General features: G+C 41.0%; 100 protein-coding genes and 1 tRNA gene (1 of these 101 only partly in view). 53 read left to right on the top strand and 48 right to left on the bottom strand.

Annotated elements, in window-relative coordinates:
- Positions 1-205: 205 nt before the first annotated feature.
- Positions 206-1,543, top strand: a complete 1,338-nt coding sequence (gene tolC / locus AC3Z9T_RS18755; RefSeq protein WP_490127610.1) for an outer membrane channel protein TolC — start codon at positions 206-208, stop codon at positions 1,541-1,543.
- 145 nt (positions 1,544-1,688) lie between these two features.
- Positions 1,689-2,015 carry a hypothetical protein gene (locus tag AC3Z9T_RS18750; protein WP_490127609.1) on the top strand — a complete coding sequence of 109 codons (327 nt, stop codon included), beginning with the start codon at positions 1,689-1,691 and terminating at the stop codon, positions 2,013-2,015.
- 79 nt (positions 2,016-2,094) lie between these two features.
- Here AC3Z9T_RS18750 and polA read toward each other — a convergent pair whose 3' ends face one another.
- The 4 genes from polA to AC3Z9T_RS18730 form a co-directional block, all read right to left on the bottom strand.
- Positions 2,095-4,887, bottom strand: a complete 2,793-nt coding sequence (polA, locus tag AC3Z9T_RS18745; RefSeq protein WP_490127608.1) for a DNA polymerase I — start codon at positions 4,885-4,887, stop codon at positions 2,095-2,097.
- A 367-nt stretch (positions 4,888-5,254) separates the two neighbouring features.
- On the bottom strand, positions 5,255-5,878 hold the full coding sequence (gene dsbA / locus AC3Z9T_RS18740; protein WP_490127607.1) for a thiol:disulfide interchange protein DsbA: 624 nt from the start codon (positions 5,876-5,878) through the stop codon (positions 5,255-5,257).
- A 32-nt stretch (positions 5,879-5,910) separates the two neighbouring features.
- A complete protein-coding gene (locus AC3Z9T_RS18735; RefSeq protein WP_490127606.1) occupies positions 5,911-6,906 on the bottom strand; it encodes a serine/threonine protein kinase in 996 nt (331 codons plus the stop codon).
- A gap of 6 nt (positions 6,907-6,912) precedes the next feature.
- Positions 6,913-7,182 (bottom strand): YihD family protein, encoded by a 270-nt coding sequence (locus AC3Z9T_RS18730; RefSeq protein ID WP_490127605.1) that lies wholly within the window; start codon positions 7,180-7,182, stop codon positions 6,913-6,915.
- Between the two features lie 205 nt (positions 7,183-7,387).
- Here AC3Z9T_RS18730 and mobA point away from each other — a divergent pair, with 205 nt between their 5' ends.
- Entirely contained in the window at positions 7,388-7,969 is a 582-nt protein-coding gene (mobA, locus tag AC3Z9T_RS18725; RefSeq protein ID WP_490127604.1) for a molybdenum cofactor guanylyltransferase MobA, read from the top strand.
- A gap of 2 nt (positions 7,970-7,971) precedes the next feature.
- A complete protein-coding gene (gene mobB, locus AC3Z9T_RS18720) occupies positions 7,972-8,493 on the top strand; it encodes a molybdopterin-guanine dinucleotide biosynthesis protein MobB (protein WP_490127603.1) in 522 nt (173 codons plus the stop codon).
- A 242-nt stretch (positions 8,494-8,735) separates the two neighbouring features.
- Here the strand turns inward: mobB and gorA are convergent, their stop codons facing one another.
- From gorA to AC3Z9T_RS18705, 3 genes are all read right to left on the bottom strand, one after another.
- Positions 8,736-10,088 carry a glutathione-disulfide reductase gene (gene gorA / locus AC3Z9T_RS18715; protein ID WP_490127602.1) on the bottom strand — a complete coding sequence of 451 codons (1,353 nt, stop codon included), beginning with the start codon at positions 10,086-10,088 and terminating at the stop codon, positions 8,736-8,738.
- 118 nt (positions 10,089-10,206) lie between these two features.
- On the bottom strand, positions 10,207-11,049 hold the full coding sequence (locus AC3Z9T_RS18710) for a 23S rRNA (adenine(2030)-N(6))-methyltransferase RlmJ (RefSeq protein ID WP_490127601.1): 843 nt from the start codon (positions 11,047-11,049) through the stop codon (positions 10,207-10,209).
- Between the two features lie 637 nt (positions 11,050-11,686).
- Positions 11,687-12,091: a helix-turn-helix domain-containing protein gene (locus AC3Z9T_RS18705; protein ID WP_490127600.1), complete on the bottom strand. Its 405-nt coding sequence runs from the start codon at positions 12,089-12,091 to the stop codon at positions 11,687-11,689.
- A gap of 1,111 nt (positions 12,092-13,202) precedes the next feature.
- On the opposite strand from AC3Z9T_RS18705, the gene fimA reads away from it, so the two are divergent.
- From fimA to yhjD, 7 genes are all read left to right on the top strand, one after another.
- Complete coding sequence (fimA, locus tag AC3Z9T_RS18700) at positions 13,203-13,766, top strand: type 1 fimbrial major subunit FimA (protein WP_490127599.1); 564 nt, start codon at positions 13,203-13,205, stop codon at positions 13,764-13,766.
- Between the two features lie 173 nt (positions 13,767-13,939).
- Positions 13,940-14,638 carry a fimbria/pilus periplasmic chaperone gene (locus AC3Z9T_RS18695; protein ID WP_490127598.1) on the top strand — a complete coding sequence of 233 codons (699 nt, stop codon included), beginning with the start codon at positions 13,940-13,942 and terminating at the stop codon, positions 14,636-14,638.
- Between the two features lie 47 nt (positions 14,639-14,685).
- A complete protein-coding gene (locus tag AC3Z9T_RS18690; RefSeq protein ID WP_490127597.1) occupies positions 14,686-17,295 on the top strand; it encodes a fimbrial biogenesis usher protein in 2,610 nt (869 codons plus the stop codon).
- A gap of 47 nt (positions 17,296-17,342) precedes the next feature.
- Positions 17,343-18,356, top strand: coding sequence for a fimbrial protein (locus tag AC3Z9T_RS18685; protein WP_490127596.1), 1,014 nt, complete (start codon positions 17,343-17,345; stop codon positions 18,354-18,356).
- 12 nt (positions 18,357-18,368) lie between these two features.
- Positions 18,369-18,932, top strand: a complete 564-nt coding sequence (locus tag AC3Z9T_RS18680) for a fimbrial protein (protein ID WP_490127595.1) — start codon at positions 18,369-18,371, stop codon at positions 18,930-18,932.
- A gap of 557 nt (positions 18,933-19,489) precedes the next feature.
- Positions 19,490-19,891, top strand: coding sequence for a DUF1090 domain-containing protein (locus tag AC3Z9T_RS18675; RefSeq protein WP_490127594.1), 402 nt, complete (start codon positions 19,490-19,492; stop codon positions 19,889-19,891).
- 140 nt (positions 19,892-20,031) lie between these two features.
- Positions 20,032-21,027, top strand: a complete 996-nt coding sequence (gene yhjD, locus AC3Z9T_RS18670) for an inner membrane protein YhjD (RefSeq protein ID WP_490127593.1) — start codon at positions 20,032-20,034, stop codon at positions 21,025-21,027.
- A 42-nt stretch (positions 21,028-21,069) separates the two neighbouring features.
- Here yhjD and AC3Z9T_RS18665 read toward each other — a convergent pair whose 3' ends face one another.
- Entirely contained in the window at positions 21,070-22,131 is a 1,062-nt protein-coding gene (locus AC3Z9T_RS18665) for an NAD(P)H-dependent flavin oxidoreductase (protein WP_490127592.1), read from the bottom strand.
- Between the two features lie 84 nt (positions 22,132-22,215).
- On the opposite strand from AC3Z9T_RS18665, the gene AC3Z9T_RS18660 reads away from it, so the two are divergent.
- Entirely contained in the window at positions 22,216-23,088 is an 873-nt protein-coding gene (locus AC3Z9T_RS18660) for a LysR family transcriptional regulator (RefSeq protein ID WP_490127591.1), read from the top strand.
- Between the two features lie 81 nt (positions 23,089-23,169).
- Positions 23,170-24,174, top strand: a complete 1,005-nt coding sequence (locus AC3Z9T_RS18655) for a serine hydrolase domain-containing protein (RefSeq protein ID WP_490127590.1) — start codon at positions 23,170-23,172, stop codon at positions 24,172-24,174.
- Between the two features lie 46 nt (positions 24,175-24,220).
- On the opposite strand, the gene AC3Z9T_RS18650 is transcribed toward AC3Z9T_RS18655, so the two are convergent.
- The 11 genes from AC3Z9T_RS18650 to glyQ all read right to left on the bottom strand — a co-directional run bounded on the left by AC3Z9T_RS18650 (position 24,221) and on the right by glyQ (position 38,234).
- A complete protein-coding gene (locus tag AC3Z9T_RS18650) occupies positions 24,221-25,717 on the bottom strand; it encodes an insulinase family protein (protein ID WP_490127589.1) in 1,497 nt (498 codons plus the stop codon).
- Positions 25,718-25,886: 169 nt separating this feature from the next.
- Complete coding sequence (locus AC3Z9T_RS18645) at positions 25,887-26,582, bottom strand: HAMP domain-containing protein (RefSeq protein WP_490127588.1); 696 nt, start codon at positions 26,580-26,582, stop codon at positions 25,887-25,889.
- 380 nt (positions 26,583-26,962) lie between these two features.
- The gene (gene dppF, locus AC3Z9T_RS18640) at positions 26,963-27,967 is read right to left on the bottom strand and encodes a dipeptide ABC transporter ATP-binding subunit DppF (RefSeq protein WP_490127587.1); all 1,005 of its coding nucleotides are present in this window, start codon (positions 27,965-27,967) and stop codon (positions 26,963-26,965) included.
- Positions 27,964-28,944 (bottom strand): dipeptide ABC transporter ATP-binding protein, encoded by a 981-nt coding sequence (dppD, locus tag AC3Z9T_RS18635; protein ID WP_349489861.1) that lies wholly within the window; start codon positions 28,942-28,944, stop codon positions 27,964-27,966. Before dppD ends, dppF begins: the two co-directional genes overlap by 4 nt.
- Positions 28,945-28,956: 12 nt before the next feature.
- The gene (dppC, locus tag AC3Z9T_RS18630) at positions 28,957-29,859 is read right to left on the bottom strand and encodes a dipeptide ABC transporter permease DppC (RefSeq protein ID WP_490127586.1); all 903 of its coding nucleotides are present in this window, start codon (positions 29,857-29,859) and stop codon (positions 28,957-28,959) included.
- Positions 29,860-29,871: 12 nt separating this feature from the next.
- Positions 29,872-30,891: a dipeptide ABC transporter permease DppB gene (dppB, locus tag AC3Z9T_RS18625; protein WP_490127585.1), complete on the bottom strand. Its 1,020-nt coding sequence runs from the start codon at positions 30,889-30,891 to the stop codon at positions 29,872-29,874.
- Between the two features lie 177 nt (positions 30,892-31,068).
- Entirely contained in the window at positions 31,069-32,679 is a 1,611-nt protein-coding gene (gene dppA, locus AC3Z9T_RS18620) for a dipeptide ABC transporter periplasmic-binding protein DppA (protein ID WP_490127584.1), read from the bottom strand.
- A 535-nt stretch (positions 32,680-33,214) separates the two neighbouring features.
- Positions 33,215-34,789 (bottom strand): ShlB/FhaC/HecB family hemolysin secretion/activation protein, encoded by a 1,575-nt coding sequence (locus tag AC3Z9T_RS18615; RefSeq protein ID WP_490127583.1) that lies wholly within the window; start codon positions 34,787-34,789, stop codon positions 33,215-33,217.
- Positions 34,790-34,980: 191 nt separating this feature from the next.
- Positions 34,981-35,057 (bottom strand) — tRNA-Pro (locus AC3Z9T_RS18610).
- Positions 35,058-35,246: 189 nt separating this feature from the next.
- Entirely contained in the window at positions 35,247-37,316 is a 2,070-nt protein-coding gene (gene glyS / locus AC3Z9T_RS18605) for a glycine--tRNA ligase subunit beta (protein WP_490127582.1), read from the bottom strand.
- Positions 37,317-37,325: 9 nt separating this feature from the next.
- A complete protein-coding gene (gene glyQ, locus AC3Z9T_RS18600) occupies positions 37,326-38,234 on the bottom strand; it encodes a glycine--tRNA ligase subunit alpha (RefSeq protein ID WP_070929413.1) in 909 nt (302 codons plus the stop codon).
- A 196-nt stretch (positions 38,235-38,430) separates the two neighbouring features.
- Between glyQ and AC3Z9T_RS18595 the strand changes: the two genes are divergently transcribed.
- Complete coding sequence (locus AC3Z9T_RS18595; RefSeq protein ID WP_490127581.1) at positions 38,431-38,994, top strand: DNA-3-methyladenine glycosylase I; 564 nt, start codon at positions 38,431-38,433, stop codon at positions 38,992-38,994.
- Positions 38,995-39,200: 206 nt separating this feature from the next.
- Complete coding sequence (locus tag AC3Z9T_RS18590) at positions 39,201-40,457, top strand: valine--pyruvate transaminase (RefSeq protein ID WP_490127580.1); 1,257 nt, start codon at positions 39,201-39,203, stop codon at positions 40,455-40,457.
- Between the two features lie 183 nt (positions 40,458-40,640).
- Here the strand turns inward: AC3Z9T_RS18590 and AC3Z9T_RS18585 are convergent, their stop codons facing one another.
- Positions 40,641-42,299: a putative transporter gene (locus AC3Z9T_RS18585; RefSeq protein ID WP_490127579.1), complete on the bottom strand. Its 1,659-nt coding sequence runs from the start codon at positions 42,297-42,299 to the stop codon at positions 40,641-40,643.
- A 353-nt stretch (positions 42,300-42,652) separates the two neighbouring features.
- On the opposite strand from AC3Z9T_RS18585, the gene AC3Z9T_RS18580 reads away from it, so the two are divergent.
- Positions 42,653-43,003, top strand: a complete 351-nt coding sequence (locus AC3Z9T_RS18580; protein WP_490127578.1) for a YceK/YidQ family lipoprotein — start codon at positions 42,653-42,655, stop codon at positions 43,001-43,003.
- Positions 43,004-43,167: 164 nt separating this feature from the next.
- On the opposite strand, the gene AC3Z9T_RS18575 is transcribed toward AC3Z9T_RS18580, so the two are convergent.
- Positions 43,168-44,496: a YidR family protein gene (locus AC3Z9T_RS18575; protein ID WP_490127577.1), complete on the bottom strand. Its 1,329-nt coding sequence runs from the start codon at positions 44,494-44,496 to the stop codon at positions 43,168-43,170.
- A gap of 127 nt (positions 44,497-44,623) precedes the next feature.
- Between AC3Z9T_RS18575 and AC3Z9T_RS18570 the strand changes: the two genes are divergently transcribed.
- A complete protein-coding gene (locus AC3Z9T_RS18570; RefSeq protein ID WP_070929419.1) occupies positions 44,624-45,238 on the top strand; it encodes a trimeric intracellular cation channel family protein in 615 nt (204 codons plus the stop codon).
- A gap of 22 nt (positions 45,239-45,260) precedes the next feature.
- On the opposite strand, the gene ligB is transcribed toward AC3Z9T_RS18570, so the two are convergent.
- Positions 45,261-46,964 carry an NAD-dependent DNA ligase LigB gene (gene ligB / locus AC3Z9T_RS18565; protein ID WP_490127576.1) on the bottom strand — a complete coding sequence of 568 codons (1,704 nt, stop codon included), beginning with the start codon at positions 46,962-46,964 and terminating at the stop codon, positions 45,261-45,263.
- Between the two features lie 397 nt (positions 46,965-47,361).
- Between ligB and gmk the strand changes: the two genes are divergently transcribed.
- From gmk to AC3Z9T_RS18535, 6 genes are all read left to right on the top strand, one after another.
- Complete coding sequence (gene gmk, locus AC3Z9T_RS18560; RefSeq protein ID WP_490127575.1) at positions 47,362-47,985, top strand: guanylate kinase; 624 nt, start codon at positions 47,362-47,364, stop codon at positions 47,983-47,985.
- Positions 47,986-48,042: 57 nt separating this feature from the next.
- Positions 48,043-48,318 carry a DNA-directed RNA polymerase subunit omega gene (gene rpoZ / locus AC3Z9T_RS18555; protein ID WP_070929422.1) on the top strand — a complete coding sequence of 92 codons (276 nt, stop codon included), beginning with the start codon at positions 48,043-48,045 and terminating at the stop codon, positions 48,316-48,318.
- A gap of 19 nt (positions 48,319-48,337) precedes the next feature.
- The gene (gene spoT, locus AC3Z9T_RS18550; protein ID WP_490127574.1) at positions 48,338-50,455 is read left to right on the top strand and encodes a bifunctional GTP diphosphokinase/guanosine-3',5'-bis pyrophosphate 3'-pyrophosphohydrolase; all 2,118 of its coding nucleotides are present in this window, start codon (positions 48,338-48,340) and stop codon (positions 50,453-50,455) included.
- A gap of 18 nt (positions 50,456-50,473) precedes the next feature.
- Positions 50,474-51,193, top strand: a complete 720-nt coding sequence (trmH, locus tag AC3Z9T_RS18545) for a tRNA (guanosine(18)-2'-O)-methyltransferase TrmH (protein ID WP_490127573.1) — start codon at positions 50,474-50,476, stop codon at positions 51,191-51,193.
- Between the two features lie 53 nt (positions 51,194-51,246).
- Positions 51,247-53,328, top strand: a complete 2,082-nt coding sequence (gene recG, locus AC3Z9T_RS18540) for an ATP-dependent DNA helicase RecG (protein ID WP_490127572.1) — start codon at positions 51,247-51,249, stop codon at positions 53,326-53,328.
- Between the two features lie 67 nt (positions 53,329-53,395).
- Positions 53,396-53,944, top strand: a complete 549-nt coding sequence (locus AC3Z9T_RS18535) for an NADPH-dependent FMN reductase (RefSeq protein WP_490127571.1) — start codon at positions 53,396-53,398, stop codon at positions 53,942-53,944.
- A gap of 83 nt (positions 53,945-54,027) precedes the next feature.
- Here AC3Z9T_RS18535 and gltS read toward each other — a convergent pair whose 3' ends face one another.
- A complete protein-coding gene (gltS, locus tag AC3Z9T_RS18530; RefSeq protein ID WP_490127570.1) occupies positions 54,028-55,242 on the bottom strand; it encodes a sodium/glutamate symporter in 1,215 nt (404 codons plus the stop codon).
- A 244-nt stretch (positions 55,243-55,486) separates the two neighbouring features.
- Here gltS and AC3Z9T_RS18525 point away from each other — a divergent pair, with 244 nt between their 5' ends.
- Both AC3Z9T_RS18525 and AC3Z9T_RS18520 read left to right on the top strand, forming a co-directional pair.
- Positions 55,487-56,869 (top strand): uracil-xanthine permease family protein, encoded by a 1,383-nt coding sequence (locus AC3Z9T_RS18525; RefSeq protein ID WP_490127569.1) that lies wholly within the window; start codon positions 55,487-55,489, stop codon positions 56,867-56,869.
- Between the two features lie 86 nt (positions 56,870-56,955).
- Entirely contained in the window at positions 56,956-58,731 is a 1,776-nt protein-coding gene (locus tag AC3Z9T_RS18520) for an AsmA family protein (protein ID WP_490127568.1), read from the top strand.
- 216 nt (positions 58,732-58,947) lie between these two features.
- Here AC3Z9T_RS18520 and fabY read toward each other — a convergent pair whose 3' ends face one another.
- From fabY to AC3Z9T_RS18500, 4 genes are all read right to left on the bottom strand, one after another.
- Positions 58,948-59,871, bottom strand: coding sequence for a fatty acid biosynthesis protein FabY (fabY, locus tag AC3Z9T_RS18515; protein ID WP_490127567.1), 924 nt, complete (start codon positions 59,869-59,871; stop codon positions 58,948-58,950).
- 22 nt (positions 59,872-59,893) lie between these two features.
- On the bottom strand, positions 59,894-60,331 hold the full coding sequence (dtd, locus tag AC3Z9T_RS18510; RefSeq protein ID WP_490127566.1) for a D-aminoacyl-tRNA deacylase: 438 nt from the start codon (positions 60,329-60,331) through the stop codon (positions 59,894-59,896).
- 60 nt (positions 60,332-60,391) lie between these two features.
- Positions 60,392-61,006 carry a glucose-1-phosphatase gene (gene yihX / locus AC3Z9T_RS18505; protein ID WP_490127565.1) on the bottom strand — a complete coding sequence of 205 codons (615 nt, stop codon included), beginning with the start codon at positions 61,004-61,006 and terminating at the stop codon, positions 60,392-60,394.
- Between the two features lie 99 nt (positions 61,007-61,105).
- The gene (locus AC3Z9T_RS18500; RefSeq protein WP_490127564.1) at positions 61,106-62,008 is read right to left on the bottom strand and encodes a LysR family transcriptional regulator; all 903 of its coding nucleotides are present in this window, start codon (positions 62,006-62,008) and stop codon (positions 61,106-61,108) included.
- A 267-nt stretch (positions 62,009-62,275) separates the two neighbouring features.
- On the opposite strand from AC3Z9T_RS18500, the gene AC3Z9T_RS18495 reads away from it, so the two are divergent.
- The 3 genes from AC3Z9T_RS18495 to abgT all read left to right on the top strand — a co-directional run bounded on the left by AC3Z9T_RS18495 (position 62,276) and on the right by abgT (position 66,658).
- Entirely contained in the window at positions 62,276-63,598 is a 1,323-nt protein-coding gene (locus tag AC3Z9T_RS18495) for a M20 family metallo-hydrolase (RefSeq protein ID WP_490127563.1), read from the top strand.
- Positions 63,595-65,043, top strand: a complete 1,449-nt coding sequence (locus AC3Z9T_RS18490; RefSeq protein ID WP_490127562.1) for a M20 family metallopeptidase — start codon at positions 63,595-63,597, stop codon at positions 65,041-65,043. The genes AC3Z9T_RS18495 and AC3Z9T_RS18490 overlap by 4 nt, the downstream gene beginning before the upstream one ends.
- Positions 65,044-65,128: 85 nt before the next feature.
- Complete coding sequence (gene abgT / locus AC3Z9T_RS18485; RefSeq protein ID WP_490127561.1) at positions 65,129-66,658, top strand: p-aminobenzoyl-glutamate transporter; 1,530 nt, start codon at positions 65,129-65,131, stop codon at positions 66,656-66,658.
- Positions 66,659-66,736: 78 nt separating this feature from the next.
- Here abgT and typA read toward each other — a convergent pair whose 3' ends face one another.
- Positions 66,737-68,560 carry a ribosome-dependent GTPase TypA gene (gene typA / locus AC3Z9T_RS18480; RefSeq protein ID WP_490127560.1) on the bottom strand — a complete coding sequence of 608 codons (1,824 nt, stop codon included), beginning with the start codon at positions 68,558-68,560 and terminating at the stop codon, positions 66,737-66,739.
- Positions 68,561-68,980: 420 nt separating this feature from the next.
- On the opposite strand from typA, the gene AC3Z9T_RS18475 reads away from it, so the two are divergent.
- Positions 68,981-69,670: a PadR family transcriptional regulator gene (locus AC3Z9T_RS18475; protein ID WP_490127559.1), complete on the top strand. Its 690-nt coding sequence runs from the start codon at positions 68,981-68,983 to the stop codon at positions 69,668-69,670.
- 351 nt (positions 69,671-70,021) lie between these two features.
- Here the strand turns inward: AC3Z9T_RS18475 and AC3Z9T_RS18470 are convergent, their stop codons facing one another.
- From AC3Z9T_RS18470 to AC3Z9T_RS18460, 3 genes are all read right to left on the bottom strand, one after another.
- Positions 70,022-71,212, bottom strand: a complete 1,191-nt coding sequence (locus tag AC3Z9T_RS18470) for an MFS transporter (RefSeq protein ID WP_490127558.1) — start codon at positions 71,210-71,212, stop codon at positions 70,022-70,024.
- A gap of 2 nt (positions 71,213-71,214) precedes the next feature.
- Positions 71,215-72,522: a dTDP-4-dehydrorhamnose 3,5-epimerase family protein gene (locus AC3Z9T_RS18465; protein WP_490127557.1), complete on the bottom strand. Its 1,308-nt coding sequence runs from the start codon at positions 72,520-72,522 to the stop codon at positions 71,215-71,217.
- A gap of 180 nt (positions 72,523-72,702) precedes the next feature.
- Positions 72,703-72,969: an XRE family transcriptional regulator gene (locus AC3Z9T_RS18460; RefSeq protein ID WP_490127556.1), complete on the bottom strand. Its 267-nt coding sequence runs from the start codon at positions 72,967-72,969 to the stop codon at positions 72,703-72,705.
- Positions 72,970-73,688: 719 nt separating this feature from the next.
- On the opposite strand from AC3Z9T_RS18460, the gene glnA reads away from it, so the two are divergent.
- The 11 genes from glnA to AC3Z9T_RS18405 all read left to right on the top strand — a co-directional run bounded on the left by glnA (position 73,689) and on the right by AC3Z9T_RS18405 (position 84,917).
- A complete protein-coding gene (gene glnA, locus AC3Z9T_RS18455) occupies positions 73,689-75,098 on the top strand; it encodes a glutamate--ammonia ligase (protein ID WP_490127555.1) in 1,410 nt (469 codons plus the stop codon).
- Positions 75,099-75,274: 176 nt separating this feature from the next.
- A complete protein-coding gene (gene glnL, locus AC3Z9T_RS18450) occupies positions 75,275-76,324 on the top strand; it encodes a nitrogen regulation protein NR(II) (protein WP_490127554.1) in 1,050 nt (349 codons plus the stop codon).
- A 9-nt stretch (positions 76,325-76,333) separates the two neighbouring features.
- Positions 76,334-77,779 (top strand): nitrogen regulation protein NR(I), encoded by a 1,446-nt coding sequence (gene glnG / locus AC3Z9T_RS18445; RefSeq protein WP_490127553.1) that lies wholly within the window; start codon positions 76,334-76,336, stop codon positions 77,777-77,779.
- A gap of 490 nt (positions 77,780-78,269) precedes the next feature.
- The gene (locus tag AC3Z9T_RS18440; RefSeq protein ID WP_490127552.1) at positions 78,270-78,800 is read left to right on the top strand and encodes a fimbrial protein; all 531 of its coding nucleotides are present in this window, start codon (positions 78,270-78,272) and stop codon (positions 78,798-78,800) included.
- A gap of 60 nt (positions 78,801-78,860) precedes the next feature.
- Positions 78,861-79,529: a fimbrial biogenesis chaperone gene (locus AC3Z9T_RS18435; protein ID WP_490127551.1), complete on the top strand. Its 669-nt coding sequence runs from the start codon at positions 78,861-78,863 to the stop codon at positions 79,527-79,529.
- Between the two features lie 24 nt (positions 79,530-79,553).
- Complete coding sequence (locus tag AC3Z9T_RS18430; RefSeq protein WP_490127550.1) at positions 79,554-82,052, top strand: fimbria/pilus outer membrane usher protein; 2,499 nt, start codon at positions 79,554-79,556, stop codon at positions 82,050-82,052.
- Between the two features lie 14 nt (positions 82,053-82,066).
- Positions 82,067-83,047 (top strand): fimbrial protein, encoded by a 981-nt coding sequence (locus tag AC3Z9T_RS18425; RefSeq protein ID WP_490127549.1) that lies wholly within the window; start codon positions 82,067-82,069, stop codon positions 83,045-83,047.
- Positions 83,048-83,056: 9 nt separating this feature from the next.
- Positions 83,057-83,569, top strand: a complete 513-nt coding sequence (locus tag AC3Z9T_RS18420) for a fimbrial protein (RefSeq protein WP_490127548.1) — start codon at positions 83,057-83,059, stop codon at positions 83,567-83,569.
- Positions 83,570-83,576: 7 nt separating this feature from the next.
- A complete protein-coding gene (locus tag AC3Z9T_RS18415; protein WP_490127547.1) occupies positions 83,577-84,077 on the top strand; it encodes a fimbrial protein in 501 nt (166 codons plus the stop codon).
- A 234-nt stretch (positions 84,078-84,311) separates the two neighbouring features.
- Positions 84,312-84,587 carry a helix-turn-helix domain-containing protein gene (locus AC3Z9T_RS18410; RefSeq protein WP_490127546.1) on the top strand — a complete coding sequence of 92 codons (276 nt, stop codon included), beginning with the start codon at positions 84,312-84,314 and terminating at the stop codon, positions 84,585-84,587.
- Positions 84,588-84,629: 42 nt separating this feature from the next.
- Positions 84,630-84,917, top strand: a complete 288-nt coding sequence (locus tag AC3Z9T_RS18405) for a helix-turn-helix domain-containing protein (protein WP_490127545.1) — start codon at positions 84,630-84,632, stop codon at positions 84,915-84,917.
- A gap of 29 nt (positions 84,918-84,946) precedes the next feature.
- On the opposite strand, the gene AC3Z9T_RS18400 is transcribed toward AC3Z9T_RS18405, so the two are convergent.
- On the bottom strand, positions 84,947-85,843 hold the full coding sequence (locus AC3Z9T_RS18400; RefSeq protein WP_490127544.1) for a LysR substrate-binding domain-containing protein: 897 nt from the start codon (positions 85,841-85,843) through the stop codon (positions 84,947-84,949).
- 183 nt (positions 85,844-86,026) lie between these two features.
- Between AC3Z9T_RS18400 and ampC the strand changes: the two genes are divergently transcribed.
- Positions 86,027-87,160 carry a class C beta-lactamase gene (ampC, locus tag AC3Z9T_RS18395; RefSeq protein WP_490127650.1) on the top strand — a complete coding sequence of 378 codons (1,134 nt, stop codon included), beginning with the start codon at positions 86,027-86,029 and terminating at the stop codon, positions 87,158-87,160.
- Positions 87,161-87,198: 38 nt separating this feature from the next.
- Here ampC and hemN read toward each other — a convergent pair whose 3' ends face one another.
- From hemN to greB, 15 genes are all read right to left on the bottom strand, one after another.
- On the bottom strand, positions 87,199-88,572 hold the full coding sequence (hemN, locus tag AC3Z9T_RS18390; RefSeq protein ID WP_490127543.1) for an oxygen-independent coproporphyrinogen III oxidase: 1,374 nt from the start codon (positions 88,570-88,572) through the stop codon (positions 87,199-87,201).
- Between the two features lie 204 nt (positions 88,573-88,776).
- Positions 88,777-89,304, bottom strand: a complete 528-nt coding sequence (yihI, locus tag AC3Z9T_RS18385) for a Der GTPase-activating protein YihI (protein ID WP_490127542.1) — start codon at positions 89,302-89,304, stop codon at positions 88,777-88,779.
- 178 nt (positions 89,305-89,482) lie between these two features.
- Positions 89,483-90,817, bottom strand: a complete 1,335-nt coding sequence (locus AC3Z9T_RS18380) for an NCS2 family permease (protein WP_490127541.1) — start codon at positions 90,815-90,817, stop codon at positions 89,483-89,485.
- A 208-nt stretch (positions 90,818-91,025) separates the two neighbouring features.
- Positions 91,026-91,778: an amino acid ABC transporter permease gene (locus AC3Z9T_RS18375; protein ID WP_490127540.1), complete on the bottom strand. Its 753-nt coding sequence runs from the start codon at positions 91,776-91,778 to the stop codon at positions 91,026-91,028.
- 1 nt (position 91,779) lies between these two features.
- Positions 91,780-92,532 (bottom strand): amino acid ABC transporter permease, encoded by a 753-nt coding sequence (locus tag AC3Z9T_RS18370; protein WP_490127539.1) that lies wholly within the window; start codon positions 92,530-92,532, stop codon positions 91,780-91,782.
- 72 nt (positions 92,533-92,604) lie between these two features.
- Positions 92,605-93,435, bottom strand: a complete 831-nt coding sequence (locus AC3Z9T_RS18365) for an ABC transporter substrate-binding protein (RefSeq protein ID WP_490127538.1) — start codon at positions 93,433-93,435, stop codon at positions 92,605-92,607.
- A gap of 405 nt (positions 93,436-93,840) precedes the next feature.
- Positions 93,841-94,554, bottom strand: coding sequence for a phosphate signaling complex protein PhoU (phoU, locus tag AC3Z9T_RS18360; RefSeq protein ID WP_070929466.1), 714 nt, complete (start codon positions 94,552-94,554; stop codon positions 93,841-93,843).
- A 13-nt stretch (positions 94,555-94,567) separates the two neighbouring features.
- Complete coding sequence (gene pstB / locus AC3Z9T_RS18355) at positions 94,568-95,344, bottom strand: phosphate ABC transporter ATP-binding protein PstB (RefSeq protein ID WP_070929468.1); 777 nt, start codon at positions 95,342-95,344, stop codon at positions 94,568-94,570.
- Positions 95,345-95,381: 37 nt separating this feature from the next.
- Positions 95,382-96,263: a phosphate ABC transporter permease PstA gene (gene pstA, locus AC3Z9T_RS18350; RefSeq protein ID WP_490127537.1), complete on the bottom strand. Its 882-nt coding sequence runs from the start codon at positions 96,261-96,263 to the stop codon at positions 95,382-95,384.
- 1 nt (position 96,264) lies between these two features.
- On the bottom strand, positions 96,265-97,221 hold the full coding sequence (gene pstC / locus AC3Z9T_RS18345) for a phosphate ABC transporter permease PstC (RefSeq protein ID WP_336193741.1): 957 nt from the start codon (positions 97,219-97,221) through the stop codon (positions 96,265-96,267).
- Positions 97,222-97,332: 111 nt separating this feature from the next.
- Positions 97,333-98,376 carry a phosphate ABC transporter substrate-binding protein PstS gene (gene pstS / locus AC3Z9T_RS18340; RefSeq protein ID WP_490127536.1) on the bottom strand — a complete coding sequence of 348 codons (1,044 nt, stop codon included), beginning with the start codon at positions 98,374-98,376 and terminating at the stop codon, positions 97,333-97,335.
- Positions 98,377-98,694: 318 nt separating this feature from the next.
- The gene (locus AC3Z9T_RS18335; protein WP_490127535.1) at positions 98,695-99,600 is read right to left on the bottom strand and encodes a hypothetical protein; all 906 of its coding nucleotides are present in this window, start codon (positions 99,598-99,600) and stop codon (positions 98,695-98,697) included.
- Positions 99,601-99,901: 301 nt separating this feature from the next.
- Positions 99,902-101,233, bottom strand: a complete 1,332-nt coding sequence (gene envZ, locus AC3Z9T_RS18330; RefSeq protein ID WP_490127534.1) for a two-component system sensor histidine kinase EnvZ — start codon at positions 101,231-101,233, stop codon at positions 99,902-99,904.
- Positions 101,230-101,949, bottom strand: coding sequence for an osmolarity response regulator transcription factor OmpR (gene ompR / locus AC3Z9T_RS18325; protein ID WP_008914404.1), 720 nt, complete (start codon positions 101,947-101,949; stop codon positions 101,230-101,232). Before ompR ends, envZ begins: the two co-directional genes overlap by 4 nt.
- A 202-nt stretch (positions 101,950-102,151) precedes the next feature.
- Positions 102,152-102,637 (bottom strand): transcription elongation factor GreB, encoded by a 486-nt coding sequence (greB, locus tag AC3Z9T_RS18320; protein WP_490127533.1) that lies wholly within the window; start codon positions 102,635-102,637, stop codon positions 102,152-102,154.
- 184 nt (positions 102,638-102,821) lie between these two features.
- On the opposite strand from greB, the gene AC3Z9T_RS18315 reads away from it, so the two are divergent.
- The 7 genes from AC3Z9T_RS18315 (at position 102,822) to AC3Z9T_RS18285 (ending at position 111,315) form a co-directional block, all read left to right on the top strand.
- Complete coding sequence (locus tag AC3Z9T_RS18315; RefSeq protein WP_490127532.1) at positions 102,822-105,155, top strand: Tex family protein; 2,334 nt, start codon at positions 102,822-102,824, stop codon at positions 105,153-105,155.
- A gap of 345 nt (positions 105,156-105,500) precedes the next feature.
- Positions 105,501-105,731, top strand: coding sequence for a ferrous iron transporter A (gene feoA / locus AC3Z9T_RS18310; RefSeq protein WP_490127531.1), 231 nt, complete (start codon positions 105,501-105,503; stop codon positions 105,729-105,731).
- Positions 105,732-105,774: 43 nt separating this feature from the next.
- Positions 105,775-108,093, top strand: coding sequence for a Fe(2+) transporter permease subunit FeoB (gene feoB, locus AC3Z9T_RS18305; protein WP_490127530.1), 2,319 nt, complete (start codon positions 105,775-105,777; stop codon positions 108,091-108,093).
- A 9-nt stretch (positions 108,094-108,102) separates the two neighbouring features.
- Positions 108,103-108,351: a FeoC-like transcriptional regulator gene (locus AC3Z9T_RS18300; RefSeq protein ID WP_490127529.1), complete on the top strand. Its 249-nt coding sequence runs from the start codon at positions 108,103-108,105 to the stop codon at positions 108,349-108,351.
- 200 nt (positions 108,352-108,551) lie between these two features.
- Positions 108,552-108,941 carry a hypothetical protein gene (locus AC3Z9T_RS18295; RefSeq protein WP_490127528.1) on the top strand — a complete coding sequence of 130 codons (390 nt, stop codon included), beginning with the start codon at positions 108,552-108,554 and terminating at the stop codon, positions 108,939-108,941.
- 33 nt (positions 108,942-108,974) lie between these two features.
- Positions 108,975-109,751, top strand: a complete 777-nt coding sequence (locus tag AC3Z9T_RS18290; protein WP_490127527.1) for a hypothetical protein — start codon at positions 108,975-108,977, stop codon at positions 109,749-109,751.
- 235 nt (positions 109,752-109,986) lie between these two features.
- Positions 109,987-111,315: a hypothetical protein gene (locus AC3Z9T_RS18285; protein ID WP_490127526.1), complete on the top strand. Its 1,329-nt coding sequence runs from the start codon at positions 109,987-109,989 to the stop codon at positions 111,313-111,315.
- A gap of 42 nt (positions 111,316-111,357) precedes the next feature.
- Here the strand turns inward: AC3Z9T_RS18285 and bioH are convergent, their stop codons facing one another.
- Entirely contained in the window at positions 111,358-112,140 is a 783-nt protein-coding gene (gene bioH, locus AC3Z9T_RS18280) for a pimeloyl-ACP methyl ester esterase BioH (RefSeq protein WP_490127525.1), read from the bottom strand.
- 33 nt (positions 112,141-112,173) lie between these two features.
- Between bioH and AC3Z9T_RS18275 the strand changes: the two genes are divergently transcribed.
- The 5 genes from AC3Z9T_RS18275 to AC3Z9T_RS18255 form a co-directional block, all read left to right on the top strand.
- Positions 112,174-112,857: a phosphoribosyltransferase family protein gene (locus AC3Z9T_RS18275; protein WP_490127524.1), complete on the top strand. Its 684-nt coding sequence runs from the start codon at positions 112,174-112,176 to the stop codon at positions 112,855-112,857.
- 65 nt (positions 112,858-112,922) lie between these two features.
- The gene (gene nfuA, locus AC3Z9T_RS18270) at positions 112,923-113,501 is read left to right on the top strand and encodes a Fe-S biogenesis protein NfuA (RefSeq protein ID WP_490127523.1); all 579 of its coding nucleotides are present in this window, start codon (positions 112,923-112,925) and stop codon (positions 113,499-113,501) included.
- Positions 113,502-113,677: 176 nt separating this feature from the next.
- On the top strand, positions 113,678-114,001 hold the full coding sequence (gene glpE / locus AC3Z9T_RS18265; RefSeq protein WP_490127522.1) for a thiosulfate sulfurtransferase GlpE: 324 nt from the start codon (positions 113,678-113,680) through the stop codon (positions 113,999-114,001).
- Between the two features lie 16 nt (positions 114,002-114,017).
- On the top strand, positions 114,018-114,863 hold the full coding sequence (gene glpG, locus AC3Z9T_RS18260) for a rhomboid family intramembrane serine protease GlpG (RefSeq protein WP_490127521.1): 846 nt from the start codon (positions 114,018-114,020) through the stop codon (positions 114,861-114,863).
- Between the two features lie 24 nt (positions 114,864-114,887).
- Positions 114,888-115,343 carry the 5' portion of a DeoR/GlpR family transcriptional regulator gene (locus AC3Z9T_RS18255; protein WP_490127520.1) on the top strand. Its footprint extends 303 nt past the window's final position, so the window shows 456 of its 759 coding nt (coding positions 1-456); the start codon lies at positions 114,888-114,890; its stop codon lies beyond the right edge, outside the window.

The raw sequence follows: 115,343 nt of genomic DNA, 5'->3' as shown, positions 1-115,343 counted from the left end.
AATTATCATGCTCTTGCGGACTCATTGACTTGTCGCCTAGCCGCACCTCGAATTATTTAGAGTATAAACATTAATATTATTCCCAACCTCAAAATACTATTTTTATATTTACAATTTAATAAATTCGCTATAGTGTAAAAATACTTTCATTCTTAAAAAAACATTTAAGCTAACCTGCTAAACATTTAATCGGGAGTGATTAACAATGAAAAAAATAATAATTCCATTTATTTTATTGAGTTCATTAATTATAAATAACAATTGTCACGCAGAGGATTTATTTCAAATTTATAAAATAACAAAAGATAGCAACCCATCACTAAAAAAAATAGAAAACGAACGCTATCAAGCCTATAAAAAAATAGATGAAGAGCGCAGTCTATTACTTCCTCAATTAAAATTAATAGCTAATTCAAACTATAAAAACAATGATGGATCCGATGACAATAAAAATATTAAAAATGCCGAACTATCCCTACAGATGACACAATCTATCATTGATAGAACTAAGTGGCAGTCATTATCTATTCAAGAAAAACAAGCTGCTATTTCAGATATTAACTATCAAGTAAGCCAACAAGATCTTATTTTAGAAACGGCCATCTCTTACTTTAATATATTAAAATCTATTGATGCCCTCACTTACATAAAAGCCCATAAACTCGCCGTTTATCATCAATTAGATCAAACGACACAACGTTTTAATGTAGGGCTAACGACCATCACTGATGTACAAAATGCGAGAGCTAACTATGACAGTATCATTGCTCAAGAGGTTCTAGGATATAACGAATTGAAAAATTCAGTTGAAATATTAAGAAAAATCAGTGGAGTACAATATACTCGATTAGCAAAACTCAATATTAATAAGTTACAAATCACTAAACCAGATAACATCACATTTTTACTTGAAAATGCTCGAATTAAAAATCTTACTTTATTAAAATCTCGCCTTACACAAGAAATATCAAACGATAAAATATCCCTCGCCAAAAGTGGGCATTTACCTATAGTCACTTTAGATACCTCTACAACCATCAACAACACTCGGCTAGATAAGAATGATATCGAAAATCCGCATAAAATAAATAACCATTCAGGGAAAAACAATGCTGCCCTCTCGTTAAATTTACCAATCTATCAAGGTAATGCAGTTAATTCTCAAGTTAAGCAGGCTCAGTATGGTTTTCAGGCTGAAACAGATCAACTTGAAAGCGATAACCGAAAAGTCACTCAGCTAGTTAACTCTTCATACAATAATATATTGTCATCAATAAGTAGCATTAATGCCTATAAGCAACTAATTATTTCGACACAAAGCTCATTAGATGCCACAGAAGCTGGTTATCAAGTAGGAACGCGCACTATTGTCGATGTGCTATCTGCAACTTCCGCCCTTTATCAGTCAAAACAAAATTTGTCGAACTCCCAATATGATTATCTTATCAACCAGTTAAGAATGGAATATTTACAAGGTTCCTTAAACGAAAATAGCATTCAACGTATCAATAAGATGCTAGGCAATGAAATATCAATCCATTAACCAACAATGCAATAATTATTATTTTAATTATCAAATATTGAATAATTGATTTTAATTAAAACTTGATAAATTTCATTTTTATAGTTCTTAATTTTCTATGTCATCATTGCTTTTAAAATAAAAAGTGAGATCAAGTAAATAAACAGTGAAAGTAAATGAAATGTATTGCATTAAAAATGGAGAAGAATTGATCATTTCTCCTTCACCACAAAGAAAGAAAATAACCATTCCAAAATTGATGGCATCTAGTGCAGGGCAAAAAACAAAAGCCCATCACAGTCTAGATATTAATGGAAAGCAAGTTGCAATTGCTGAAGTTGATACACGTTATAATCAATATGGGGTTACTTTAATCAACATATCATCTTGGTCTGGAGTCATTGAACCGAATACTCAAATGAAAATTATAGCTAATGAAAGAACATCCAAATATTCATCTGTACTTAGTTATATATTAGTATTAATAGAATAATATACATTTTCACAGTAAATAGTATAAACAAATAAATCTGAGTCGAATAAATAATTATCCGACTCAGATCAGGTTCTATCTAGTGAGCTTCATCCCAATTATCACCCACGCCAACATCCACTTTCAACGGTACATCAAGCTGCATGCTTTGTTCCATCAATTCACGCACTTTTTCTATCACCTTATCCAGCTCAGTTTCTTTGATTTCAAACACTAATTCATCGTGAACTTGCATCAACATGTCAGCTTCCGGTTTCTCTGCTCGCAGCCAACTATCAACAGCAATCATTGCCTTTTTGATAATATCTGCTGCTGTTCCTTGCATTGGCGCGTTGATCGCCTCACGCTCAGCGGCTTTACGGCGCATACCGTTACTTGATTTAATATCAGCAAGGTACAGGCGGCGCCCTTCTAATGTCTCAACATAGCCTTGCTCAGATGCTTGATGGCGCGTGTTTTCCATATAACGTAAAACACCTGGATAGCGTTCAAAATAGAGATCCATATAACGTTGCGCTTCACCACGAGGGATCCCTAACTGACGTGCCAAGCCAAATGCACTCATTCCATAAATCAAGCCAAAGTTAATCGCTTTAGCGCTACGGCGTTGATCACTAGTTACTTGCTCCAGCGGTACACCAAATACCTCTGAAGCCGTCGCACGGTGAATATCTTTGCCTTCCGCAAATGCAGTTAATAACCCTTTATCTTGTGATAGGTGAGCCATAATACGCAATTCGATTTGCGAATAATCGGCCGCAACCACTTTATAGCCTTTACGTGCAATAAATGCTTGGCGGATGCGACGCCCTTCTTCCGTTCTTACTGGAATGTTTTGTAAGTTAGGATCACGTGATGATAATCGGCCTGTCGCGGTCACCGCTTGATGATAAGAAGTATGTACCCGTTGAGTTTTCGGGCTGATCATCAACGGCAGTTTATCCGTATAGGTTGATTTCAACTTTGCCAAACTACGGTGCTCAAGCAATAATTTAGGTAATGCATGTTCCATCGCCAACTCTTCAAGCACTTCTTCATTGGTTGATGCAGCACCGCTAGGCGTTTTTTTGATAATAGGGAGTTGCAGCTTTTCAAATAAAATAGTTTGCAATTGTTTTGGTGAAGCTAAGTTAAATTCTTCACCCGCTAATTCAAATGCTTCTTTCTCGAGTTCTGCTAAACGAGCGGTAATTTGTTTTGATTGAGCGGCTAAAACATTCGCATCAATTAATACACCAGTTCGCTCCATTCGCACTAAAACAGGCACTAATGGCATTTCAATCTCACGGAAGACTTTATTCAGCTTAGGTTCAGCTTCAAGCTGTGGATACAGCGCTTGATGCAATAACAAAGTCACATCGGCATCTTCTGCTGCATAATTGGCGGCTTGTTCAAGAGCGATTTGATTGAAGGTCAGTTGCTTTTTGCCTTTTCCTGCAATTTCTTCGAAGGACACTGTTTTATGGTTGAGATGGCGTTCAGCCAAGCTATCCATATCATGGCGCCCCATACCAGCCACACTATTCAGTACATAAGATTCGAGCATGGTGTCGAATTCGATGCCTTTTAGCTCAATGCCATAGTTAAGCAACACTTCAGCGTCATACTTTAAGTTCTGCCCAACTTTTAATATATTTTCATTTTCTAATATCGGCTTCATCACTGCCAGAACATCATCTAATGGCAGTTGAACAGGCGCATCAAGATAGTCGTGCCCTAAAGGTAAGTAAGCCGCTCTTCCCGCTTCAATGGCAAATGACATCCCCACTAGACGCGCTTCTTGAGTATCTAAGCTATCGGTTTCAGTATCAAATGCAAACAATGGTGCAGAGGTGAGTTTTTCAACCCAACGATCTAAATCAGCCTGTTCTAAAATGGTCTGGTAATTTTCTGCGCTGAGTGTTGGTGCAGCAACAACAACTTCAATTTTCTTTTCGAACTTAGTGGCGGTTGGTGCTGAACTTTTACCATTTTTAGCATCCATCCATGTACCGTTTTCAACATCAGCCAACCAACGTTTGAATTCGTAACGGCTAAATAATTGGTGCAACTTATCAGCATCAGGTTCTGATACAGAGAGCTCTTCACAGGTTTTTTCTAGCTCCACATCCGTTTTGATGGTAGCGAGCTGATATGAAAGAAATGCCAGTTCACGGTTTTCTTCCATTTTTGGCGCTAATGTTTTAGACCCTCTGAAACCAAGCGGTGCGATATCGTCTAAAGAGTTATAAATCTTCTCTAAGCTACCAATCCCTTGCAGTAAGGCAAGCGCCGTTTTTTCACCGACTCCTGGTACACCAGGGATGTTATCGGATGAATCTCCCATCAAAGCAAGAAAATCGATGATCAATTCAGGTGGTACGCCATATTTGTCTTCAACTTCTTGAGGACCAAGGATCGTATTAGTCATGGTATTGATCAGCGTGATATTCGGCTCCACCAGCTGTGCCATATCTTTATCGCCTGTACTAATCAGGACTGGGATACCTTTTTGGCTCGCTTGTCTCGCTAGTGTACCAATAACATCATCAGCCTCAACGCCTGAAACCACTAAAAGTGGTAACCCCATCGCTTCGACCATTTCATGTAATGGTGCGATTTGTTCACGTAAATCATCAGGCATTGGTGGACGATGTGATTTATAGCTTTCAAACAGTTCATCACGAAATGTTTTTCCTTTCGCATCAAAGACGACGGCCACATGGCTTGGCTTATATTGCATAATCAAGCTACGCAACATATTGAGCACACCATACATAGCTCCTGTCGGTTCACCTGCACTGTTAGTTAGTGGTGGGAATGCATGATAAGCACGGTATAGGTAAGATGAACCATCTACCAATATAAGGGGATTTTCTGCTATCTGAGCCATAATCTGTCATCATCTTTTTTGTCAGGAATGAATGCCGATAGGATGCCACAATGTTCGCTGAGATACACGTTGAGTTTGCACTCTCCACTCATCAGCTAAGACACTGTCACCACAGTTTTACTGTCATTTCTCAGTCACTGGGCATCATGATAACCTGTGGATAACTCTGTGGGCAAAACAGTGTTCTGGCTTAGATTCAATGACTAAGAAAAGATCAAGTAGTTAAACAAGAAAATAAAATCAATGAGTTAGATACATGGACCTTGATCCTGCTCAAAAAAAATATTTCTGCTGTATTGTGGATATTGATTACGTGATGTGACAACTATTGAAATGTGGCGGCAAGCCGCACCGCCACAAGGGAAGGCTATTTTTTATTAATTAGATAGTTAACTACGTTAGAAAACTCTTTCGCATAATCTGCTGCATTTTCGACTGCAATGCCGTTATTACGAACTTGGTATTTACCATCAACAAACATTGCTGGTACACCGCGCAGTTTGAGATCTTGAGCGGCATTTTGCTGCTTAGCGACCAATGATTTCACCACAAAACTATTCAATGCAGCATCGTACTCATCACCACTGATACCTGCTTTAATGAAGGCATTACGGATATCTGCTGGCGTGTTAATCGATTGAGTTTTTTGGATACCTTCAAACAGAACTGGAGTTACTTTGTCTTCAACTTTCAGTACCATTGCAACCGCCCACGCTTGAGTCAAATTTGGGCCTAGTGGGCCTAAGAAGTCAACGTGATAACGTTCCATTTTCACGCCTTCTGGCAGATTTTTCTCAACTGTTTGCGGGACTTTGTACACATTTTCAAATTGGTAGCAATGCGGGCAATAAAAAGAGAAGAACTCTAAAACTTGCGGCAAGTTTTGCACCGGTTGTTTAATTTCAGTGTACTCTTTGCCTTCTGTATAATTTGCGGCTGCGGCCCCAAATGACATAGCAATACCAATTAACGCCAACATAATTTTTTTCATATACTATATTCTCCAAAAAACTCATTGAGTTATTAAAATTGAGGGGCTAACTGCAAAGGTGGCTCTTGCAGCCGTTCAAGCTGCTGAGCAAATTCAATAGACTGTCTTTGCCAAAAATCATCGTCTTGGATCCATGAAAACGCTCTTGGAAAAGCAGGATCTTGCCAGCGACGAATAATCCATCCTAAATAATGAACCATTCTCATCGCCCTTAGTGGCTCAATTAGCTTGAGCTCTTTCACATCAAAATCACAGAATTCATTATAAGCTTCAAGCAAGGTATCCAGCTGGATCACCTGCTCTTGGCGTGAGCCATTCAATAACATCCACAAATCTTGTACCGCTGGGCCATTGCGCGCATCGTCAAAATCCACCAACCAAGCCTCATCACGCCATAGGATATTCCCCGGATGGCAATCTCCCTGTAAACGCAGTGGCGATACAATAACCGGCCAATCATGTTTCACTTGAACGATTAACTTATCCAGTGATTCGAGAAAGTTTTCTTTCCACTTGGGGGCGATCAGCTCACTTTGCGCCATGAGCTGGCGAGGTTGATCAAGGTATTCCGTCACCCCCAATGTAGGGCGGAACATAAAAGTGCTTTTTTTGCCGATCTGATGAGTACGGCCTAATAAACGCCCAACCTCTTCCAGCTGGAAGAGATTATCCGCTTCATATTGACGCCCGCCAATACTCGGAAAAATGGCAAACATAAAACCGCCGAATTCCAATACGGTTTGCCCTGCAAACTCTAGAGGTGCAGCAACAGGTAATTCAGCATCTTGTAACTCAAGCGTAAAATCGTGTTCTTCTTGGATTTGCGAACGATTCCAACGCTCAGGGCGATAAAATTTCACCACAAAGCGTTTGCGGTTTTCATCTTGAAACTGATAAACCCGATTCTCATAGCTATTTAGCTCAGTTAGCCCTGACTCAGGGTAGATCCCAGCTTCCATCAGTGCATCGAGGATCAAATCAGGAGAGATTTCGCTAAAATGAAAATGCGATTGTTCCGTGTTATTCATTGCACATTAGTCTTTTATAATACCGCGAGCGCGTAATAAGGCCGTCTTGAAGTCTTCCTCATAATCTTTTTTCAGGCCGGGGATCGCTTCGTCACTTCCTTTACCGCGCATTTTCAGGTGATAAATCAGTACATCATCTGTTAACTCAGATAACGAGCCTTTAAAACCCGCTTCGTCGGCAAGTTTTTGCAGTAGTTCAACAAGATTCAGATCTGAGTTGTCTTTCCATACAGGATGTATCAGCTCAATAACTTCATTTAAGCGATGGCATTTCATGTATATTCCTTCATTACAAATATTTAGGCCAAATTACTCGATATCATACAAGAGAAAAAAGCGAATTGATGTCAAGCTACGTAAAGTTTAACCTTAGTCTGCCTAAATATTGTTTGAATTTATAGGAAAACGGAATAAATTTTAGCGAATATATGCTTTTGAGTATGTTGAAACATTTTATTGAAGATCTTCAGAGATATTGAATATGCAACAATCGATTACCGGTGTGATCCTCGCAGGCGGTTTAGGTCGGCGTATGGGCGGGCAAGACAAAGGCTTAATAACCTTACTTGGCAAACCACTTTACCAGCACATAGTCGAACGCCTTGAGCCGCAAGTAGGGCAATTAATGATCAATGCTAATCGTAATCAAGAACGTTATCAACAGAGTGGCTTTCCGGTAATTGCGGATCTCACTGAGGACTTTTCTGGGCCACTCGCAGGTATGCAAGCAGCACTACATGCAGCTAAAACTGAGTGGCTATTATTTGTTCCTTGTGATGTGCCTGCATTTCCGTTAGATCTTGCGGTAACATTCTTTGAAAATAAAGGCGAAAGCCTCGCTTGCTATGCAAATGATACTGAGCGCGACCACCCTACTTTTGCTTTAATTCATCGCTCATTAGCACCACAATTGGATAGGTACCTCGATCAAGGAGAACGTAAGCTAATGTTCTTTATGCGGGAAATAGCAGCAAAATGTGTTGTTTTTCCTCCAAAATTAGGCTCGTTCGCCAATTTAAATACACCTGAAGATAGTCTCAACTGGGAGCTGCAACAAAAATAATTATGAACCAGAAATCTCTACCCCTACTCGGTATCACTGCGTACAGCGGTACAGGTAAAACAACGCTATTAAAGAAAGTGATCCCATTACTGCGCCAGCGCAACATTCGTGTCGGTTTAGTTAAACATACCCATCACGATATGGATGTCGATAAACCGGGCAAGGACAGTTATGAATTACGTAAAGCGGGTGCTGATCAAACACTTGTCGCTAGCCAGAAACGTTGGGCGCTGATGACGGAAACCCCTAATAACGATGCCGAGTTAGATCTACAATATCTTGCTAGCCGTTTTGATGCAGATTCTCTCGATCTGATCTTGGTGGAGGGGTTTAAACATGAAACGATCAGTAAGATCGCGTTATTTAGAGCTGAAGTTGGTAAGCCACTTGATGGATTACTTGATCAACACGTGATTGCCGTTGCGAGCAATCAAATAATCGATACCGTGTTGCCCCAGTTGGATATTAATAACCCTGAACACATCGCTGACTATATTGTCTCTTGGTGGCAAAAAAGTCTGTAATCTATACTCTAAATAATTCGAGGTGCAGCTAGGCGATAAGTGAGTAAGTCACTAGGAGCCTACATTAGTAGGTGACTAGTGCGAGTGAATGTAGTCACTTATACCTTAACAAAAGGCGCTGCCACTTAAAGTATAACGAGTATAGGCTCACCTTTTCTCAATGATACAGTTTGTTAGCATTAATATAAAAGGCTGAACTTTGTCAGCTCAGCCTTTTACTAAAACACAGGGCCCATTCGCTATTAACGCATCGTGACAAATTCTTCTGCTGCGGTTGGGTGGATGGCCACTGTATTGTCGAAATCTTTCTTCGTTGCCCCCATTTTCAGAGCAACTGCAAAGCCTTGTAGGATTTCATCCATACCAAAACCAATACCGTGAATACCCACAATCTTCTCATCTGCGCCTGCACACACTAGTTTCATGCGGCATGGCTGGCGATGAGAGGTCACCGCAGTGTACATCGCAGTAAATGATGATTTATAACATTTGACCTGATCTGCACCGTATTTTTCAATCGCTTCAGGTTCAGTCAAGCCTACGGTACCAATTGGTGGATGGCTGAATACCACGGTTGGGATATTGCTGTAGTCTAAGTGCTCATCCGGCTTATTATTAAATAAACGCTCAGACAAACGGCGACCCGCAGCAACCGCAACAGGCGTTAACTCAACCGCGCCTGTGTTATCACCGACTGCATAAACACCTGCAACATTAGTATTTTGGTACTTATCTACCTTGATATAACCTTTTTTATTAAGCTCTACACCAGTAGCTTCAATATTCAGGTTATCTGTCATTGGCTCACGACCAATTGCCCAAATCAGTACATCGACCGTTTGCTCTTTGCCATTTTCTAACTTCAGAGTCAGAGAACCGTCTGCATTTTTGACCACTTCTTTTGGTACTGATTCAGTATGCAATGTTGGCCCTTCAGTGTTCATGACTTCCACTAACGTCTCAACAATCAGAGGATCAAATGAACGAAGTGGCGCATGTTTACGCACAAAAAGGTGTGCTTCACTACCAAGGCCATTTAATACCCCAGCGAGTTCAACAGCGATATAACCAGCACCGACGACAGCAACACGTTTAGGCAGGTCTTCCAGTTCAAAGAAACCATCCGATGTTATACCGTACTCTGCACCAGGAATAGCAGGGATCACAGGGCGGCCACCTGTTGCAATCAAGATATGATCAGCGGTATAGATTTCGCCATCCACTTCAACGGTATGTGCGTCAACAAAACGAGCAAAACCGTGGATCACATCGACTTTATTATTACCTAAAACGCGGTCATAAGATTGGTGAATGCGATCAATATACGCAGTGCGGCTCGCAATTAAAGTTTTCCAATCAAAACGGTTAATTGTCGCGTCAAAACCATAGTCAGGGCCATAAGCACGGATCGCTTCTGAAATCTGTGCTGCATGCCACATCACTTTTTTCGGCACGCAACCTACGTTTACACAGGTTCCACCTAGTGCTTTCGCTTCGATCAGGGCACACTTTTGTCCATACATCGCTGCTCGGTTCATCGAAGCAATGCCGCCACTACCACCACCAATTGCAATATAGTCGTAATGTTTGCTCATAACTTGGTTATCCCATTTTGATTAATTAAAAAGCTAATACTTACCATTATGCTAATTATCTTTCTAAGCACAATAGTTTCAATGGATAGGAATTTCCTTTTAATGCAATAGGTTTCACCTATTCAGGTACGATCCAGCCCACTAACGTGTGTCCTGTTCCTTCTGGAACCAACGTTTTATGCAGCCACGGCAGCACATTTTTCATTTGCTGCTCAAGCTTCCATGGTGGATTGATCACAATCATACCGGATGCCGTCATACCACGTTGATCGCTATCAGGGCGTACCGCTAGCTCAATTTGCAATATTTTGCGGATCCCTGTGGCCTCTAATTGGCTGATCATGCGCTTAACTTGTTGGCGCAATACCACTGGATACCAAATCGCATAAGTTCCTGTCGCGAAACGCTTATAGCCTTCAACAACCCCTTTGACGACCGCCTCGTAATCAGATTTCAACTCATAAGGAGGATCCATTAACATAAACCCACGGCGGGTTGGAGGTGGCAGCTTCGCTTTTAGCTGTTGATACCCATCACCTTTAGAAACTTGAGCACGCTCATCGCGAGAGAATTCAGCCCGCAATAATGGGTAGTCGGTAGGATGCAATTCAGTTAGAGCTAACTTGTCTTGTTCACGCAATAAATACTTTGCGAGAAGAGGTGAGCCCGGGTAATAACGTAAGCGCCCATTATCATTCATTTGGCGAACAATATTCATGTAGGGAGCCAGTTCCTCTGGCAAATCGGGCTGTTCCCAGATGCGCGCAATTCCTTGCAGATACTCACCTGTTTTTTCTGCATGTTCGCCCGTTAATTGATAACGACCAGCACCTGAATGAGTATCAACATATAGAAAAGGTTTTTCTTTCTCTTTTAGAGATTCAATGATGAGGCTTTGAACAGTATGTTTTAGTACATCTGCATGATTGCCTGCGTGAAAACTATGGCGGTAACTTAACATATGCTTACATTTATCTAATTTAAAATTTGAGTATTATTCAGTTATATACTCTAAATAATGCGAGTTGCAGGTAGGCGACAAACGAAGATAGTCGGGGAGCATAGATAAACTATGTAACGCGGCGAGCGTAGCGTAGTCCCTTAAGTCTTAACAAAAAGCCCTGCAACTTGAAGTATGACGAGTATAAAGAAGTTTATCAACCTGAATACACAGTAATGGGACAAGATAACCCATGCTCTAAACACTTCCAGTTACAGCACTTTATTAAGGAAAGGCAACGACGCTCATCGCACTAGCCTGAATATATAAAGAAACATACTGGAAGAGAACAGTGTAAATAAAGTTTGCTTGAATAGCTATAGAGGATAAAAAAAGTAATGTAAAACGCAGTATCAGCAGCCCAAACGATTGTCAGTTAAATCTCAGTTTAGGCTATGCTAATAAAATTTTAACACCTAACAAATAGCACTATTTAGCCGAATGCAAATTATTGCTATTTAATAAAAAATAGATATAAATTCAAATTAAATATCCATATCCAAGCATTCTACGCTCTAAATAATTCGAGTTGAAGTTAGGTGATAAAAGAAGGTAGTCAACAATCCTATAACTTGAAGTATAATGAATATGCTGATATCTAATATTCAAAATGCTTCTTTATTTCCAACTCAGAATCAATGGCCAATTGATTATACTTATTAAATACATCATAGTTTTCATCAGGAATAGCCATTGAATAACCACATTCCTCTATCAGTTCTGGATAATATATAACAATTATTTTTTCTAGCAATTGGATAAACTGTAGAATACTAATTTCAAATATTGAACACATTCTCACTAACGTATAAACATTAACATTACAAATACCTGTCTCGTAACGAGATACCTGTTGCTGAGAAATATCAAGTAAATTTGCCAATTCTAAGCCCGTAATGCCCTTTTTTCTCCTCAACAATCTTAATACACTACCAAATGCAACGTTAGTCCTTCTATTATTTAATTCTAAATCTACTTTTTTGTTACTATGCTTATATCTCACAATAGCCTCCAAAGCGTCTAAGTAATCAATATCTCAAATATACTTACAATGCTTTATAACTAGATCTAAATGCCTATTCTACGGGTAATATAATTATTCATAAGGGGGAAATCAAATTTTGACTTCTATAAAATCATCGTTACAAAAAACTCATGAAATTATAATTTTCACAAGTAAATCAATAACTTTAAACCATGACAAAAATTATGAACTAAGTTTTTACTGGATATTTGGTTATGCTACACATTAAGCGGTGCCCATTTTGAACATATCTTTTTAAATAAGCCAATAAACAAATAAATATGGTAGATTAAAGTGATAAGCTATTTGGTTATTTTAAGAGCAGAAAACATGATTTTATATAATATCCTCCTCCCTTTTACCTGCCCTATTCAACCTACCAAAAATAACAATCAAAATAAGATGCTCATTTTACAAAGACAGCCACTCTTATTAAGACAACCTCTCATCGAAAAAATAATACACATTTTTTGAGTAAACGCTACATTACATGCGTAATTTATAAAATAAAAATTATTACAGCATATAAACTTGAAGTAGCGTTCCAAAAATGTTTTATCTGATTTTATATTCGGCCTAAAATCTAAAATCAAATCCCACAAAAAAAGCAACCAACTGATTTAAAATAGAAAACTTATTTTTTAATATTTTAAAATTACCTTAAAACCCTATATAGTGACATTTGATTTAAATCATTTTAAATATTACATTAGCACTCATAGCATAGATATAATTCTTTAATATCTTGCTTTTAAATTCACTAGGTTAATTTTGAAACGTATTAAACAATACTATGTTCTAAATAATTCAAGGTGTAGCGAGATAACCAGTGAACGAGTCACAGACAGCCTACATAATTAGGTGATAATAGCGAGTGAACGCAATCAATAACGCTGCAATTTGAAGCATGATGATTATATAAAAAGGAACTATATTGACATATCTATCAAGTCAATAAATATAGCTCTATTTTTTCATTATTGAAAATCCTATTTAACATATCAGATTAAATGCCAAGAATAAATCTGTGAATTTAATTAAACATCAAGCTTAAATTAAAAAATTTATTTTGTATTAAAAGGAATAGAGTATGTCTAATTTACTTAAATCTTTATTTGGATTATCAGTATTATCCGCTAGTCTAGCGGTATCAGCAGCCCCTGGTACTCAGGTTATTGTTGAAGGTGGTATTGTTCATTTTACAGGATCAATCGTTAATGCAGCCTGCGCTGTAAGTACAGATAGTGATGGCCAAACAGTTGCATTAGGCCAGCACCGTACTTCTGCATTACAAAATGTAGGCGATAAAACCAGCCCTAAAGCCTTTGAAATCAAACTGACCGACTGTGACACCACTGTTTCAGAAAGAGCACAAGTGTCATTCTCTGGCGGTGCAAATCAAACAGATAAAAACCTTCTTAAAGTCAGTAATATCGTCCCTGGTGGTGCTGGAGCTGCAACAGGGGTTGGTATAGAAATTACGGATCATGCAGGTGTCGTTCTTAGACCAGACGGATCAGCATTCTCTACACCAGTGAAACTGATCGATGGCACAAACACGCTACATTTCTCTGCTCGCTATGTCAGAACAACAGAGGCCCTGACTCCTGGTAAAGCAGATGCGGATACCACCTTTACTATGCAATATAATTAATATTGCCCTACAAAGGAATGAATTAAATCAATAAGGATATTCATAGTGGTCGCTTAATTAGCGACCACTAATACTGCGACTAAAAAAATGACATTTTTTCGTCGTCGCTAATTTTTTGAAATATACTTTTCATGCTTGAAGTTATTAAATTTTATATATTAAAAGGGGGCTTTATGTTTAAAATAAAACCTATTAACTTTCATCTAGCATTTCTTTTTATGCTATTTTTTATTCTTACTCCAAAATTAAGTCATGCAGTAGGTGGTGTAGCTTTAGGGTCAACAAGGTTAATTTATCCTTTGGGTGATAAACAAATATCCTTAGCCATCACCAACAGTGATAAAAACTCTAGGTTTTTAATTCAATCATGGATTGAGGACCCAAATGGAAATAAAACAAATGACTTTATTCTAACTCCCCCATTATTCGTTAGTAAGCCTAAAAGTGAAAACACATTGCGGATAATGTTCACTGGAGAAGGGTTACCAACCGATAAAGAATCATTATATTGGCTCAATAGTAAAGCCGTTCCTTCAATCGAAAAAGACGATATAAAAGATAAAAACGTATTGCAAATAGCTGTTTTATCAAGAATTAAGGTCTTTGTTAGACCTAAAGGTTTATCGGTGCAATCAATTGATGCTCCCAATATGCTAACTTTCGCTAAAAGTAACAATGGAATTGTCATTAATAACCCATCACCATTTTATATTACATTAGTTAACATAAAACTTGATGGTAAAAAACTACCTGGAATAATGGTTCCTCCAATGTCAAAAGAAAATATTTCAGAAGGTAGTGGTAATATCTTAACTTTCCAAACTGTGAATGATTTTGGTGCTAATACCCCAGAAACTAAAATATCACTTTAAATTAACTTATTAGCATTCATAGAAAATTATAATAATTAGGCTTGGATATGATAAAATATAAAGTATTTAAAGAAAGCCACCTACTTTCTGGGTTTGCCGTGGTGTTATTTTTGACTACGAACAATGCAAATGGTGAACCTTATTTTAATCCTTCATTATTATCAGGTGATGTTTCATCAATCGCGGATTTATCTAGATATAATAAAGATGAAGGCCAGCCTTCGGGGGTTTACCGTGTCGAGATATATCTGAATGATGAGTATATTGGCTCGCAAGATCTCAAATTCGAAATAACAGAAAAAAAACTGAAGAATGATGATACTGGGTTATATCCATGTTTAACCACTAAATGGCTAAAAAAATATGGTATTAATATAGCAGCAATAGAAAAATTATCTTTGCTCCCAGATGATCAGTGTATCAATATCATGAACTATATTGAGCACTCAAACACTGTTTTTGATTTTGAAACTCAGCGTTTGAACATCAGTATACCTCAAGCATTGGTATTAAATAATTATCGGGGTTTTATTCCCCCTGAAGACTGGGAAAACGGTATCAATGCCGCTTTGCTAAATTATCGCTTTTCTGGATCCAATACAGATCTCTCCAAACCAAAATCTCAAAGTGATAACTATTATTTAAGTTTAGAAAGTGGCATTAATCTAGGCTCATGGCGTTTACGTAATCAAAGTGCTTGGGTTTACGCAAAAAATAGTAAAAATACCACCAATAATTGGGATTCACTCTACAGTTATGCGCAGCGTGCAATCATCTCATTAAAAAGTGAACTGACTATTGGTGATTCATCAACAAATAGTGATATCTTTGATGGTTTTGCATTTCGAGGTATTAGCCTAGCATCAGATGACAATATGCTCCCTGAAAGTTTAAAGGGATTTGCACCAACAATTCATGGTATTGCAAATAGTAATGCAATTGTCACTGTTGAACAAAATGGTTATGTCGTATATCAAACCAATGTTCCACCTGGACCTTTCGAAATAAATGATCTCTATGCGACCACAAGCAGTGATGATTTAAATGTTACTGTAAAAGAAGCTAATGGTTCTACCAGCCAGTTCACCGTGCCTTTTTCATCGATTCCCATACTACAACGTGAAGGGCGAATTAAGTATGGACTCACTGCAGGAGAATTTCGTTCAGGCTCTTCAATGCAAAATAAGCCAACCTTTATACAGGGTCTTATGATATTGGGCCTTCCCGCAGGGCTGACTTTTTATCAAGGAATACAAGCAGCTGAACATCATAATTCTCTAGCTTTCGGTTTTGGGCAAAACTTTGGTGAATTTGGCGCATTATCTGCAGATATTACCCATGCCAATACACAGTTAGCGGATGGTAGCCATCATAGTGGGCAGTCATTGCGTTTTTTATATGCCAAATCACTTAGTAATATTGGTACGACATTCCAATTATTAGGATATCGATATTCAACAAAAGGCTTTTATAACCTAGCCGAGAGCGCTTACAAAAATATGAGCGGTTATAATACTTTCTCATCTGATAGACCTAACGATGATGAACTATATATTACTGATTATCACAATCTCTATTACACCAAAAGAGGTCGAGCTCAATTTAATATTAGTCAACAACTCGGTGACTATGGTGCTATTTATATTAATGGCAGCTATCAAACTTATTGGAATACCAGTGAAACAGATCAACAACTGCAAATGGGTTATAACGGAAACTGGCAAGATATCAATTATAACCTCAATGCTTCCATTAATAAAAATGCAGGTATCGACAATAAAGATAAAAGGATCGCATTTAATATTTCAATTCCGTTAAACACTTGGCTCGCTGGAGGTGGAAAAGGCAGAGATATTATTAACTCCAGTAATTCGATCTACGCCACTTATGCTACAACCTATGATAATACCAATAAAGCAACCCATTTAGCCGGTATTAGTGGAACATTGTTAGAAGATAACAATTTGAGTTATAGCGTTCAACAAGGCTATGCCAATCAAGGTCAAGGAGCAACGGGAGGTATCGCAACGAGTTATCGAGGCAGTTATGGTGATGTAAACGCAGGCTACAGCTATGGGAAACATTGGCAGCAAGTCAGCTATGGAGCAAGTGGTGGTGTCGTTTTACACAGTGAAGGCATTACTTTCAGCCAACCTCTTGGTGCAAGTAATATTCTTGTTGAAGCTGCCGGAGCAAGCGGTGTCTCTGTAGAAAATGCGACTGGCGTAAAAACGGATTGGTCAGGTTATACCGTGATCCCTCATGCATCCAGTTATCGTAATAACCGTGTTGCATTGGATGTCACCACTCTGCCAGAGAATGCCGATATTGATGATCCAGTCGTCAATGTTGTACCTACAAAAGGTGCGATCGTCAAAGCTGAGTTTTCAACAAAAATTGGCGCAAGAGCCATGATAATGCTCACACAAGTTAATGGTAAGCCACTTCCATTCGGTAGCGTTGTTTATGATGAAACGCGCTCAGGCAGCGGAATTGTCGGAGACAATGGACAACTATTTATTTCTGGTTTAGCGCCACAAGGGGTTCTAAAAGCCAAATGGGGAGCAGGAGATAATCAGCAATGCACAATCCATTATCAGCTATCAGAAAATAATAATCGCCAAGGTATTAATTATGCTAAAGCCAAATGCTCTTAATCCATTTATTTATCGCTGGCTTTAATTTTTGCTAATAAGAGACTCCTATGTTTAAAAAATTATTGTTTATAAGTTCATTCCTAGCCTCATGGGAAGCCTACGCTGTAAATTGCATACAGGGTAGTTTATGTAATCAAACAATCGTCACAACTATCACACAAAATTTAACCAGCGCTCAAAACCAAGTCGGGCAATCAATCGCATCAAATGTTGTTGCTACACCGGCAACACAACTAGGGCACAAAAAAGGAACCATAAACGGCTGGGGAATATATGGCACAGATGCTATCCCACCAACAGGAACATTCCCAAGTTCATGGGTATATAACAGAGTCGATGATTACATGTCCGTTGCACTAGGCAATCCACCCGGTTCTTGTGGTGGCGTTCCAGGTAGTGGGCAGTTCTTTCCATACAATGGCCCGACGATTAATGTGGAAACTTGCCAGCATGCTAATTTTCGTAATGATGGGGAACACACTCGAGTCGCCAGCGCCTTTCAAACAAGAATACGGATCGATAAGCGCTTATTATCAGGTAATCACTCAAGAAATATTTTGGTTGGACAATATGGCCTTTGCCAGCCAGGGGGATGTAGAACAAAAGACGTTATACTCGGTACTATTTACTTAAATTTTAATATCACTGTTCCTGAAAATTGTTATATCAATGCGGGTGAAGTCATTACCGTAGATTTTAATGATATTCCTTCAACCGCTTTTACTGCGGCGAATACACCCGCTAAAGGGGTAAATACAAAGCCATTAAGTGTACAAGTAAGATGTGATAACCCTCTGGCAAATGAAAGCCTCGTATTACGGCTGCTGACGAATAGAGTGAGTGGAAATAATTTAGTTTCTGACAACCCTGATGTTGGTTTTCGAATTTTATGGGGAAACTCTGTTATAACACCAAATAATTTTAATAGCTATGCACCGTTTAGTATTAAAAATAATGTGGGAACAGTGAACTTAAATGTTCAACCAATGAGTATTACAGGAAAAACACCCAAAGAAGGACCTGTAGTCTCTGAAGCGCTCCTTAAAGTTGATTTTCCATAATTTAAGGAAAAAATGATGAAAACAAAAAGAATGTCGTACTTCTATCTAAAAGCATTACTACTATCAACGGTCATTTTGGGAATATTTCAAATTAATCTAGCACACGCCGCAAGGGAGTTGGATAGTGTAAACTTAAGGATTAAAGCAAATATTGTGACTCCTACTTGTACTGTAAGTAATGACTCAAAAAATAAAGTTGTTGTCCTCGGTGATTGGCCATCTAAACGATTTTGGCAAGCTGGCCGAACAACATCATTGAAATATTTTGCTCTCAATTTAGAAGATTGTGGTGTTAGTACCAATGCTAGAATTCGATTTTTAAGCCCTCCTGTTGCTAATAACCCAACATTGTTTGCTTTAAATCCGGGAGCCAATACCGCCTCTAATATTGGGATCGCAATATTAGACCGCGCTAAAAAAGCCATGATGCCAAATGTATTTAGTCAACCTATACTTTTAGATGCAAATAAAAAAATAAACACCCTTGAATTCTATGCTCAATACGTTTCTACAGGGACCCCCGTAAAACCAGGTATTGCGAATTCAGATATTACATTTGAGATGCAATATGAATAAATATACTCCTCATACTTCAAGTTATAGCGCCTTTCGTTAAGGCATGGTGGCTTTGTTCATTCGTGCTACTCAATATAGCTATCTATACTTCCTGCAAAGCTATCCTTAGAGGCAGACAAAACCTGTAACTAGGGTAGCTGAGCACCATCAATCGGTGGGTTGAATTATTGATACGATCAAAAAAATCAAATAATTACATTACAATCAATTCTTATAAAAACATTAGTACTTGTCACTTTAAAAAGCCTCCAATGAAATTAAAAATATCAACAGAGTCATAAATTGGCCCATTACATCGAGTAATTACGAGTTCACATAGACCAATCAATATGAGACAGTACATTAAAAATTATTTGAGTTAGGTAAGTTTTATACTCTAAATAATTCAAGTTGCAGCTAGGCGACAAGCGAAGATAGGCAGAGAACATAGATAAACACCGTGACTCGGTGAGCGTAGCACAGTCACCTATGCCTCACTGCAACTTGAAGTATGACCAGTATATAAATGTACTTGTTAATAACTTATTCTGCGATGAACACTAATTAAGGAGCTGTAATTGAATAAAATACATGCATTGACAACAATATCCATACTGTTTTTGAGTAGTTTGTCCGCTTTCGCTAATGCTGCGACTAATGGCTGTGATATTAAAAAACAAAGAATTGAAACCCAAATTGATTACGCTAAAAAACACGGTAATACCCACCGAATTGCAGGGCTGCAAAAAGCGCTTGATAACGTGAACACTTATTGTACGCCTGAATCGCTTTATCGTGATAGCCAAAAAAATGTTGCTGAAAAGCAGGAAAAGGTTCAAGAAAGAGAAGCTGAACTACTTGAAGAAAAGCAAAAGGGCAATAATGATAAAATTGCTAAACGTGAACGGAAACTACAAGAAGCCCAAGCGGAGCTAAAGGAAGCACAAGCTGAACTCGAGCTATATAAAACTGGCAAATAACCCTGAATCTCTAGCCTAGTCATGAGCCTCAAAGCCTATTTGTAAATCAAAATGGGCTTTGAGGTAAAAAATTTCGTTAATTTAAGCTATATTATAGCGAAAATGAGATAAAACACATGACTAGCAGTAAAGGGGATAGAATGTCGAATATGCACGATGAAGAGCAAAAAGACACCAGTAAATTAAAATCTACGCTAAATAAAAGTATCGATAATAGTAAAAAAGCGCTCACATTCTCTATGCGAGTGGTGAATTTTATTTGTGCGATCCCTTTTATTGCCCACTTGATCCGTACAGCTCAACGCTTTACAGACCGCATGGGTAACCAGTTTGGCGCCGCTATTACTTATTTTTCCTTTCTGTCTTTGATCCCCGTATTAATGTTTACCTTTGCAGCTGCCGGTTTCGTGCTAGCTAGCAACCCTGAATTACTCGAGCGCTTAATACGCGGTATTTCCACCAGTATCAGCGACCCAACACTTGCTGGCACCTTAGAAAGAACGATTGATACCGCCATTCGCCAACGGACAACCGTCGGCCTAACCGGTTTGGCTTTAGCGGTCTATTCAGGTGTTAATTGGGTTAATAACTTACGATTAGCGATCTTGGCGCAATCACGCCCTGTGTGGGAGCGTAATGAAGACGAACACGAAAAAATCTATTTTCGCTATTTACGTGATTTTCTTGCCCTGATTGGTTTACTGGTTGCGTTGATTGTCACTATTACCCTGACCTCTGTCGCAGGTTCTGCTCAAGCAACTATCGTCAGAACGCTTGGACTAGATGGTATTGAATGGTTAAAACCTGCTTGGACACTGATTGGCCTCGCAATTTCAATAGCCGCCAACTTCTTACTGTTTTTGTGGATTTTTTGGATCTTGCCGCGTATGCAGCATCGCCGCTCTTCTTTATTAAAAGGTACTCTACTCGCAGCAATTGGTTTCGAAGTGATTAAAACGATTATGACGTGGATCTTACCAAACCTAGCTTCATCACCATCTGGTGCAGCATTTGGTTCTGTGATTGGATTGATGGCATTTTTCTATTTTTTCGCTCGGTTGACGCTGTTTTGTGCAGCATGGATTGCCACTGATGAGCCGAAAGATCCTAATGATAACCAAATGCTCATACCATAAAACAGTTGAGGGATGGCAAGCCATCCCTATCAACAAATAATATTAAATATCCATTTCTTCAACTAATACCTTCATCAACTCTTTTGCTGGCATTTCACGTACTCTAGATGCATTTTGACCAGCCCAATGCGCAGCAAAGCCATCGCTACCGGCCTGACTAGCAGCTGCATTCAGCTGTTTACCCACATCATAAGCAATCGGATAATCAGGTATTTGTGGGCTATTTTCTTGCTGACCAGTACGAATAAATTGATTCACAATCCCTCTTGCAGGACGCCCTGAAATAGCCGCAGTCAATGTGGTATTGCTCGCTTCTTGGCTTTTAAGTTTTTGCCGATAAGCGTCACTCGCTGCTGATTCAGGGCATAAGATAAACGCAGTACCTAGTTGAGCTGCTGCTGCGCCCTTTTCAAGAGCCATTGAAATATCTTGTCCATCCATAATACCGCCAGTTGCGATAATTGGCAGGTCAATATGCTGCGATAATAACTGCACTAAATCATAGGTAGTTAATTGCTCATCATCAGCATCGACATCAAACATACCACGATGTCCACCCGCCTCAATGCCTTGTGCAACAATGGCATCAATACCTGCTGCCTCAACCAATCGAGCCTCTGCTAAATTAGTTGCCGTTCCCATGGTGTAAATCCCTTGGGCTTGTAACTGTTCAACAACATGTTTTGTAGGCACATTAAAATGAAAACTCACCACCGCGGGTTTCATTTCCAGAAACAACGCCAACATGTCAGGATTATCTAAAAAAGACTGGTAAATTTCTGAAAGCTGTTTAGGTGGTGCAGCATTAAATTCAGAAAACGTTGGCGAGAGGTAATCAACCCAAGCTTGCTCCACTTCAGGCTTACGTGTCGGTGTTAAATGACAGAATACATTCACATTGAACGCTTTATCGGTGAGTGCTTGAGTGGCAACAATCATTTTTCTTGCTTGCTCAACTGAGCTAGCGCCCAAAGCTAAAGAGCCTAGCCCTCCGGCTTCTGACACCGCGGCCACCAGTTCAGGCGTTGACACCACTGCCATAGGTGCTTGAATGATCGGGTAACGCAGACCAAGGCGCTGTAGAAATAACGCTGAATGATTCATTGTTTTTCCTTTTGATGAGGTAAGTTTGCTGTTATTGTTCTATTATTGAGAATAAATATAGCACCATATTCACTAAAAAAGAAAATGAACTCTGAATCGTTAAAAATATTTTGCACTGTCGCTGAAGAACTCAGTGTCACACGTGCCGCCACTCGCCTTGGTCGAGTACCATCAAATATTACAACCCGTGTTCAGCAACTTGAAGCTGATCTGGGTGAATCGTTGTTTATCCGTCAAGGCAAACAAATGCAATTGTCAGAAGCAGGCTCTCGCTTTTTGCAATACGCACATCGGTTACTCGCTTTAGAACAAGAAGCCCGCCATGTAACCAGTTTAGGCCGAGAAGGTGGTCAGCTTAGGGTCGGTAGTATGGAAAGCACCGCAGCATGTCGTTTGCCTCCACTACTCGCAACATATCATCAGCAATACCCTAACACACAGCTGCTGTTAACTACTGGAACATCAAGGAATTTAATTGAGCAAGTGCTCGGTGAAAAACTCGACTGCGCTTTTGTTGCGTCAAAGCTGTATGATATTCATCAGATCAATGAAATGGGGATACAAGCGATAAAAATATGGCAAGAGCAGTTGGTCTTACTACTACCTGAACAGGATAAATCTGCCAAACGCCCTTCCGATATTAAAACACGTTCTCTTGCTGCCTTTGCCTCTGGTTGCAGTTATCGATACATCGCTGAGCAATGGTTGAATATTCCTAGCCAACTTGATTGGCATATTCAACAACTCAACTCATACCATGCCATGATGGCTTGTGTCAGTGCAGGAAGTTGCGTGGCTGTGCTGCCTGAGAAATTGCTTCAATTGATGCCCCAAGAGCAACTATCTGTTAATACATTACCGATTGTCGAATGCGATACTTATTTAATTTATCGAACAGGTTACCAAGTGCCTGCATTTGATGCCTTTGAATCATTGGTGACATCGACTCGCTCTTGAGAGCCTTTCTGAACACATTCTTTTTGAATAATTAAGGTATCTTATAAAAGACATACAATACTCATAGGGGAGTTGGGAGTCATGAGCACAACACAATATATTCAACGATTAGAAGATCTACCATGCGGTGTTGTTCTGTATTACCACAACCAAATCAAAAATAGCACCAGTACATTCTGCGCAAAAGGTAGTGACCTCGCCGGCCAACCGTTAACTATTGATACCCCATTGCGTATTGCCAGCAATAGCAAAACTTTCACAGCCGCGGCCGTATTAAGATTAGTTGAAATGGAAAAATTATCGCTAGATGATGCCATTTCGCAGCATATCGACCCTAAATTTAATCAATTACTCAGCGAAAACTACAATACTGAAAACATTACAGTTAGACATCTACTTAACCATAGCAGTGGTTTGTTCGATCATGCCGATGAGCAGTATCTCAAACAAGTATTGTCTAAGCCTGATTATCAATGGAGCCGGCTAGAACAAGTCGAGGTCTATGCACGCAAACAGTTCCCTGTTATTGCGCCTTCAGAGATGTTTATTTATTCAGATACTGGCTATATTTTGTTGGGTGATATCATTGAGCGTCTCACAGGGCAATCACTGGGTCTCGCAGTAAGAACACTGCTAAAGTTTGATAAGATAGGGTTAGAGAGCGCTTATTGGGAGTGCCTAGAGCAACCTACCACTAATGCACCTCGTGCTCGCCAATATTTAAAAGAGATTGAAGGCACACATATTCATGCCTCAATGGATCTCTATGGGGGCGGCGGACTAGTCACCTCTTCTCAACAAATGGCACGGTTTCTTGAAGCATTATTCAATGAAGAGATATTTGAGCACGCAGCAACACTAAAAACTATGCTAAGTGCAGGTGAACACGAAGGGGCGCAAGATTACCGTTTAGGGATAATGGTGAATGTGGTTAATGGCATGACGCTCTATTCACACCTTGGTTTTTGGGGCTCCGTTGCTTATTACTCACCAAGTACAAAAACCAGTGCAGCAGGCTTTGTTGATGACAAACAATCTAGAGAAGTATTGATTGACGTTATTGAAGCCATGCTCACACATGGCTAATTAAGAATTAGCCATCAACCTCATTTGGTTAATGGCTAATCGGTAACTATGGCGCTTTCACTGCGGGTTCTTTTGCAGTTGCAGGATCAGCTTCAGCAACAGGCACTGGCTCTGTTTGAGGCCATAAAACTTTAATAAATTTCTGGCGGATCTGCTCCGCATCCATCAATTGTTTTTCTTTCGGCTGTGCTAATACAAAAGCGGCTTCCTGAGACAATAGACGACGCACTTCCATGTTGACTTGCTCAAGCGTTTGCCCCGCCAAGAAAGATTGCCTTAAGCGCTGGTACTGCTCAGGTGCAATATCAACCACACCATTTTGCTGTGAAATCAAACGCTGGCTCGCTAGCACATCTGTACTGGTACGTGCATAAGCGGCAAACAATTGAGAAAGCTGGACTTGCTTCTCGTTAATCATCTCATTAAATAGTTCAGGCGAAATCCCGTTTTGATTAATGGTTGATAACTCATTCAACACTACATCAGCAACCGCCATCATTTTCTCTGGAGGTGCAGCAACGGTCAAAGTACAACTTGCCTTTTGGTATTGAACACGACAATCCAAATTGGATGTCACTTCATCTTGGCTGAATTTTTGGTTAAAGGTTTTTTGTAATGAACGATATAGAGCTTCACGCGCTAAGTCACTTCCCCAATAACGCAACAACACTACCGAGTCATTAATCGGTTGCCAATCAATATCCCAAATCAAAGACAACGTATCTTTAGCTTGTTTCTCTTGAAGAATATCAATGGATTGCGGTTTAACCTGTGATAATACCGCAACGGATACTGGCTCTGAGCGCTTACCTTCTAATGAAGAGAAAGTCTGTGAAATAGCATCTGACAGCATACGTGAATCAACGTGGCCAGCGACATATAGCGTCATTACATCTGGTGTGTACCATTTGTGGTAGAACGCATTAACGCTTTCAAGATCAACATTCTGATTAATTTTTTGGCCTGGATCATACCCCATCATTGCCGAGCCTTTCAGGCGCGCACGCCACACAGGATCGCTTGAATCAACAGGTAAAGTTGCAACAGGTGCATTAGTCACATTCAAACCATTACTCAATGATGTTTCTGTGTAAGTCGCCCCTGCGGCTGATGTCGCTAACCAACTCAATGCTTGTTTGAGTAGTTCAGGTTTATTGTGTGGTAAGCTTAAATTATAAATGGTGTAGTCGTAAGAAACCACCGCTGGTGGAATAGGCATATCAGGGTCGGTCGCCTGGCGCCAAAAATTTTGTAACGTTGCTGTTGGAAATGCTTCTGATTGGTGTAACAACGCCATTTTAGGAATTAGATAGCTATAGCCTTTTTCACTCGCCTTTTCTGACAGTGACCCAGCTTTAATAGCCAACCTAAGTTGGATGCGGTCGTTAGGACGTTGCGGTGTCTGTAGTAACTGCCAGCTAAAGCCATTTTCTAGCTTCCCTTGCTGCCATGCTGGATCAGGCTGTAATGGTTCAGCACTAGCAAAGCTAGCCACTGACAATAATACAACGCTGATGGTATAGCGAATTTTCAAACCCTGCATGTAAACCCCTATGTATTTTCTATCCTTGTATTTAACCGCAAAAATGTGACTGATAAATTAACGAAAAACGCTAATTATAAGGTTAAACGGTATAGCTCAATTTCACACTATAATGATGATAATCACTAGTAATGCTATTAGACCACAAAGCCCTCTACATGTTCACCCGCTAATCCGAATTTTGTTGTTTTCTTTGGCGATTATAACTTTTTGCTAATAAACCTATTTCATCATCTTCATGGTAGGCCGATACCTGAATGTCTTGATTATTGTCATCCTGTAATTCTAGAGCAATTTGGCGCAACGGCCTGACAATCATTCGGCTTACGCACCATGTCATCGCAATGGCAATGATTAGGACTAACAATAAATAAGTCGTTATCATCAAAGCCAGTGTATTAAAAGCAAAACGATAAACACGATTGGAATCTACCTGTAGCGTCAAATACCCTTGCGGTTTTGTTGTCAACAGCGTATTCCCATAAGCATATAAAGGTATCGTCATTTCAACAGGTATACCGGTAAACTTTATCGCCCAATCAGGAATTGGCCGCGGAGTAGCAAAATCTAGGCTCATCACCGTTGCATTATCTACTGTGACGATCGCTTTTCCCATAATACCTGACGTTTTTAAGCTGACCAGCAAGCGTTTGACTTCATTCAAATCAGAACTTAACAATGAGTCAGTTAGGGGTTTTTGTATCTGTACAACTGCATTACTGAGCTGACCAAGATAATCACTTTTTCGTTGATCAAGCAAATAGCTAAATTGAATTGCCAAAAAAAGGGCGAGCGAAATCAACGTGATCACAAAAAATGCAATCATACTTTTTAATGTCAATGAGCGTTGAACTCGGGTTTTCATGTTAACGAAACCTTTTTCACCAAGCTTCTTTTAGATTGAATACTCTTTTGCCTGAACCGTAATTGCCAGACAAAGCCTACTCCCATTTACACCATTTCATACCCAGCGTACGACTGCAAACCAATATTACATCACTGCAATTGAATACAGGCTATTAATTAAGCCAAATATATATAATTTTGGATACCGCGCCCAAAAAGACGGGTTTTATGGGGTATGAATATAATAGAGCGTCACTGAGTATACTTGATTTTATCGGGAAATGAGCAGTTAAAAATGAAAGTTTATGTAATTAAGACAAAGAGCAAATTATTCACTTAAAAGGAGAAAACAACCTGAAGCGATGGCAGAAAGCGTATTCTTTCTGCCATTTATAAGGATTAACTGACAATCACCGTATTTTTTTCATCTTCATCAACGGCGAAACAGGCAACCAACTGACCATCGTACTCTTTAAGAGTCGGTTGGAACTGAGTACACTGACCAAACGCTCGGCGGCAACGTGCCGCAAAAGCACACCCTGGAGGTGGGTTCATTGGGCTTGGTAACTCACCAGTGAGTTTGATGCGTTCACGCCTAGAATCTGGATTCAGCCTTGGTGTGGCAGACAACAGTGCTTGCGTATAAGGATGCAAAGGATCATTAAAAATTTGCTCCTTCGTTCCTTTCTCAACACAGCGACCTAAATACATCACCATCACTTCATCAGCAATGTGTTCAACCACTGAGAGGTCATGCGAAATAAACACATAAGAAAGGCCCAACTCTTGCTGTAAGTCCATCATTAAGTTCAAAACTTGCGCACGAACAGAAACATCCAGCGCAGAAACAGGCTCATCAGCAACTACCACGTCAGGATCAAGCATCAAGCCACGAGCGATCGCAATGCGCTGACGCTGCCCACCTGAAAACATATGTGGGTAACGATCATAATGCTCAGTTTTCAACCCCACCTTGGCCATCATCGATAATACTTTTTCTTTACGTTGTTCTTTTGACAACGACGTATTAATCGACAAAGGCTCTTCCAATATTTGCCCCACTTTTTTGCGTGGGTTCAAAGAACCATATGGATTTTGAAAAACAATTTGAATTTTCTGACGGCGTAATTTTTCTGCCGCTTTATCTTTTACCAACAAGTTTTGATCTTGATAGTACAGTTCACCTTCTGTGGGCTGCTCAATCATGGTCAATAAACGGCCTAACGTCGATTTACCACAACCTGACTCACCCACCACAGCAAGCGTTTTACCTTTTTCAAGCTCAAAAGAAACACCATCAAGAGCTTTAACCAATTTTTCAGCTGAAAATATACCGCTTTTGGCTGAGTAATATTTCTTTAGATTAATGGCCTGTATCAAGGGTTTATTATTGTTTTCACTCATAGTGTCGGCCTCCCCATATCATCCAGCGGCATATGACATTTCACTTGCCTGTCCCCAATCGAGCGCAATTCAGGCTCTTCAACACGACAACGCTCCGTTGCATATGGGCAACGAGGGTTCAATAAACAGCCTTGTGGGCGGTCATATTTACCCGGTACAACACCCGGTAAAGAAGCCAACCGTGACTTATTGGTCGCAAATTCAGGTAGTGCCCGTAACAACGCCTGCGTATACGGATGACGAGGGTGTTTAAAAATATCAGCCGCTTTTGCTGATTCAACGACTTGCCCTGCATACATAACGATAATGTGGTGAGCCGCTTCAGAAACTAATGCAAGGTCATGAGTAATTAAGACCAATGCCATATTTTCTTGCTGCTGTAATTCAAGCAACAATTCAATAATTTGAGCCTGAATGGTCACATCAAGTGCAGTGGTTGGTTCATCAGCAATCAGTAGTTTTGGACGGCAAGCAATCGCCATTGCGATCATCACCCTTTGGCTCATTCCACCAGACAATTGATGTGGGTACACATCGAGCCTTGATTTCGGATCAGGGATCCCCACCATGTCTAATAGGTCAATCGCTCGCTGCTTTCGAGTGCTTTTACTACCGCCTTGGTGAACTTTCAGAGCTTCCATGATCTGATAACCCACCGTAAAACAAGGGTTCAGACTCGTCATTGGATCCTGAAATATCATTGCAACATCAGCGCCAACAATCTGCCGACGCTCTTTCTCCGGAATAGTCAGTAAGTCACGCCCATCAAACTGCAATGCATTTGCCATCACTTTGCCGGGGTAATCAATTAGCCCCATAATCGCTAATGAGCTTACTGATTTACCTGAGCCTGATTCACCAACAATTCCAACCACCTGACCCTTTTCAACACTATAGCTGATGCGATCAACGGCGCGGAACGGAGTACCTTCATCACCGAAGTGTACCGAAAGTTGTTCTACATTTAACAATGCCATTAGATTACCTCATCACTGCTTGAGTTTTGGATCAAATGCATCGCGCAAACCATCACCCATCAGGTTAAACGCTAATACAGTCAATAAGATTGCCAAACCTGGGAAAGTCACTACCCACCAAGCACTTTGCGCAAATTGCAGCACATCAGAGAGCATTGTGCCCCATTCAGGTGTTGGTGGCTGAGCGCCCATACCAAGGAAACCCAATGCAGCCATATCTAAAATGGCGTTAGAAAAACCGAGCGAAGCTTGCACGATCAATGGCGCTAAACAGTTAGGTAAAATATTCACAAACATTTGGCGGACAGCACCAGCACCTGCAACCCGAGAGGCCGTAACATAATCACGATTAACTTCGACTAACACCGCCGCCCTCGTTAATCGAATATAGTGAGGTAACGCGACGAAGGTTAATGCAATAGATGCATTAACAATGGACGGGCCAAAAATAGCCACCAATACTAAGGCTAATAACAGGCTAGGCAATGCCAACATGATGTCAACAACACGCATGATAATGGCGTCAACCACACCACCAAAGTAGCCTGCGATCACCCCGAGTGTCACACCTGAGATCAACGATAATACAACCACAAGACAGCCGACCAATAGAGATAAGCGTGCGCCGTACATCAAACGCGACAGTAGGTCACGTCCTACATCATCAGTGCCTAAAATAAACTGCCAGCTACCGCCATGTTCCCAGACTGGTGGAACTAATAGAAAATCACGGAACTGTTCATCAGGTGCATGAGGCGCTAATAACCCTGCAAAAACGGCGATTAAGATCATTAAGATGATATAAACCATCCCAACAACCGCACCTTTGTTACGTTTAAAGTAATGCCAAAATTCTTGGAATGGCGTCATCGGCTTAGGGGCGCTGACAACAGTTGGCTCAGTAGATTGAGACATTTTTAGCGCTCCTTATTTCTTATGACGAATACGCGGGTTAACGATGCCATACAGCACATCAACCACTAAGTTAACAAAAATAATCAATGTCGCGACCAGTAGAACTCCCCCCTGCACCACTGGGTAGTCACGGCGCTGAAGCCCTTCAATTAACCAACGCCCCAGACCCGGCCATGAGAAAATGGTTTCTGTTAGGATCGCCCCTGCCAACATCACGCCAACTTGCAAGCCGATAACAGTGACAACAGGTAACAACGCGTTACGCAGCGCATGTATCAAAATGACGCGCGCACGACTCACCCCTTTTGCTCTTGCGGTACGGATATAATCCTCTCCAAGAACTTCGAGCATTGAAGAACGCGTCATTCGCACTATTACCGCTAACGGAATGGTCCCAAGAACAATGGATGGCAGGATCAAATGTTCCACTGCATCAATAAAGTTACCGTCATCACCCCAAATTAGGGTATCAATTAACATAAAGCCTGTTAGTGGATAAGAGTCATCAAGGAATACACTGTCACTGACCCGCCCCGATACAGGGGTTAAATCCCACTGGACGGACACTAACATGATCAACATGATCCCCCACCAAAAGATAGGCATTGAGTAACCGGTTAATGATAAACCGATCGCGGTATGATCAAAAATAGAACCACGCTTAACCGCTGCTAACACCCCAACAGGGATCCCTACCGAGACAGCGAAAATCATTGCACAAATAGCCAATTCCATTGTGGCTTTGAAACGTGGGAAAAACTCATCCCAAACCTCAATACGGCTTTTCAATGAAATGCCTAAATCACCATGGAATATGCCGTTAATATAGTGGAGGTACTGCTGCCATAACGGCTGATCTAAGCCCAATTCAGCCATTAAATAAGCGTGCCTTTCAGGCGATAGCCCTCTTTCACCGGCCATAATCATGACGGGATCACCCGGGATCATGTGCACAAAAGCGAAAGTGAGTAATGTGATACCGATAAACGTGGGGATCACTAGCCCCAAGCGTCGGAGGATAAATTGCAACATATCCCGAATCTCTTTAATAATGCCTTTGACGGTTCTAAGTCCGTTTGGCTAATCAGAAGAAATAAATTTCTTCTGTCTGCTCACAAAGAACTGAGTTTTCTGTTTCCCTGAAATTCAGAGGTGAAAACGCCCTTTGCTACCAATGGGTGGCAAAGGGCTGGTACAAATTACGAACGATTATTTCTCAATATCAACGTTTTCAAAGTGGTGCTTGCCGAGTGGATCGACGACATAGCCCTTCACTTCTTTACGTACTGGTTCAAATACCGTTGAGTGTGCAATGATCAACGCAGGCGCTTGATCATGCATCACAACTTGAGCTTGTTTATAGAGATCAACACGTTTGTCATGATCCGCTGTCATACGTGCAGGTTGGATCAGATCTTCGAAACCTTTGTAACACCACTTCGAGTAGTTAGAGCCTTGTGCTTTTGCTGCACAGCTAAACAGAGTGGCGAAGAAGTTATCTGGGTCACCATTATCGCCCGTCCAACCCATCATTACTGTTTGTGGTTCACCATCTTTAGCACGCTTGAGGTATTCACCCCACTCGTAGCTCACCACTTTTGATTTAACGCCAACTTTTGCCCAGTCGGCTTGGATCATTTCAGCCATACGACGTGCATTTGGGTTATATGGACGTTGAACTGGCATTGCCCACAGATCGATTTCAAACCCATTTGGGAAGCCTGCTTCAGCCAATAATGCTTTTGCTTTTTCAGGATTATATTCGTAATCCTTCACTTCATCGTTATAACCCCACATTGTTGGTGGAATTAAGTTTTTCGCTTTTTGGCCTGCGCCTTGATAAACCGCATCAATAATAGCGTCTTTATTCACAGCCATAGATAACGCTTGGCGAACTTTTTGGTTATCAAGTGGTTTTTTCTCAACGTTAAAAGAAAGGTAGCCAACGTTCAGACCTGGTTGTTCCATTAACGTGATATTTTTATCTTCTTTCATGCGTGCTAAGTCAGCTGGGTTTGGATACGGCATAACTTGGCATTCATTTTTTTGCAGTTTTGCATAACGAACCGATGCATCAGGTGTAATAGAGAACACGAGACGATCAATTTTTGGCTTATTGCCCCAATACTCTTGGTTCGCTTTATACAAAATACGTGAGTCTTTTTGATATTGTTGCAGCTCGAATGGACCTGTACCAATCGGGTTCAAGTCAACTTTTTCCGGCGTACCTGCTGCTAACATTTGGTCAGCATATTCAGCTGAAAGAATGGATGCAAAGTCCATTGCCATGTCTGCTAAGAATGGAGATTCAGGACGAGTTAAGGTGATACGAACGGTATTATCATCAACTTTTTCAACTTTATCGATGATCTTATCCATATCCATTCCCATAAAATATTCATAGCTGCCGCCAGAAACTTTGTGATATGGGTGATTTGGATCTTTTTGACGCATAAATGTGTAGATCACATCATCAGCGTTCAAATCACGGCTCGGTTTAAATTCTTTGTTAGAATGCCACTTAACACCTTTACGTAAGTGGAAAGTATAAGTCTTACCATCTTCACTCACTTCCCAGCTTTCTGCCAAGCCAGGCTGAATTTCAGTCGTACCTAACTTGAACTCAACTAAACGGTTATAGAGTGGGATAGAACTTGCATCGTAAGTCGTCCCTGAAGTAAATAGCTGTGGGTTAAAGCCTTCTGGAGAACCTTCTGAACAGTAGACCAATGTTTTTGCTTGCACCGAAGCAGAAACTGCCATTGCTGCAAGTGTTAATCCAACTGTCAATAAACCTGTCTTTTTAATAGAGAGCGTCATCTGTATGCTCCTGTGGTGTTCATGTGTTATTTGCTTAATACCCTAGACCATCATTAATAATGACAGATGAGGGATCTGTATTTTTAATTATTCACTGTGCAATTAATCAACTGTCACCCTCTTCGTCAATAGCATCTCTCACTAATAGCACAACTACTTTATAACATTTTAGAAACATTTATTCGGTGATATTAGGTTATTATATAGGCCAACCTTCTTTATAGTAGATATAATAACCATGAAAAGAGTACTGAATAGATTTTTATCACTGGGTGATTTATTTTTATATTTGTGATTAAGTGCTGAATTACTGAACGAAAATAGTGTGACATCAGAGTGAGTGCGGCATAAAGTTCTGGAGCACTTTGTACTAAATATTATTTTAGTGAGTTATTATTTTGCTTATTTTTTATTCAGATAAAAAAGGTTAACTTATCGGTTATTAACATTTCATTGATTAGTTAATTACTTCAATAAATTCATGAACAACTTGATTTCGTTCTCTATACAGCCCCATACCAACTTAATAAGGCAGTCAATAATCGAGACTAAATTTAGCTCCTAGCAAAATAGGGTCTGTTTTTACTACCGATAAGTGCCAAAATGGCACTTCAAAAAAAATTTTATAGCCCATACGCTTATACTGCCCCTGTATACCAACCTCACCACCAAGCAATTTATTTTCCTGCCAAAAACTTGCTCGATCATTAGATGAGGTAGCAAAATCCAATCCACCATAAAACTTATGTTCTTGCCATGGTAGTAACCACCCCCACTCATTTTTAATCTTTAGCGTATTTTCCCCCGCATTCTCAATCGGTAGGCTCCCTGTATAACCTCTAATACCAAATCTTCCGGTAATGCTATTAACTTCAAGTAACGGATCTAGCTTAGAATGGCTTAATTGAATCTCAACTTCATGTCTGTGATACATCGATTGATTCAAAAACTGAAAATGCCTCTGATAATCTGCTGACAACTGATAAACATGAGCGCTATCTAAACCTGTAGCCTGCCTTCTAGTTGACCCGAACCAATCAAGACTCTGCTTGTAGTTGATTGAAACAGCAAGGTTACCTCGCATAAGATCGCGTTTATGTGACAAACCAAACAAACCGTAGCTACTAAAGCGCTGCTGGGTCTTCAATCGATGATCATTTAAGAAAACATCTAATGTTTGAATTTGTGTTCCGATACTGGCTGACGTTGTGCTATTCAATGTTCGGTGCAAAACATATTCAGCTTGCATTAACAACAAACGACTGCGCAAATCATTTTTCAATGTTAACTTATTGAGCAATTGGATATTTTTATAAGCGGTACTTTCTTGATAGCCGACATAAAGGCTGAGTAGCCAATAATGATAAGGAATTGAATATAACAAAGATGCTGATTTAAACTTTTTCGAAGTACCTTGCCCAGTATCACTATCTAAGCTAAAAAAGAAAAAATCATTCAATAGCAATGGATTGGCTAACATAGTGACTTGGCTGACAATCTGATTAGGCAACTCTTGTGATGGTTTTGACTCAAGCAGCAATCGACCTTTAAATGCCCTTGCCGCTGAACGTTGAATAATCAGCTGGTTCATGTTGCCCTTTTCATCTCCTGAAATGATCTGGAGTTGATAAGGAACTAGTTGAGCATTACGCAGATTGGCTAGCCCTTGGTTCAATTGATGCAGATGCACCACATCTCCATACCGTATAGGAAAAGCATTTGCCAATAACAACCCTGCATTAGCGCCATCTTGAAACTCGATACCCTTCAATTTCCCCGCAATTAACTCAATAGACAAAACACCGAATAATAGGCTTTGCTTTGGATAGTGAATATAAGATGTGATGTAACCCGCCTCTGCTAATTGCTGGTTTAGATAGTCTGCATAGAGTAACAAGGTTTTATCACTCGCACACTGGCCTTCAATCGCTGATTTCCACTCGCTGATACGTTGTGGTGTGATTAAAGGAAATGAAGGTAATGCATTGAAGTAAACCTGATTAATGACCATACAAGATGGTTGAGGCTGTTTCACGATAGGAATTGTACCTGCATAGCAAGGTAGGCACTTTAATAGCAATATAAACAATAATAGATAAGCCACTTTCATCTATAGCATCCTTGTCTTGAAAAGTCCGTTTATCGGCAATCAACAACTAGCTACTACATGGCTAATGATATGGTAAATATAAAAACAGATTACGTTCAAGAAAGGAAATAAAGTTGCTCTGAAAAACAGAACGAGAAGTGAGAAATCGCAGATATAAAAAAACCCAGCTTTATAAGCTGGGTTCTAAAATTTGGTCGGCGAGAGAGGATTCGAACCTCCGACCCACTGGTCCCAAACCAGTTGCGCTACCAAGCTGCGCTACTCGCCGAAAACGAGGTGAATCATACTGTTGAGCGCGCGATCCGTCAACCCATTTTTCACTAAATTTGTTTGTGTGATGATAAAACCACCAACTTGATGTGGTTTTTTAATCAATCGCTGTTTTATTGAAAAAATAAACGCTCGGAGGGGCTAACCCTACGAGCGTTTGTGCATTTATCTTGCTGGGATTTTTGTGCTATTGCAGCAACGAAATATCCGCAACTTTCAAGAACAGATCACGTAATTGGCTCAACAACGTTAAACGGTTAATACGAACCGCTTCGTCTTCATCCATTACCATTACATCAGCAAAGAAGGCGTCGACCACTTCACGCAATGAAGCCAACTCAACTAAAGCTTCTTGGTAGTTACGCTCAGCAAACATTGGTTCAAGCTTTTCTTGTAACACCACCAAATGCGTAGCCAGTTTCACTTCTTCTGGCGCTTTTAGGACTGATGCCAGCACCTTGTCAGACAGCTTCTCATTTGATTTACTCAAAATATTCGAAACACGCTTATTCGCGGCTGCTAATGCCTCTGCATCTTCCAGCGTACGGAAGTGACTCACTGCTTTTACGCGCGCATCAAAATCAGCTGGTGCCGTTGGGCGACGCGCCAATACTGCTTGAATAGTGTCGATACTGTAACCCAGCTCTTGATACCAAGAACGGAAACGGCCAAGCATAAACTCAACAACGTCATCGACGACATTTTTATTGGTTAGCTTATCGCCATAGAGACGTACCGCTTCTTCAGTCATTTCAACCAAATCAAGCTGATAGCCTTTCTCGACAATAATACGCAATACACCTAAGGCAGCACGACGCAATGCAAATGGGTCTTTATCCCCTTTAGGATGCTGACCTATACCGAAAATACCGGCTAAGGTATCCATTTTTTCAGCAATAGCAAGCGCAGCTGAAACATCAGTTGAAGGTAGCTCATCGCCTGCGAAACGTGGCTGGTATTGTTCTTTCAGTGCTAATGCAACGTCTTCTGATTCACCATCATGACGTGCATAGTGCATACCCATCACACCTTGCGTATCAGTAAACTCAAACACCATATTGGTCATGAGGTCACATTTAGCCAGCAGGCCAGCACGCGTTGCATGATTAACATCTGCACCAATTTTACTTGCGATCCAACCAGCTAACGCTTCTAAACGGTCAGTTTTATCACGCAAAGTACCTAATTGCTGCTGGAACAATACCGTTTCTAAACGTGGTAGATTATCTTCCAAACGCTGTTTGCGGTCGGTTTTAAAGAAGAACTCAGCATCCGCCAAACGTGGGCGAACGACTTTTTCGTTACCTGAAATAATCTGTTGTGGATCAGAAGACTCAATATTGGCGACGAAAATGAAATTAGGCATCAAATTGCCTGAATTGTCATATACAGGGAAGTATTTTTGATCCCCTTTCATGGTGTAAACTAAAGCTTCTGAAGGAACTGCTAAGAATTTTTCTTCAAATTTAGCCGTTAAAACGACTGGCCATTCAACTAATGAAGCCACTTCTTCCAGCAAACTATTAGTTAAATCAGCTTTACCACCAAGCGCAAGTGCCGCTTTTTCTGCATCTGCTTTGATCGTTGCTTTACGTTCTTCGTAGTCAGCAATAACTTTACCGCGCTCACGCAAAATTGCAGGATATTGATCTGCATTATCAATGGTGAATTCCGCTTCACCCATAAAGCGGTGACCGCGAATAGTACGCCCACTTTTAATGCCAAGAACTTCACCTTCAACAACATCGCTACCTAACAGCAATGTTACGGTGTGCACCGGACGGACAAAATGAGTTTCTTTATCGCCCCAACGCATTAGCTTTGGAATTGGCAATTTAGCCAACGAACGGCTGACCATATCCACCAATAACTCGCTAACGGCCACGCCTTTTACTTGAGCGCGATACAGTAACCATTCACCTTTATCTGTTGTTAAGCGTTCTGCTTGATCAACAGTAATACCACAACCACGCGCCCAACCCTCAGCGGCTTTAGTCGGTTGACCATCAGCACCAAATGCTGCTGAAATTGCAGGACCACGCTTTTCAACTTCACGATCAGGTGAAGCGTCAGCCAACGAAGCAACTTTTAACGCTAAACGGCGAGGAGCTGCAAACCAGCTCACTTCACCATGTGCAATATCGGCACTATCAAGTTCTGCGGTAAAGTTTGCCGCAAATGATTCAGCTAATGAACGAAGAGCCTTCGGCGGTAACTCTTCTGTGCCGATTTCCACTAGGAAAGTCTGTTGAGTCATGACAGCCTCTTAATTCTTATGACACATTGGGAATCCGAGCGCTTCGCGAGAAGCATAATAAGCTTCAGCGACCCCTTTCGTCAGGGTACGGATACGTAAAATATAACGTTGGCGTTCAGTCACAGAAATGGCCTTACGAGCATCCAACAAGTTAAAGGTATGAGCAGCCTTTAAAATACGTTCATACGCAGGAAGCGGCAGTGGTTTTTCAAGAGACAACAAGTACTGAGCTTCTTTTTCATACTCTTCAAAGCATTTGAAGAGAAAATCTACGTTGGCATACTCAAAGTTATAGGTCGATTGCTCAACTTCGTTTTGGTGATAAATATCACCATAAGTCGTTTTACCTAAAGGGCCATCACACCAAACGAGGTCATAAACACTATCAACACCTTGAATATACATAGCAAGACGTTCAAGACCATAGGTGATTTCACCCGTTACTGGTTTACACTCTAACCCACCAACTTGTTGGAAATAGGTAAATTGGGTGACTTCCATACCGTTTAACCAAACTTCCCAGCCGAGCCCCCAAGCACCTAATGTTGGGTTCTCCCAGTTATCTTCAACAAAACGAATATCATGAACCGTTGGATCAATCCCCAGCTCCTTCAAAGAACCCAAGTAAAGCTCTTGAATATTGTCCGGTGATGGCTTAATGATCACTTGGAACTGATAATAATGTTGAAGACGATTTGGGTTCTCCCCATAACGACCATCAGTTGGGCGACGAGAAGGCTGAACATAAGCCGCAGCAATAGGTTCAGGCCCTAATGCGCGCAAGCACGTCATAGGGTGAGATGTTCCTGCGCCGACTTCCATGTCCAGTGGTTGAACAATGGTACAGCCTTGGCGCGCCCAGTAATCCTGTAATGTCAGGATGAGACCTTGGAAGGTTTTGGTATCAAACTTTTGCATGTTAGATCCGCACGCGATGCATATGATTTAAAAGAAAGTACGTCAGTATACCCTTTGACCGCCAGATATACAGCACTGAATCAACGTCTATTTACCTCATAAATTAAAAAAATTGACTTTCGCCCCTTTAAGACTGGATATTTATCCAGTATAAATAAAAGGTAACTCACCCAAATACACATAAGATGGATACTATATGGATGCACCACCAATTCGTTGCCAATGGGTTAATCAAGACCCTGAATATATCGCCTATCATGATAATGAGTGGGGGAAACCAACTAAAGATAACCAACAGTTATTTGAAATGATCTGTCTTGAAGGCCAGCAAGCGGGGCTGTCTTGGTACACTATTTTAAAAAAGCGCCAAAACTATCGTGAACTCTTCCATCAATTTGATCCCAAACAAGTGGCTTTAATGACTGAAGATGACGTTGAACGTTTAGTGCAAGATCCACGGATTATTCGCAATCGAGCAAAAATTAACGCTATCATTGCTAACGCCAAAGCCTATCTACAAATGGCAGAAAACGGGGAGGAATTTTCAACCTTTATATGGCAATTCGTAAATAACCAACCGATTGTAAATCAATGGACATCTCACACTCAAGTCCCTGCTGAGACTGAGTTGTCAAAAACATTATCGAAAGCCCTTAAAAAAAGAGGTTTCAAATTTGTAGGCTCAATTACTTGCTACGCCTTTATGCAAGCAACTGGCATGATAAATGACCATTTAGTAGGTTGTTGCCAATATAAGTAAATTAGAACGAATTAGCATCACTTCGCTAACAACAAGCGATATTCACTAGCTTATAATTAGTTTTTAAAGATATTAAACTAAAAAATAATAATTATTTAGGATTTAATATCAACAAACAATCGATTTCAACGGTTGAACTCTGCGGTTTGGCAGAGTATGTTTTAAATTCTATTAACAACCTACTTAACAATATGTGAATAAATGAGATGATATTTTCTAAATTCGGTAATAAATTCGCTCAAAATTCAGGGATCTCAACATTGATGAAAGACTTGAATGATGGCCTGAGAACCCCGGGAGCAATTATGCTTGGCGGCGGTAACCCTGCTCATATCCCTGAAATGGATGAGTATTTTCAAAAATTATTAGCAGAAATGAGTGCAAATGGTAAGTTGACAGACACTCTGTGCAACTACGATGGCCCACAAGGCAAAGATGCCATGTTGAAAGCGCTAGCAGCAACCCTAAAAGCGAAACTAGGCTGGAATATTAGTGCAAAGAACATCGCACTATCTAACGGCAGCCAAAGTGCGTTTTTCTACCTATTTAACTTGCTTGCTGGTCGTTTTGAAGATGGTATCACACGCAAAGTGCTTTTCCCGCTCGCCCCTGAATATGTTGGCTATGCGGACTCAGGCTTAGATGATGATTTATTTGTGGCAAACAAACCACAAATTGAGTACCTGCCAAACGGTCAGTTTAAATATCGTGTCGACTTCAATACATTAGAGGTTACTAAAGATATTGGGGTTATTTGCGTCTCACGCCCAACGAATCCGACAGGGAATGTAATCACCGACGAAGAAGTGGCGCATCTCGACCAATTAGCTAAACAACACAACATTCCTTTATTAATTGATAATGCTTATGGCGTACCTTTCCCTGGCATTATTTTTAGTGAAGCTACCCCGTTTTGGAATGAAAATGTCATTCTTTGCATGAGTTTATCGAAACTTGGTTTACCGGGAACACGTTGCGGGATCATTATTGCTAATGAAGAAATCATTGAAGCAGTTAGTAATATGAACGGTATTATTAGTTTAGCTCCCGGTGGTATTGGCCCTGCATTAGCGTTAGAGATGCTACAACGTGATGAGCTGATTTCTTTATCCAAGAACGTGATTGGACCTTTTTATAAGCAACGCGTTGAAGAGGTTATTCAGATCATTCGCCGCTATATCCCTGAAGATAAATGTCTGATCCATAAACCTGAAGGGGCTATTTTCTTGTGGCTATGGTTTAAAGATTTACCAATTACTAGCTTAGAGCTCTACCAACGCTTGAAAAAACGCGGTGTATTAATGGTTCCGGGTCATTATTTCTTCCCTGGTATCGAAGAAGACTGGCCACATGCACATCAATGTATGCGTATGAACTATGTACCTGAGCCTGAAAAAATCGAGAAAGGTATCGCAATTCTTGCAGAAGAGTTGGAGCTAGCTTATCAAACAGTCGAATGCTGATAATTCTTTGGATAAAAAAAAGCCCTTTTTAATTAAAAGGGCAAAAAAATTAGCGAGAACTCCGTAATTAAGTATTACGAATATCATTCAAGTACATTAAATCACTTTTTGTCTCTACCCATCGGTTGAATAAGCCGCTTTTTTGTTGCTATTTGAGCCAATACCTTTTCAGTTGCTTGCCTGTCAAAGTGTCCAAAACAAAATAGCCAATAATTGTGGTGAAATAATGCGTAAAAACATTGCTAAAGGATAAACTGTTGCATATGAAAGTGCTGGTGCGCCGCTCGTTGGATGAATATTGTTAGCAAATGCCAATGCAGGTGGATCGGTCATTGAACCTGCCAATACCCCACATAAACTGAGATAGTTCATTTTGCCAAAAATTCGTGCAACGAGGCCTGTGATAAAAAGCGGTACGAATGTGATCAATAAACCATAACCAATCCAAGTTAGACCATCGCCTTTAATTAAGGTGTCAATAAAACCACCACCTGAGTTTAAGCCAACAACAGCAAGGAACATGACAATCCCAAGTTCCCTTAAAGCGAGGTTAGCACTCGGCGGCATAAACCAATACAGTCGCCCTATCGTACCAATGCGCCCTAAAATCAATGCAATAACTAAAGGCCCACCCGCTAAACCAAGTTTTAAGGCCGCGGGGAAACCCGGTATGAAAACAGGTATTGAACCTAAAACAACCCCAAGACCGATACCAATAAAAACAGGTAGCATCTGTACTTGCTGTAGTTTTTGCTTCGCATTGCCCAGTAATGCGCTAACCGCTTCTATCGACTCAGGCCGTCCAACAATATTGAGAATGTCCCCAAATTGCAGGATCGAATTATTATTAGCAACAAGTTCAATACCAGCTCGGTTAAGGCGAGTCACCACAACATCATATTTCTGCTTCAAATTAAGATCACGTAAGCGTTTACTTAATACAGAATCATTGGTCACAACCACCCTGACTGAATGCAGTATTGAACCGGATGTTGATAATGATGCATCAACTTCTTCACCCAATATCAGACGAACTTTATTGAGATCTTCTTTTTGCCCAACAACATGAAGCAAGTCCCCTAATTGGATTTCAGTCGTCGGTTGGGGAACCATTAACATTTCGCCTCTTTTCAGCCTTGAACAAACAATCTCATCACTGCCTAATAAAGGTATGTCCTGCATCATAAGGCCATCAAGGTTAGTATTACGTACCGCAATATTCATGGTTTGCAATGTTTCTCGTTGATGAATATTTTGGCTACTAAATGCGGAGGCTTCTTTATCAACTGCGATTCTAAAAATGATACGGATCAGCCACATCACTAATAAAATACCGCAGATCCCCATCGGATAGGCCATTGCATAACCCATCCCCATTTGCCCAACTAACGCAGGATCTGAGCCTAAATCAGTCAATATTTGTTGACCGGCTCCCAACGAAGGGGTGTTAGTCACCGCTCCAGAGAAGATCCCTAAAATAATTGGCAATGGAATATTGGCTGATTTATAAATAATTGCGGTGACAATTGCTCCTAGCACAACAACCAATAGGGCAAAACCATTCAGTTTCAAACCTGACACACGTAATGATGAGAAAAAACCGGGCCCAACTTGGATACCAATGGTATAAACAAACAGGATCAGACCAAATTCTTGAATGAAGTGCAGCATGTGGCCATTCAGTTGTAAACCGTAGCTTTGTGCAAAATGGCCAACGATAATTCCACCAAATAGCACCCCACCAATACCAAGGCCAACATTGCGGATTTTCCAATTGCCAATCCATAAGCCCAGTGCAGCAGCTAACGCCAACAAACTCACAGTAAGAGCTAATTCACTCATAGACCGCTATCCTTTTGACGAAAAGTCACTAACAAAGTATTACGTTAAGGTTGAAAAAACATCCAACTGAATCGATTGTGCCAAATAAAAACAAAGTAATATGTGCATTAGCCCACAATTCAAGGCGAATTAAAACATAATATATGAGTATAAATCGACTATTTACATACAAATTAAACATTCACTGATATTGATTAACGTCTTTTACAAATAAAAATATTTAGTTTAAAAATATATCGATATTTATAATACAAAAGTAATGATTCATATTATGCTGTGATTGTGAATTTTGCATTTTGAGCTATTATTGCTTCATGGAACAATGATAGACGATGACATAGGTTAAATGGATTATGACTGCTTTATTGCTAACAAGAATATTGATGTGTTTCACTCCGCTACTCCTTACAGGCTGCTCCAGTATTATGAGCCATGCCGGGCCGAGTGATGGCTACTATCCAGGCTCGAAGAATAGCCTTGAAATGATTAAGGATGAAAATACTGGCTGGGTAATGCGCCCCTTGCTAGCCATTGATTTACCCTTCACTGCTGTCATGGATACGCTACTAATACCGCTTGATTATGCTAAAGCTGACGATAACCCAGAAGAAGACTCTCCAAAGAAACGAATAGAGGCACTGGATAAGCAAGCCAATGCAAAATTGAACAATGATCAAATTAACGCTGACAGTAGCTTAAACTAATTTATTCAAATTAAGAGTAGCCAATTTCGAGTTTATTATTTTTATTCGAGTACTAAAATAAATTATCGAATTAATACCACTGAACAATAATTAAATGATAAATAATTCTTTTTACACTCATCATACTTATATTGGCTACATTTACTCTACTTAAATACAATTAATCAGCATGATAACCCCGATTCAACAGTATAAATTTGCCTAAACCCATTACTATCATCTCTCATATAAGCAATTAAACGATCATCTGGGGAAAAAACAACTGCATCTGCAATAGGGGCAAGTCCACTACGTACCGTTAGTCTACACAGTTCACCTGAAGAAATATCACAACACATCACACTGTTATCACAGATAAAACTTATGTGCGTTCCTTGACTACTCCAACTAAAAGCGGACTGAATCGGCATATTGCTATAAGTAATTTGCGTGAGCTCCCCTGTTGAAGTTGCCACCAACCATAGTTGTACGATACCTGCATTATCTTTCATCAAACAGGCAATAAAACGCCCATCAGGAGAAGAACGTAACCAGTGCCTAGGTTGCTTTGCTAACCCCGGATAACGACGGTTATGCGTAAAGGTCAGTCGTTTCTGCTGCACACCTTTTGGTGGATAAGGCATCTGTGATGTTGTTCCCTGTAATGGATACTCGCCTGGCTGCATTAGGTCTTTTTCATCATCAGGGAGATCAACAATGAATATTTCAGGAACGACTTCTCCATCTAACGAGTGAGTATCCCCAATAAAAGCAATAGCTCTGTTTTTCCAACTTCCATCGTTAGATAAATAACCTTTTTTCCCTATCCACCCTTCTTCATAAGCACGGCTGATCTCATCACTCCCCTTGCAAGGCTCAAGCTCAGTGTGAGTGATCACACAACAAAAATACTCACCACTGTGCTCACGTATATGCCTTTTGGGCTCAACATTAACCGCTTTCACTGGAGCCGCTATCGCCACGTTACGTTGATCCAACTTAGCATCTTTTTCATGCATCACATGGTCATTATATGTAAAACTTAACCATTGACCATCAGGGCTAAAAACATGGACATGTGTTCCACCTCGTAGTGCTCCAGCAAGATAAGGCGAGGTAATACACATCGCATCAATCGAATGCGCTTTACCTAAATCATCATCGCTAACATAAACCCCCCTTCGATGATGAAAGTCATAGTGCCATTGCTCATCAGGAAATTCGGGGCCATGAATAAAGGCATAACGAGGTGGGTTTTCAGCACTTACCGTCACAACACCAACATGTGCACCATGGCTTGCCCGATAAATTTCATGCTGTTTGCCACTATTCACATGAACTTTTTCTATTGTTAGGCCAGTAAATGAGCTACCACTAGGGCGAACATCATAAGCTAACCATTGGCTATCTGGCGTCCAAACATTAATATTAGTAAGCTGATGACTACGTTTATCATGAGTGATTTGTATTTCTTTATAGGGACATTGAGTACTCAATCGGTTATCCTTTGACATCTTTTTTAATATGACTATCGGATTACTTTAACTAATCCATTTTGCAAGGTACTAGAAAATCTCAGTCGAGAATTTCTACAAGTAATATTACCCTTTAGCAATCACTTTAGTGTCGAATAGAATCATTATGTTATTAAGTGTTCTCTATATAATAGGTATTACCGCGGAAGCCATGACTGGCGCTCTCGCAGCTGGCCGCCGTAAAATGGACGTATTCGGTGTCATTATCATCGCATCAGCAACAGCCATTGGTGGTGGTTCTGTTCGCGATGTTTTGCTTGGCCATTACCCATTAGGCTGGATAAAAAACCCTGAATATATCCTTACCGTTGCTGGTGCTGCTATTGTAACTATCTGGATAGCGCCTATGATGAAGCATTTACGCCGTCTATTTCTTATTTTAGATGCTATCGGCTTAATTGTATTTTCAATTCTTGGTGCGCAAATTGCCCTTGATATGAATTATAGCCCAGTTATTGCAGCGATTGCGGCTGTAATCACTGGTGTATTCGGCGGTGTCTTACGCGATATGCTCTGTAATACCATCCCACTTGTTTTCCAAAAAGAAGTGTATGCAGGCGTCTCTTTCGCCGCGGCATGGTTATACATAGGGCTTTTATACACGCCATTACCTCAAGATATCGTTGTGATCATTACACTCGTTGCGGGGTTAAGTGCTCGACTTCTTGCGATACGCTACCGTTTAGGGCTACCTATTTTTAACTACGAAAGCCAAGATTAACTACCTTGCAAGCCACCTATTCCTATATAGGTATAGGTGGCTTTCTTTTTAGAGAGCCAATAACCTGTAATGCCTTTTGTATCTCTGGGGCTAACAGCCACTGATCTAGCTTCTTTTTTTGAGTTACACTTAGCCCTAACCTATTTATAAATACAGGATCCTTCAGTTGATTTAACTCTGAAAAAGCAGATAACTGCTTATCATTGAGTGGACATCCTAAGCCTTTTAACCAATTTTTTAGTGGTTGCTGATAAACATATCTAAACTGCTCTATCAATTTTAATGTTTTCTTTGAGCTCGGTAGATTATCTTGCCAACTTACTAATAGCCATTTTGTTAAGTCTGTCAGCTGATAATTTTCAACCCACTCACGCCATGTCGCCTCACTGATCCCTTTTATTTTAAGTTGCTTACCTAACCAATTTAATCGAGCAATAAATTGTTGATGGCAATAATGATGCGCCGCAGTGAAACAGCTTAAAGAATGAAATTGGCTAAACAAAGTGATATCCGGTGCGCTGCGCTGTTGAGGCCGCCAAATAACAGATTCAAGTTTAGGGATCCCATGTCCTGCTAGCCCAACTTGTATTGTATCACCTGCCAGCACATCCTTTTTTTGCCAAGAACTTAATGGCCCTAAGCTCACCCGATGCACTATTTTACTGTCTAATTCAATTGGCTCAATTTCAGCAACAACACTCACCCTTCCAGTTCTCCCCACATGGAAACTAAGCTCAATAACTGTAGATACCATACTTTTATGTGGGTGTTTCCAAGCAACAGCCCAACTATTACTATTGGCTTGCCATGCCGCCATTTGCGGTGTGGGAAAAGACTTCAATACAATACCATCTGTCGCAAAAGCCATTGGCTGCTGGTAGTAGTGTTGCTGCCACTTTCTCACTTGAGCCATGTTTTCTACTTTATGACTATATTGTTGGCTCAACATAAACCCTAAATGAGCTAGTTGCTCCCATTGTTGTTTCGCATCTATTGGCCCGTTCGGCCATGCCCAAATAAATACACCAATATTATTTTCAGCTATTTCAGGCATACTTTTACGCATCAGCCAACCTGCCACTTGATTACGTGCATTAACACCGCCTTTTAATTGCTGAATGTGATTGTCTAATTGCCAAAATAGCTCTCCTTGCAATATCAACATAGGCTGTGATGTCGATAGTTCTTTCGGTAGTGAAGGAATAAACTCTGCTTTATCAACCCATTGCTGCCCCTCAATGCCATTACCTCGACTGATCATTGAAACTAACTTCCCTTGCTGATAAACCAATGAAACTGCAACACCATCCAATTTAGGTTGCAGCCATACATCCGTTCTGGAATTCAACCAATGTGCAATTTCAGTTTCACTAAGTTTTTTCAGGCCGGTGTGTATAACAGGGTGTTTAGTGACTCGTTCTTCTGTCGTTAAGTTTAATGATGGCAGCTGAATTGGAAGGTTTTGGCATGTTTGCCAATCTTGCCATCTATTAAAAAGATGATCGTAAGTTTCATCATTGATAGGGCTACTACCCGATAGGCGATATAGCCGCTCCCAATACTGTAATTGCAACCCTAACCTTTGGCTTTCCGTCTCTATTGCGGTTTGGTTCAGCATTGAGCAACTATTAGCAAACGAATAATTACAATAAAAAATGCTGAACCAAAATATGAATAGAAACTGTTTTTTTAGAATAAAAATCCTTTTCACGTAACAACCTCCCATCTTGTTTTAACCATCGCAATATGTAGGTATCGTGATGCGATCTATCAAAACTTGCAGGCATTTTTCATCTTTTCTGCAAAACGCTTCGCAAAAGGAATGTATTTTGTGAAAAATACAAAATATTTTCTGGAACAGCTTCGCAAATCATCTATTTATTAAATTAATTGCGCTATATACTCTAGATAATTCAAGGACAACAAAGTAATAATCAGTACGCCATTAAATGCTAGAGTTTCATCCAAGTATATTTACTCATGGTATGAATTAATGAATAGCAAGTGAATGGCACTTGAATGATAACAACCGAGAACGCTGCATATTGGTGTCAGTCCGTGTATACTATGCAAGGTTTATCACCTTCATTTATATTTAACTCTCGAGCATTCAAGAAATCATCATGATACAAGGCACTTTATATATTGTTTCTGCGCCAAGCGGTGCAGGTAAATCTAGTCTCATTCAGGCGCTGTTGAAAACACAACCGTTGTATGACACCCAAGTTTCTGTTTCTCATACAACAAGGGCTGCGCGTCCTGGTGAAGTGCATGGTGAGCATTATTTCTTTGTGTCTGAAACTGACTTTTTAGCCATGGTCGAGAGAAATGAGTTCTTAGAACATGCCTGCGTTTTCGGTAATTACTATGGAACTTCACGACCAATTATTGAAGAAGTACTTAAAAGCGGCGTCGATGTTTTTTTAGATATTGACTGGCAAGGCGCACAGCAAATCCGTGCAGCGATGCCTGAAGCACGTAGTATTTTTATACTACCACCATCAAAAGATGAGCTTTACCGACGTTTGCGCGGTCGTGGCCAAGATAGTGATGAAGTTATTGAAAAGCGTATGTCACAAGCAGTTGGTGAAATCGAACATTATAATGAGTATGACTATCTTATTGTGAATGACGATTTCAACACCGCATTAAGTGATTTGCAATCCATCATCCGTACTGAGCGCCTAAGGTTAGGTCGTCAAGTTCAACGGCATGATGCTTTAATCAGCAAATTACTGGCAGACTGAGAATAGTTTCAGTATCATATCAGGTCATTTTTTTATTTCTTTTGGAGTAGCACACTTATGGCACGCGTAACTGTTCAAGACGCAGTAGAAAAAATTGGTAACCGCTTTGACCTCGTACTGGTCGCGGCTCGCAGAGCTCGTCAGTTACAAGCAGGTGGTAAAGATCCTTTAGTTCCTGAAGAAAACGATAAATTCACTGTTATCGCGCTGCGCGAAATAGAAGAAGGTTTAATCAACGGTCACATACTGGATGTACGTGAGCGTCAAGAACAGCAAGAGCAAGAAGCGGCTGAAATGCAAGCAGTTTCTGCTATCGCTGAAGGTCGTCGCTAATTACTAAGGTGGGTCTGCCTTGTATCTGTTTGAGAGCCTAAATCAAGTAATTCAGAAGTATCTTCCGAAGGAACAGATTGAATTACTGAAAAAAGCCTATGTTGTTGCACGGGATGCCCATGAAGGGCAAACCCGTTCGAGTGGTGAGCCCTATATTACTCACCCAGTTGCTGTAGCTTGTATTCTTGCTCAAATGCGTTTGGATCATGAAACACTTATGGCGGCGCTACTTCATGATGTGATTGAAGATACTCCAGCGACATTTCAGGACATAGAAGAGCTATTTGGCACGACTGTTGCTGGCCTTGTTGAGGGCGTATCTAAATTAGATAAACTCAACTTCCGCGACAAGAAAGAAGCTCAAGCAGAAAACTTCCGCAAAATGATCATGGCGATGGTGAAAGACATCCGCGTCATTTTGATAAAACTGGCAGACCGCACTCATAATATGCGGACGCTTGGCTCATTACGGCCAGATAAGCGTCGACGTATTGCGAGAGAAACGTTAGAAATTTATAGCCCTCTGGCACATCGGTTAGGTATCCATCACATCAAAACAGAGCTTGAAGAGCTTGGTTTTGAAGCGTTATATCCAAACCGCTATCGTGTTATCAAAGAAGTGGTTAAGGCTGCTCGTGGCAACCGTAAAGAGATGATCCAAAAAATTCTCTCTGAAATAGACGGACGCTTGACTGAGGCTGGCGTGCCATGTCGAGTCAGTGGTCGCGAAAAACACCTTTATTCCATTTATCGCAAAATGCACCTTAAAGAGCAGCGTTTCCATTCTATTATGGATATTTATGCCTTCAGGGTGATCGTCAAAGATGTTGATACTTGCTATCGAGTGTTAGGGCAGATGCATAATCTGTACAAACCTCGTCCTGGCCGTATCAAAGATTATATTGCTATCCCTAAAGCTAACGGCTATCAATCATTACATACCTCATTAATTGGCCCTCATGGTGTTCCTGTCGAGGTGCAAATCCGCACTGAAGATATGGATCAGATGGCCGAAATGGGGGTTGCTGCACACTGGGCGTACAAAGAACAGGGTGAACAAGGCACAACTGCGCAAGTTCGAGCGCAACGCTGGATGCAGAGTTTACTTGAATTACAGCAAAGTGCCGGTAGCTCTTTCGAATTTATCGAAAGTGTTAAATCTGATCTGTTCCCTGATGAAATTTATGTATTCACACCTGAAGGCCGGATCGTTGAGCTACCAACAGGCGCGACACCTGTAGACTTTGCCTATGCAGTTCATACTGATATTGGTCACGCTTGTGTCGGAGCTCGGGTTGATCGCCAACCTTACCCACTCTCTCAATCGCTAACCAGTGGCCAGACTGTTGAAATTATTACAGCGCCTGGCGCAAGGCCAAACGCTGCTTGGCTGAACTTTGTGGTCAGCTCAAAAGCGCGCGCGAAAATCCGCCAGCTGTTAAAAAATCTTAAACGTGAAGACTCTATCAACTTAGGTCGCCGTTTATTAAATCATGCACTTGGTGCAGGTAATAAGCTAAGTGATGTGCCTCAAGCGAATATTGACCTTGAGTTAGCACGCATGAAACTGAATTCAATTGATGACCTACTCGCAGAAATCGGTTTAGGTAATGCAATGAGTGTCGTCGTTGCTCGTAACTTACAAAGCAACCCACAAGTGACACCAGAAGATGAGCCAGCAGTTACTGCTCGTAATAAGTTGTCAATCAAAGGAGCTGACGGCGTTCTGATCACTTTTGCCAAGTGCTGCCGCCCTATCCCTGGTGACCCTATTATCGCTCATATCAGCCCAGGTAAAGGCTTAGTGATCCACCATGAATCTTGCCGTAATATTCGAGGCTATCAAAAAGAACCTGATAAGTTTATGGCGGTAGAATGGGATACAGACACCGATACTGATTTTATTGCTGAAATCAAAGTCGATATGATCAACCATCAAGGCGCTCTGGCAAACTTAACCGCAGCCATCAATGATGCTAACTCCAGCATTCAAAGCATGAATACTGAAGAGAAAGATGGTCGTGTTTACTGTGCCTTTATCCGTTTAACAACGAAAAACCGTGTTCAATTGGCAAACGTAATGCGTAAAATCCGCATCATGCCTGACGTGTTACGTGTTAGCCGAAACCGTAATTAAAGATACCCGTAATTAACTATGAATGAACGCCGCTATCGCCGCATTTGCCAAATGATGGCGATGCGGCAGCCAGATCTCACCATCTGCCTTGAAGAAATCCATAAACCCCATAACGTTTCTGCTATCGTCCGCAGCGCAGATGCCGTTGGTATCCATCAAATTCATGCTATTTGGCCCGATCAACAGGTTAAGCTCTCTGTATCTTCCGCCGCTGGCAGCAATAGTTGGGTAAAAGTGATCCCACACCTGTCGACAGAAGCGGCAATTTCACAAATAAAATCACAAGGTATGCAGGTTCTGGTCACCAATCTATCAGAACAGGCTGTTGATTTTCGTGAAATTGATTATACACGCCCAACCTGTATTATGATGGGGCAAGAGAAAAAAGGGATATCGACCAAAGCACTCGAGCTAGCTGATCAGCATATTATCATCCCAATGGTTGGAATGGTGCAATCACTCAACGTTTCTGTAGCATCTGCATTGATCCTCTATGAAGCCCAGCGCCAACGTCAATTGGCCGGTATGTACGATAGAGATGCAAGTTTACTATCAGCCCAAGAGCAACAAGAATGGCTATTTGAAGGTGGTTACCCTGTACTTGCAGAAGTGGCTAGGCGCAAAGGCCTACCTCGACCTCATATTAATCAGCAAGGGCAAATCGAAGCTGAAGAGTCTTGGTGGGTACAAATGCAACTAACCGAAAAAATGAAAAAACAGCAGTTATACTCTAAATAATTCGAGAAATGCTGCAACTTGACGTATGGCGGGTATAGGTTAAAGGAGAACCAATGAATAGTGGGTTGCTTGATACAATTTCACTGACCACTCTACATGGTGTGGGTGCCAGCCAATCCGAAAAATTAAGCAAAATTGGCCTCAATACCGTTCAAGATTTATTGCTACATCTCCCTTTGCGTTACGAAGATCATACTCGCCTCTACCAAATACGCGATCTGCTACCAGGTACAACAGCGACCATTGTGGGCGAAGTGCTACAAACCAAGGTGGTATTTGGTCGTAAGCGTATGATGACTTGCTTAATTACTGATGGTACGGGCAATTTAACACTGCGTTTTTTCAACTTTTCAGCTGCGATGAAAAATAGCCTTGCTGAAGGGCGTCACGTTATTGCTTATGGTGAGGTCCGCCGAGGTAATACAGGGCCTGAAATTATTCACCCTGAATATAAAGTATCCCAAGACACCAGCAATATTTCGCTGCAAGAGAACCTCACGCCTGTTTATCCGACCACAGAAGGGGTTAGGCAAGCAACACTGCGAAAGTTGATTGAGCAGGCTTTAGTGCTGCTAGAAAGCGGGCAAATCAAAGAATTATTACCCGAAGAACTTAGTCGTGGCTTAATTAGCCTTCCTGATGCGATCCGCCTATTACACACGCCACCTGCTAACGTCGCTTTGAGTGAATTAGAAAAAGGGCAACATCCAGCCCAAAAACGGTTGATATTGGAAGAGCTGCTTGCTCATCATTTAAGTATGTTAGCCATTCGGGCTGGTAACCAACGGTTGTACGCCCAACCGATGACCAGCACTGGGCAATTAAAACCACAGTTTTTATCACAATTACCTTTTTCGCCGACCAATGCACAGATCCGAGTTGTTGCTGAAATAGAGCAAGATCTGGCTAAAGATGTGCCGATGATGCGTTTAATTCAAGGTGATGTAGGCTCAGGTAAGACCCTTGTCGCAGCCCTTGCCGCGCTATCTACAATTGAAAACGGCAAACAAGTCGCCTTAATGGCACCAACAGAGATCCTAGCGGAGCAACACGCTAACAATTTCAAACTATGGTTTGAACCGTTAGGCATCAAGGTCGGTTGGCTTGCAGGAAAACAAAAAGGTAAGGCTCGCCAGCAGCAGCAAGATGCTATTGCCAATGGTGAAGTCAGTATGGTGATTGGCACCCATGCCCTGTTCCAAGAACACGTTGTTTTCCAAGCTCTAGGGTTAGTGATCATTGATGAACAGCACCGCTTCGGCGTACATCAACGGCTTGCCTTACGTGAAAAAGGTGAGCAGCAAGGGTTTCATCCACATCAGTTGATCATGACAGCAACCCCTATTCCACGCACATTGGCGATGACGGCCTATGCGGATATGGACACTTCAGTCATCGATGAATTACCTCCGGGTAGGACGCCAGTTACCACTGTTGCCATTCCAGATACACGACGTAACGATATTATTGAACGTGTTAGGCAAGCTTGTATTGATGAAGGCCGGCAAGCTTACTGGGTGTGTACTCTGATTGATGATTCAGAAGTACTTGAAGCACAAGCGGCCCAAGTAACCAGTGAAGAACTTGCCCTTGCCCTCCCTGAATTAAAAGTTGGTTTAGTGCACGGTCGAATGAAGCCGACTGAAAAACAAAGCATTATGGCTGCATTTAAAAATAATGAAATTCAGCTACTGGTTGCAACGACTGTTATCGAAGTTGGTGTTGATGTTCCTAACGCAAGTTTAATGATTATTGATAACCCTGAACGCTTAGGACTCGCTCAATTACACCAATTAAGGGGTCGAGTAGGCCGAGGTGCCATTGCTTCTCACTGTGTACTGCTTTATAAAACGCCATTAACGCATACCGCCAAACAACGTTTGCAGGTACTACGCGACAGTAACGATGGTTTTGTGATCGCCCAGAAGGATCTGGAAATTAGAGGGCCGGGGGAATTATTAGGCACTCGTCAGACAGGCAATGCTGAATTTAAAGTGGCTGATTTACTGCGAGATCAACACATGTTGCCAGAAGTGCAACGCGTTGCTCGACACATTCAACAGCACTACCCTGAAAATGCCAAACTACTGATTGAACGGTGGTTACCTGAACGAGAGCAATACAGCCAAGCTTAAAATCCATATATGCCTAAGGGCTGTTTATCAGAAATGACAGGCCATAACAAACAGGATAGCGGAACAAATGAAGATCCAAATCTTAATTGGTAGTGTCCGACAGGCACGAATAGGCCCTCAGATAGCACGTTGGGTTAAGGATGTTGCTGAGAAAAATTACCCTACTGAAATCATTGATCTCAAAGATTGGCATTTACCGATGGATGATGAGCCGTATCTCCCCGCAGAAGGAATATATACCCAAGAACATACCATTGCTTGGAGCAAAAAGATCTCGGAGGCTGATGCTTATATTTTTGTTTTCCCACAATATAATTGGGGATATCCAGCCGCATTAAAAAATGCAATCGATCATTTGTATAAAGAGTGGAACAACAAACCTGTCTTATTGGTCAGCTATGCCAATAGAGGCGGAGGAAAAGCGGCAGAGCAATTGCAACAAGTTTTACAAGGGATCCATATGCGTCTTACCGATACTCATGTAGAAATTAAGCTATCCGAAGTTGATTTTTCCCCTTCCGACAGTGATACCGCCTACCCTGATTCGCTATGCAATTATGCAGATGGGTTGATTTCAGCATTAAATCAGATGAGCTTGTTGCACAAATCAGTTTAACGTCACAAATACGTTCCCTATAAACGAAAATTGCCGTGAATAATTTCACGGCAATACCTGCTATTGATCTAATTTATAATAAGTTATCCAACCACCGAAGGGAATACAGGCAGCATCAGATACAGTTTGATCACAATAGCATTGACGATATCAATAAAGAATGCGCCAACCATTGGTACAACCAAGAATGCAAGGTGTGATGGACCAAATCTATCTGTCACTGCCTGCATGTTTGCAATCGCCGTGGGTGTTGCACCTAGACCGAAACCACAGTGCCCTGCTGCCAGTATTGCTGCATCATAGTTTTTGCCCATCACTCGGAAAGTAACAAAAATTGCATAACCAGCCATAACACAAGCTTGAACAGCTAAAATGATCAACATTGGAATAGCCAGTGATGCCAGTTCCCACAGTTTCAAACTCATCAGTGCCATCGCAAGAAACAATGACAGGCTAACGTTACCTAAAACAGAAACTGCACGGTCAAATACACGATAGAAACCCGCTATGGATAGGCTGTTACTTAAGATAACACCGACAAACAGCACACAAACAAATTTAGGCAGTGCAAACGCCGTATCAGCTAGCAGTGCTGCAATGTAACTACCCGCCATTAAGCAAATCGCAATCATCGCGATGGTCTCAATCAATACCATTGATGTGATCATACGACCTGATTGTGGCTTTTCAAATGCTGTTGGTACATCTTTATCATCATCCGCAGTACCCGGTGTTGGGATATTACGGATCAGAAAACGTGCAACAGGGCCGCCGATTAAACCACCGAGAACCAACCCAAACGTTGCACACGCCATGGCAACTTCTGTGGCACTTTGAAAACCGTAGCTGTCTGTAAAAATCTTACCCCAAGCTGCACCCGTACCGTGCCCACCCGATAAGGTGATAGAACCAGCGAGAAGCCCCATAAGAGGATCAAGACCCAATAATTTGGCTAAAGCGATACCGACAGTGTTTTGCACTAGCAGTAACCCTACAACCACAAAAATAAAGATAAACAGTGCCTTACCACCGGCTTTCAAGCTGGCTAAGTTTGCGTTTAAACCAATTGTGGCAAAGAATGCCAACATCATTGGTTCTTGTAATGACAAGTCAAAAGACAGGCTCCAATCAAATACTTGTTTGATCACTAATAGACTAAAAGCGACCAATAATCCGCCTGCAACAGGCTCTGGGATAGTATATTTTTCGAGGAAAGGAACTGATTTTACAAGTTTACGTCCGAGCAATAGCACAAGCGTAGCCGCCACCAGCGTACCGTAGACATCGAGATGATACATTTACGTACCTCGTCTGTTGTTAATATTATTCAAATTTATTTAAAACCAATTGGACGTTAATTTCTTCCTTAAAACGCCAAAAGCAGGTACCCGAATTAGAAAAAAAATCGGAGATAAACACAAGTTAAAACATATAAAAATGTGAAGTTACTTATCCATATATAGATAAATATTTTTTGCGCAAACGATTGCTTTTTAAATTTGTCGCTTTACAATGCTTTTTTTGTTGGCTGAGAAATAACAAATGACCCCCGAAGCATCCGAAAAATCTGCTGCTGAAGTAGCGGCAAAAAGTGAACTCATTTATCGCTTAGAAGATAGGCCACCACTACCGCAAGCCCTGTTTGCTGCCGGTCAGCACCTTCTTGCTATGTTTGTCGCGGTGATTACCCCCGCCATGCTGATTTGCCAATCACTAGGGCTGCCGGCTCATGACACTCAACGCATTATTAGCATGTCATTGTTTGCTTCTGGTATTGCCTCTCTGATTCAAATTCGCGCTTGGGGACCTATCGGTTCGGGGCTCCTATCAATCCAAGGCACCAGTTTCAACTTTGTTGCACCTTTAATCATGGGGGGTGTTGCACTAAAACAAGGGGGCGCGGATATTCCATCAATGATGGCGGCGTTGTTTGGCACTTTGCTGGTTGCTGCACTGACGGAAGTGGTTCTCTCTCGCTTTTTGCATTTAGCGCGTCGTGTGATCACCCCATTGGTTTCAGGCGTAGTCGTGATGATCATCGGTCTATCACTGATCCAAGTAGGTTTAACCTCTATTGGTGGCGGTCATAGTGCCATTGCTGATAACACCTTTGGCTCCCCTGATTATTTGATCCTTGCGGGCATAGTGTTAGCCGTTATTATTTTACTCAACCGCCAGAAAAATCCTTACTTACGCGTTGCTTCCTTAGTGATTGCCATGGCAGTTGGCTATCTTGCGGCTTGGTGGATGGATATGCTACCTACCTCACAGCCAAGCGATGCAGAGCAATCCATGGTGACCATACCTGAGCCTTTCTATTATGGTCTATCTTTTGATTGGAACCTGCTAATACCGTTGATGTTGATTTTTATGGTCACTTCTTTAGAAACTATTGGTGATATCACGGCAACCTCCGATGTTTCTGAGCAACCTGTACGTGGCCCAATCTACATGAAACGTATTAAAGGTGGCGTATTAGCAAACGGTTTGAACTCTATGGTTTCTGCGGTGTTCAATACCTTCCCGAACTCCTGTTTTGGTCAAAACAATGGCGTTATTCAGCTCACTGGGGTGGCTAGCCGTTACGTGGGCTATATCGTTGCATTGATGTTAGTTTTACTTGGCTTGTTCCCTGCGGTAGCAGGTTTCGTGCAACAAATTCCTGAGCCTGTACTTGGCGGAGCAACGATTGTAATGTTTGGTACTATTGCTGCGTCTGGTGTGCGTATTGTCTCTCGCGAACCACTAAACCGTCGTGCGATTATGATTATTGCATTATCACTAGCTGTTGGTATGGGTGTTTCACAGCAGCCACTGATCCTACAATTTGCCCCTGACTGGCTGAAAACCCTATTTTCTTCAGGCATCGCAGCTGGTGGTTTAACCGCAATCGTTCTAAATTTGATTTTCCCTCACGAAAAATAATCCCTTGTTCGCCGCCAGAGTTGTATACACTGGCGGTTATTCTGTATGCTATCCCGATAACTTATAGAAGGAGAGGCAGATAAACTATGAGGTGGTTAACCAAGCTCATCACAACACTTATACTGCTATTATTATTAGTGATAATTATCACTTATGCAGGGTTGCAAACGCGCTGGGGCGCATCCTATGCCAGCCAATTTTTAAGTAAATTCACCAATTATGATATTGATGTTGGGATCATGGGTCATGAATTTTCCAATGCAGGTGAATTTATTTTTCAAGATGTCAAACTCACTTCGCGCAATCAAGATGTTGCATTAGATGCAAAACAAATCGTTGTCGAAGTCAATTGGCGTAATCTATTTAGTGGCACTGCAATTCGTCGCTTAGTGATCACGCAAGGCAATTTAATTGCCACAACCTCAGAGTCATCCGCATCCATTCCTTTAAGTGCCAATATTTTGCAATTTGAAAATAGCAGCATTCAATTGAATCAAGGTACTAACAAGATCCAAGTGTCTGGGTTTACAGGGGGGATCACACCATGGAACCCAAGCACTCAACATCCTTTTGGTTATGGTGATTTCCGATTTACAACCAAGCAATTAAATATCAACGATTTACCACTTAAGAATGTCGCCATCACTGGCAAACTACAAGAAAACTTCACTGAGTTTACTGATGCTAGCGGCTATTTAAATAATGGCTATATCAAAGGCTCAGGGAAAAAATTAGCCGATGGATCTATCACTGTTGATTCATTAGTAATGGATAAAGTGGGCTGGCAAAATAGCATCCCTTTTGCTTCATTACGTGAAGCAATTGATAGTGACCGTACTATTTCACTAAAAAAAGTCGCACTCACTAATGTTGATCTGCAAGGTAAGGATTGGGCAGCTTCTGGGCTCAATACTGAGATAAACCATATTGATTGGGTTAGAGGAAGTTGGAGTAGCCCTGAAAGCCACATCAACTTTAGCGTCAATCAATTGGTGATTAATGACCAACAACTCGATACCTTGATTGGCGATATCAATATTCAAGGTGATAACCTAAACATTGAAAAACTTTCAGGTTATTACTACAAAGGTGTATTTAACCTTAGCGGTTCATGGCAGCGTAACGATAGAACCTTAACCATCAATGACGGAAAACTCGCAGGTATTTTGTATACCTTGCCTGAAACATGGCTAAGCTTTTTCAGCCAGCCATCGCCTGAATGGTTATCAGGGTTAACGATTAAGCAGTTCACCCTATCCCAATCTTTATTAATGAATATCGATTCAAGCTTTCCATTTGAATTTACTGCACTTAGCGGCAATATCGAAAATGTGAGCCTAATTAAGCAAAAGCAATGGGGAGTTTGGAGCGGTAAAGCCTCATTTAATGCAGACAGTAGTACGATCAATCAAGTTATGGTGCGTCGGCCTTATATGGATTTACGCCAAAGTGGGCAGTCTTCTGCTGCCGCGTCATTAACAGCCAGTACCGATAGAGGGATAGTAAAATTAGGGTTATTAGTCAAGCAATCACCACAAAAAGTGCCTTTCTTACTACGAGCTTCGGGCACCAATGTCGACCTCTCTACATTGAATCAATGGGGCTGGCAAGGCTTCCCACCTCAAGTGATTGGTGATTTTGACACTACATTGCAAGGTGATCTATTAGCGCCATCGGTAACAAAAAGCCTTAATGGTGAGCTAGTCGCTATTCCACTACAAGGCAAACAAATGTATCGAACAGTCGTGAATGGGGTAGTCACATCGTCTGTTGAAAGTGATGCACCGCCAGTAGAGTCACAGCCGATACCTGAAAATCATTTACCTTCTAGTGAACAGATCCCCGCGCTGATCACCCAGTAAAAATACGGTAGGCCAGTGTGATCACTGGCCTGAGGTTGTTGACGAAGCGGGATAAAAGCGTGGTTTTCCCGCTCCGTGTTATCAGCCGAAAATCAATAAATTGATTTTCCTCCTTTATTTCAAAAACCTTAACGACCGCAGACAAACAAAATACGTTTGTCTGCGGTCTGAGGCCAGTGTGATCACTGGCCTGCTTTTTCTTTAAAGGCTATACCATTATATCGCTTTTATTGGGTTTTCGACCGGCAATACCATGTAGACACCGCTAAATACAGCACCTACCTCATTGTTTGCACCACTGACCATCACTTCTAGTTTGACCCTAGCCTTACTACCTCTCGCAAGGCGATCCAGATCACCGCTCATATGAGACATATCAGCCACTGCCGTTGGCCTACCGCTCACAGGCTTGCTATAACGGATGCTAGCGTCCACTAAAACAATATCACCACCTAATTGGTGCTCTTGCATTAATAGCCAGATCAGCCCCCAACCAGTTAGCGTAGCAATGGAGAACTGGCTACCTGCAAAAATTGTTTCATGAGGGTTTTGATTACCCGCCTCAGGCATCGTGGTAATAAATTTTTTACCGGTATATTGCTCAACACGTACTCCCATTTTTTCACTCAATGGTATGTATTTGTACCAAGCTTGTTGTAATTCACCACACCAATCTGGACGATGAAGAATTTGATCAAGAGTCTCGATCGGTTTGATCATTAAATAATGGCGAACAGGGGTTTTCAATTCCCCCGCGATCAGGCCACGACTTTCAAAACCAATTTTGTTAAAGAAAGGAACTGCTTCTTCACGAACGCTAGAAACGATTCGCTTAACGCTTTCTTGGCGTGCAATCGATTCTAGCGCCATTAAAATTAACTTACCTAGCCCTTTGCCTTGCATAACAGGGTTAACAGCTAGAAAACGAATAGCGCCTTCATTGTCGGCGTTAATGTATAAGCGACCAATCGCTAAGATACGATTTTTGTCATCAACCACCATTTGGTGGTGAGCCGTTAAGTCATAGCCGTCTTTTTCAGAACCAAAGGGCTGATTAAAAGGTTTACGTAACATCTCCCAGCGAAACTGGTAATAAGCGTCAAATTCAGCATCATCTTTAGGTGCACGCAGATGGTACATAGTCTCCCCCTTAATCATCAAATTAGACTTGTAACCAGAAAGTCACTGGACCGTCATTGGTTAGACTGACTTGCATATCTGCGGCAAATAGCCCAGTTTCAGTGATAACACCTTGTTGGCGGCTTTGCTCAACAAAGTATTGATACAGTTGATCGGCCCGTATAGGTTCAGCCCCCCCAGAAAAACTGGGTCTCATGCCCTTTTTGGTATCTGCCGCTAATGTAAATTGGGAGACAACAAGTAAACTGCCACCTGCCTGTTGAACATTCAGGTTCATTTTTCCCTGTTCATCACTAAAAATTCGATAGCCAAGTACTTTTTCACACAACCGTTTCGCTTTTTGTTCATCGTCATCTTTTTCAACGCCAAGTAGAACTAATAACCCAGAATTGATTTGACCAACAATTTGCTCATCGACAGCAACCGCTGCGTGAGTGACTCTCTGTATTAATGCGATCATGGTAGCTCTGTCAAAAAAATGGAGTAACGATTTATGTTACTCCACTGTGATACGGCTCAATTACTCGACTTCAGCACTGAAGTCGTAAGTACGGAAGTATTCAGGCACAGTGTCTTTATTTACAACGTGAACGCCTTTAATACCGAGTGCTTCTGCAGCTTGAATATTCGCTTCAACATCATCAAAGAATACGGCGTCAGCAGCATCAAACTCTTCGGATTCCAGAACATATTTATAAATTTCTGGATCAGGCTTACGCATGCCCAAATCTTGAGACAGATAAAGAAAATCAGAGGAAGCTGCAATTTCAGGGTAGTGCTCAGGCCAATAATCAAGATGCAAGCGATTGGTATTCGATAACACCACTACACGATGCCCTTGCTCACGCAGGCGTTCCATAATATCGATGACCTCAGGTCTTACTGACATAAAGATCGCGTGCCAGCCTTCAGCAAATTCTTCAAAACTGAGTGTAATATCGAGCTCTTCGCAAAGTAGCTCAGCAAATTCGATATCTGAAATCTTACCACACTCATGTTGTTGGAAGACATTCCCAAAAGTAAACCGTGATTTGATTTGTGCAGATGGCGTGCCACTTAGCTCAGACCATTTATCAAATACACGATTAAAGTCGATATCAATAATCACATTACCCATATCGAAAATATACAGCATACCGTTTCCTCGTTGTTATTAACTAAATTCACTTTAATCATTATTCATACAGCTGAACAGCCCTAATTGCAGATTATTGGTGGTTTTTTTTATTAATGGTCATGCATCGCGACAATATAAACGAAACAGCCTCGCCAAATGTTCCCCCGCGGGAGATAATGTATGATCGCGTCGTTGTACCAAGGCAAACGTGGCATAAGGTAACTTTTCTGTAAGGTTAAGTGCGACAAATTGCTGCTCAAACAATGGGTCATCAATGGTATCGACCGACACGATAGTCAAAAAATCACTCTGTGCGACCAAACTCATACAACCTATCAATGTTTCACAAGTCACGCTGAAGCTCATTGGCTTATCCATCATGGAAAACACATCAGATAGCTGTTTATAGTATGTTCCTTTAGGTGTTGGCATGGTCCAATCACAGTCAATAAGCTGCTCTAATGATGTCGCACTATTCATCGGATGATCTTTGCGCATAATCACCTTGTACTCTTTTTGCATCAACCGCTCGAAATTAAGCTCTGCATCCAAGCTACCGGGGTAATAGGTATTAACCGTAAAGTCTAATTCACCTTGGCGCAATTGAGGTAACATAGTTAATAGCTGTCCCTCCATAATACGGACTTTAATATTAGGGAAATCACGATGAAATTGAATAATGACCTTTGGCATTATTGAGCGTGCAATGCTTCCTGCTACACCAATATTAATTGTCCCACCCGATAAGCCGAGACGTTGTTGGATCTCTTCTTGGCCTACACGTAGCTCTTCAAGAATGATACTCGCGCGTCGTAAAAAGCTTTCACCACAATCCGTAAGATAAATCCCCTGATTGCTACGAATAAATAATTTTGCCCCTAATGATCCCTCTAGCTCCCGAATAGATTTGGTTAGTGCTGGCTGAGATAGATGTAAAAAACGACTTGCAGCCCTGATGCTGCCATGGCGGCTAACTTCAACAAATGCCTTTAATTGATTTAGTTTTATTGGCAGAGCCATGTTTGCTCCTGATAACTATTAGTTATATAGGCAAAGATAATTGTATCTTTTTCCGCCTATTTTGATTGTGTACAGTCAATAAACAATAGTAACAAATAATTAACACTCGTTTTTATTAAAGATTTTTTAATTATTAAAATAATGAAATACCAATAATTAAATTAATTTATAAACATTCAATAAAATTTAATTTTATTAACTGTAAATAGTATTGGGTATTTATACCTAATCACTCCTTTTTTCGTGATAACTAAAAAGAAACTTATTATGGTAAATAACTTAAACAACGCTATCGATGCCATCACACATCAATTACAAACTTGGCGACGTGATTTCCATCAATATGCAGAATCTGGTTGGTTTGAATTCCGCACTGCAACAATAGTTGCTGATGAACTCAATCGCTTGGGTTATCAATTACAACTGGGTAAAGAAGTGATCAATGCAAACGACCGCATGGGGCTACCACCAGCAGATCAATTGGCATTGCAAGAAAAACGCGCCATTGAACAAGGCGCCATCATTGAGTGGTTACCCCACTTTTCAGGTGGCTTCACAGGTATTGTTGCCACTTTAGAAACTGGAAAACCGGGGCCAACACTGGCATTTCGCGTTGATATGGATGCATTAGACCTCAATGAAGAGCTGACCGCTCAACATCGCCCTCATGCAGAAGGTTTTTCATCTTGTAATTCACACATGATGCACGCTTGCGGCCATGATGGACATACTGCCATTGGCCTCGGATTAGCGCATATTTTGAAACAGTATCAATCCCAACTCTCCGGCCGTATCAAAATTATTTTCCAACCCGCTGAAGAAGGCACCCGTGGTGCTAAATCCATGACAACTGCGGGCGTTGTCGATGATGTCGATTTCTTTGTAGCAATACATATTGGTACAGGTGTTCCTCAAGGAGAATTGGTGTGTGGTAGTAAAAGCTTTCTTGCAACCAGTAAGTTTGATGTCACCTACCATGGCACAGCTGCGCATTCAGGCGCAAAACCTGAAGATGGTAAAAATGCATTGATCGCCGCAGCGCAGGCAACGCTTGGATTATATGGTATCCCCCGTCATAGTGAAGGCAGCTCACGTATTAACGTCGGCGTCCTCAATGCAGGTATTGGCCGCAATGTGATCGCTGCTCAAGCATTAATGAAAGTGGAAACGCGAGGCGAAACCAATGAAATTAACGAGTTTATGTACCAAAAAGCGCTTAATATCATCGAAGGTGCTGCCAAAATGCAAGATGTTGAATTTAATATCAAACTAATGGGTGCGGCACAAAGTAGTCACCCAAGCCCACAATGGGTCGATTTTATCGCTCAACTCGCCGAAAACAGCATCCCTGAATTGACCTCTGTGGTTCACGACCGCCCTCAAGCTGCCGGCTCTGAAGATGCCACCTATTTTATGGAACGCGTAAAAGCACGCGGCGGGCAAGCAACTTATATGATTTTTGGTACAGAGCTCAGTGCAGGGCATCACAACGAACGATTTGATTTTGATGAAAACGTTTTGGCTATAGCAGTAAAGACATTAGCAACCATTGCGCTTTCATTACCTGAATTCGGAGGTAAAAAGTCATGAGTAACGCATTCGTATCCTTTATTGATCACTATATCGAGCAACACCAATCACGTTTTACTGAGCTAAGTGATGCCATTTGGGATCACCCAGAAACACGCTTTGAAGAAACTTATTCGGCTGAATTACTGGCAAATGCGCTCGAACAAGAAGGCTTTCATGTTGAAAGAGGTGTCGGCAATATTGAAACCGCTTTTATTGCCAGTTTTGGCTCAGGCACTCCTATCATTGCACTACTTGGCGAATATGATGCACTCGCAGGATTAAGTCAGCACTCGGCATGTAATGAACCCAATCCAGTGATTGAAAATGGTAATGGTCATGGTTGTGGACATAATTTATTAGGCACCGCAGCGCTTGCGGCAGCTTTTGCAGCCAAAGCTTGGCTAAAAGCGAACCCACAATCAGGTACCGTGCGTTTTTATGGCTGCCCAGGGGAAGAAGGCGGTTCAGGAAAAACCTTCATGGTACGCGAGGGATTATTTGATGACGTTGACGCCGCAGTCACATGGCACCCCGAGTCATTCAGCGGCGTTTTCAATGTGCAGTCCCTAGCTAACATCCAAACCGCATTCCGTTTCAAAGGTATTGCAGCTCATGCTGCTAACTCACCACATTTAGGTCGAAGCGCCCTTGATGCTGTCAGTTTGATGAATGTGGGCGTCCAATTCTTACGTGAACATATTATTCAAGAAGCACGTATTCACTATGCCGTAACCAATACGGGTGGGGCTTCACCAAATGTCGTTCAAGCCGACGCTGAAGTTCTCTATTTAGTTCGTGCTCCGCAACTCGATCAAGCACAAGATATCTATCAACGCGTGATTGATATCGCCAAAGGCGCAGCGCTAATGACAGGCACGAAACTGGACATCCGTCTTGATAAAGCCTGCTCAAATTATGTGCCTAATCGTACGATGGAAAAAGCCATGTACCAGCACATTATGGATTATGGTATTCCTCACTATAGTCAACAAGAACAACAGTTTGCTGAAAAAATTCATGCAACACTCACCAAAGACGATCTACGGAACGCTAAATTAAATGCAGCACGTAGCGGGGGAGAACAAGGTGTGATTTGGGGCGAGCAGCAAGCTAACAAGGCACTTACCGATACAGTATTGCCTTATGTTGAATCCAAAGAGCTGATGTATGGCTCAACAGACGTTGGCGATGTGAGCTGGGTAACGCCAACAGCACAATGTTTTAGCCCTTGTTTTGCGTTTGGCACGCCATTGCATACATGGCAGTTAGTCGCTCAAGGAAGAACCTCTATCGCTCATAAAGGAATGCTATTGGCAGGGAAAATTATGTCTGCCACCGCAGTTGAGTTATTAACCACCCCAACTTTACTGGCTGAAGCAAAAAAAGAATTTCAACATCAACGTGAACAGCAACCTTATCAGTGCCCTATCCCACCCGATATAAAACCTTCAAAATTGCAGTAATACTGCGCTGGCGGATCAACTACAATCACAACCGCCAGCCATTATAAAAAAATAACAATAATTACAAACACATAGGAATAACATCATGAACCAAACTGCAACGTCAATGAATAAAAGTCCAGGTGCTATTTTTCGTTGGATAGAACGTGTTGGTAATAAGATACCTAACCCTTTTATTCTATTCGTTTATCTACTCGCAATCTTAATGGTCGCTACCGCTGTACTTTCTTGGTTTGACTTATCAGTAAAAAACCCAGCTAATGGTGAATTAGTTAGCGTCAAAAATCTTTTAAGTGTCGAAGGGATACAATGGATCTTACCCAATATCGTCAAAAATTTTAGTGGCTTTGCCCCACTCGGCGCGATATTGGCATTAGTGATTGGTGCCGGACTAGCAGAAAAAGTCGGTTTGCTACAAGCTTTAATGTATAAAATGGCTTCTGGTATTAATAAGCGCTACGCCAGCTATATGGTGTTATTTATCGCTTTTTTCAGCCATATTTCATCCGATGCCGCACTTGTGGTAATGCCACCTTTAGGTGCTCTGATTTTTATCGCGGTTGGTCGTCATCCTGTTGCAGGGCTACTGGCAGCCATTGCAGGTGTTGCTTCTGGTTTTACAGCAAACTTGCTTATTGTCACCACCGATGTGTTACTTTCAGGGATCAGCACTGAAGCTGCAATGATGATTGACCCTAATATGCATGTCAGCGTTATCGATAACTGGTACTTTATGGCCACATCGGTGATTGTTTTGACGATTGCTGGTGCCATTCTCACTGACAAATTTATTGAACCACGACTACCTGCATGGGAAGGCACTTCTCACGATCGCTTAGAAACACTCACACCACAGCAAAATCGCGGGCTGCTAATGAGTGGGCTGTCTGCACTGATATTTATTGCAATTGTTGCTTTAATGGTGGTACCTGAAGGTGCTCCACTGCGTGACCCACAAACCGGTTCAGTGATCCCATCCCCATTTATCAAAGGGATCGTTCCCGTCATTATTATTTTCTTTTTTGTGGTATCCATTACTTATGGTATTTCCACGAAACAAATCAAAAAGCCTAATGATGTGCCTGATTTATTGGTCGACCCAATGAAAAGCATGGCGGGTTTTATTGTAATGGTGTTTCCATTGTCCCAATTTGTTGCCTTTTTCAATTGGAGCAATATGGGCAAGTTTATGGCAATTGGTTTAACTGATTTGCTTGAAAATCTAGGTATGACAGGGGTGCCAGCCTTTATTGGCCTAATGTTCTTATCTGCTTTTTTATGTATGTTTATCGCCAGCGGATCAGCTATTTGGTCAATTCTAGCGCCAATATTTGTGCCCATGTTTGTCCTGTTAGGCTTCCATCCAGCATTCGCACAGATTGTTTTCCGTATTGCCGACTCAGCCGTATTGCCATTAGCCCCTATGTCACCTTTCTTACCTCTATTTTTAGGGTTCCTACAGCGATATTATAAAAATGCGCAACTAGGCACTTATTACACATTGATTTTACCTTATCCACTGGTGTTCTTTGCTGTTTGGATCTTACTGCTAATCGGTTGGTACTATGCAGGATTGCCAATAGGGCCAGGGGTTTATCCATTGATCAATTCATAATGAATACATTAATGATGTAAATAAAAAAAGCGCCCATTTCATAATGGGCGCTTTTTCAATAATAGCAATTAATTGAAATTAATCTTCTTTTGAACGGCTTGCACGACGGCGATCGTTCTCTGTCAGGTGACGCTTACGCAGACGGATTGACTGCGGAGTCACTTCAACTAATTCGTCATCATCAATAAACTCTAGCGCTTGTTCCAGAGTCATTTTGATTGGTGGTGACAACGTTGTTGCTTCATCAGTACCTGATGCACGCATGTTAGTCAGTTTTTTACCTGTTAAGCAGTTCACTGTCAGGTCATTTGAACGTGAGTGAATACCGATGATTTGGCCTTCATACACTTCAGCACCATGGCCTAAGAACAACTTACCGCGATCTTGCAGGCTGTACAGAGCATAAGCAACCGCTTTACCTTGACCGTTTGAAATCAACACGCCGTTTTGACGGCCACCAATTTCACCTGGGCGAACATCATCATAATGGCTGAATGTTGAGTACAGTAGACCAGTACCTGAAGTCATGGTCATGAACTCAGTACGGAAGCCAATCAAGCCACGGCTTGGAATGATATAGTCAAGACGCACACGGCCTTTACCATCTGGCATCATGTCACGCAGGTCACCTTTACGCTCACCTAACGCTTTCATGACGTCACCTTGATGTTGTTCTTCAACGTCTAAGGTAACTTGTTCAAATGGCTCTTGTTTACGACCATCAACTTCACGGAAGATGACTTTAGGACGAGAAACCGCCAATTCGAAACCTTCACGACGCATGTTTTCGATCAGAACAGATAAGTGCAGCTCACCACGACCAGAAACACGGAATGCATCTGGATCTTGAGTTTCTTCAACGCGCAATGCAACGTTATGAACCAGCTCTTTATTCAGACGGTCAAGGATCTGACGAGAAGTCACATATTTACCTTCTTTACCGCAGAATGGTGAGGTGTTAACACAATAGAACATACTAACTGTTGGCTCATCAACCGCCAATGCAGGCAGCGCTTCAACATTACCTACGTTACAGATAGTGTCAGAGATGTTCAGTTCACCCAAACCAGTCAGAGCAACAATGTCACCTGCTTCAGCTTGTTGAGAATCGATACGCTCTAAACCTAAGTGAGTCAGAACTTTACCAATTTTACCGTTGCGAGTTTTACCTTCGCTATCAATCACAGTCACTTGTTGGTTAGGCTTAACAACACCACGTTTAATACGACCAATACCGATAACACCTAAGTAGCTGTTGTAATCTAATTGGGAAACTTGCATCTGGAAAGGACCTTCCAGATCAACTTTTGGTGGCTCAACGTGTTCCACGATAGCTTCGTACAGTGGAGTCATGTCTTCAGCCATTTCAGTGTGGTCAAGACCTGCAATACCGTTCAATGCAGATGCGTAAACGATAGGGAAATCAAGTTGCTCATCCGTCGCACCTAAGTTAACGAATAAGTCGAATACTTGGTCAACAACCCAATCAGGACGTGCGCCTGGGCGGTCAACTTTGTTGATAACAACAATTGGACGTAAACCGTGGTCGAACGCTTTTTGCGTTACGAAGCGAGTTTGCGGCATTGGGCCGTCCATCGCATCAACCACCAGTAGAACGCAGTCAACCATAGACATAACACGCTCAACTTCGCCACCAAAATCGGCGTGGCCTGGGGTGTCTACGATATTGATGTGATAACCATTCCATTGGATAGCGGTGTTTTTAGCAAGGATGGTAATACCACGCTCTTTCTCCAAGTCATTGGAGTCCATAACACGCTCATCGACAGTCTCACGTTCACCGAAGGTGCCCGATTGCTGCAATAATTTACCAACCAGTGTTGTCTTGCCATGGTCAACGTGAGCGATGATGGCGATATTTCTTAAGTTTTGAATTGACAAGGATTTTTACCGTTTAATTGACAGGAAAGGAATATGCTTAATTGAACCTATTTTTATATAGGAAGCATACTTTCTACGTTAATTTGCTGTTATTTTACACGTTTTTCCGCACAAGTGGAATAAATGTGAAACCCATCACTGTATAAAAAGTTTTTAACTAAAAAACATTCAGTTGCGTAACAACCGCGGAATATAGCAGAAAATAACTTGCATCAGTACTGAGAAATCACAAAGTAACAGCATAATACGCTATATCAAGATGCTTATCAGCTAAAAAAAAGAATAAAAAATAGACTTTGTTTTAGAATGTCCATTTTTTGACCCTTTTTTGCAATTTAGATATATCTAAATTGACTAATTAGATATATCTAATTATATTGAATACAACTTAATTCGATATATCTAAACAAGGAGAATTATATGCGAATTCATTCTTGCCGTCATGTTTATCATTCACGCCATGAAGACGACCATGGACACCAATGTTGCCACGGCGAAGGTCGCGGACACGGTGAAGGCCGTCATTGCCACGGCGAAGGTCGTGGACACGGTGAAGGCCGTCGTGGTCATGGCGAAGGACGTGGACGCAGTGAAGGCCGTCATAGAGGCCGTGGGCTACGTCGTTTATTCGACCATGGCGATTTACATATTATGGTGCTTTCATTAGTTGCCAAAAAACCAAGCTATGGTTACGAAATCATTAAAGATATTCAAGAAGCCTCGAGTGGCCTTTATGTGCCAAGCCCTGGCGTTATTTACCCCACTCTCACATTGCTTGAAGAACAGGGTTTCCTTGAATCTGAAATAGTAGAACGTAATCGTAAAAGTTTTAAGATCACCGCTGAAGGTGCTGAGCATTTACAGCTTAATCAAGAAACTGAAGCGACTATTTTCCGCAAACTTGCAAAAGCACGTGATATGCAACACGGTGGTAATTTAGCCGAAGACATCGAAATGGCAGTGCATCGTTTCAAGGCGCTATTACGCCATAAAATGGTGCTCAAGCAACTCAATGAAGCACAAACACGTCAGATTGCACAGATCATTAATGATGCAGTGCAACAGATTGAGCAAGTCAATACTCTGCTTACTAGTGATGATGAGCAGTAAAGAGGCATCATCTACACTAACTATCAGCCTTGTAACCCCCCTAGGGTGATGCAAGGCTAATTATTACGATTAAAAATTCCTTTCAGCTCAATAATCATGATCTATTATTGCTCATTAATTGATGATTAATGCCAAAATTAATTTTTATTTTTCCTTCATTTTATACAGTGCTAAACTACCTATAAATATTAATTAAAAAAATATCAATATTTTCATTGAGTTATAGGGATGACTAACCAATGGATACATCATCCCTATTATACTAAGTTTTTTAATTATCAAAATCAGCACATTATAATAGACTTCCTATATTTTTATCACTATTTAATAAAAACCATGAACTTAAACCTTTTATTGTTTAATATACTTATGCCCCATATAAGCATACAGAACACAGCCAGATACCAATGTAATTGCAATAGAAAGCATCATAAAATAACTCACGATATAAGGCTTCCCACCAAATAAAAACAATAACAAGCCTGTAACTGGTAGTATCAATTGACCAATCAATACAATGAGGGAAGATGTACTGGCTAATACTTTCGTCGGAATAACTTCAATTCTAATAATTCTATTAATATTCCCTGTAATAACTTTTCCAATGATCGTCAATGAATAGCTGATAACAAATATCCATATTGAATTGATATTTGAAACAAGCATAATCGAAGGAATAACAATAGCGATAAGACCAAAGATTAAAATACCCCGTCGAGAAACTCGACTAGAAATGAGGCTATAAATATATGTACCTAATACCCCACAGACCCCTGCCGCTACATCGATAAGTCCAAAAAATTTAACGGGTAGCGCCATGGCTTGATCAATAATCGCTGTCCCAGCAGATTCAACTAGCCCATCAAAAAAATTATTGCCTACCGCCACACCGATTGTACCTAAAATGATAGGCACAGATAAGATGAAACCTAACGGGTTCGTGTTATTTTCATTGCTAAATTTTCTGGTTATTTCTTTGCTTTCATTTACATCAATGCTTAAATTTGCTTTAGTAAAAAGAAAATAACAAGCGTTACTAAAATAAAGCAGACAAGGAATAAATAAAATATATTGGTAACCAATATCAATAAGCAACATACCAATAATGGGCCCTATCACCATACCCAAAAAATCCATTCTTGATATTAAATTAACATGGTGTTCCTTCTGCTGACTTAATAACGCAATGATTTTTTCATAGGCAATAATAGTTTGTGAATTACCGATTGAGACAAAACTACCTACGATGCCAAAGGCGATAGAGACTATTAGAGGGTCTTTAAACTCAAATAATAATAAGAAAACACATCCAACAATTTTAACCATGTCAGAAATTATTGATAATGGCCTAACACCAATGCTATCAATTAGCTTGCCAACTAATGGAATAAGTATCAGCCTTGGCAACCACCAAATAGCATACGACATTCCTGCATACTCGATACTTCCTGTCAGTGTGTAAACGACAACTGGTGTCAAAAAAACCATAATGCCATCAGCAGTTAGCACGAGAAAAAGAAAATAAAAAAAGGAAGTATTCATACTTATGCTCTACCTTCAATTTTTTCTTTTAATATGACTTTTACATGCTTACCGATACTTTCATCATAAATGACAACTGACTTTGGTGTGCTATGAGTTGGAGGTGTTTTAATGATTTCTAATTGTTGTGTCACGATATGTGCATAATATTCGCTGTTTGCTTCAATGGTATTCACTTTATAACTCATATAGTTAATGTCATTTATCGGCCAATCAATGACATCATTACCCGGTAAATATTGAAATTGATCATCGAGATAAAGCACAGGCCGATTAACCGTAATAATCTTTGCCATATTGCTTAAGGCATGAGCAACACCACAAGGAATAATTAATTCAACATATGGTGATGGAAAAAACGTGATTTCATCTTCTATAAATTGGGAGTTTGAACCTTCTCTCATGTCCACTAGTTTCAGCGTAATTTTTTGCGTTGAGTTCCCAAGGAAAACAAGATGATCCTCTTGCCCAAGATGTAAACCATATGAATCAAAGTCATAACTCTCTTCCCCATGTTCAACGAGATAAAGAGGCGATTGGCGAGTCAGTGGAACAATACAACTTTCGGTACCTGTTTTTATCGATGGTAACTCTTTAAAAATCACGCCTTCAATTTTAGATTCAGGCAACACCAACTTAGGCCAATCATGATTTTCCTCTCGAACCCTGACATTAATAATCTCTCCACTATTAAGCGTAAATTTCCTTGTTTCAGCGTGTTGATAACGGTACATATTCAAATTTTCAAACTGAAATTTGCCTATTTGGTGATACACCAAATCCGATGCCTCCTCTGACATTGGTAAATAACCTGTAATATCATCCAGTTCGATATCTTCAGGTATATTGATAATGTCACTTTCAGGAGTCCAATAAACTTCGCCGCAACAAATTTGCTCTAATGTAGGTAATAGGATCTTGTAACTATTTAATGTGTAGATATATTCTAAGTTATGAAAGGTATGTGCTACCCCTGGAGGGATCACTAATGTTTTTGCAGATGAAGGGGTAATATAAAACTCTTGTTTACTCTTGAATGTAGGGGAGCCTATACGGCAATCAATAAATTTTGCAAGTATACGTTTTTTTTCACTACCAAGAAATGTGAGTACATCTTGCTGCCCTAAATGAATACCATATTGCCCATATTTAAATTTACTTTCACCGTGATAGACAATATTCACGGGATAGGTCGTTGGGAAAGGCACAACAAAAGAATCGTCTTTCCCATTATTAATTCTCCAACGTGCGACCCAATGCAAACCATCAATAATTATTCCATTATTCAATTCATCTATATCTATACTCATAGCCTATCCCTAAAATAGAAAGGCAGTTTATACTCGATGTATTTCATCCTACAGTGCGATGCTAGAATCTAATAATCGTAGCTTTTTATGTTAACTGTTGGGTCAACGATAAACATCTAAAGTTATTCACTTTTCGATTAAATGTAGGCTTACAAGCAAAGAGCATAAACCACCTTATAATCAAATGGCTACAATCTCAATATCGTAACCAGCCTCTTTCGCACTATCTAGAAATGAACTTAAACTGCTCATGTTTAAGCTTGAATACTTATCATCAGCAGGCGCATTTTTTATACCCGCTAAATAAGCGAGTCTGTCGAAAGCAGATACCGCGACATCAGTGGTATTCAATACCATATCAATAAAACTATTATTTTTTAAATTATCATCTTCTAAAACAATAGGGGTATCTTTATATATTTTTGCAACCTCAGATATCTTAGTCATAAATCACCTTGTTAGTTATATAATTAAATGAAATTACTAAATAGCATAAAGGCAACATGCGTATCTACGATTTAAATTAATGGTGTAATATAAAAAATAACAACCTATTTAATATCATTTCCAGTTTAATAACGTCAAACTATTTAATAATTTTTTTATTAAAAATAAAAACAATTTAATTATTAGTTAATAATTAAAGAGAAATTAGCAAGAATATTTAAATCTCATTTAATAGATACAATTATTCAAAATGGTCTACTCTTAAGACATAAAAAAGTTGATATGCACTATAAATGTCATGCCCTTTATGACAAAGCACCATTATAGTGCAATGCAACATTAAAAAGCACCATTATGGTGCAAAAAGTATCGTTTATTCACTTACTAATTTTTTATGGTCGTGTAACACCCAGTATTTACGCTGTTTTAAAAAGTTGGCATGCTTTTCGCTTATACTTGCATGTGAGAAAGTTACATCTTGAATAATTGAGGCTGAAAAGCCCAAAAATAACTGCACAAAGTAACACTTATATACTCTAAATAATTCGAGATGCAGCAAGGCGACAAGTGAGTGAGTCGCTAAGAGCATACATAAGTATGTGAGTCACGGTGAGTGAGCGTAGCCGCTATGCCTGAACAAAAAGCGCTGCAACTTGAAGTATGACGAGTAGAGTATATGTGGTTATTTTACAGACCCGACCTGACCAGGAGAGCCGACGATGTCCGCAGAACACGTTTTATCGCTGATAGAAGAGCACAAAGTAAAATTTATCGATTTGCGTTTTACTGATACTAAAGGTAAAGAGCAACATATCACCATCCCTGCTCATCAAGTCAACGAAGACTTCTTTGAAGAAGGTAAAATGTTTGATGGTTCATCGATTGGTGGCTGGAAAGGCATCAACGAATCTGACATGGTATTGATGCCAGATCCATCAACAGCGATGCTTGACCCATTCTTTGCTGAGCCTACCTTGATTATTCGCTGTGACATTCTTGAGCCGGGCACCATGCAAGGTTATGACCGCGACCCACGCTCAATTTCTCAACGCGCTGAAGACTTCCTGCGTGCAAGTGGCATCGCGGATACCGTTCTGTTTGGCCCAGAGCCTGAATTCTTTATCTTTGATGACATCCGTTTTGGTAACAGCATGCATAATAGCTTCTATCAAATCGATGATATCGAAGCGGCTTGGAACACTGGAACAAAATACGAAGGCGGTAATAAAGGCCATCGTCCGGGAGTTAAAGGCGGTTATTTCCCAGTACCACCAGTCGATTCTTCACAAGATCTGCGTTCTGCAATGTGTACTACCATGGAAGAGATGGGCTTAGTCGTTGAAGCTCACCACCATGAAGTGGCAACAGCAGGCCAAAACGAAGTGGCATGTCGTTTTAATACCATGACCAAAAAAGCGGATGAAACCCAAATCTATAAGTATGTTGTTCATAACGTTGCTCACGCTTACGGTAAAACAGCAACCTTTATGCCAAAACCATTAGTGGGCGATAACGGTTCAGGTATGCACTGCCACATGTCACTGTCAAAAGACGGTATCAACCTGTTTGCAGGTGACAAATACGGCGGTTTATCTGAAATGGCGCTGTACTACATTGGCGGTATTATCAAACATGCACGTGCACTGAATGCCTTTACTAACCCAACCACTAACTCATACAAGCGTTTAGTTCCAGGTTACGAAGCACCAGTGATGTTGGCTTACTCTGCACGTAACCGCTCTGCATCTATTCGTATCCCAGTAGTTGCAAGCACTAAAGCACGTCGTATCGAAGTTCGCTTCCCAGACCCAGCAGCAAACCCATACTTAGCGTTTGCAGCACAGTTGATGGCTGGTCTTGATGGTATTATCAACAAGATCCACCCTGGCGATGCGATGGATAAAAACCTGTACGATTTGCCACCAGAAGAAGCAAAAGAAATTCCAACAGTAGCAGGATCATTAGAAGAAGCCTTGGCTGAATTAGATAAAAACCGCGAGTTCTTAACCCGTGGCGGTGTCTTCACTGATGATGCTATTGACGCTTATATCGAATTACTGCGTGGTGACATTCAACGTGTCCGTATGACGCCACACCCACTAGAATTTGAAATGTACTACAGTGTGTAACACGCCGTTCCACTGTTAGTCTTTGTTGCCGTGAAACATTTGCCCCATCTCTGATGGGGCCTTTTCTCCCTAGCGATTTTGGTGGCAACGTTTAATTGACCGTATCCTGATTCAAATTGCAGCTTTGTTGGGTAAATCAAGTATAATGCACCAAAATAGTGCAGGAGCAGAATTACATGAAAGCCGAACATTTGCCAGCGCCGGAACACATCCTTGATTCACTGTTAAACAGTGTCTTAATCGTTGATTATGACCTTGTGATCCACTACGCCAACCATGCCGCGCTGCAAATACTCGCGCAAAGCCAACGCAAAATATATGGCACACCGCTACCTGTACTTTGTAGTTATTGTTCATTGAATGATGAATTAATGATTAATAGCCTAAAAGAAGGCCATAGCTTTACAGATAATGAAGTCACATTGGTTTTTAACAACCACTCTCATGTGATGTCCTTAAGTGCGCAGCCTTTTTCAGCACAATTTATTTTGTTGGAACTCTCCCAACTCGATAGCCAACGCCGCCTTAGCCAAGAGCAGGCACAAAATGCCCAGCAACTAGCTGCAAGAGAGTTGATCCGTGGTTTAGCTCATGAAATTAAAAATCCATTAGGTGGATTGAGAGGCGCAGCTCAACTACTTTCTAAAGCATTACCTGATCCTCAACTGAATGAATATACTCAAGTGATTATTGAGCAAGCTGATCGGCTAAGAGCCTTAGTTGATAGGTTACTCGGTCCACAATACCCTGGTCCTAAAACACAACAGAGTATTCATCATAGTGCTGAAAATATCGCACGCTTAGTGTCATTAGAAAAACCAGACAATGTGAGTTTGATCCGTGATTACGACCCAAGTTTGCCTGATCTTGAGTATTATCCAGACCAAATTGAACAAGTTCTCCTGAATATTATTCGTAATGCTTTACAAGCGCTCTCCGAAACGGGGGGAACGATCACACTACGTACCCGAACCGCTTTTCAAGTTATGTTGCAAGGTGAACGTTATCGCCTCGCTGCACGAATTGATATTGAAGATGATGGGCCAGGAATTCCACTTTCTATTCAAGATACATTATTTTACCCGATGGTAAGCGGCCGAATAGGAGGCACTGGGTTGGGGCTATCTATTGTTCACAGCTTAGTTGATCAACATTCAGGCAAAATTGACTTTACCAGTTGGCCCGGTCATACCGAGTTTTCTATTTATCTGCCAATTAAAAAGTAGGAGGTGACGATGCAACAGGGAAAAATTTGGGTTGTTGATGATGACAGTTCTATCCGCTGGGTGCTTGAACGAGCACTTAATAGCGCGTCATTCCACTGCACCTGTTTTGATAGCGCAGATAGCGTTCTTGCCGCCTTAGAACATAGCCAACCTGATGTATTGCTATCAGATATCCGTATGCCTGGCGTCGATGGTTTAGCTTTACTCAATCAGCTAAAGCAGTCACACCCACTACTACCTATCATTATTATGACCGCGCACTCAGATCTTGATGCGGCAGTCAATGCCTATCAATCAGGGGCTTTTGATTATTTACCAAAACCTTTTGATATTGATGAAACCGTTGCTTTAGTTGAGCGAGCATTAAGCCATAGCCGAGAACAAAACCACGTTGAAAAAGACAACAAGCAAAAAACAGACAGTGTTTCTTCAACGATGATTGGTGAAGCGCCAGCGATGCAAGATGTTTATCGCATCATTGGCCGCCTTTCTCGTTCATCGATTAGTGTGCTAATTAATGGCGAGTCAGGTACAGGTAAAGAGTTGGTTGCACATGCACTGCACCAACACAGCCCACGAGCTAATGGGCCTTTTATTGCATTAAATATGGCTGCCATCCCTAAAGACTTAATTGAATCAGAGCTATTTGGTCATGAAAAAGGCGCATTTACTGGTGCAACACAAGTCAGACAAGGCCGCTTTGAACAAGCTAACGGTGGCTCTTTGTTCTTGGATGAAATCGGAGACATGCCACTAGATGTCCAAACGCGACTATTACGCGTACTTGCTGAAGGGCAATTCTATCGCATCGGTGGCTACACACCAGTGAAAGTCGATGTACGTATTATCGCCGCGACCCACCAAGATCTCGAAAAACGAGTGAAAGAAGGTTTATTTCGTGAAGATTTATTTCATCGCTTAAATGTTATTCGTGTGCAATTACCCCCATTAAGAGAAAGAACAGAAGATATTCCACGACTTGCACACTATTTTTTGCAAAACACGGCCAAGGAATTAGGTGTTGATAGTAAAATTCTACATCCAGATAGCGAGCAAATCCTACAACGCTATTATTGGTCAGGTAATGTTAGGCAATTAGAAAATGTCTGTCGTTGGTTAACGGTGATGGCTGCCAGCCAAGAGATCTTACCGCAAGATTTACCAGAGGACTTGTTGGATAACCGTCAGCAAGAAAACACGACCATGATATCAATCTCTAACAACTATCAAACCAATAACAATGTGCCATGGTTTGAATTACTTGAACGCTGGACTCAGGACGCACTGGCTGATGGTAAAGAAAATTTGCTTGCTCAAACCACGCCATTAATGGAGCACACCATGTTGAACTGTGCACTGAAATATACTAATGGGCACAAACAAGAAGCGGCACGTTTGCTTGGTTGGGGTCGTAATACATTAACTCGTAAATTAAAAGAATTGGGCATCGAATAAAGAGTAGAGCTTAGTTTCTATTCTTTATTCAATTAAACAGATGAAAATGAGAACCATAATTAATTTCAAAATCAAAAAAGCTGAAATTAATAAATACATATCTTTATTTGAACATCATAATATAGCAAATCTCACTCACTGAAAAAAACCAACAGAATAATCATTATTCAATTACACACTATCCGTTAGATATAGTAGAAATTGACCATTTATATTTTTTATAAAGCATTTCAATGTTATTTTAAATGTTCAAAAGCATTTCAAATTGTTAATATTTTCTTTCCTTGAATTTTATCCGATCAAAATCTAACTCATAATGTGTTTTTCAATTAATAACTCCTTACTTAAAACAAAAAGTCAAATTTAAAGCTAAAAACCCCTCAACTTGTTTATTAATAAAAATAGCGGGAAAATACCCGTCATTGGAGTAGTTGCGTAATACTCTAAATACCCCCATTAAATAAAAAATATTCTTCTCGGAGAAATACCAATGAAAAAAAATGTAATTGCATCTTTAATTGCGGCTACTTCTATCTTTGCAATTAATAATGCATTGGCAGCTGATGGCAATATTGATTTTACAGGTGAGATTATTGATCAGGCTTGTGAATTAGCATCCGGCTCTGACGCATTAACCGTTAACCTAGGCAAAATATCTAAAACTGCATTTAAAGCGCCAGGTGATACCGCTGCTGCGACAAAATTTACCATTAAATTAACCAACTGCCCTGCAACAGTGAGTAATGCTTCGGTTAAATTTGATGCTGAAACTTATTTAGGTGATGACAGTGTGATTGCATTAAAAACCGATCCTAATGAAGCTAAAGGCGTCGGCATTCAAATTACTGATGACCTGAACGCTGTAATACCATTATTCACCGCATCAAAACAATATGCCTTACAGTCAGGTACTGGTGTTGTGAATAACCTAGACTTTAGAGCGCGTTATATTGCTAAAGATACCGACGTAGAATCAGGTATCGCAAACGGCACAGCGACGTTTACAATTAACTACAACTAATTTGATGTTTAAGGCTTAAAAGGACTTAGGCCTTATTTCTCTATACTTGGCGGCGGTAATATGAAACCTATTATTTTTTTCTTTATATCAATAGTGATGTTAATCAATACAGCCAATGCTGGAGTCATCATTGGTGGAACTCGCGTTATTTATCCTGAAGGCAGTAAAGATGTCACCATTAGCGTCGAAAATCCAGATAAAATCCCTTATTTGATTCAGTCGTGGATAGAAAGTGCACAAGGAGATAAACAATCTGATTTCACCATCACACCGCCTTTATTTAGGTTAAATCAAGAAAAAACCAATGCGTTAAGAATTTTTTTAACTGATAATAAATTACCTAATAATAAAGAAACATTGTTCTGGTTAAATATTAAAACCATACCTGCAACAAAAAGAACTGAAAACTCATTACAGATTGCGTTTAAAACGCAAATGAAATTGATATACCGCCCTACATCAATTAAAAGTGTCAATTTTACTGAAGAGCAAAAAAAATTAAAATGGTCTAAAAATGGCAATCAAATTACGGTAAACAACCCAACACCTTATTATATTAATTTTCAGAGCATTTCATTTAATGGCAAAAAAGCAGAAGATATTTCTTATGTTGCACCATTTACATCAACCTCATTTAAAATAAATGACACATCTGCTCATGGCATTGTTAAATGGGAAATCATTAATGATTATGGTTCGGCTAGTGTGGTATCTGAAACGAAAATATAATCAATAATAAAATTAGGTCTTCACATGAGAATAAATAAAATATGCATTGGCCTATTTTTATATTTAGGCTATATCACCGTTGTGCATGCGGAAAAAGAAGTCTATTTTGACCCTGATTTTTTAGAGCTGCCGAATAAAGGATCAGTCGATTTATCGCAATTCGAAAATAATCAACAAATTGCTGGTCATTATTATGTTGATATCTATATTAACAATAACTTAATTGGTGCTAAAAGTTTACGCTTTGAGAAAGATAAACAAAATGCCTTATTACCTTGTTTATCGCTTGCCGATCTCAAAGAATTTGGCATTAAAGTTGCCGATTACCCAGAGCTTGCTCATGCAGGTGAAGAGTGCGCTAATTTATCGGCGATCCCAGATGCAACAAGTGAGTTTGATTTTAACGCACAACGTTTGTATCTCAGCATTCCACAAATCGCATTAGATAATAACCCGCGTGGTTACGTGGATTTAGCTGATATTGACAACGGTGTAAACGCACTATTGCTTAACTATAGCTATAGTGGCTCTAAAAATTATGATCGTAAAAATGATGGTTCGAATAGCACATCTAACTATGTCAATTTACGACCTGGCCTCAATATTGGCGCTTGGCGTTTGCGTAATTACACCACTTGGTCAAACAATGATAACCAATCAAGTAAATGGGATACTATTTATACCTATGCGTCACGTAACATCAATAGTCTAAAAAGCCAGTTGGTCCTAGGTGACAGTGTATCCCCTTCAATGGTATTTGATAGCGTACCTTTTCGTGGTGCACAACTTGCCACTGATAATGATATGTACCCTGAAAGTCTGCGTGGTTACGCCCCTATCGTTCGAGGTATCGCTCGTAGCAACGCCCAAATCACCGTGCGCCAAAATGGTTATATTATTTATCAAACCGATGTTGCCGCTGGACCATTTGAAATAACCGATCTCTACCCGACGGGCAGTAGTGGTGATTTATATGTCACTATTAAAGAATCTAACGGCAGTGAACAAGTGCAAATTGTTCCTTTTGCCTCATTACCTGTCTTACAGCGTGAAGGCTATCTTTCTTACAGCGTTACGGGCGGCGAATATCGTTCTTATGACGGTAATGTTGATAAAACCAAGTTTGGTCAGTTCACCTTAATTTATGGTTTACCTTATGGTATTACTGCCTATGGTGGTAGCCAAATGAGTGAACATTATCAATCTTATTCTCTCGGTGCAGGGCAAAACTTAGGTCAACTTGGTGCGGTATCTGTCGATATCACTCAAGCAAATTCAACGTTAAGTAATGATGATAAATATCAAGGCCAATCTTATCGCTTTCGCTATAACAAAAACTTAAACGATATTGGCACTAACATTGCTCTAGCAGGTTATCGTTATTCAACTAAGGGGTTTTACAGTTTATCAGAAGTGTTTGATGGCTATCGAGATACTCACTATACCCCTGAAATTGAGCGCCGTCGTAACCGCGGAGAAATCACACTCAATCAAAATCTAGGTGATACCTACGGTTCTATTTCTGCGGGTTTCGTCAGTGAAGACTATTGGAATAGCGATCGTAAAACACAATCAGCAACTCTCGGCTACAACAACAGTTGGAACGGTATTAGTTATGGCTTGAATTATACCTATAATAAAAATACCAGTAGCTATATGTATTACACTGAAACAAAAAAAAGAAGTGAAGATGACCACCTGTTTGCCTTTTCGCTCAGTATTCCATTTGCCTTGTTTGAAGACACGGCCTATATCAACGTCAATACTAGCAGTAGCAGCCAAGGTAATAGCACGGGAACAGTTGGCGTTTCAGCCGCTCAGTTAAATAACCGTCTTAATTGGAGTGCTCAACAAAGCGTTGCCAATAAAGGGCAAGGCTCATCTGGCAATATAAATGCCTCCTATAAAGGACAATATGGTGAAGTGTCAGGTGGAACCAGCTACAGTAAAAATAACTATAACCTCTATTATGGCGCCAACGGTAGCTTAGTCGCCCATTCAGGCGGTATCGTTTTAGGCCAACAACTCGGTGAAACTGCGGCACTAGTAGAGATCCCTCATGCGGGCGGAGTACCTATTCTCAATCAAGCGGGTGTTATCACCAATAATCAGGGCTATGCATTAGTACCTTATATTACTGCATACCGTAAAAACGTGATTGATATTGAGACCTCTGATTTACCCGAAAATACTGAAATGGATTTAACCAGCCAAACTGTTGCCCCTAGTCGTGGTGCATTAGCGAAAGCCAGCTTTGTTGCCAATGTGGGTTATCGTGCCTTAATCGTGATCACATTCGCAGATGGCAAACCAGTTCCATTTGGGGCACAAGCTATTTTTAAAGATAACAATAATCTTAATGGCATGGTTGGTAGCGATGGAGAAATCTATCTTTCTGGTTTAGCTGAAAGTGGTCACTTTGTAATCCAATATAACGATAAACAGCAATGTCAGGTGAATTATAACTTAGCCGGATTAGCGAATTATTTAGGGCTATATAAAACCACGGCTGTGTGTCAGTAATAGCGAGAACGATAATGAAAAAATTAACAGTTAAATTAACGGCGATGCTCGGGTGTTTGTTTGCTTATTCTGAATATACTATTGCAGCATGTGTGCAAAACTCGGACTTTAATAACCTACAATCAAATATTCCTTCACGGGTATTTACGATCCAATACGATGATACAACGGTTAGAAATCTTGATACGCTAACTGTCTCATACAGCTCGTCAACCTTGAATACTTATGCCCCCAATAGTGGAGAATGTGGGCCATCTTATTTAAGGGGAAACTATGTCAATGGCTGGACGCCTGATGCAAATAGCGTCGCAGCAACCAATATTCCAGGTATTGGCGTCACAATACAAACGGCGGGTATCGGTAATTTCAACGCTTCTTTTGGCCCTTCTAGCTCAGGAGTAAATAGCTGGCAAGTTTTCGCAACCACTTGGACAATCGTGATAAAAAAAACCGGTGTAGTCACAACGACAGGCTCATTAACATCGGGGGTAGTTGCTCGTTTTACCCAAACTAACCCAGCACCTTATAACTCAACATGGTACTTAGCGGCTTTAAATATGCCGGCAAATGCTATTCAAATTAAGGTGCTCAGCTGTTCATTAAAAAGTTCTGTTCCCACTATTAATATGGGTGACTGGTACGATACTCAATTTAAAAATATTGGTGACACCAGTACGGATGTAGATATTCCTATCACTCTTAGCTGTCTACCAGGAACCAATATTAAAGCCACCGTAACGGCGACTAGTGGTGCCGATAATCCATCTCAAGGACAATTATCTTTATCTGGTGCCAATAAAGCCACTGGTGTTGCAATCCAACTAGTCGATAAGGCCGGCCAACCAATCCCACTCGGCATTAAAAATACCATTCAAAACAACGTACCTAATGGCGACTATATTTTCGGCTGGAAAGCGCGCTACATCAAAACAGCGAGCGATATCACACCGGGTTCAGCTAATGCCACTGCTACCGTCAATATACGTTATGAGTAGGAGCTAAATATGAATAAGTACATTTGCTGTATCTCATTAATTTCTATTATAACTGTACCGGTTGCCTCTCACGCTGCGACAAATATCAATTTAGTCTTTAATGGCAACATTAAAGCGGCAAGTTGCAATATTACCGGCGGCAACAATATCAATATCGACTTAAAAAGACTTCCTATCGATCTGTTTAATACGCCGCAAAGTGGTTCTGAATGGAAAGAATTTAATATCAACTTAACAGACTGCTCATCAAGCATTGATCAAGTGAAATTAACATTTAGCGGTACTGTCGACAGTAGTGATATTAATAGCTTATATAAAAACCAAGGAACGGCACAAAATATTGCTGTGCAACTTGAAACGGCTGATGGCATAACACCGCTAGGCAATCAGAAAACCCTTATGGCACCTGTAGCAAACCAAACCGCCACCATCCCATTAAGAACTCGCGCCTTTTCTAGTGCAGGTAATGTGGTTCCGGGATCTATTTCTGCCAATATCACTGCGACTATCATTTACTTATAGGGAGAGGATGATGAAACGTATCGTACTATTACTTTCACTCTTTATCTACTCGGCACTATCATTAGCAGATACAGTTAACATTCATATTTCAGGCTATGTCACTGCAATGCCATGTGAAATAGAAAAAAATGACTACTTAATTGATTTCAAGAAGATCAACACTTGGAATATCCGTGATGATAATGCATCTCCTTGGATTGATTTTTCAGTAAAGCTTAAAAATTGCCCAATTAATACTAAAGAAGCAATTATGATCATCAATGGAATCAGTGATCCAACAAATAACGATTATTTTATCAATACAGGAACCTCGCAAAATGCTGCATTGCATTTAGCCAACACATTGGATAAATCAACTATCAAAAATGGAACAAAAATAACTTTTCCTATTGATAGCATTAGTCGTAGTGTTGAAATCCCTTTATCTGCAAGAGTAAAAGGATCTGGCAGTGGGATGCTTCCTGGTACCTTTAAAAGTCACGTGGAATTTACATTGCTTTATCATTAATTTTTATTAAACAGTATATAAATACTTATATTTAAATAAAATTATTTCCATTATTTAAATGATATTTAAAATACAACCATAAAAGATAGAGAGCATTAGTAACACAATACAGTTATTTTTAATTTACATTTATTTACATATAATTGTAGATTTATCTCTATTATTTAATTTTTTTTGGCTTCTAATACTCAGAGAAAAATACCGCGTTTTCTCTCTTAATAAAAGGGTTTAACTATGCCTGATTATTACCCAATATCTAAGATAATAGGTAAAAAAATCACCTATTATCGTAAAATGAAAGGAATATCATTAACCGAGCTTGCCAAAGTTACTGGGGTAAGTGAGCAACAACAATCAAGATACGAACGAGGCATTAATAGAATTAACTTAAATCGACTTTATTTATACGCTAATTTTTTTAACGTCAATGTAGATGTTTTTTTTCAATTAAATGATAAAGAGATAAATGAAATTAATCATTTCTCGAAGGATAAGCTTTATTTTGATTAGTGACAAACACTTATTAAGATAAATATAATGGGGTTGGAAAATATGGATAAAAATATATCTAAAATTATTGGCTTAAAAATAAGAACATTACGAGAGAAACACGGTATGACAGGAAAAGAACTCAGTGTTCTTCTGGGTATTAGCCAACAACACCAATCTCGCTATGAAAATGGCGAAGTGAATATTCATGTCGAGACTATTTATTATTTAACTCAAATATTTAATATTGAACCCGACTATTTTTTTTCAGAGATTATAAATCATGATGAAAATAGCGGGGAAATAATTAAATCAAAAAGTTATTATCAAGCAGAAGCTACTATACTATAGAAAATAGCTTACTTATAAACTGGCGTATATTACGCCAGTTTATTGTCTGGCAATTTGACTTCACTTAGCAACCAGTTTTGAAAAATCATCATTGCTGGAGTCATTGGGCGTGATTTTAAACGACTCAGCCAATATCCGCCAAGTGTTACACTGACCTCAAAAGGCTGTACTAACATTCCTGCGCTTAGCTCATGCTCAAACATACAGCTTGGCGCGAGGGCGATACTGTCAGTCAGTAATGCCGCTTCAACCATCAATCTTGATGAATCAAATATCGGCCCTTTGACCCGCCATGGTTCTAGATCGGCTGCAATCTGCCATTTTTCCCATTCATCTTTACGGTAAGAACGCATGAGATTGTGCTCTTTGAGATCCAATGGATGGGTTAATTTATGTGCCATTTTTTCAGAACACAACACAGTATGAGCCGTCGAGAACAAAGCGGTATTTTCAGCTAGGGGCCATAAACCTTCACCAAAACGAATAGCAAAATCTACCCCTTCAGCGGCTAAGTTAACCACGTTATTATGCGTCATGATACGTAAGTCAATGTACGGGTAGAGATCAGCAAACGCGGCTAATCGAGATAATAACCAACCAACGGCAAATGTTCCGACCACAGAAACACTCAACACTTCATGATAGTGCCCATCTTCAAATTGCTGAAGCAATGATTCTATTTGATCAAACGAACGGCTCAAGACGGGTAACAAGGCCAGCCCTTCATCCGTTAACGCAAGCCCTCGAGGCAAACGGGTGAATAATACCACTCCGAGTTGTTCTTCAAGCAAACGCACCTGTTGACTCACGGCAGCCTGAGTAACACTTAATTCAAGTCCAGCTCGAGTAAAGCTGAGATGCCTTGCTGAAGCCTCAAATACCCTTAAAGCATTTAAAGGGAGGCGATGACGATAATTGCCTGCCATAAGTTTTTCTTTTACCTCATCGAATTTTATATCGTTTTAAATCGTGACCTAACGTAGGCATAATTTACATCAACAATAGGCTAACACGAGTTTAAGAAATAATTTGAACTAAAGTGGCAGCATACCTGAAATTAATCAGCAACAACTAAAACTTTTACTTTAATGGATAACTCTATGAAAAATATTTTTCGTCAGGGGCGGATGTTTATCGCTTTAGGATTAGCACTGACCTCCCTTTCTGCCTCTGCGCTAACGCAACAACAAGTTGATGACATAATCAAACCGCTCATGAAGCAAGAGCAAATCCCAGGTATGTCTGTTGCTATTTCTGTTGATGGCAAACAGCAGATCTACCATTACGGTGTGCAGTCAAAACAAACTCAAGTCGCCGTAAGCGATAAAACCCTATATGAAATTGGTTCCTTATCAAAAACCTTTACTGCCACCCTCGCTGCCTATGCACAAACACAAGGGAAATTGGATTTTAACCAAAGTGTTAGTCATTACTTACCTGCACTAAAAGGCAGTGCTTTTGATAATGTAACAATAATGAATCTTGCAACTCATACATCTGGATTATCGATATTTGTTCCAAATGGTGTTGCGACGAGTGAGCAATTAATGGCTTATTATCAAAAATGGCTTCCAGAGAAGACAATTGGTCAATATCGCTCTTATTCAAACCTTGGAGTTGGGCTATTAGGTATTGTCACAGCAGAACAACTCAATATGCCATTCTCCCAAGCGATGGAAAAAATGATGCTACCATCACTCGGCTTAAAACATACTTATGTTAATGTGCCGAAAAGCCAAGAACAGTACTATGCACAAGGCTATAACAAGAAAGATCAACCAGTGCGTGTTACCCCTGAAATTCTTGATGCAGAAGCCTACGGTTTGAAATCAAATGCGAAAGATTTGATCCGCTTTTTAGAGATCAATATGCAAACTACTAAAGTGTCTAAACCTTGGCAGGAAGCGATTGAAGATACCCATACAGGGTTTTATCTGACAGATTCATTTGTGCAAGATATGATGTGGGAAAGCTATCCGTGGCCGGTCTCCCTTTCGCAGTTGTTGCAAGGCAACCGTGATGATATGGCATTAAAACCACAAAAAGTAGAATTGATCAAACCAGTAATGGCACCTGAAGCACGCGCCTATTACAACAAAACAGGCTCAACTAATGGCTTCGCCACTTATGCGGTGTTTATCCCTGAAGAGAAAACGGCCATCGTGATGCTATCCAACAAGTGGATACCGATCCCGAAACGCATCACTGCAACCTATCAGTTATTAGAAAAAATCGAACGCTAAAAGTCTTAAGGCTCTGTAGATTACGGAGCCTTAATCCATTAAATCACGCGAGAAAATTGGCGTTGGCGCATTTGATTACGCAAATACACATCAAAACACATGCAAATATTACGGATCAACAAACGCCCTTGCGGAGTAACTTTAATACCTTCCTCTGTCATTTCAACTAAACCATCTTGTACCATTGGTTCCAATAATTCTAAATCTTCTGCAAAATAGGCTTTAAAATCGATTGGATATAGCGCTTCAATTTGAGCAAAGTTCAGCTGGAAATTACAAATCAACGTTTTAATCACATCACGGCGCAAACAATCGTCATCGGTCAATGCCAGACCTCGCCATAAAGCATGCCCTTGCTGTTCAACTTGAGCATAGTAGGTTTTTAAGTCTTTCTGATTTTGAGCGTAGCTATCTCCTAGCATGCTAATTGCAGAAACCCCAAGCCCCAACAAATCACAATCACCTTGAGTAGTATAACCTTGGAAATTACGATGAAGGATACCTTCACGCTGAGCTATAGCTAACTCGTCTTGTGGTTTCGCGAAGTGATCCATACCAATAAATTGGTAGCCTTCCGTGGTCAACGTTGCGATCGTTTCTTGCAAGATATCCAACTTTTGTTCCGCACTCGGCAGATCCTCATCTTTTATTTTACGCTGTGCGGCAAACAAGTTAGGCAAATGAGCATAGTTAAATACACTTAGGCGATCGGGGGAAAGTTCAACCACTTTTTTCAAGGTAAAAGCAAAGCTTTCAGGGGTTTGTTTTGGCAAACCATAAATAAGGTCAATGCTGGTTGACGTGAAACCGACCTCTTTTGCTCGATTAATTAACGCAAAAATAAACTCTTCATCTTGTTCACGGTTCACTAAAACTTGAACTTGTTTATTAAAATCCTGTACGCCCATGCTTAAGCGATTAAACCCTTCGCTGCGTAGATGGTCGATCATGTCGAGTTCAATTTCCCTTGGATCGACTTCAATCGACATTTCCACATCATCAGCAAAATGAAAATTCGCCTTTAATAAAGAAACTAAATGACTGACTTGCGCTTTATCTAAATAGGTTGGAGTGCCACCACCCCAATGCATCTGGGTCACTGTGCGGTTTTTTAGCATAGCTGCACGTTGAATAATTTCTTTTTCAATCACCTGTAGATATTCATCGGCTTTGTGTTTTTGCCGAGTCACCAATTTATTACAACCACAGAAATAGCATAATTTATGGCAGAAAGGGATATGCACGTAGAGCGATAACGGGTTATCAGGGTAACGTTGTGTCGCCGCGACAAACGCGCTTTCATCATAGTTTTGGTTAAATTCGAGCGCCGTTGGGTATGAGGTATAGCGAGGCCCTGAATAATTATATTTCTGGATAAGAGAAAGATCCCAAACGATATTTTGCTCTGACATTAACATTCCTCAATAGTGACAAATTGTCACTTAATAGGTTGCACTTTATACATTTTTATTGGCGAAATTATATACATCATACCATAAAGTATAACGCATGATTCATTTTAGAGAATTGACTCAACGCCAAGAGTGATACCGATTGAACAAAATTCAAGCAAATCGTCCCCAGCAGAGCGGCTAGGGACGGCAGGGAAAAATAGATTACTTACTTTTCAAAATACGCATGATGTCATCGAGTTTTTCTTCGTCTTCCTCTTCTTCATCATCCGTTAGTTCGATGCCTAAAATAGACATCAATTCATCGATACGATCTAAACAAGTATCAATGTACTCTTGTTCTTTCGCAGTGACGGTTTCACCATCTTCTAAACGTGCTAACAAGCTGTCTAAACGATCATCTTGCTCCAGCATTGCCAGCTCTTGCTCTGGTGATAATTTTACTTTCTCAGCAGGCTCTTTCACCTTCGCTGGGCGCGTTGCGATCACTTTTTCTTCGGCAATCAAAGGCACCGGTTTTTTACTGCCAATACGCGGGTCATTCGCTTGATTTTGGCTGCCTGACTGACCATTCGCTGATTTTTCTTGGTAGCGAGCACCTGCTTTGTTACCGCGATGTTTTTTCTCGCGTTTACGCTCACGCCCTTCCGCATTCAGCTCTTCTTTAGATTTGCGGTACTTTTTCTTTGTTTTGCCAGCAGTGTTGCTTGCAGGTTTTTTTGGTGAATTCATGGTCTGATACCTTGATAAAGTCAGTTTCTGTTGCGGAATCTAGCAGGATCCCGCAAACAGTGGAAGCACTTGCACAGCAATTAGACTATTTTTTTGCATTTTGCTTTTAATCATTATAGCAAAACGGCTCTTACTACGAGAGCCGTTTATAATAATAGCCGTTTTCCAGAAGGGATAATTAAGCGTCAACCAAAACCATTTTTAAAATAAATAGAATGGAAACTAAAATCACGCATAAGCCCAGATCACGCCAGCGGCCAGTACCAATTTTCATCGCACAATAAGCAATAAAGCCTAATGCAATCCCTTCAGTAATTGAAAAACTGAATGGCATCATCACCGCAGTAATAAACGCAGGCACTGATTCAGTTAAATCATCCCATTTAACGCGAGTCAAACTGGATGTCATCAACACACCAACGTAAACCAACGCACCTGCTGTTGCATACGCAGGAACCATACCCGCCAGCGGTGAAATAAACATGGTCAATAGGAACAGCACGCCGACGACAAGTGCGGTTAAACCTGTACGCCCACCAACAGAAACCCCTGAAGAGCTTTCAATATAGGCTGTCACTGATGAAGTACCCATTGCAGAGCCTGCAACTGAACTTAAACTATCCACATACAAAGCTTGTTTCATGCGTGGAAAAGTACCGCGCGCATCAGTAATACCGGCTTTATCTGTCACACCAATCATGGTGCCTGAGGAGTCAAACAGGTTAACTAACATAAAGGCAAAAATCACCCCAGACAGCGCCAGATCCAGCGAACCCATAATATCAACCTGCCCAACCACCGTTGTAATACTCGGAGGCAAAGAGAAGATACCGTTAAACTGTACATCCCCTAATGCAAGACCGATCAATGTGGTGACCACAATCGATACTAAAACCGCTGCATGAATATTACGCGCAGCGAGGATAGCAATGATAAAGAAGCCAAGTGCGCCCAACCAGACATTATGTTGAGTGAAGTTACCGATAGAGACCAAGGTATCTGGATTTGCAACGATGATACCTGAGTTTTTCAACCCCATCATGGCAATAAATAGGCCGATACCACTAGTAATACCCACACGCAGACTTAATGGGATATTGGCAATGATCCAATAACGAATACGGAATAAGGTTAAAATAAACAAGCCAACCGCACCCCAGAACACCGCCCCCATCGCAACTTGCCATGAGTAGCCCATTGCACCAACCACCACAAACGCAAAGAAGGCATTCAGCCCCATTGCCGGTGCAACAGCGATAGGTAGGTTTGCCAGTAGCCCCATTAAAATACTGCCAATCGCCGCAATTAAGCATGTGGTCACGAATACTGCTTTAATATCCATACCTGCGACTGAGAGAATTTGCGGGTTAACAAAGACAATGTAAACCATAGTGAGGAATGTAGTGAAGCCTGCAACGACTTCTGTTCTTGCCGTTGTGCCGTGTTCTTGTAATTTAAAAACACGCTGAAACAGACCCTGCTGCTGCACAGAGCCAGAAGATTGATTACTCATGAGATATAGCGCCCAAAAAAAGTTTTTTTCGCCCTATCCTACAACAAACAAAACAAGAGTGTTACCGTTAAAATGCAAAAAAGAAAACGTTTGCGTAAATACAGCCAAAGAAAATGCGCTAACTGACTGATACAACGAGATGAATCGGAAGATATGGAAAAAAAAGAAATTTTTATGGCGACCACTCAACGCCGCCATAAATATCTTATTAAGATAATGCTAATAGTTTTTGTCGCCGCCAAAACAACAAGGAGCGTTTTACGGATGATGCTTTGGATTGATTTTGACGACTTAATCGTTTCGCAACAAAGTTAGCCACGATTTCTAGCGTCAAACACATCACGAAATAGATAAATCCAACGAATAAAAATACTTCCATTGGATAAACCATTTCACGGTTATTCACTTGGTTGGCTAAGAATGATAATTCAGCCACACCCACCACATAAGCCAAAGAAGTATCTTTAATCAACGCCACCCATTGATTAATAAATGATGGCACCATCATGCGCAGTGCTTGAGGCAAAACAATCTGCCACAACACCTGCCAGCGACTGAACCCTAACGATAAACCTGCCTGCCACTGCCCTTGACCAATTGCTAAGATACCTGCTTTTACCGCATGAGCGAGGTAAGCGGACGTAATCAAAGCTAACGCACAGACCACTGATGTAATACCTGGAATATCGGTGCCAAAGACGATAGGCAATAAGAAATAGGTCCAAAAAATCAACATAATGACGGGTATTGCACGGAAAAAACCTAAAAATGCAGCAAATAAGTTCATCCAAAAGCCGCGCAACATTGCCAAAGCAACACCACCAAGCGTGCCAAGTATAATCGATGCAACACCGGCTATCAGGCTGATAATCAACGTTAGCAACGCACCTTCAATTGGCCCATCAGGGAAAGTACCGAACAACAGATACTGCCAATTTTGTTCTATAACAGAAAAATCCATTTTACGCTCCCACCGTTAAATTACGTTGTGCACGCCACTGCCCCCAAGCTTCCATCACCGCAATGATGGCAATATACAATACGGTTGCGATACCAAAAGCAGTAAAGGTTTTTAAAGTTTGACTATCAACTTGACGTGAAACATAAGAAAGCTCAGCAACGCCAATTGCCATGGTTAATGATGAGTTTTTTACCACATTCATGTACTGCCCTAATAACGGTGGCATGGCAATTTTCACGGCTTGCGGCAACACCACATATCTCATCGACTGCCATCCCGTTAAACCTAATGCAAAAGCAGCGTATTTTTGGCCTTGTCGCACACCACGAATACCTGAACGAATTTCTTCAGCGATAAAAGGAGTGGTATATAACGTGAGACCGACAAAACCGGCTAAAAATTCGTATGATGGCCAACTTAAGGTGATCCCAATAAAAGTCACTTTATGGGGCGTATTCAGCCAATCCATCACCGCAGGTGAAAGAATATCCCGAGATGCGAAAGCCCAAAAAAACAGTTGCACCAGCAAAGGCGTATTACGGAAAATCGAAATATAAGCGTTGACGACCCAACGCAATGGGGCAATTTGGCTATCCCTCGCCGAGGCAACCAAAAAACCTAATAGCGTTGCAGCCACAATGGTACATACCGAGATCCAAATAGTCAGCAATAACCCATAGCCAAACCATGTTAAGTACTCGGGAGCCAAAAAGTGCTGCGACAAAAATTCACCGCTAATAAATTTTTCAAACATAGTTGCTGCCTTTTATAACTAGAAACCCCGCTATGATTAGCAGGGTTGATATAGCTGATTAAGAACTAAAATTTACTTTTGCTGATCTAGCGGAGCGAATTTGAAATCACCACGTGGTTGAGCAGCTTTAGTCTCTGGACCAAACCAACGGTTATAAATCACTTCTGCTTGGCCATCTTTTTCGAGTTTCAATAACGCTTCGTTGACGTTTTCCACTAAGCGGTTTTCACCTTTAGAGGCAGCCAACGCTTGATATTCACGTGTAATACTAAACGGTGAAATTTCAAAATCAGCCTTCACTTTTTCAGGCAAGTTACCCAACAAACCAACCAGTTTTGCATCATCCTGAGTAATGGCTTGCACATTACCATTACGCAGAGCAGCAAACGCCTGTGGTGTATCATCATAAGAAATGACTTTAGTATCTGGATAACGTTCACGCAGTGTCACTTCTTGAACCGTACCTTTATCGGCACCGATACGCAGTGGTGCGATATCATCAGGGGTTTTTAGTACGCCTTTACGCGCGATAAATTTTTGTCCTGTCGCAAAATCAGGGATAGAGAAATCAACTTGTTTTGCGCGTTCATCAGTGATCGTAAAGTTGGCACCGATTAAGTCCACTTTGCCTGAAGTGAGCAATGGAATACGGTTCGCAGGGTTGGTTGGACGCAGTTCTAATTTCACGCCAAGGTTATCAGCGATTGCTTGCGCGATATCGACATCATAGCCCGTGAGTTTTTTACTTTGCGGGTCAATAAACCCGAATGGTGGATTGCTATCAAACACAGCAACACGAATAACACCAGCCTGCTTGATATCATCCAGTTTATCTGCCTTGGCGACGTTAGCCAGCAGCGCAAGTCCTGCAAGTAATGCAGTAGTTAAAACACGAGCTTTCATTGAACACCCCTGACGGTAAATTTGTGTAAATCGACCATCTCAAGTTATCAAGGATGCCTTATTTCTTGAAATACTATTAATTAATATATTTATAACCAAATGGAATACTTAATGTGCGATTATTTAAAATCTATGGGAGCTGGGAGCTGATATATACCCTAAATAGTTTGTTCTACAGCTAGGCGGCGATTGAGCGGATCCCTAGGAGCATACGAAAGTAGATGACAAGAGATCCGCGATAGATAACAACTTAAAAACTATGAAATGAATAAATCGCACTATGAATAGCCTAAATAATTCGTGTTGTAGCTAGGCGGCAAAAGAGCGAAGCCCTAGGAGCATACATAAGTATGTGACTAGGGTTCGTGATTGCAGCCAACAACGCTACGGCGCGAAGTATGACGGCTATTTTTTGGTCATCATTTTTTCCAACTGATCCCCGCCTACATGCCTGAAATCTTGCCCTTTGACATAGTAAAAAATAAACTCACAAATGTTTTGGCAGCGATCACCGATACGTTCGATAGAGCGAGCGCAGAACAGTGCGGTCAATACACTAGGAATGGTCCTTGGGTCTTCCATCATGTAGGTCATCAGTTGACGTACAATGCCTTCATACTCTTGGTCAACTTTTTCATCTTCACGATAGATACGGATGGCTTCTTCCAGATCCATGCGTGCAAAAGCGTCCAACACATCATGCAACATTTGCACCGTATGGCGGCCTAATGATTCAAGGCTCACCAGCAGTGGTTGGTGTTGATGAGAGAATTTTTCCAATGCGGTTTGGCAGATTTTATCGGCCACATCGCCAATACGTTCCAATTCAGCAATCGTTTTTGAAATCGCCATAATCAGTCGTAAATCACTTGCCGTTGGTTGGCGTTTAGCGATAATTTTCACGCATTCTTCGTCAATCGCCACTTCCATCATATTGACTTTGTGGTCATTTTCGATAACTTCGCGTGCTAGAGCCTCATCCTGATTGTGCATGGCGGTGATCGCCTTGGTGAGCTGTTCTTCAACCAGCCCTCCCATCGTCATCAATTCAGTATGGATATGTTCCAATTCAGCATTGAACTGTCCGGAAATATGTTTGTTGTGGTTCAGCGTATCCATAGTCGGCTCCATATCAACCGTAACGGCCAGTAATATAATCTTCAGTTTGTTTCATTTCAGGCGTGGTAAACATCTTGTCAGTTTCATTAAACTCAATCAGCTCACCTAAATACATAAAGGCCGTATAATCAGAACAGCGTGCGGCCTGTTGCATGTTGTGAGTGACAATCACCACGGTATATTCGGATTTTAATTCGCTGATCAACTCCTCAATACGCCCTGTCGAAATTGGGTCGAGAGCTGAACATGGCTCATCCAGTAATAACACTTCAGGGCGAATGGCAATCCCACGCGCAATACATAAACGTTGTTGCTGACCACCAGACAAGCTATAACCACTCTGATGCAGCTTATCTTTTGTTTCATTCCACAATGCAGCTTTAGTCAGCGCCCATTGAACACGCTCATCCATATCAACACGTGATAGTTTCTCAAATAAACGCACGCCAAATGCGATATTGTCATAGATTGACATTGGGAATGGTGTTGGTTTTTGGAATACCATGCCAACTTTAGCGCGTAATAGCGCAATATCTTGCTTATCAGTCAGGATATTTTGACCATCTAATAGGATTTCACCTTCCGCACGCTGCTCGCCATACAGTTCATACATTTTGTTAAAAGTACGCAGCAGAGTCGATTTACCACAGCCTGATGGGCCGATAAATGCAGTCACTTTATTTTTTTCAATATCCAGCGAGATATTTTTTAATGCGTGGAATTTTCCATAATAAAAGTTAAGGTCACGTACTTTAATTTTACTGTTTGCAATTTCATTTGCATTAATCATGGCAACTTCTCTCTATAATTCTTTATTCAATCCGGGTTTAGTGTTTTTTCTGAGCAAACACAACGCGTGCGATAATATTAATTAACAGGACACATAGGGTGATTAATAGAACCCCTGCCCATGCCAGCTCTTGCCATTCGGAGAACGGGCTCATCGCAAATTTAAAGATGGTTACAGGTAAGTTAGCAATTGGCTCACTCATATCGGTACTCCAGAACTGATTCGACAGTGATGTGAACAGTAATGGTGCGGTTTCCCCCGCAATACGAGCGATAGCTAACAAAATACCCGTAATGATCCCGGATACAGATGCTTTAAGCGTAATAGATAAAATCATTTTCCATTTTGGTGTACCTAGCGCATATGCTGCTTCACGCAAGCTATCTGGCACCAATTTCAACATATTTTCTGTGGTACGGATAACAATAGGGATCTGCAATAACGCTAATGCAATCACACCCGCCCAACCCGAAAAGTGTTGCACTTGCGCAACCACAATGGTGTAAACAAATAGACCGACAACAATCGAAGGTGCAGAGAGCAAAATGTCATTAATAAAACGTGTGACAGATGCCAACCATGATTTGCGGCCATATTCGGCTAAATAGATCCCCGCTAAAATACCAAGCGGAGTTCCAATCACCGTTGCCCACAAAATCAATAATCCACTCCCTGCTATTGCGTTAGCAAGGCCACCACCTTCAGTGTTTGGTGGAGGCGTCATCTCAGTGAACAGGTTCAGGGACATCCCATCAATCCCTTTGGTCACTGTTGAGAAGAGGATCCAAATCAGCCAAAACAAACCAAATGCCATCGTCAGCATGGAGACAAACAGCGCCATTCTGTTAACTTGGCGACGCCATGCTTGGCGGCGAGCACGTTCTTTGTCATTAGCAATCATGTGTTGAGATGTCGACATATTAACGGCCCTCGTTCTTCGCTAAACGCATAACCATCAATTTGGATATGGCAAGAACAATGAAAGTGATAACAAATAAGATCAATCCAAGTTCCATCAACGCAGAAGTGTGTAAACCACCTTCCGCTTCAGCAAACTCATTGGCTAACGCTGAAGTGATACTGTTACCAGGCATAAATAATGAGAAACTATCTAATTGGTAGGTGTTACCGATCACAAAGGTCACCGCCATGGTCTCGCCGAGTGCACGACCGAGACCTAGCATCACACCACCAATCACCCCATTGCGGGTGTAGGGTAATACGATGTTCCAAATCACTTCCCATGTGGTACAACCAATACCATACGCGGACTCTTTCATCATGACAGGGGTTTGTTCAAACACGTCACGCATTACCGAGGCAATATAAGGAATGATCATAATGGCAAGGATGATCCCTGCTGCCAAAATACCAATCCCAAATGCAGGACCTGAAAAAAGCTCACCGACAATCGGGATACTCGACATCACGTTGCCAACAGGCTCTTGGAAATATTCAGCAAACAGAGGCGCAAAAACAAATAGCCCCCACATACCATAAACAATACTTGGAATTGCAGCGAGAAGCTCAATAGCAATACCCAACGGGCGCTTTAACCAATTGGGGGCAAGTTCAGTTAAGAACAGAGCAATACCAAAACTCACAGGTACTGCAATAATCAGAGCAATCAGTGATGTCACAATGGTGCCATAAATTGGCACAAGGGCACCGAACTGCTCTGCGGGTGCATCCCATTCTTTGGTCCATAAAAATGAAAACCCAAATTTTTGCATACTCGGCCACGAGGCAAAAATAAGGGAAATAATGATGCCACCAAGCATTAACAATGTGATTAGCGCAGCAATCTTAACTAATGCGCCAAATATCACATCGCCTGACTTACTCGGTGCTTTAAATGCCGTTGTTTTTTCGGCCATGCGCTTTTTCTCACCCTACACCTACTTTACTAGTAGGATTTAGTTACTACGTTAGAAGGCGGATGGTGTTCCTCATCATCCGCCTGCCACTACCATCCCTCGGCTCACATTTTAGAACAGTGATTTGCCTTGGCTATCTTTAACTTCTGTTTTCCATGCTGCACGAACTGCGGTCACGACTTCTTGAGGCAGAACAGCATAATCTAACGCTTCAGCTTGTTTACCACCTTTTTCATAGCCCCAGTTAAAGAAGTCGAGCACCGCTTTGCCTTTCTCAGCGTTCGCCTGGTCTTTATGGACTAAGATAAATGTGGTTGAAGTGATTGGCCATGCGTTATCGCCATCACGGTTAGTTAAGTCTTGAGCGAATGATTTCGACCAATCGACTTTTTTCGCTGCGGCACTGAAACTTGCACCTGTTGGTGAAACCACCTTACCATCAGCAGAAACTAGCTTAGTATAAGCAAGGTTGTTTTGTTTTGCATAGGCGTACTCAACATAACCAATAGAACCAGGTAAGCGCTGAACAAAGGCTGCAACGCCATCGTTACCTTTACCGCCGACACTGTTTTTCGGCCAATTAACCGTTGAGCCAGCACCGATATCATTTTTCCAGCTTGAGCTGACTTTTGATAGGTAGCTAGTAAAAACGAAAGTGGTACCTGAACCATCAGAACGTCTCACTACAGCAATATTTTGGTCTGGTAGATTGACACCTGGGTTTAATTTAGCGATAGCTGGGTCATTCCATTTGGTGATTTTACCCAGATAGATGTCACCTAATGTTGTGCCATCTAAAGTCAGTTGACCTGACTGAATACCTTTTACGTTAACTGCCAGAACCACACCACCAATCACGGTTGGGAATTGGAACAGGCCATCTTCTTTTAATTTTTCATCAGTCAATGGCGCATCTGACGCACCGAAATCAACTGTTTTTGCATTAATTTGTTTAACGCCACCAGAAGAACCAATCCCCTGATAGTTCACTTTGTTACCTGTTTCTTTCTGATAAGAGTCCGCCCACTTAGCATAAACAGGCGCTGGGAAGGTTGCCCCCGCACCAGTTAAGCTTGTGGCAGCAAAAGAAGACATCGCAGTCATTGAAAGGGTTGCTGCCATTACGCTAGCTAAGGTTGTACGCATCATTTTCATAATCCCTCCGGGGATGTATAGAAACAACTCAGTGTAAATTGTTGGTGAAATGTCACGGTAGGAAAAATAGGACAATTTGATGACAACAACATGTCTGATTTATGACAGTTTTATGACAATTGATTATTTTAGCGTGTCTATTGACGAAAAATGTAAGACTGAGGGATCAAATAATTAATAAAATCAGATGGTAATGTTTTTTACACTCAGTTAGTTGGTATTGTGGCAAAAGTGACAAACTGTCATAAAAAGATCTTAATATGCTATAGGTATAGACGAATAAACTCGCTGACGCGAGTTTATTATGATGGGAACTTGTTAATTACTTTCTTTTAGTTTGAATATTGGATGCTCTTTGAGTTCGGCAATCACCTTATCCATCCCTGCTTTAGTATCAATATTCGGCTGTGCTGTATTCCTTTTCGTAATAGCCTCAAATTTTGCCATTGGCGGAGGTGGCGGTGGCGTGTTTAATGAGACCGTTGACTCACTACTTGCGGCTTGATATTTTTCCGCTCTCTTAAGAAACACAGGGCTCTCTTGCAACTGAGCAATCACTTTATCCATTCCTGACTTACCATCAGTATTAGGTTGAACTGTAATTCCTTTAAATTTTGCCATTGGCGGTGGAGGTGGTGGCGTGTTTAATGGGGCCATTGACTCGCTACTTACCGCTTGATATTTTTCCGCTCTCTTAAGAAACACAGGGCTCTCTTGCAACTGAGCAATCACTTTATCCATCCCTGACTTACCATCAGTATTAGGTTGAACTGTAATTCCTTTAAATTTTGCCATTGGCGGTGGAGGTGGTGGCGTGTTTAATGAGGCCGTTGGCTCGCTACTTACCGCTTGGTATTTTTCCGCATTCTTCTTAAAGACAGGACTCTCTTGCAACTGAGCAATCACTTTATCCATCCCTGATTTCCCCCCTTCAGCTTGATGAGAATTGGTTGCTTCAGGCATCGGCGGCGGTGTAGGAATCGATGAAGACAATTTTGATTCGATTAATTTTACAGAAGGTGTTGTTAATACAGTGGCCAATTGTTTACCCCAAGTCACTTTTTTAGGCTCTTTTTGAGATCCTTGTTTATAACGCTCTTGAGTATTCGCAACCCGGACTGTTTTTGCGGGTAAGCTTACTTTTTCGTTCTGTATTGTATTCATCGCAGTCAACGCATCTAAGCTTTGAGACTTGCGGATAGTCGTAAAAAAATTAATCTTCATAAAACTCACCTCACTTATTCAATTAAAAATCATTATCAAAGCAAAGCAATCATCAAGTCTTTTATATAACGATTATATTATTTATAAATTATGTGGTTTTGTTTTATAGAATGAATAGCTAGGAGTGAATACAACAAAGAAATAGAAACAACACAAGTTGTTATAAAAACCCCTCAATAATCCGGGGTGTGACTAGTGAGTAAGTGGCTGAGAGCCTACATAAGCCGTTGACAAGCGCAAACTAGCATAATCACTATATCTTAACCAAGAGCGCTGCAACTTGCAGTATGACCAGTATGAATTACTCTTCTTTTTCTTTTAGCGGTAAGAGCGCTCGAATGGCAAAGCCGCCACGTTCGCTTTTATGAATTTCGATACTGCCCTCATGGGCATCAACAATACGACGGATAATCGCTAAACCTAAACCTGTACCCGTATTACTACGTGCTTTTTCACCCTGTACAAAAGGCTGGAATAGGCGTTGGATATCTTCTTCTTTGATACCCGCGCCATCGTCTTCCACTTGGAACCAAACCGAATCTTCATTTTTGCCGCTGCTAACTTTGATCCAACCATTACCATAACGATAAGCGTTCACAATCATGTTAGTAATAGCGCGTTTAATCGCTAATGGGTTGCCATTAACGATCAAATTACCTGGCTCAAATGCCGTTTCAATTTCACCTGTCACGCTACTTTCTGAAGTCACGGCCTCATTTAAGATCGCATTCAGGTCACAGAACTCCATATTCATTTCTTGGCCAGTTTTCAGGTAATCCATAAATTGACCAATGATCGCATCACACTCTTCAATATCCTTATTGATTGATTCAGCAAGATAGCCATCTTCAGGGCTCATCATTTCCGTCGCTAAACGAATACGAGTAAGAGGTGTCCGTAAGTCATGACTGACCCCTGCCATCAATATGGTGCGGTCATTTTCAAGAGTTTTGATCCCAGCAGACATATGGTTAAACGAGCGAATAGCCGCTTTTACCTCCGTCGCACCTTTCTCTTGCATCGCGGGGAGTATCACCCCTTTCCCTACCTGACTCGCATGGTATTCAAGTTCAAGTAATGGTTTGTTTTGATAGCGAATATATAGCCAAACACCTGCAAAAATAGATAAGAAAATGGCGAGGGTATAACGGAACACCAACGAAAATTGGTTTTGCCCAATTTCAGTCAGGGGAACTCGCACCCATATATCAGGGGCAAGATAAGATGTTAACCATAAGATGGGGTATTCACGGCCAAGCTCTAAGCGTACCTGAGCTTCGCCACCAATATACTCAGACATATTTTCGCTGAGAAAATCATATTCTTTAGCCCAATTCAAACCTTCTTCCATTGCGGCAGATTGGGCATAAAAGGTAATACCTAATTCATTATAGATTTTTTTACGTAACGCAGGAGATACTCGCACTGTGGTTCCATCTTGCAGCACCATTTTTTCCGTCATCAATGTTCGTACTTCATAAGCCAGCACTTTGTTGAATTGCTGCAAGCTTGGCATGACAACAAAGTTCAACACCACCATGTAACTGGTGACTAAGCTAGCAAAAAGTAATGCTACGAACAAAAATAACGAACGAGAAAATGTACTACGTCGAGAGAACCTCAGTCGCTTCATGCTTTACTGCCGTCCGGAACAAATACGTAGCCCAAACCCCAAACCGTTTGAATATAACGTGGGTGAGCAGGATCTTCTTCAACCATGCGACGTAAACGCGAGATTTGCACGTCAATCGAACGTTCCATGGCGCTATATTCACGACCTCTTGCTAAGCTCATTAGCTTATCACGAGATAATGGTTCCCTTGGGTGCGATACCAGTACTTTCAGTACTGCGAATTCACCACTGGTTAAAGGCATATTTTCTTCGCCTTGGAACATTTCACGCGTACCAAGGTTAAGTTTAAATTTACCAAAAGTGATCACGGCATCATCTTGAGATGGTGCACCTGGCAGCTCATTCGCTTGACGACGTAATACCGCACGAATACGTGCCAGTAATTCACGTGGGTTGAAAGGCTTCGGAATATAGTCATCTGCGCCAATTTCCAGACCAACAATACGATCGACTTCTTCGCCTTTTGCCGTCACCATAATAATTGGAATCGGGTTGTTTTGGCTGCGTAAGCGACGACAAATTGACAGACCATCTTCACCTGGCAACATTAGATCTAATACGATTAGATGAATGGATTCCCTTGTTAGGATCCTATCCATTTGCTCGGCATTCGCAGCACTGCGAACTTGAAACCCTTGCTCTGTCAGGTAGCGTTCTAACAAGGCACGCAAACGCATATCATCATCGACGACAAGAACTTTATAGCTTTCTTGCATTTTGTAGCCCTCAAGATGTGCAATCTATCGAAATTATTTTTAAAAATATGATTATACTCATTGTACTTCAAGTTACTCATGTGATTCGGCTAATACTCGATAATCACCCTCAAACCCGAATTTTTTTGTGTATAAGCTAAATATAAAATAGTTAATGTTATAATTTACCATCAAGTTGAAATTTAATGAATAATTTTACACGTTATCTGGTTAGTGGTTTATAACTAATTTCTAAGACGCAATAGTCGACGATCCCACCGGGTGTACTTACCGTAATTTCATCGTCAACCTGCTTACCAACCAGTGCGCGTGCTACTGGTGAGTCAATCGATATCCAATTCTTTGCAGGATCAAATTCGTCAGCACCCACTAACCGGAATATTCTGATATTTTCACTATCGTCTTCAAGTTTAACCCATGCTCCGAAAAAAACACGTCCTTCTTGTCGCGGATCGGGTTCAACAATTCTTAATTGATCCAGTCTTTTAGATAAAAAACGTACGCGACGGTCAATCTCTCGTAAACGTTTTTTGCCATAAATATACTCCGCATTTTCTGAACGATCGCCTTGTGCCGCGGCCTCCGAAACAGATTGAGTAACTCTAGGACGTTCCTCTTTCCAAAGATATTTAAGTTCTTTGTCTAGTGCATCCCAGCCTTCACGAGTGATCAAGAGACTCTTATTCATATTTCCAGTCAATCAGTAAATAAATTGGATAACCACAAACTATATATGAAATGTTTCTTTCATTCATTCGAATAAACTTCATTCAATAGAGTAAACTTCACCCTAGAAATTCTGCGCCTATGCAAGTATAACAGTGCCATGAATTTTTTAACTGTTCTTTGATGATTAGGTATTAAAAAGCGACATGAATGAAACTTTGAGCCAAATAATTGCAGCAGAGCTGCAAGCGCAACCTAAACAGGTATTTTCTGCTATCACATTACTGGATGAGGGTAATACCGTTCCTTTTATTGCACGCTATCGTAAAGAGGTCACGGGTGGGCTAGATGATACACAGCTGCGTCAGCTTGAAAGTCGTTTAGGGTATTTAAGAGAGTTAAACGACCGCAAACAAACCATTCTCAAATCTATCGAAGAACAACAAAAGCTAACCCCCGAACTTGCTGCCGCTATTAACGATACTCTGAATAAAACCGAACTTGAAGATCTCTATCTGCCTTATAAGCCTAAACGCCGAACTCGTGGACAAATTGCCATCGAGGCAGGCTTAGAGCCTTTAGCGGATACATTGTGGAGTGATCCAAGCCAGTCACCTGATGACTTAGCACAAAGTTACGTCAACGAACAACAAGGTGTTGCAGACATCAAAGCGGCTCTTGATGGTGCTCGCTATATTCTAATGGAGCGTTTCGCCGAAGATGCCACTCTGTTAGCGAAAGTTCGCGACTACTTAATGAAAAATGCGCATATTGTTGCCAAGGTAATTGATGGAAAACAAGCTGAAGGCGCTAAGTTTAGTGACTATTTTGAGCATCAAGAACCCGTCTCATCAGTCCCATCCCACCGTGCGTTAGCGATGTTCCGTGGTCGCAATGAAGGCATTTTGCAGCTTTCACTGAATTGTGACCCCCAGTTTGAAGAACCACCAAAAGAAAGCTATTGCGAAGAAATCATTACCCGCCACCTTGATTTACGTTTGAATAATCAACCTGCGGATCAATGGCGCAAAGCCGTCATCAGCTGGACATGGCGTGTCAAAGTACTTTTGCATCTCGAAACAGAAATTATGAGCTCACTGCGTGAAAAAGCCGAAGAAGAGGCAATCAACGTGTTTGCTCGTAACCTCAATGATTTACTGATGGCAGCGCCAGCGGGTATGCGTTCAACCATGGGTCTCGATCCGGGTCTACGTACAGGTGTTAAAGTCGCGGTTGTCGATGCAACTGGTAAACTCATTGCAACGGATACCATCTACCCACATACAGGCCAAGCGGCAAAAGCAGCCGCTATCGTCGCTGCATTATGCCAAAAGCATCAGGTTGAACTGGTGGCTATTGGTAATGGTACTGCATCAAGGGAAACCGAGCGTTTCTTTGCTGAGGTACAAAAACAATACCCTGAAGTCACGGCACAAAAAGTGATTGTCAGCGAAGCGGGTGCATCAGTGTACTCAGCATCTGAGTTGGCAGCACAAGAGTTCCCTGATCTAGACGTTTCTCTACGTGGAGCCGTTTCTATTGCTCGCCGTTTGCAAGATCCACTGGCAGAATTAGTGAAAATTGATCCGAAATCGATTGGTGTGGGCCAATATCAGCACGATGTCAGCCAAACGCAATTAGCACGTAAACTAGATGCTGTGGTTGAAGACTGCGTAAACTCAGTCGGTGTGGATTTGAATACCGCTTCTGTTGCCCTGCTCACTCGAGTTGCTGGGTTAAGTAAAATGATTGCTCAAAATGTTGTCAGCTGGCGTGATGAAAATGGTCGTTTTGATGATAGAAAACAGCTATTAAAAGTAGCTCGCCTTGGACCAAAAGCTTTTGAACAATGTGCGGGCTTCCTGCGTATCACCAATGGTGATAACCCGCTTGATGCATCGACAGTTCACCCTGAAGCTTACCCTGTGGTTGAGAAAATTCTTGAGGTAGTTCGCCAACCACTCAAAGAGATCATGGGTAACTCACAAGCGTTGAACAGCTTAAGCCCTCGTGATTTCACTACAGAGCAATTTGGTGTACCAACGGTTACCGATATCATTAAAGAACTAGAAAAACCGGGTCGTGACCCGCGCCCTGAGTTCAAAACCGCCACCTTTGCTGAAGGCGTTGAAACCATGAATGATCTCACCCTTGGCATGGTCTTAGAGGGCTCGGTGACTAACGTAACCAATTTTGGTGCCTTCGTTGATATTGGTGTTCACCAAGACGGTCTTGTACATATTTCATCACTCTCCAACAGCTATGTTGAAGACCCACATAAAGTGGTTAAGGCCGGTGATATCGTTAAAGTGAAAGTGATTGATGTTGATATCCCACGTAAACGTATTGCGCTCACCATGCGCCTTGATGAGCAACCGGGAGAGTCCAACAGCTCACCACGTCGAGCAAGTAACCAAACAGATAAAAGATCAAGTAAAGCGCCTACGCCACAGCGTGACATGTCACGAAAAAATAATTCCTCAGCAGGTAACAGTGCAATGAGTGATGCGCTGGCCGCTGCATTTGGCAAAAAGCGTTAATAGCGCTCAACCTCTACAATCATTTTAATAGATTGATTGTAGAGGTTTTTTATCCACCCAACCAATTTCTCAACGTTAATAATTAACAAAACGAATACATTGACACATCTTTATTCACCTTAGCTATTTTCTCTCGAAGCCTGCGCTCATCAGTAAACTCAATGCATCGTTGATCCATATCAATTCAATTTGACGAAAAAAGAGGCTAAATATAGCTAATCGTTGATGATTATAATTCTCATTATTAATTAGATTTATTTCTGTTTAGCCTCGTTTTTTGCTTGTATATGACTATATTTCTAATAATAATTATCAATATTATTATCCATAGTAATGGAAGACCTTATGTCACTACTTCCTCAACACAGCTATAAAATATTGGGTTTTTCACCAGAGATCAGCCCCGCTTACCGACAAAAGCTGCTGTCGCTTGGCCTCTTGCCCGGCTCCGTCTTTAAAGTCGTCCGCCTTGCACCTTTAGGCGATCCAATACAAATCGAAACTCATCGGGTCAGCTTAGTACTACGCAAAAAAGATTTAGCACTACTGAATGTTGATGAAGCCACCTCGGCTTAATAAAACGTATCACCGTTTTTATTTTTACTATTGGTAAAATTCTATGAAACCATTAACTATCGGCCTGATTGGCAATCCAAATGCCGGTAAGACCACCTTATTCAATCAATTAACGGGTTCTCGCCAGCGAGTTGGTAACTGGGCGGGTGTGACCGTTGAAAGAAAGGTTGGTCGTTTTAATACACCAGAGCATAATATTGAATTAGTTGACCTTCCGGGAACCTACTCGCTAACGACTATTTCAGAACAAACATCGCTAGATGAGCAAATAGCTTGCTACTTCATCTTAAGTGGTGAAGCCGATATGTTAATCAACGTGGTCGATGCTTCTAATTTAGAACGCAACCTCTATTTAACACTTCAGCTGATTGAATTAGGCGTACCATGCATTGTCGCGCTGAATATGTTGGATATTGCACAGAGCCAACACATAGATATTGATGTTGAAAAGCTTCAACAACAGCTCGGCTGCCCTGTGATCCCATTGGTTTCTACCCGCGCAACAGGCATCGATAAACTTAAACTGGCCATTGATAGCCACCCACAAAACAATATGCAGGCGTTAGTTGAATACCCAACGGCACTGCTACAAGAAGTGGACTCCTTATCAGAACAAATTTCAGCACAACAATTTAGCCAGCAACAACGCCGCTGGTTAGCATTACAAATTCTTGAAGGTGATATTTACAGCCGCCAACGCGCTAATATCTCCGATGAACAACTACATACGACCCAACAAAATCTCAAAAATAGCTTAAACGAAGAAGCCGAATTGCTGATCGCCGATGCACGCTATCAATCTATTGCTGCAATCTGCGAAAAAGCAATCAATAACAGTGCCGCGGAACCGAATAAACTGACACAAGCTCTTGATGGTGTGATCCTCAACCGCTGGTTAGGTGTACCGATTTTCTTGTTTATTATGTATTTGATGTTTGTGTTGGCCATTAATATCGGTGGTGCATTACAACCTTTCTTCGAAGGTGCTTCTGAAGCGATCTTTATTCATGGTATACAGTGGATAGGTGCTTACTTCAGCTTCCCTGATTGGTTAACGGTTTTCCTTGCCCAAGGCATTGGTGGCGGTATTAACACCGTTCTGCCACTCGTTCCACAAATTGGTATGATGTACCTGTTTTTATCTATCTTAGAAGATTCAGGTTATATGGCCCGTGCTGCATTTGTGATGGATAGATTGATGCAAGCCCTAGGCTTACCGGGCAAATCATTCGTCCCGCTTATTGTTGGTTTTGGTTGTAACGTTCCTTCGATTATGGGAGCCCGCACATTAGACGCTCCACGTGAGCGCTTGATTACGGTTCTTATGGCTCCCTTCATGTCTTGTGGCGCACGCTTAGCCATCTTTGCCGTGTTCGCAGCTGCGTTCTTTGGCAAAAACGGTGCAAGCGTGGTGTTTTCTCTCTACCTATTAGGTATCGTCGTCGCCATACTGACAGGTTTATTACTTAAACACACCTTGATGCGTGGCGAAGCCTCTCCTTTCGTGATGGAATTACCGGTTTATCACATACCACATGCAAAAACCTTGCTGATACAAACTTGGCAGCGTTTGAAAGGCTTTGTGATCCGTGCTGGTAAAGTGATTGTTGTTGCAAGCATGTTTATTGGTGCACTCAATAGCTTTTCGCTGTCAGGCAAGCCTGTTGATAATATTAATGATTCTGCCTTAGCTTCCGTCAGTAAAGTGATCACTCCTGTTTTACAGCCAATTGGTGTGCATACTGATAACTGGCAAGCGACGGTTGGTTTGATCACAGGTGCAATGGCCAAAGAAGTTGTGGTTGGTACACTGAATACCCTTTATACCGCTGAGAGCATCACCACAGAGCCTTTCGATGCAGCTTCCTTTGACTTACTTGCAGAGCTTGAAGATGCGGTATCTGAAACATGGAATAGCTTAAAAGAGACTTTCACTTTGAGCGCGCTTTCTAACCCAATCGAAGCGAGCAAAGGTGATGGAGAAATGGCAACAGGCTCGATGGGCACCATGGCAGCTAAATTTGGCTCTAATATTGCGGCTTATAGCTACCTGATCTTTGTGTTGTTATATGTGCCTTGTGTTTCGGTAATGGGAGCGATTGCACGTGAAACCAACAAAAGTTGGATGACCTTCTCGATTCTATGGGGTCTTAACGTTGCTTATAGTCTTTCCGCACTGTTTTATCAGACCGCGACATTTAGCCAACATCCACAAAGTAGTTTGATAACGATTGTTGCTGTTGTGGTATTTAACCTTGCACTGTTTGCGGTACTACGCCGCATGCGTAGCCGAGTCACACTTAATTTAGCCAGCAAAACGGCAAAATCCTGTTGCGATTGTTCAGATAAAGTTTGTCACTAAGAGGTAGATATGGTCAGCTTGTTACAAATCAGAGATTTAGTTGCACTGTATGGGCAAGCTGACACCGACCTTCTCAGCGAACAACTCAAAGCACCAAAACCATTGGTACAAGCTATGGCCGATAAGTTAGTCGCAATGGGTAAACTTGAGAAAGTCGATTTAAGTGCCTGTTTAACAGGCACTAGCTGTAAAGGATGCCCAGAAAGCAATGACTGCTCACATCATGTTTATACTCTAAATAATTCGAGGTGCAGTTAGGCGACAAGTGAATGAGTCGCTGGGAGCCTACATAAGTAGGTGACTAGTGCGAGTGAGCGTAGTCAACAACACTGCAACTTGAAGTATGACGAGTATATAAAATAAAGTCGCAAATATTGGCTATTAGCCCCTTTTTTTAAAAGTTTTTATTGGTTTTTACACTAAAATCCCTTGTTAACCACCATAAACAAGGAAGTGTTATGATCAAATTTAATCAAAATCAATTTTTTAATAATCTAACTAATCATTTAAACAAGCTTGGCCATACAAAACCGTCATCTGAATTTAAGTATAATTTATCTAAGGGGTTAACAAGTTATTTCCTTATAACTTCAACAAAAAACACCAAAGCAAGCTATATTGATTTGCTATCTAAATCTCAAGACTATATTAAAAATAATCCAAATAAAGAGAGTGTTTACCATAGCTATTTACGCAGTAGCCTGAATGGAATCATTGATATTCAACGCCCATTAGATAATAACAAACGCTATCAACAATATGCTTTAAACTCATGTAAATTTAAAATTAAAAAGTCAACTTTGAATGAAAAACAATTATTTGATTTTCACATGTTCAAAGAAGGATAAAATATTACCAAAAATCTTAAAAAAACTAATAGCATGGGTCATTATGATAACTGTTATAATTATAATGACGACGTTCATAAATTGGCCTACCAATATCTTTCAAATTTCAAATATATAAAATGCGGTAAAGAACTAATTCAAAACACAACACTAAATAAAATTCTTCTGAGCAAACTACTCACCCATTTTCCTCATGTTCCATCGAAGCCAGATATTAAGTTGATGCGCGCCTGCCTCGATATCGCATCTCAACATATGATGCATAAGCAACTACAAGAATATGATGAGAAAATGCAACAACAAGGCCTTCTAAATGCATATAAAGGCGAATATAAGAATTTGTTTAGAATTGATAAAATTACAAAATTCAAAACAGAATTGCTCAAAGATATCACTCTCGCTAAGACAGATAATAAAGAAATAGCAGTGCAAATTTTCGCCAATAAAGATGCAGTAGCAGCGTATATTTCCCAATCACCAATTGAACACACTGCTGAACACCCTCCTATTTCTATTACGACTTTTGAAATATTTAATCCTAAAAAAGGCACTGAAATGTTCTATAGTGTCGATGAGTTCCTTACAGCTATGACCAAAGAGGTTATCCATTATAATAAAAAACCCCATCTACCTATTGATGGGGTTAAGTATAAAAAATATTATAAGTCAGCATCCCCTGAAACAGACGTACAGGGGCAAACGCTATCAGCGCCGCCTCTACCACAACAATATCAAACAACAAATTCAAGTACTCCGCCAACCTATAGCGAGCTGTTTCCTAATGCTAGGACCCATAATGACTTTAAATAATTCGAGTTGCCGATAGACGACGAGCGAAGACTGCCGGGACATAGATAATACTGTGACTCGGCTAGTTACGCCGAGTCACTTATACCTCAACAAAAAAACCTGCTATTTGAAATATGGCGAGTATATACACTTCTCCCGTAGCACATACCCAACTTAAAATATTGTCGTTTATTTAAAGTTTTCACTGAACAATTCTTTAAAATACCTAACATACTAAATCTATAAGGAATTCCGTATGATTAGCTTTGATAAATGCCATTTTTCAAACAGCATAAATGAATATTATAAAAATTCAAATAATCAAACCACCCCATCAGAAGTGAAATATAACTTACCGAAAGGGTTAACTGGTATGTTTATTATTTCTTCCGCTGAGAATAACGGGATAAGCTATATTGATTTGCTATCTCAAGCTCAAAATGACCTTAAGTGTAAAAATTCCTCATCATCTGAAAAACAAATGGCAAAAGATCACATCATAGCTAGGATAATGAACATTATTGATGTTCAGCAACCGCTAGACAACGCCAAACGTTATCAAAGGTATTTTAACTATTCTCGTAAAATCAAAATAAAAGATAAAGACTCAGATATAATAAAATCATTGGATCATCATTATCAAAAAGATGCTTGTTATATCTTTAGGAAACATGAGGATTTTAAGCATTATAATAAAGAGGTGCATAATTTAGCCTATCAATATTTCAATGCATTATTTAATGTATTAGAAGAAAGCGTGGGTAATAATGTACATGACTCTAATGAGTTAATAAATAATGTTCATTTTAAATGTTTAGTCAATTCTTTAAATCGGGATTTATTAACACAACTTTCCGAACCAGATGAAGACTTTATAACAGCTTGCCTTAATGCAGCAAAAAATCATCTATGCAGCCTCGAATTCGAGAAGTACAACCAACAAATGTCAATTCGTGGGCTTAATCCCATCACAGAAATATCAGATAGTCACTTTTTTGAGTATCAAGAGATTGATAAAGTTGAAAAGGATTTACGTGAAGATGTTCGACAGATTGCAGCAACAAACCAAGAAATAGGCCTACAGATTTTTATCGAGCAAGATGCATTGGCTACCTATATCCGTAAATCACCTGAAAGCGATACCATCAGTTTTACTTTATTTGACCCTGACACTGGAGTCGAAAAATTTGATAATGCTGATCGCTTTATCAAATCACTCGTCGATAAAGTGAAGGATTATAACCGCAAACATTACCTTCCACTAAATAAGGTTAAATACAAAAAATTTTATAAGGCTGCGGCTGAGAACTCACAAGCAGCCCCTTCAGCGCCTGACGAGGCTTTGGTGTTTTCAGAAAGGCAACCTATACGTCCTGCTCCGCCAATTCCTCAACCAATGCCATCTGAACTACCTGAGCCAGAGCCTGATTTGCCTTTAACCCTACAAGAACAAATTGACGCAACAGATTCGTTTCCACCTCCATTTTATGGCGAAGCGACATCAGGTCTTCAGATCCCTTCTGCTGTCAATACTGGCTCAAAGCAAAGTGGCCCTCCACCTGCTTATGAACAATTCAAACGCTAATTTTCACGGAACAGTACCTTTATGAGTACTGTTCTCTGTTATTTATGACTCATCTAGACGAGCCAAAAAATCCAATACATATTCACAAAACTCATCTGGATGAGAAATAAAAGGCGCATGAGCGCTGTGGCGCATCACTACTGAAGGCGAGTTAGGGTACATTTCATCCAGTAGGGTGGCGACCTTACGGGGTACTAAGCCATCCAAGTAACCATAAACACGCAAAAATGGCACCGTAAGACTTTTTAGCTCTTCACGTAAATCCACAACACGCAAAATTTCTAAACCTGCATTCAAGATATCAACTTTGGGCATCGGTTGTTCTAACACGACTGACTTGAGTAATCTTGCATCATTACGCGCACTTTCAGTTCCTAACGTTTGTAACGCTAAGAATCGTTCAACAGTACGTTGAAAATCCGTCGCAAGTTGCTTTTCAAAGCCTAATAGCACCTCTGATTTGATCCCCGGCCAAATATGCTCATACGCCTGAAAACGCGGTGATGATGCAACCGTAATCAGCCCTTTCACCTGAGCAAAATGATCAAGAGCAATACGACTCGCCAGCAAGCCACCAAGTGACCATCCTAACCAAATGGCATGTTTAGGTGCTTGCTGCCACACGGTGTTAGCCATAGATTGCACGTCCATCGCGTCAAAACCTTGGCTACGTCCATAACCAGGTAAGTCAACTAAATGCAAACGGAAATGCGATGCTAATCGAGGAATAATGGATCGCCAGACCTCTGCATTCAAGCCCCATCCGTGCAGCAGCACAAGATCTTGAGAACCCTCTCCAATTGTTTCCCAATACAGCTGTGTCATGGTTACACTCTCTTTTTTCACAGGAATATGCTTATGCTAACAATGCAAGGTGCCTGTTGGCTATGCCTACAGGCTTTAAAATTAGCTCATCACGGCATTTGTTCTTTTTGCCTCAAAAAGCTACCATCAATGCCAAACTGCTGCCTTTGTTGTGGGCTGCCTATTGAGCATAGCAGCCTTACTTGTGGCCGTTGTTTACGGCACCCACCTGCATGGCATAGGTTAATTAGTGTTAGTCCTTATCAAGCGCCATTACGCAAGCTGATCCACCACTATAAATTTACCCCACAGCCTCAGTTAGCATTTGTGTTAGCAAGGGTATTCGTTTTGCATTGGCTTAAAGGTTATCGACAACATTTTTGGCACAAGCCTCAACGCCTAATCACCATCCCACCACACCCTAAACGATTGTGGATGAGAGGATTTGACCACATTGCCTTAATTGGTGAATATTTATCCGATTGGCTAAATATCCCCTATTCACAAAATTCATTATTGCGCACTCGTGATACACTGGCGCAGATAACATTAAAACGTCAGCACCGTCACCGTAATCTTAATGGCGCATTTACTTTAACCCATTCTGTTATAGGGCAACATATTGCTATTGTTGATGATGTACTGACAACAGGAGCCACCATGCAAACGGCAGCACAATTGCTGATTTGTGCGGGTGCACAGACTGTACAGGCTTGGACGATATGTCGCACCTTGTAGTATAGGGGTAAATGGGCGTATTATAACCAACTAATGCGGTCAACTATTATTAAATTGAGCAAATTATGATTAATATTACTGAAGCAGCACAGGCTCATTTTGCCAAATTGTTGGAAAACCAAGAGCCAGGCACCCAAATTCGCGTGTTCGTTATCAACCCGGGCACACCTTCTGCTGAGTGCGGCGTCTCTTATTGCCCACCAGATGCTGTTGAAGCGACTGATCAAGAGCTAAAATTCGAGCACTTATCAGCTTACGTTGATGAAATCAGCGCACCATTCCTAGATGATGCCGAAATTGATTTCGTGACTGACCAACTCGGCTCACAACTGACACTCAAAGCACCTAACGCTAAAATGCGTAAAGTCTCTGATGATGCTCCGCTAATCGAACGTGTTGAGTATGTCTTACAATCACAGATCAACCCACAATTAGCTAGCCATGGTGGTCGTGTTTCACTGATGGAAATCACTGATGAAGGCTTTGCTATTTTGCAATTCGGTGGTGGTTGTAACGGCTGTTCAATGGTCGATGTAACGTTAAAAGAAGGGATCGAAAAAGAACTTCTGAAAATGTTCGAAGGCGAACTTAAAGGCGTGAAAGATCTGACTGAGCACCAACGTGGTGAACATTCATTCTACTAATTGCTGAGCACAACCTCGTAATTTAATGACACAGGGCAAAGATAGGTTTCCTTTCTTTGCCATTGTTAAAGGAAAGCCAACAAACAGGTTTTCATCATTGACGTTAAGACTGCAACCAAACAACCTTTGTTCGTTACGGTCTGAGTGCCCTTTATTATCTGACTATTCGGTATTTTATGGAACAATTTGAGACACTCACCCCTGCACAGGCATACCAACATTGGGTCGATGGCTCCGCAGTATTAGTGGACGTTCGTGACCCGCAAAGTTTCCGAGCTGGACACGCTAGCGGTGCCTATCATTTAACCAATGAAACCCTGAGCACATTCCTAGAACAAACTGACTATGAACAAACTGTCATGGTCATGTGTTATCACGGTCACAGTAGCCAAGGGGCTGCGCAATATCTTATCAATATCGGCTTCGAATCCGTTTATAGCATAAACGGTGGCTTCGAGGCTTGGTTAAGGGAATATCCACAAGCCGTAACGGCCCTCTAAGCGAGAAGCACTTTTCATGATCCATGTTGTTTCCTTCGAAAACCCAAGAGTCGCTCAGGCATTTGTCGATTATATGGCAAGCCAACATATCCAATTAAAAATTCATACGGTTCCTGAGCAGCAGCAAGTTGAAATTTGGCTCGATGATGAAACACAAGTTGAGCAAGTACGCCACGAACTTGAGCTATTTTTGCAAAATCCAACTGATCCACGTTATACCGAAGCCAGTTGGCAAACGGGTACAACACATACTGGCTTTAAGTATCGTAATCATCTCACATTAGATTACTTAAAAGCACAATCAGGGCCATTAACCCTTGCAGTTATGTTAATTTGTGTGGGTATATATCTATGGTTATCGATGACTCAACATCTTGATGTGTTGCGTTACCTTGCATGGCCTAGAGAAGGGCAACAATTCGAATTATGGCGCTGGTTTAGCCCTGCTTTCGTACAGTTTTCCCTTTCTCAACTAGGGTTTAACCTCGTATTATGGTGGTATTTAGCAAGCCAAGTTGAACGTAGACTTGGAACTGGCAAACTCCTGACCGTCTTTCTAGTATCGGCTCTGTTCTGTAATTGGGGTCAATCCATTTATAGTGAATCGAACTTTGGTGGGCTATCTGGTGTCGTTTACGCATTAATCAGCTATGTTTGGTTAACGGGTGAACGCCAACCTGAAAAAGATGTTAGCGCACCGCGTGGTTTAATGATTTTTGTTATTGTCTGGCTCTTTTTGGGCAACTTAGGTATTTTAGGCACTGATATTGCCAATGCCGCACATATATCAGGGTTAATTATCGGCTTATTAATGGGATTATGGGATAATCGCCATACTTTCAAACACCAGAGATCCAGATAAAAATAATATACAGAGGCTAACACCGTGAAACAGACCCAGAGACATGATGCAATCATCGAGCTCGTTCGCCTTCAAGGCTATGTAAGCACTGAAGAGCTTGTCGAACATTTCGAGGTTAGCCCTCAGACTATCCGTCGTGACCTCAATGATCTCGCTGAACAAAATAAAATCCAGCGCCACCATGGTGGTGCTGCGCTGCCATCGAGCTCAGTCAATGCGGCTTATAACGACCGTAAGATTATGTGGTCAGATGAAAAAGCGCGTATCGCACAACGTGTTGCTAGCCAAATCCCAGACGGCGCGACACTGTTTATTGATATAGGCACCACACCTGAAGCAGTCGCCCATGCATTGGTTAATCATAAAAACCTACGTGTGGTCACTAACAACCTAAACGTTGCAACGCTATTGATGGCAAAAGAAGACTTCCGCCTGATCCTCGCGGGTGGTGAAGTTCGCTCACGCGATGGTGGTATTGTT

Source organism: Providencia sp. 6390, from assembly GCF_058148425.1.
The sequence above is the reverse complement of the archived record's forward strand: the minus strand, read 5'-3'. Positions and strand labels throughout refer to the sequence as shown.

Coding starts and splice junctions, on each gene's coding strand:
- tolC (WP_490127610.1), top strand. CDS start 206: ATGAAAAAAATAATAATTCCATTTATTTTATTGAGTTCATTAATTATA.
- polA (WP_490127608.1), bottom strand. CDS start 4,887: ATGGCTCAGATAGCAGAAAATCCCCTTATATTGGTAGATGGTTCATCT.
- dsbA (WP_490127607.1), bottom strand. CDS start 5,878: ATGAAAAAAATTATGTTGGCGTTAATTGGTATTGCTATGTCATTTGGG.
- AC3Z9T_RS18735 (WP_490127606.1), bottom strand. CDS start 6,906: ATGAATAACACGGAACAATCGCATTTTCATTTTAGCGAAATCTCTCCT.
- AC3Z9T_RS18730 (WP_490127605.1), bottom strand. CDS start 7,182: ATGAAATGCCATCGCTTAAATGAAGTTATTGAGCTGATACATCCTGTA.
- mobA (WP_490127604.1), top strand. CDS start 7,388: ATGCAACAATCGATTACCGGTGTGATCCTCGCAGGCGGTTTAGGTCGG.
- mobB (WP_490127603.1), top strand. CDS start 7,972: ATGAACCAGAAATCTCTACCCCTACTCGGTATCACTGCGTACAGCGGT.
- gorA (WP_490127602.1), bottom strand. CDS start 10,088: ATGAGCAAACATTACGACTATATTGCAATTGGTGGTGGTAGTGGCGGC.
- AC3Z9T_RS18710 (WP_490127601.1), bottom strand. CDS start 11,049: ATGTTAAGTTACCGCCATAGTTTTCACGCAGGCAATCATGCAGATGTA.
- fimA (WP_490127599.1), top strand. CDS start 13,203: ATGTCTAATTTACTTAAATCTTTATTTGGATTATCAGTATTATCCGCT.
- AC3Z9T_RS18695 (WP_490127598.1), top strand. CDS start 13,940: ATGTTTAAAATAAAACCTATTAACTTTCATCTAGCATTTCTTTTTATG.
- AC3Z9T_RS18690 (WP_490127597.1), top strand. CDS start 14,686: ATGATAAAATATAAAGTATTTAAAGAAAGCCACCTACTTTCTGGGTTT.
- AC3Z9T_RS18685 (WP_490127596.1), top strand. CDS start 17,343: ATGTTTAAAAAATTATTGTTTATAAGTTCATTCCTAGCCTCATGGGAA.
- AC3Z9T_RS18680 (WP_490127595.1), top strand. CDS start 18,369: ATGATGAAAACAAAAAGAATGTCGTACTTCTATCTAAAAGCATTACTA.
- yhjD (WP_490127593.1), top strand. CDS start 20,032: ATGTCGAATATGCACGATGAAGAGCAAAAAGACACCAGTAAATTAAAA.
- AC3Z9T_RS18665 (WP_490127592.1), bottom strand. CDS start 22,131: ATGAATCATTCAGCGTTATTTCTACAGCGCCTTGGTCTGCGTTACCCG.
- AC3Z9T_RS18660 (WP_490127591.1), top strand. CDS start 22,216: ATGAACTCTGAATCGTTAAAAATATTTTGCACTGTCGCTGAAGAACTC.
- AC3Z9T_RS18655 (WP_490127590.1), top strand. CDS start 23,170: ATGAGCACAACACAATATATTCAACGATTAGAAGATCTACCATGCGGT.
- AC3Z9T_RS18650 (WP_490127589.1), bottom strand. CDS start 25,717: ATGCAGGGTTTGAAAATTCGCTATACCATCAGCGTTGTATTATTGTCA.
- AC3Z9T_RS18645 (WP_490127588.1), bottom strand. CDS start 26,582: ATGAAAACCCGAGTTCAACGCTCATTGACATTAAAAAGTATGATTGCA.
- dppF (WP_490127587.1), bottom strand. CDS start 27,967: ATGAGTGAAAACAATAATAAACCCTTGATACAGGCCATTAATCTAAAG.
- dppD (WP_349489861.1), bottom strand. CDS start 28,944: ATGGCATTGTTAAATGTAGAACAACTTTCGGTACACTTCGGTGATGAA.
- dppC (WP_490127586.1), bottom strand. CDS start 29,859: ATGTCTCAATCTACTGAGCCAACTGTTGTCAGCGCCCCTAAGCCGATG.
- dppB (WP_490127585.1), bottom strand. CDS start 30,891: ATGTTGCAATTTATCCTCCGACGCTTGGGGCTAGTGATCCCCACGTTT.
- dppA (WP_490127584.1), bottom strand. CDS start 32,679: ATGACGCTCTCTATTAAAAAGACAGGTTTATTGACAGTTGGATTAACA.
- AC3Z9T_RS18615 (WP_490127583.1), bottom strand. CDS start 34,789: ATGAAAGTGGCTTATCTATTATTGTTTATATTGCTATTAAAGTGCCTA.
- glyS (WP_490127582.1), bottom strand. CDS start 37,316: ATGACTCAACAGACTTTCCTAGTGGAAATCGGCACAGAAGAGTTACCG.
- glyQ (WP_070929413.1), bottom strand. CDS start 38,234: ATGCAAAAGTTTGATACCAAAACCTTCCAAGGTCTCATCCTGACATTA.
- AC3Z9T_RS18595 (WP_490127581.1), top strand. CDS start 38,431: ATGGATGCACCACCAATTCGTTGCCAATGGGTTAATCAAGACCCTGAA.
- AC3Z9T_RS18590 (WP_490127580.1), top strand. CDS start 39,201: ATGATATTTTCTAAATTCGGTAATAAATTCGCTCAAAATTCAGGGATC.
- AC3Z9T_RS18585 (WP_490127579.1), bottom strand. CDS start 42,299: ATGAGTGAATTAGCTCTTACTGTGAGTTTGTTGGCGTTAGCTGCTGCA.
- AC3Z9T_RS18580 (WP_490127578.1), top strand. CDS start 42,653: ATGACTGCTTTATTGCTAACAAGAATATTGATGTGTTTCACTCCGCTA.
- AC3Z9T_RS18575 (WP_490127577.1), bottom strand. CDS start 44,496: ATGTCAAAGGATAACCGATTGAGTACTCAATGTCCCTATAAAGAAATA.
- AC3Z9T_RS18570 (WP_070929419.1), top strand. CDS start 44,624: ATGTTATTAAGTGTTCTCTATATAATAGGTATTACCGCGGAAGCCATG.
- ligB (WP_490127576.1), bottom strand. CDS start 46,964: ATGGGAGGTTGTTACGTGAAAAGGATTTTTATTCTAAAAAAACAGTTT.
- gmk (WP_490127575.1), top strand. CDS start 47,362: ATGATACAAGGCACTTTATATATTGTTTCTGCGCCAAGCGGTGCAGGT.
- rpoZ (WP_070929422.1), top strand. CDS start 48,043: ATGGCACGCGTAACTGTTCAAGACGCAGTAGAAAAAATTGGTAACCGC.
- trmH (WP_490127573.1), top strand. CDS start 50,474: ATGAATGAACGCCGCTATCGCCGCATTTGCCAAATGATGGCGATGCGG.
- recG (WP_490127572.1), top strand. CDS start 51,247: ATGAATAGTGGGTTGCTTGATACAATTTCACTGACCACTCTACATGGT.
- AC3Z9T_RS18535 (WP_490127571.1), top strand. CDS start 53,396: ATGAAGATCCAAATCTTAATTGGTAGTGTCCGACAGGCACGAATAGGC.
- gltS (WP_490127570.1), bottom strand. CDS start 55,242: ATGTATCATCTCGATGTCTACGGTACGCTGGTGGCGGCTACGCTTGTG.
- AC3Z9T_RS18525 (WP_490127569.1), top strand. CDS start 55,487: ATGACCCCCGAAGCATCCGAAAAATCTGCTGCTGAAGTAGCGGCAAAA.
- AC3Z9T_RS18520 (WP_490127568.1), top strand. CDS start 56,956: ATGAGGTGGTTAACCAAGCTCATCACAACACTTATACTGCTATTATTA.
- fabY (WP_490127567.1), bottom strand. CDS start 59,871: ATGTACCATCTGCGTGCACCTAAAGATGATGCTGAATTTGACGCTTAT.
- dtd (WP_490127566.1), bottom strand. CDS start 60,331: ATGATCGCATTAATACAGAGAGTCACTCACGCAGCGGTTGCTGTCGAT.
- yihX (WP_490127565.1), bottom strand. CDS start 61,006: ATGCTGTATATTTTCGATATGGGTAATGTGATTATTGATATCGACTTT.
- AC3Z9T_RS18500 (WP_490127564.1), bottom strand. CDS start 62,008: ATGGCTCTGCCAATAAAACTAAATCAATTAAAGGCATTTGTTGAAGTT.
- AC3Z9T_RS18495 (WP_490127563.1), top strand. CDS start 62,276: ATGGTAAATAACTTAAACAACGCTATCGATGCCATCACACATCAATTA.
- AC3Z9T_RS18490 (WP_490127562.1), top strand. CDS start 63,595: ATGAGTAACGCATTCGTATCCTTTATTGATCACTATATCGAGCAACAC.
- abgT (WP_490127561.1), top strand. CDS start 65,129: ATGAACCAAACTGCAACGTCAATGAATAAAAGTCCAGGTGCTATTTTT.
- AC3Z9T_RS18475 (WP_490127559.1), top strand. CDS start 68,981: ATGCGAATTCATTCTTGCCGTCATGTTTATCATTCACGCCATGAAGAC.
- AC3Z9T_RS18470 (WP_490127558.1), bottom strand. CDS start 71,212: ATGAATACTTCCTTTTTTTATTTTCTTTTTCTCGTGCTAACTGCTGAT.
- AC3Z9T_RS18465 (WP_490127557.1), bottom strand. CDS start 72,522: ATGAGTATAGATATAGATGAATTGAATAATGGAATAATTATTGATGGT.
- AC3Z9T_RS18460 (WP_490127556.1), bottom strand. CDS start 72,969: ATGACTAAGATATCTGAGGTTGCAAAAATATATAAAGATACCCCTATT.
- glnA (WP_490127555.1), top strand. CDS start 73,689: ATGTCCGCAGAACACGTTTTATCGCTGATAGAAGAGCACAAAGTAAAA.
- glnL (WP_490127554.1), top strand. CDS start 75,275: ATGAAAGCCGAACATTTGCCAGCGCCGGAACACATCCTTGATTCACTG.
- glnG (WP_490127553.1), top strand. CDS start 76,334: ATGCAACAGGGAAAAATTTGGGTTGTTGATGATGACAGTTCTATCCGC.
- AC3Z9T_RS18440 (WP_490127552.1), top strand. CDS start 78,270: ATGAAAAAAAATGTAATTGCATCTTTAATTGCGGCTACTTCTATCTTT.
- AC3Z9T_RS18435 (WP_490127551.1), top strand. CDS start 78,861: ATGAAACCTATTATTTTTTTCTTTATATCAATAGTGATGTTAATCAAT.
- AC3Z9T_RS18430 (WP_490127550.1), top strand. CDS start 79,554: ATGAGAATAAATAAAATATGCATTGGCCTATTTTTATATTTAGGCTAT.
- AC3Z9T_RS18425 (WP_490127549.1), top strand. CDS start 82,067: ATGAAAAAATTAACAGTTAAATTAACGGCGATGCTCGGGTGTTTGTTT.
- AC3Z9T_RS18420 (WP_490127548.1), top strand. CDS start 83,057: ATGAATAAGTACATTTGCTGTATCTCATTAATTTCTATTATAACTGTA.
- AC3Z9T_RS18415 (WP_490127547.1), top strand. CDS start 83,577: ATGATGAAACGTATCGTACTATTACTTTCACTCTTTATCTACTCGGCA.
- AC3Z9T_RS18410 (WP_490127546.1), top strand. CDS start 84,312: ATGCCTGATTATTACCCAATATCTAAGATAATAGGTAAAAAAATCACC.
- AC3Z9T_RS18405 (WP_490127545.1), top strand. CDS start 84,630: ATGGATAAAAATATATCTAAAATTATTGGCTTAAAAATAAGAACATTA.
- AC3Z9T_RS18400 (WP_490127544.1), bottom strand. CDS start 85,843: ATGGCAGGCAATTATCGTCATCGCCTCCCTTTAAATGCTTTAAGGGTA.
- hemN (WP_490127543.1), bottom strand. CDS start 88,572: ATGTCAGAGCAAAATATCGTTTGGGATCTTTCTCTTATCCAGAAATAT.
- yihI (WP_490127542.1), bottom strand. CDS start 89,304: ATGAATTCACCAAAAAAACCTGCAAGCAACACTGCTGGCAAAACAAAG.
- AC3Z9T_RS18380 (WP_490127541.1), bottom strand. CDS start 90,817: ATGAGTAATCAATCTTCTGGCTCTGTGCAGCAGCAGGGTCTGTTTCAG.
- AC3Z9T_RS18375 (WP_490127540.1), bottom strand. CDS start 91,778: ATGGATTTTTCTGTTATAGAACAAAATTGGCAGTATCTGTTGTTCGGT.
- AC3Z9T_RS18370 (WP_490127539.1), bottom strand. CDS start 92,532: ATGTTTGAAAAATTTATTAGCGGTGAATTTTTGTCGCAGCACTTTTTG.
- AC3Z9T_RS18365 (WP_490127538.1), bottom strand. CDS start 93,435: ATGAAAGCTCGTGTTTTAACTACTGCATTACTTGCAGGACTTGCGCTG.
- phoU (WP_070929466.1), bottom strand. CDS start 94,554: ATGGATACGCTGAACCACAACAAACATATTTCCGGACAGTTCAATGCT.
- pstB (WP_070929468.1), bottom strand. CDS start 95,344: ATGATTAATGCAAATGAAATTGCAAACAGTAAAATTAAAGTACGTGAC.
- pstA (WP_490127537.1), bottom strand. CDS start 96,263: ATGTCGACATCTCAACACATGATTGCTAATGACAAAGAACGTGCTCGC.
- pstC (WP_336193741.1), bottom strand. CDS start 97,221: ATGGCCGAAAAAACAACGGCATTTAAAGCACCGAGTAAGTCAGGCGAT.
- pstS (WP_490127536.1), bottom strand. CDS start 98,376: ATGAAAATGATGCGTACAACCTTAGCTAGCGTAATGGCAGCAACCCTT.
- AC3Z9T_RS18335 (WP_490127535.1), bottom strand. CDS start 99,600: ATGAAGATTAATTTTTTTACGACTATCCGCAAGTCTCAAAGCTTAGAT.
- envZ (WP_490127534.1), bottom strand. CDS start 101,233: ATGAAGCGACTGAGGTTCTCTCGACGTAGTACATTTTCTCGTTCGTTA.
- ompR (WP_008914404.1), bottom strand. CDS start 101,949: ATGCAAGAAAGCTATAAAGTTCTTGTCGTCGATGATGATATGCGTTTG.
- greB (WP_490127533.1), bottom strand. CDS start 102,637: ATGAATAAGAGTCTCTTGATCACTCGTGAAGGCTGGGATGCACTAGAC.
- AC3Z9T_RS18315 (WP_490127532.1), top strand. CDS start 102,822: ATGAATGAAACTTTGAGCCAAATAATTGCAGCAGAGCTGCAAGCGCAA.
- feoA (WP_490127531.1), top strand. CDS start 105,501: ATGTCACTACTTCCTCAACACAGCTATAAAATATTGGGTTTTTCACCA.
- feoB (WP_490127530.1), top strand. CDS start 105,775: ATGAAACCATTAACTATCGGCCTGATTGGCAATCCAAATGCCGGTAAG.
- AC3Z9T_RS18300 (WP_490127529.1), top strand. CDS start 108,103: ATGGTCAGCTTGTTACAAATCAGAGATTTAGTTGCACTGTATGGGCAA.
- AC3Z9T_RS18295 (WP_490127528.1), top strand. CDS start 108,552: ATGATCAAATTTAATCAAAATCAATTTTTTAATAATCTAACTAATCAT.
- AC3Z9T_RS18290 (WP_490127527.1), top strand. CDS start 108,975: ATGGGTCATTATGATAACTGTTATAATTATAATGACGACGTTCATAAA.
- AC3Z9T_RS18285 (WP_490127526.1), top strand. CDS start 109,987: ATGATTAGCTTTGATAAATGCCATTTTTCAAACAGCATAAATGAATAT.
- bioH (WP_490127525.1), bottom strand. CDS start 112,140: ATGACACAGCTGTATTGGGAAACAATTGGAGAGGGTTCTCAAGATCTT.
- AC3Z9T_RS18275 (WP_490127524.1), top strand. CDS start 112,174: ATGCTAACAATGCAAGGTGCCTGTTGGCTATGCCTACAGGCTTTAAAA.
- nfuA (WP_490127523.1), top strand. CDS start 112,923: ATGATTAATATTACTGAAGCAGCACAGGCTCATTTTGCCAAATTGTTG.
- glpE (WP_490127522.1), top strand. CDS start 113,678: ATGGAACAATTTGAGACACTCACCCCTGCACAGGCATACCAACATTGG.
- glpG (WP_490127521.1), top strand. CDS start 114,018: ATGATCCATGTTGTTTCCTTCGAAAACCCAAGAGTCGCTCAGGCATTT.